This is a genomic window from Salinihabitans flavidus (assembly GCF_900110425.1).
In the GTDB taxonomy this organism is placed as follows: Bacteria; Pseudomonadota; Alphaproteobacteria; order Rhodobacterales; family Rhodobacteraceae; genus Salinihabitans; species Salinihabitans flavidus.
In genome coordinates, this window is the sequence record NZ_FODS01000019.1 from 1 (window position 1) to 88527 (window position 88527).

Consider the following 88527-nt stretch of genomic DNA (forward strand, 5'->3'; position numbering starts at 1 on the left):
CGGAAAGTCATTCGGCAGCATCCGCCACTGGCACCCGGTCGTCGCCATGTAGAGGATCGCGTCGAACACGTCGCGCAAGCTTGTCGTGCGGGGTCTGCCCGTGGTCTTGGGTGCGGGCATGAAAGGCGCGATCAGTGCCCATTCGGGGTCTGTCAAATCGCTTGCGTATTTGCCACCCGCTCGGGCATGCTGGCGGCGAGTGAGTTCGGTCCAGGCCATCGTGATCTCCGTTCAGCTTTGCAACCGAACAGAAGCACAACCTGCTGAACTCACTCAATTAGTTTCAAATCGGGCTCTCAGAGACGCGGACGCTCGCGCGGCAACGAAGATAATGGCGTACGTTGCGCGCAAATCTGATCGTGATGATTTCAAGGATAACAACCCACACCAGCCTCCACAAAGCTCAGGATCATATGGCAAGCGCTGGACCACTGCACAGCTTCGACGCCGTCCTGCCCCACTTAGTATCACCGCCCCGAGGCCTGCCGCACGGGTTATTTTTTACCAAGTATCAATGTCTTGACGCCACCTGTGGTATCCCAGATGGTTGCCCTCATGAGCGCGGTTGTTTCAGCCGGCGCGAAGCGGGTGGAGGATGTGTAGATGCTTGACGAGCGGGTTCTTATAACGGGTGGGCGAGGATTCCTTGGCCGAGCACTTATCACAGCGCTTCAAGCGCAGGGCGCAGGTGTTGTGGCTCTGGATGTCGCTGCCTCGCCGACGGACTTACAGTCGGGCGTGATATTCGAGCAGGGCGATATCCGCGACCCCTCGGTCGTTTCGAATGTGGTCGGCCGTCATGACATCTCGGCCATCGTGCACTTGGCAGCGCTGGTCATTCCGGCTTGCCGAGAGAATCCGGTTCTGGGTGCCGAAGTCGATATGATCGGTCATATCAACGTGTTGGAGGCGGCGCGCCGGCACGGTGTCGCGAATGTCGTCTACACAAGTTCGGTGGCCGCACATCCACGCGAGCCGCTGAATTCGCCGGTCAATCTTTACGGCGTCTACAAGCGGTGCTGCGAGGACATTTCCAAGGTCTATTTTCTGGACCACGGCATCGCCTCCATCGGATTGCGGCCCAACGTGGTCTATGGCCCGGGCCGCGATGTTGGAGAGACGGCGGCCATCACGCAGGCCATGCGCGCCGCCGCCGAGGGTAGGCAATATGAAATGCCGTTTTCTGGGCAGATGTGTTTTCAACACGTTGACGAGGTCACGGACATTTTCCTGCGCTGCCTGACCACAGTCCCGGATCGACCGGTGGTCACGGACCTTACGACAGAAACAGCCTCGACCGATGACGTTATCGCCGCGATCCATGCCGTCGTGCCAGACGCGCAAATTGCCCCATCGAACAACCACAGACCAGCCCCACCTTCCCTTGACAACAGCGCCCTGCGCGACCTGCTGAAACAATGGGACAGAGTTTCGCTGGCTGAAGGAACGCGCCGCACCATCGCACACTATAAGGGGATTGCGGACGCCTGCTGAAAGGCCACTCCATCACCTCCTTCAAGTGGAGGTTTGTCTGGCAACTAGACCGAGAATGTTGCAGAATTCGGCCTGTGTAGGCTCTTTGAAAGGCAGGTTTCCGACAGTGTCGCGTAAAATGGAGACCGATGATGACGATACCACCCCGGACTATCGGCGCGTCACCGCGCTGGAAAGGGGCCTGAGCGTTCTGCGCGCTTTTGGTCCGGGTAACCGACCTCTTGGCAATGCGGAGATATCGCAGCGGGTCGGCCTACCGAAACCAACCGTTTCACGAATTACCTTTACCCTTACCGAACTGGGATACCTGCTCTATCTTCCGGATGTCGCACGCTACCGACTTGGTCCGGCCGTGCTTACCTTGGGCTACGACGTTCTGGCTCAGATGGGTATTCGCGAGATTGCACGCCCGCTGATGCAGGAACTCGCGAACGAAACGGAAGCCTCGGTGTTTCTGGGCGTGCCAACCGATACGGAAATCATCTACGTTGAGTCCTGTCGCTCGCCCACGTCCATGACCATCCGGCTCGATATCGGATCGCGGATACCGCTGGCGACAACAGGTATGGGGCGTGCCTACCTTGCCGCGCTGCCAGAGGACGAACTCGAGGCTCTGCTGGTGAGGATCGCACCGAAATACGGTTCGGACTGGCCGGAAGTGGAAAACCGTATGCGCCGAGCCCTGACCCATGCGCAAAAGGCTGGTTTCGCACTCTCGATCGGCGAATGGATCGCCGAGGCAAACTCCGCGGGTGTGGTCATTCAAGGAAGCGGAACGCGACCGAGCTATATCCTCAACATTGGGGGGCTGCGATCGATTATCACGGCGGAGAAACTGCGCAACGAACTCGCGCCAAGACTCGTGGCTCTGGCACGCCATCTGGAGCACGTCGGGCATGGGTTGTTTTGACCGACTTCAGATGACCATGCCCTGCCCGCCATTTATGTCGAGCGAAGCACCGGTAACGAAGCCCGCCTCCTCGGATGCCAGATAGGCGATGGCGGCACCGATATCTTCGACTGTGCCATGACGGCGGACGGGAATTGACTGCAACACCCGCACCCGTTCTTCATCGCTCTGGCGTTCCGACAGAAGGCGCTCCACGCGTGGTGTCAATATGGCGCCAGGGCACAGCGAGTTGCAGGTAATGCCCTTCGGCCCGAATTCCTGCGCGATCTGCAGTGTGAATGCCTGCATCGCGCCTTTGGCAGCCACATAGTTCGCACCCGCGAACAGGCTTCCGAAACGCCCTGCCTTTGAGCCCATGTTGATGATACGGCCGTATCCGATCGCGACCATGTGCGGCAGCACCGCTCGGGTCGTCCGGACGCAGGCGGTGACATTCACGTCCCATACGCGTGCCCAGTCTTCCTCGGACTGATCCAGAAAGGCAAACGGAGTGTGCAACGACCCACCAATATTGTTGACCAGTATGTCAATGGATCCAACGGTTTTCGCGATCCGGTCCACCGCTGGGCCGATATTGCCAGTGTCCGTCATGTCGATACGTTGAGTGGAAAGGCTCAGATCCAAACTCTCGGCAGTCTCCATCGCATTTTGCAGGGCGGCCGCGTCACGATCCCAGACGGTCACGCGCGCGCCTTCGGCCGCGAGCCGCAGCGCCGCGCCGAGACCGATACCACTGCCCGCTGCGGTAATCAGGGCGCTGCGACCATGAAAACGCCCGCCCCGCGCAGGCGCGTGGGGGGCGGACGGTGGATCAGAGCGGGGCACTATCGACAGCCTCGTGATGGCTCGCTTCCGGGTCCACCTTCACATCGATCACGACGGGTCCGCCCATGCGGTGCCCTTCCTGGATCGCGGCGCGGATATCGCTCTTGTGATACACGCGCAGACCCTTTCCGCCGAGCCCCTCGGCGACAGTCACGAAATCGACATCGGAAAAGTCCACCGCGATGCGCTTCTCCCCGAGATTGTCACGAACCATGCCCAGTCCCGAATTGTTGCTCACCACGAAAACGACATCCAGATTCTGCTGAACACAGGTCGGAATCACCTGAATCGTCATCAGAAAACCGCCATCGCCCGACAGGCAGGTGATACGGCGCTCGGGGTGAACCATTTTCGCCGCCGCCGCGGCCGGGCCACCCCACCCCATGACACCTGTTCCACCGGGCACGAGCAGTTGACCCGGATAGGGCATGCGCAGGCCGAAGGTCGCCCATATGCGGTTCGCCCCTGCATCAAGTACCAGCATGTCCTGCGAAGCCAGGAACTCCTGGATGGCACGAGTGACGTCGCTATGGTGAACCGAGCCCTGCGCAGCTGGCAGATCCGGGAGTTCGAAATAGCCGTTTTTCGTCTTGATGTCGCGCAAGGCCCCGAGACGGGCATCCTTGTCGGCGCCGCTCAGCCCGTGATCGGCAAGCATGCCCAGCACATCCATCACGTCGCCCGTAATGGCAAGGTCCACCGGATATACCCAGCCTGCGTTGCGCGGGTCAACATCCACCTGCACAAGAGTCTGTTCCCCCGGACGAATGAGGTCCGGATCGCGAAAGCGGGTGTAATCAGGCCCCATGCTCGCACCCAACATGACCACGAGATCGGCCGCCGCGAGCGCACGGTTCGCGGCCGCCTGGCCCCAGGTGCCGAGCATGCCGGCGGCCACATCCGAGGTCTCGGCAATCACGCCCTTGGCATTGTAGCTGGTGACAACACCTATCCCCGCGGATTCGGCCAATGCCTGCAGCGCCGCGCCCGCCCCCGAGGCCAGTACCCCGTTCCCGGCCACGATGACGGGCGCGCGTGCCTCATCCATCAGTTTGGCCAGGCGATTGACCGCCACCGGATCCGGACGTGCCGGGGTATAGGATTGGTACCCCGCGCCGGGATAGAGGCCGGGCTTGGGTGAATCCGGCACCTCGGCGCGGATGATCGGTGTCTTCATGACCACGGCCGCAGGCCCTGTGCGCGGAAGAGAGGCATGCTTGATCGCCATCTGCGTCCCATAGATCGCCTCGGATGGTGTCGTGGCGTAGGTGCAGTATTTCGTGATCGGTCTGAGTGACGCCATGGCATCGGCCCCACCGTAGTCGCCTGTCATGGTCTGATAGACGCCCATCTGACCATAGCCGTCGTAGTCGGACGTCTCGGTTAGAACAACAAGCGGCGACCCCGAAAAATGCGCCTCCAGTATTCCTATGGCCCCGATCGTCGTAATCCAGGGTCCCTGCCCCATCAGCACCGCCGGTCGACCGGTCAACCTCCCGTACACCTGCGCCATGATGGAAGCGATCCACTCATTGCGGGTCAGTATAACCTCCAGATCATCGCGACTGTCATGGAAGGCCGGCAGCGTCCAGGTTATGCCCAACCCCGGCAGGGTGAAGGCGTGTGTGACGCCGGCCTCGACAAGAGTCCGGACGACCATCTCGTTGGTTTTTACCACGCTCGTTTTCTCCGCTCAGGAATGCCTATTGCTTGCCGGCTCTGAAATTGTTCCCCGCCCTGTCCTCACCGCGAACCAACCAGATGGGACGCAAGGGATAGTTCATGTCCGGGGAATGCTTGTTGGCATAGATGGTCGCAGGATGGTCCTCGCTGCGATCGTAGAGCGTGGTGGCCGGCATATACCTGATGGCATAGTCGGCGCGCCTCTTGATCGAGCGATTGTGCTCGGAGCCATGTACCGTATACACGTCGTGAAGAGAAATCTGACCTGGCTTCAGGATGCAATCCTTGGCCTTGGAGGTATCCAAGTCGGTCATTTTCTGCCCCAAGGCCATGTCCTCGCGCAGTTCCACCTCGTGGTGTTCCAGATTGCGGGACTTGTGAGAACCCGGGATATACTGCATGCACCCGTTGTCCCGGTCGGATCCATCGATCGACACGCGCACCGTGATTGTCTCGAGCGGTTCCAACGGCCAGTATTTCCCATCCTGATGCCAAGGCACCGCCTTGCCGTCTCCCGGGGGCTTGGCAAACAGCATGCTGCCCCAGAGAATTATGTCCGGCCCAATCAGTTGCTCGACCATGTCCAGAATGTCGGGATGCTGGCAGAACTCCAGAAAGTCGACATTCCCCATCAGCTTGGCTGATTGACCATAGGGATTGTGCGGCCCCGAAAGGGATTCGGGCCTGATTCCGGCGTGGTCCGCTATCAGCTTGTCCACCGCACCGCGGAGTCTCTCCAGCACATCGTCGGGAAGCACGTAGTCCGGAATCACCAGTCCGTCCTCGCGATAGGTGCGGATATCGTCTTCAGTCAACAGTGCTCTTTCGACCATCTTGAGCCCTCCTCGGTCCAAATGTTCGGGCCTTGTTAGCACCAACAAAATTTTTTTGGAATAGCATTTCAATTTATTTTTGAAATGTCATTTTAAAATGTTTGAGTTCGCGGGGGGTGCTGTATATCGTCGCGGCAGACCGCCAGAACACAGCAGAACGCGCAAAGCGTTCGCTGGCGGTCACGACAAGGAGGAGGATCAAATGAAATCCCATATCTTCAAGCTATCCGCTGCGGTGGCCGGCATCTGCCTGGGCACTGTCGCGATGGCCGAGTTTCCCGAACGGGCTGTCACGATAGTCGTCCCGTTTTCGGCGGGAGGCGGAACCGACATCACGGCGCGCGTGCTTGCCGGGCCGATGGCGGATGCCCTGGGAACCGAGGTCGTGGTCAAGAACACAGACGGAGCGGGGGGCACCATTGGCGCCGCCGCGACTGCCGCCGCTCGCGACGACGGCTACACCGTGGGTCTGCTGCCCGTCGGGCCCATGACGACCCAACCGCACCTGCGCAACCTGCCCTACGGGCCGGACAGCTTCGACTACGTCTGCCTTGCCTACTCAGCGCCCTCGGCAATTGTGGTGCGCAAGGATTCGGAGTTCAACTCACTTGCTGACATGATCGAATTCGGAAAGGAGAATCCGGACGTCCTGAATTTCGGCGTACAGGCCATCGGCTCGATCCCTCATGTTGCCGGACTGGGACTTGCCGATGCGGCCGGTATCGACTTCACGTATGTTCCCTACGCGGGAAGCGGTCCGACCTTCACCGCGATGCTCGACGGCTCGGTTCATATGTTCGTGGCGCACGTTTCGTTTCTGACCACCAACGCGGATCAGGTCAAATCCATCGCGCTGTTGTCGGATGAACGCATCTCGACAGCATCTGATCTGAAAACCGCGGGCGAACAGGGTGTGGACATGAACTTCCCCATCTGGGGTGGTCTCGTGGTGCCAAAAGGTGTTGATCCGGAGGTTCGCGACAAGTTGGAAACCGCCTGCGAAGCCGGTGTGAACTCTGACGCCTTCGTAGAGCGTATGGAGTCACTTGGCACGCCGGTGGTCTACATGGGTGGAGACGAATTCGAAAGTTTCGTACGGGCCGAGTTCGAACGCAACGATGGCCTGCTTTCGGCCGCTGGCCTGAAGGCCGAGTGACCATGGCTATGCGGGCGGGGCACAGATTCCCCGCCCACATGTATCTCGCCTGCGAACCGCAAAGTTTCGAACCCTTCCGGAAATCTGAAAGAGATCGCGCGTGCCGAAAATCTCATTGCCATTTCTGATTGGCGCCGTCTTCGCGCTCCTGTCCCTGTTCCTGATCTGGCACACATTCTCTGATGTCTACCAGGGGTCATATCAGGCAGCAGGCCGGGGTCCGGTCTTCTTTCCACAGATCCTGCTAAGTTGCCTTCTGTTGCTTTCGCTGGTTGTCATGTTCGGCGGCCTTAAGGCGGAACCGCTATCGCTTTCGCGTGATGTGGCCCTGCCAGTCATATCCGTACTGTTGTTCACCGGACTCTATGTCTACGCCATAACGGCCGCAGGTTTCCTGCTGTCCACAATCGTCTTCACCTTCGTGATGCCGCTCTTGCTCGGGTATCGACGAATCTGGGTGATCCTCGCGATAACCGCAGTCTACCCGGTCACTGTCTGGTATCTGTTCGATCACGTGGTTCAGATCGTTTTACCCTCCTCGCCGTGGTTCGATACACGTTGATTTGGGCGCGGGGCATTTTCGGTGTTTTGCGCCTCGGCACTTTCGGGAGTAGCTAATGGACGCGTTTGTATTGGGCCTCGACCATATCGCCACGGTCCAAACCCTTATGGCCATCGTCATTGGCACCCTTGTAGGTGTGACCGTCGGTGTCCTGCCCGGCCTTGGCTCGGTCATAGGGATTACAATGGTGTTGCCCTTCACTTTCGCCATGGGCCAGATGCCCGCCATTGCCCTGATGCTCGGGGTCTACTGCGGGTCGGTATATGGTGGCTCGATCTCGGCCATAGTCATCAACACGCCGGGAACGCCGCAGGCGGCTGCCACCGCGCTTGATGGCTTCCCGATGGCACAGCGCGGTGAGGCCGATCTCGCCATTGGCTGGGCCACGGCGGCGTCGGTCCTCGGCGGCTTGTTCTCTGTGATAGTTCTCATCTTGGCCGCTCCGCAACTTGCGGCTTTCTCGCTCAATTTCACGGCGATCGAGAATTTCGCGCTCGGGTGCTTTGCGCTAATCTGCATCGCCAGTGTTTCACAGGGTAACATGGCAAAGGGCCTGATGTCGGGCGTGCTGGGACTGTTCGTGGCCTCGATCGGCCTAGACCATGTGACCGGAGACATGCGCTTCACCTTTGGCAGCTTTCAAATGGCCGCTGGGATCAGCCTGATTCCCGCTGTTGTCGGCCTGTTCGCCTTGTCGGAGGTGTTTATCCGGGCGTCGGAGGCCCGCTTGCCGAAGCCCGAAATCACCCATAAAGTGGGCTTTCGACTGCCTGCGTTGCGGGAATGGAAACCACGCCTCTGGCTACTTCTGAAATCCTGCACGATCGGCTCATTCGTCGGAACCCTACCCGGCACGGGGGCTGCCACAGCAGCCTTCATCAGCTATTCCGAAGCGCGGCGCACCTCACCCAACCGGGAGAACATGGGCAAGGGTGAACCGGATGGAATCGTCGCTTCGGAAAGCGCAAACAACGCCGTGACCGGAAGCGTAATGGTGCCAACTCTTGCTTTGGGCATCCCCGGAGATCCGGTCACCGCAGTGATGCTGGGCACACTGATCGTTCACGGGGTTACCCCTGGGCCGCGCCTGTTCTCCGAAAACATTGACATTGTATATGCGATCTTCGTGATCTTGATAGCGGTCAATCTGGTGATGTTCGTCGTGGGAGCACTGGGCGCTCAGGCATTCACGCGGGCACTTCGAATACCTGAGCCGCTGTTGATGACCATGGTCATGGTCGTCGCCCTGCTGGGCGCCTACGGCGTGCGGGGCAATGCGCTCGACCTGATCATCGCGTTCGGAGCGGGAATTGTGGGGTTCGCGCTTCGAAAAGGCGGCTTCCCGCTCGCTCCGCTTGTCATCGGAATGGTGCTCAGCCAAATGATCGAAAACTCCCTGCGCCAGGGGTTGCTTCTGACTCGAGGTGATTTCTTCGCGTTCTTCGAGCGCCCCATCGCACTTGCGCTTTTCGTCATAACGTTCCTAATTCTGGTATGGCCTCTGCTCCGCGCTCTTTGGGTGCGCCGCAGATATTGGAAGCCCTCTTGATTGACCGTTCCTCCTGTCGGCCGTGCGCCTGTCTGATCAAACCCGACCGCACCGGCGCGATCCAACAGATGGTCGGTCGTCGTCCGCTGTCCGCCAACAGGGGCCGACGCTTCTCCAGCGCGGTGACGTTTGTCAGTCTGGCACACTCAGAGTCCAGTCCGAGACGGCCCCGAGTATCATCCTGGAAAACAGGAAAAACAGGTGTGGAGAACCGCAGCGCCTGACACCAGCATCAAACGTAAGAAAAGGAAAGAAACGCCATGAAGATGACAACCGAGGAGGCCTTCGTCAAAACCCTGCAACGTCACGGCATACAGCATGCCTTCGGCATTATCGGCTCGGCCATGATGCCGATCTCGGATCTCTTCCCGAAGGCCGGGATAACCTTCTGGGATTGTGCCCATGAAGGCAGCGCCGGGATGATGGCCGATGGTTATACCCGCGCAACCGGCAAGATGAGCATGATGATCGCCCAGAACGGGCCGGGCATCACCAATTTCGTGACCCCCGTCAAGACAGCCTACTGGAATCATACGCCGCTTCTGCTGGTCACGCCGCAGGCCGCGAACAAGACGATCGGCCTGGGAGGCTTCCAGGAGGTTGAGCAGATGGCACTGTTCGAGGATATGGTCGCTTACCAGGAAGAGGTGCGCGACCCCTCGCGTGTGGCCGAAATTCTGGCGCGCGTCATATCGAAAGCCAAGCACCTTTCAGCGCCCGCACAGATCAACATTCCGCGCGATTACTGGACGCAGGTGTTTGATGTCGACCTGCCGCGCGCGATCGAATTTGAGCGTCCCGCTGGCGGTGAAAATTCCGTCGCCGAAGCGGCGAGGCTTCTGTCCCGAGCGAAGAGCCCAGTCATTCTCAACGGGGCTGGGGTGGTTCTGTCACAGGGCGGGATCAACGCCAGTAAAATGTTGGCCGAGCATCTGGATGCGCCAGTCTGCGTGGGCTACCAGCACAACGACGCATTCCCCGGCTCGCATCCTCTGTTCGCCGGGCCGCTTGGGTATAACGGCTCGAAGGCGGCGATGGAGTTGATACGGGACGCTGATGTGGTTCTCTGTCTCGGAACCCGATTGAATCCATTTTCGACCTTGCCCGGCTACGGCATGGAATACTGGCCCGCCGCCGCCAAGATCATCCAGGTCGACATCAATCCTGACCGGATTGGCCTGACCAAGAAGGTCACGGTGGGCATCGTCGGTGACGCGGCAAAGGTCGCCAATGGAATTCTTGCACAACTGGCGGATACAGCCGGCGATGAAGGCCGTGAAGAACGTCGCGCGAAGATTGCCGAAACCAAATCGCGTTGGGCACAACAACTCTCCTCGATGGACCATGAAGGCGACGATCCCGGCACCACGTGGAACGAGCGCGCCCGCGCGGCCAAGCCCGATTGGATGAGCCCGCGTACAGCGTGGCGCGCGATCCAGCGAGCCCTTCCCAGGGACGCGATCATCAGCTCGGATATCGGCAACAACTGCGCCATCGGCAACGCTTATCCGTCATTCGAAAACGGGCGCAAATACCTTGCTCCGGGCCTCTTCGGTCCCTGCGGCTATGGCTTCCCGGCGATCGTGGGCGCCAAGATTGGTTGCCCGGACGTCCCCGTCGTGGGTTTTGCAGGCGATGGCGCCTTTGGGATTGCCGTTAACGAACTCACAGCCATTGGTCGTGGCGAATGGCCACCCGTAACCCAAATTGTCTTCCGCAACTACCAATGGGGTGCGGAAAAGCGAAACTCCACCCTTTGGTTCGACGACAACTTCGTAGGCACTGAACTGGACGAACAGGTGAGCTATGCCAGCATTGCAAAGGCCTGCGGGCTGAAGGGTGTTGTGGCGCGCACGATGGATGAACTGACCGAAGCGCTGAACACGGCCATCAAGGATCAGTTGGAGAATGGTAAGACCACCTTGATTGAGGCGCTGATCAATCAGGAACTGGGAGAGCCCTTCCGCCGCGACGCGATGAAAAAGCCGGTCGCTGTTGCTGGGATCGACCCCGCCGAAATGATCGACCAGATCGTTTAGGAGATATGGAGGAGTCAAGGTGATGACCTCGAGTGTGGCCGGGCAACGTCATGGCCTGTGGCCATGACTGGGCCCGCCCCTTTCTTTCGCCGTGTAGGCGCTGCCAATGTCGGACGAGACCTCGACAACGCTTCGCTCACTGCTTTTGTGCGGAATTCCTCGGTCGTGATGCCATCTGTGTTCTCCTTTGCGGCACGATACTCTGTCAAAGAAGCGACACCAAACCGCAACAGGTCCACTCCTTTCTCGGAGTCGCGGATCGCACAACAGATCAGCTTGGTCGGCGCTTGATCGATTTTCAGAACACCTGATTCAGACCATCGCTGATATTGGTTGGAGTGCATCCGCTTGCGGAGACCGGCACAGTGAACAGACAAACTTGAAGTTGTTGACCTCAAGCTCCCCGCCCGCCATGCTCAAAAGGTCACCTGCTGCAGAGGGACTACAATGAAACATGGAAGTCTACTGCGCGGCATTCTAGCGAGCATCCTGATCGGGCTTGTTAGCCCTGCCGCTGCACAAACGCCCGGAACTTGCGTCGTGACGCGAGTCGAGGGGCAGGCATTCGTTTCTGCCCGTGGTGCAGGTGTCCGGTCTGCGGTGACGGGCCTGGGACTGGGGCGTAACGCGAAGTTGCGCACCGATGCCGGGGGGCGCATCACGATGACCTGTTCCGGTGGGCTCGATGTCGTCGTCGGCCCTGAGAGCGAGGTCGACGTGATCGGTCTCCTCGACGGAGGTGCGCGGCCGTTCGGTCTTCGTCTGATAGATGGAATCGCCGGTTTCCTTTTTTCCAGCGACGAGGAGAACGGCGTGCAGGTCCGAACGCCTTCGGCTGTAGCCGCGGTACGTTCCACCCAATGGGCGATGCGGGTCGAGAACCGCGCGAGCGCAATATTTGCGCGCACGGGCATGGTTTTCGTCGTGACCGATGACGACGATGCGCGACTTGGTCCGGGTGATGGCGTGGATGTTACTCCCTCGGGAGAGATCGGACCGGTCACACCTTGGGGGCAAGCGCGCATCGATCGGTTCGGCGCGCTGCTCGGTCCCGATTGGTAGAGCGCAACAGGTTCCGGCACGCAAGGTTTGTCACCGGAGCGGTCGTGATGCTGGTGAGCTTGGTGATCACCCTTTGGCATCCCGGCGATCGGAGCGCGTTCTGGCAGGGCATCGAAGGGCGTTTGCTTGACGCTCGGTTCCTCTGGCGCGGACCAGTGGCGCCCCCGGACGGTGTCGCCATTCTCGCCTTCGACGATACCGCTGTTGCTCGACATGAGGCGTTTCCACCATCCCGATCGGCTCTGGCCGCCGCTGTGGTCGCAGCTACCGAGGCCGGTGCGCGGGCAATTGCGCTCGATTTCCTGCTGGTCGAACAGCGAGTTGGCGACGCAGACCTTGCGGCCGCGCTGTCCGGGGTCGACGCTGTCCTGGGCGTGGCGGAGGCATTGCCAGACGCGCCCCTGCGTGTTCTCGACGACGGAGTCTTCGCAGTTTTGGTCGCCTCCGATCCAGGTAGTCTGCTTCCTGCCTTGGGACCGGCGGATACGCTGCGCGGTGTGGCAGCCCTCGGACACGTGATCGTTCGCCATGATGCCGATGGAGCTGTGCGCAGGTTTGATGCAGCGCGCGCCCTGAAAACCGCAGACGGCATCGTATGGTACCCATCGCTTGCCATCGCGACCTTGACAGGCGTCGATGGCGCTCTTGACCTGCGGATGCCATCGTCGCGTATCAGCGGGCGCATGAATATCGGAGAGACCACCATCGCATTGGACAGGCAGGGCGCAATACCCCTGAATTTCTATGGGCCGGCGGGCACGATCCCGACATTTTCCGTTGCCAATGCCGAGGACGCGGACCTGAAGGGAAAGACTGTATTCCTTGGCGCGACGGCGACCGGGTACGGAGATCGGCATGCCACGTCATTCGATGCTGCGTTTCCCGGCGTCGAACTGCATGCAACGCTGGCGGCGAACGTGATCGCGCAACACTTTCTGCGCCGAGACGCGATGGCATGGATGTGGGACGTCGCACTTGCGCTCATGGTGGCTGTGGCAGGTTTCATCGCGGCCGGATTGGACAGACCTTGGCTCGCGAGCCTCACGACCATCGGGGTGGTGGCGGCAACTGCGGCTGCGCTGCAAGCCGCGTTCATCGCCGGGTGGTGGCTTGACGGTTCCACGGCACTCCTTTCCCTTCTGCTTGGGGGCGCGGCCGGCGTCGGACTGCGGCTTCTGGAGCATCGGCGCCGAGCGGCGAACCTTGCACTTTACCAGTCACCGTTGTTCGTCGAACGTCTTGCCAGTGCGGCCGATCCCCGCTTCGAAGCAGGGGCTCGACCCGCAGTAGTCCTCTTTGTCGATGTCGAGAAGTTCACCACGTATTCCGAAAACCTCGGCCCAGAAGGCACCGCCGACTTTCTGCGCATGTTTCATGGCCTTGTCGAAGAGGCCGTGGATCCGTTGGGCGGGATTATTGCGCATTTCGCAGGAGATGGTGCCATGGTCGTCTTCGGATTGCCGGAGCCCGGTCCGGATGACGCCATACGCGCCTTGCGCTTCATAGAGGCGCTCTACGCGGCCGTTGATGCCAGCACGACCTGGCCCGGCCTTGGATTGCGGGTGGGCGGGCATGCCGGTCCCGTCCAGACCGGGGTGGTCGGCGGCAGGCGCCACAAACAGTTGACTGTCAGCGGCGACGTGGTCAATACGGCCAGTCGCCTGCAGGATTTCGCCAAATCGCGCCAAGCGGCCCTCGCACTTTCCGGTGCACTTCTACAGTCCAGCCAGGAGGCTCTGTCTTGGGCCGAGAAGGCCGGGCTGCGCCCTGCCGGTCAACACAAGCTTCGCGGTCGTCTTGAACCGATTCAAGTCTGGACGGGCCCTCCCCCCTCAACGTGACAGGCTAGCCAACGGCGGTCGGTTGGAAGCCTGAAGGGACACCTTTCGCCGCATTGTTAGCCAACGCACGCCCCGGACTCTGTCAGACGGAACCGGCTTGAGTTGACCCCACAAAGTGGTCCTGTTCTGTCATGGTCGGCGGGACGCCTGCCCCTAAACCTCCTACACGTTCGGTCTCTGTTTTAACTGAGAGCGATTGGAACAGGGCCGGAAGCCTGTCAGGATAAAAACCGAAAGCATTAATAAAAGGAAAATTACAACCAAACCGAAAGCGACGCGGTTCACCCGACCAGAAAGGCTCGACCTCGGGCGGTCGATCGTAGGGCTGCGGAATGACCTCTTGGCCGAGCACCTTGGTGTAAAGAAAGCTGTTCTCGAAGTGGAGGTAGAGCGCGCCGGAGGATCCCTGATCCGCGCTATTGAAGCGTTGCGATCAGATGGCAGATCCCTCGTGCCATTTGAACCACCGGAGTTGAACGCAGCGGAAGCCACGCTGCTGGATCAGAACCAACTTCTGGACCCGGAGCAGACTTCCAGCCGCTGGAGAAGCGTTCGACGATGGCTGCGCAGCTTGCTTTCAGCGACTCGAGCAGATTGAACCGGATTCTAGGATGGGCGCGCCCAGTGAATGACGCCAACTGTTTGACCCCTGCGCAACACGGCCACCTGCCTACGGGAAAGGGGCGCTGATCACCCCGATCCCAAACTGACGGCTTAGTCGCAGTCCTGATAGTTCGATGCCATGCAGACTTGCGAGCGTCGCTGCGCCTCTGATATCTGGTCTTGCGTCATACTGCGCGCAACGTTCTCACGGTGATCAACCGCTATTGTCGCACCGTTTTCAGTGGCCATGTCGAGCCACATATGTGCCTCGACACTGTCGAGCTCAACGCCCAAGCCCTCGGCATACATCACGCCGAGATTGGTCTGCGCGTGGGCGTATCCCTGCTCAGCGGCGTCACGATACCAGCGTACGGCCTCGTCGAAATCGAGCTCAACGCCAAGGCCTTCGGCATACATCACGCCAAGGTTGGTCTGCGCGTGGGCGTATCCCTGCTCGGCGGCGGCACGATACCAGCGTACGGCCTCGTCAAAGTCGCGCTCCACGCCAAGGCCCTCGGCATACATAACGCCAAGGTTAGTCTGCGCGCGGACGTATCCCTGCTCGGCGGCGGCACGATACCAGCGCACGGCCTCTTCGAAGTCGAGTTCAACGCCAAGGCCCTCGGCATACATAACGCCGAGATTGGTCTGCGCATGGGCGTATCCCTGCTCGGCGGCGGCACGATACCAGCGCACAGCCTCTTCGAAATCAAGCTCCACGCCCAAGCCCTCGGCATACATAACGCCAAGGTTGGTCTGCGCGCGGGCGTATCCCTGTTCGGCGGCGGCACGATACCAGAGTACGGCTTCTTCGAAGTCGCGCTCCACGCCAAGGCCTTCGGCATACATGACGCCAAGGTTGGTCTGTGCGCACGCATCCCCCTGTTCGGCGGCGGCACGATACCAGCGCACGGCCTCGGCAAAGTCGAGTTCAACGCCAAGGCCCTCGGCATACATGACGCCCAGATTGAACTGCGCCACGGCATTACCCTTCTCTGCAAGCGCCGTCCACGCAGGAGGCAATGTGAATGCCCGGCAATCATGGCTGTCCGGTGCTTCATCGACCACCGGAGCTATCAGGTTTGAACTGACCCAACCCTCCTCGCCATCCCGTGAAATCAGGCACCAGTTGGTCGCCGCGCATTCGACGATGCCGACCCGTTCGCCGGGGTCAAGAGTGCCGACCACAGCGCTGTCCACGCCCGGTCCGCCTCGAATGTTCAGCCGTGTATTCGCAGTGGCGTCGAGCGCCCATGCGGACAACGGAGAGACGAGCAGCGCAACCACGGGAAAGCCCAAACGAAGGGAACTGAGTACGGAAAATGCCATGATATCCAACTTTGGTTGACTTTGGGGAAAGGTCCATGCCGCACAAAGAACAGCTTGGGCATGATCGGGCGATGCACGCTTGAGGCGATACTCGCTTGAACGGCATCCGCCGTCTCTGCGTCGCGTTGAAAGAGGGTCGCGCGATGGCGGCCGTCGGTCAAGCACTATTCGCCCTCGGGGACTCCCCCTCTCCACTTTGTGACCGGCCGCCATCTCGGCCAGACCTGCTCGCACAGCGCGACCCTGCTCTTCATCGTGTTGCACAGACCGCAAAAGGCGGGCTTCTTCGGCATTGGTTGGGTTCTTTGCAAAGGGGACCTCAGCTTGTCAGGGCCGACCGAAAGGAGGTTTTCAGACGGTGATCGCAGAACTCTGTTGCCAGCAACAACTGGAAAGACGTCGCAACCTGAAGCTCCGGAAACGGGCCGCGCTTGATCGATGGGATTAGCGTGCTGTTCGTGATCGCCTGCCGGCTGTCGCGGAGAGCGCGGTTGCACCCAACACATGGCTTGCACGTACGCTCAGGTTCTCGCGGTCGAGATCGGGCTCAAACAGGGAACTGACATCGGGGCCGAGCCCCGGCAACCTCGTGCGCGTTCAGCGCATGGCAGTCCGGCCATCGGCGATGTGGCGACGGAAGAATGCCAGCATCTCTGTCCGGGTAGCGGCGGCCGCCTGCGGGTTGTAGCCCACCAGATTGCCCATGTATCGCTGGATCGGGATTCTCAGATCAAAGGAATGCGCCGCGTGCGGGTAAATCGTGACCGAAAGTTCCTGTCCACGGCCACGGAACCGGCTGCACTGGTCGGGGGGAACCCAGTCGTCCCGCCCACCACCCAGAACAAGCACCGGGGAATGCAGATCAAGCCGCGTGCCCCCGGCAGCGCCGCACCAGGGGTAAAGCGCCACCACGCCGCGGAATCCCTCGCCGCCAAAGCGGCTGGCGGTGCGCGACAGCGCCGAGATCAGGGCGACGCTGCCGCCATTGCTCTGACCGACGAGAAAGACGTTTTCGGCATCGACAAAGGACTGGTTGCGCAGGAACTGGAGCGCGGCAAAGGCATCATGCGTGCGGTAGTCGCGCGCGCGGGACAATTCGCCCAGGCTGCCGCACACCCGCCCGCCGGCCCGGTTGCGGGTGCTGAAGCTGTCGAGGTTGAGCACCACAAAGCCATTGCTGCTGATAAAGCGCGCGTAGGCTTCCAGCGAAGCCAGCACTTCGGGCTGCCAGCCGCCGCAACCGTGCATGAGGACCACGGCGGGCACTGGCCCGCGGGTATTGGGGCGATGCAGGCGGGCGGTCAGCACCGCGCGGTCGGAAGCGGTGCTTTGCAACCTGACCTGCTGCGTTGCGCCCTGCGCGCCAGCCTGTTTTGCCATCAACAGCACCATGACCAACGCAAGCACCACGAAGTGCCGCATCGCGCTGGCGTGCCCTCCGGCTGGCGCCGCTGCGCGGGAGTGAACGGGGCAAGAGTGCTCGACCATATGCTGTTCCTGTGCCTGTCACGGACGATTGCCGCATTGCCCGCAAAGGCGCGACCAAGGGGTTACAGACACCATGCTAGAACAAAAACTGTCAACACCGGAGCAAAAATCGGGCTGTTGGGCGGCGCAAGCGCAGGCGAGCGCGGGATCACTATTCCTGTCTCGCGGGCTAAGGGCGCGCAGCCGCGCGTAGCTGCCTGAAATATTTTGTTTTGGATCAGGTGGTTAACCCTGCCCCAGGGTGCGCAGCCGTTCTGTCGACAGGGCCGCTGAAGGCCGGCACATGACATCTGGGCAGCCTCGGCGAGTTCATGCCGGAATCTGCGAGGAAACAAAAAAACGGGCGGCTTGCGCCGCCCGGACTTGTGTGAGGTCGCCGGCCCTTATTCTGCGGGCGGCATGGCCAGATTGTAGTACATCTGGATCGGCCGCTGCAGGCCCATGATCCCCGCGTTGAAGGCGATCGGTTCGAAGAACTGGCCAAGGATCGCGAAATGCGCCCCGTCCAGGATTACATCCTGAACCTGTTGCGCGGACTGGGCGGCGGCTTCGTCGGTTTCGGCCAGAAGGAAAGCTCGCCGCAGCGCGGCCAGTTCCGGCGTGTCGGGCCAGCCGATCCAGCCGGTTTCCGGATCGCCCGAAAAGGCGATGCGCAACGGATCGCTCAGATCATCAGCGATCCACCAGGTATGGAACATGTTCCACACCTCGCCCTCGTCGGCGGTGCGGATCACCCGGCGTTCGACAAGCTCGGTCCAGGGCATGGGCCGATGGTCGACATTGATACCCAGCTCCTCGAAAAGCGACAACGTGACGCCGGTGAAGGCCGAGATAACGGGGCTGTCCACCGGATCCATGATCACGACCTCGGTGCCGTCATAGCCGGCATCGGCAAGCATCTGGCGCGCCGCCTCGACATCGCCGCCCATAAACCCGCTCGCGCGCTCCTCGACCGAATAGGGCGTACCACAGGGATAGATCGAGCGGCAGGTCTGCCAGTAATCCTCGTTACCGAGCGCGGCACGCATGTAGTCTTCCTGCGACATCGCCATGAGCACGGCACGCCGGATATCCGGATCATCGAAGGGCGCGACAAGGTGGTTGAAAACCGCCATGCCGACATTGCCGCTGGGGTCGGTCACCTCGAGGATCGCGACCTCCTGATCGGCAAAACGGTCGATCACCGAGGTCGAGGGCGATTCAAAGAAATGGATGTCGCCCGCAAGCGTTGCTTCCACCGCCTCTTCATGCGTGTCGAAGAACACGAATTCGATCCGCTCCATGAAGGGGATCTTGGCGCCCGCGGTCAGCGACGTGGGTTCCTCGCGGGGCACATAGTCGTCGTTGCGGATATAGACTGCGCGGCGTTCCGGATCCCATTCGTCCAGCGCAAAGATGTACGGGCCGGAGCCGGTGGGGTCGGTGATTGGCTGATCGGCAGGCGTGGCCGCGATGCGGGCGGGCATCATGAATGGCACATTCGACGACATCTTGCCCAGCGCTTGAAGCATCCGCGGGAAAGGATGACTCAGCTCGATCGTGAAGGTTCCGGCGTCTTCAGCGGTGATTTCCTCGACCAGTTCGAACAACGCCTGACCCACGCCATCGCGCGCCGCCCAGCGCTGCAGCGAGGCCACGCTATCCGCTGCGGTCACGTCTGTGCCATCGTGCCAGCGCAGTTCGGGGCGCAGGGTGAAGCTCCACAAGAGCCCGTCCTCGGATACGCTCCACTCGGACACCATTTGCGGCTGGGTCTCGAAATTCTCGTCCATGCCGAACAATGTGTCGTAGACAAGATATCCGTGCGAGCGCGTGATATAGGCCGTGGTCCAGATGGGATCGAGAAATTCGAGGTTTGCATGGGGCGCGGCGCGAAGCGTCTGCGCATTCGCCGCGCCGGTGCTTCCAAGGGGCGCAACCAACATGGCGACCCCCATGACGAGGGCGGTAAGTCCTGGCATTCTTGACATGAAAATATCCTTCGACGCTGTGATGAAAATCTGCCCGCAGCCGCGCGCCAGAGGCGAGCCAGATCAAGCCGGTGTTCCTCACGCTAACCGGGCAGCGCTTCGGCGCACTAATCTCGCTCAGTTTTTCCGAAAAACATGTGGAGCCTTCGATCATCTGGTTCGGCCTACCGAAAGTGGGGTGCTGTCCGACAGTCCTCGATGTCCGTTTCGCTACTCTCAGCGGTACATCGCCACGCGCCTCCCTGTGGCTTGTCCTGGCCTTGTCACTCAAGTTCTCATTCGGGCCGGGTCCTCATTGCGGCGCAGGCGGTTTTCCGGTCGCGTTCTACATGCTGCGAGGCTCGAACGAGGCATTGACGTAGGTGACGCTGCCGCGGGGAAAATCTGCCACGATGCGCGCCGGGCCGCGCAGAGGGGCCACCGTCATCGTGCAACTGAGCGGCAAACCGGGATAGCTCTTTAGCGGGCGCGTGCGGATCACAAGCTCCGGATTGGCTGAATCCGGGACGGCCACACACTCGCACTGCACAGCGACGAAGACCTGCACCTCGAAGGGCGACAGGAACTTTCTGAGGTACTGCATGGTCCGCAGTTCCGTCAGTGGCAGAATATCGGTCCACCGCAGGCCCGGCTGAGCGCAGAAGGGGATCGATGGCGCGGCGACCATCGCCATCGCCATCGACGTTCCGGGCGTGCCTTGTATACGGATCACACGTATGGCGTCGGCGTCCAGCTTGTACTCGACCTCCGAACCTTCGCTGGTGGCATTCACAAAGGTTCCGTGTGCCGTCAGGCGCGATTCCAAGGTGATCGAGCCGTTGGAGACAACGAAATCCGGGACATCGCCATTGGTGGTCACCGCAAAGATCGAGCGCCCCGGTCCGAGTCCGGTGAGCAGTTGGTACACCGCCGGATTGGGCCTGGCACTCTCGACGGTTTCGCCCTCGCTGGGCGTTCCGGCCGCATGCCAGATCCGGGTATTGCCGCTTTCGCCGCCGAATGTGTGGTAGTTGGCAAGTCTGAACGGTTTGGTCGGCGCCCCGGGCTCGCTGCCCGCCTGCACCTGCATGTGCAGATGCGACACCGTGGAACGCCCGGAATTGCCGACGGCGCCCAGATATGTCGTGTAATCGACCCATTGTCGCGGCGCGACCGCTATGGACCCCTGCATGAAATGAGCCAGCAGCACATGATTGCCCGCACCTGTTCGCAAGACCAGGTAATTGCCCCAGTTGTCGCCATAGTTTGCCTTGCCCGGCGGATTGTCTGCGACATTGTTGCGTGTTTCCACCACCTCTCCTATCGCCGGGGAATAGACGGGTTCGCCAAAAAGCGAGGGGCGTCCGCGCCGCTCGCCCGGAGCGACCAGAGGGCGTTGGAAATCCAGTGCATGTTTCCAGGCGCCCCGATGACTGGGCTTGCTGTCGAAACCCTGAACCACCGCCACCGGGCCGACGAGCGGAATCGCCAGCAGTTCCCCCTGCTCACCCCAGCGCCTGCGTGTCCACGCATCCTTGATCCAGGCGTCCTCGGGCCGCTCGAACCAGTCGAGATTGCGCCGCAGACCCGGCGCAAAGGCCGGGTTGTCCAATGCCAGAATGCCGCTGATGAGTGTGAGACCGAAAGGGATGGGGAAGTAGACAATTCCGGACGGTCCGGCATAGACCCTCAGAACCGCCGCGAAGAGCGCGCAGATCATCCCGGCAAAGGCAGCGATAACCATCCCGCGCAGGCCTGGCAGGAAGAATACCGCGCCGAGCGCCATTCCGGACAAGAAGAAATTGTAGGAAGCCGGAGGCCAATACGGATCCAAGCCCGAGGTAACGAGTCCCATCGAAGTCAGCGCACCCACAATCCAGCCGATCATCCCAGCAAGGAACATGGCCGGAGACCAAACGAATATAAGGACCGAGATCACCGCGCCCGACAGAAGCCAGGGCGAGTAGAGGAACCCGCCCATGGTCTTCAGAAAGACGCCGGGAAGGTCGATGAAGCTGACCACTTCGACCACGGGCCACCCGAAATACTGGGCCGAATTGCTCATTCCATGGGGAAGGAGGATGGCCATCATCGCCGCCAACACGGTGTATGGCAGGATTATCGGCGGCAGCGAGGTGTTCCTGAGCAGGCGGCGAAAAATCAAAGTGAAATAGAGACCCACGCACAGCGCGCCGAACATGATAACCACCTGCAGCAGAAACGGCAGGTTCATCGGACCCATCAGGAACGCCGCGGCCAGCGAACACAAGAGCGCGTTCGCGCGCGTCAGGGGGCCAAAGGTGGCGACGTCTCCGCGCGCCATGATCTGGCTGATGATCTCGACAATGCTCAGCGCGAGAAAGGCCACGACCGCCATAAGCGGTTCCTGCAGCAGCAGGATCCACATTCCCGCGCCAACCCAGGCCGAACCGATCAGCAGGATCGATGCGAGCGGGCGCAGGTAGAGCTTGGCCGCCACGGACATGATCTGCCGGGGTGTCGGGAACTGGTTCTCGGTTGACGAAGCTTCCAATGGGGGGCTTTTCCTGTTGCAGCGTCCGGGCGCGATGCCCGGTTAGCCGGAAAGATGAGCAGGCAGCATCTCGGCAGATTCGATGTCGTCAAGCGTTTCCTTGCGGCGAATCTGATGCACCTTACGGTCCGTACCGATCAGAACCACCGCCGGGCGCAGGTAGATAAACTGCATCGACTGATCGAAATTATAGGCTCCGACCGGGTGGAATGTCAGGTGATCGCCGGTCTGCAGGCGAGGCAGGTCGACGTGATCGCGAATGACGTCGATCTCCATGCACAGGCACCCCAGAAGCCGGGTCGGCACAGGAAGGGATTCCACGCGTCGGCACGGATAGGGCTGGATGGCGAACCAGTTCGCAGTGAAGAGCAGATGGACACCCGCATCAAGCACATAGCTGAGCCTGGCGGTGTCCGACAGCAGCATCTGTTCCTTGACGACGATCGAACTCAGCGACTCGGCCGGTGCATCGGGGCGCGGCCCGCCCTTGACCGCGACGATCGTGGTCGCCAGATAGCCGGCCTCGTCCACAAGGGAGCGCCCCGCTTCCAGCCGCAGCAAAGGCCTGTCGCGCTTTGGCAACGCGTTCAGCTCAGTGGCGATTGCGTCGGCGTAATCCTCGATCGGCGGAACCACGACCTCGGCGGGCCCGATCATGCCGTGTAGCAGACTGTTCGAGGGAAAGCCGCCGCCAAGGTTCAGGCAAGGCACCAGACGACCGGTGTCGTCGGACAGGTTCTTGCGCAGGCCCAGTAGAATCTGCGTGGCCACGCCATAAGTCTCGGGATCAAGAACATAGGTTCCGACATGGCAATGGATCGTGTGCAGCCGAAACCGGGGGTGGCGAATGATGCGTCGGGCCGCCTGCTGCGCTTCGCCATTTGTCAGGCTGAAGCCGAACTTCGACCAGATCGGTGCGTGTCCGGTGGTCACCCAGACCCTCATTCCCACGTCGAAGGTGCCATCCAGTTCTTCGGCCAGATCCTCCACGACGGCCAGCTCGTCCCAGCTGTCGATCTGAATGAGCGCCCCTTCTTGGAGGGCCATCTTCAGCGAAGAACGGCTCTTGTAGGGGCCGTTATACACGATCTGGGACCCCTCATATCCGAGTCTGCGCGCCTTCTGGTACTCGAAGTCGGAAACCACCTCGGCAATCCAGCCTTCATCCTTCATGATCTTGCAGATCGCATCGAGCCGGTTGGTCTTGAACGACCAGGCAAAGCTCGTCGTCTTGTAGCGAGAGGTGAAGGCTTCGCGAAAATGCCGCAGCTTTCTGTGCAATGTGGCTTCGGAGAACACAAATAGCGGCGAGCCGTGATCGCGTAAAAGTTCGACCACGGACACGCCGTCGATCATGTCCAGCACTTCCCCGGCGGTTCCGCGCGACAGGCGGTTGCGATCGGCCGCAGCTTCGATCGGCAGCCTGCCGAGCTCGCTGGTGATCGTGGGGCCCTGATAGGCGTCGTTCATGAAGTCACCGGCTTTCTGATCTGTGGTTCCCCGGCATCCGGAGCGGAGTGTCCGTCATCGGCGGCAAACTCGGTTTCGCCATGCGTGATTATCCTTGCGACATCACCAATATCGGCCACCACGTCTTGGGAGTGGCGAAAGAACATCTTGCCCGCCGGCACTTTGCCCGGTGCGCTAACCGCGAGCCCGAGCGCCCGTTCGGCGACATAGGCTGGCATGTTGCATCCGGCCTTGGCCGGAAAGGAGATCCAGGCGGGGAATCGCGGGTTGATCTCGAACAGGTGATGCTCACGCCCGGCTGGCTTGACCAGTTCGATCTCGAACGGCCCATCCCATTTCAGCTCCTTCACAAGCCGTAGCGCGATGTCATTGACCACCGGGTCTTCGATCACCACACCGCCATAGCCCTTGCCCAGCTTCGACCGCAGAAGCTTGCGCACGGCGCAGTGGCAGACCAGCCCGCCCTTTCCATCGCCGACACCGGCGACACCGTATTCTTCGCCATAGATGGCCTCCTGCACCAGCACGGGCGGCCCCCAGACGGCGCAGATTGTGTTGTACGCGACATAGAGCTGGGCCTCGTTGTAAACGAGACGGGCGTCATAAAGCGCGCCTTTCACATAGCAGGGATAGCCGATCCGCAGCGCATGACCCGCAAGCGTCAGGGGATCGTTGGCCGCGAAGGTGCGAGGCACCGGCACATCGGTGCGCTTGCCCAGAAGGTCGAGCACTGGCTTGGCCCGGGCCTGCAGCGAGGAGCGTGAAGGCACGGCCACCTTGATCCCCAGTTCACCAAGGCTGGATCGCACGGTGAGCAGGTTCTCCAGTTCGGAGTCGAGGGTCGGGATGATCAACGACAGGCCTTCAATCTCATGAACTTCCCGCAAGCGCTTGAGCAACTCGCCCGGCCCGGCCACCGGATAGGGAAAGAGATAGGCCGCATCGACATGGTCCCGGTCGCGGGAATAGAGTCCCGTTTCCATCGCGTCATAGCTGATGCCGATGAAACGCGCCTGGTGTTCATTGCGTAGCGCCGCGCAACCTGCGCAACCGAGACCCCGGAAACCCGCGCCTGCGCGCAGATCGACCGCTTCTCCTCGTCCGACCAGACCCGCTTCTTCTGGCCCTTCTTGCCCGCCATAACCAACCTCAAGATGTCCACTATCGATGGTGGACATCTAGCAGGCACTCCATCACCCCGTCAGTGCGCCGAGACCGGACGGATACGTTTCTTCTGACAAAGCCGTCTCTGATCCACCCAACGTCGCACAAACAGCGCAAACACGGAAGAAATTTCCGTGCGTTCCCATTCTATTTCAACGCGTTATGTGGATGGCGGAGACGATGGGATTCGAACCCACGAAACCTTTCGGTTTACTCCCTTAGCAGGGGAGCGCCTTCGACCGCTCGGCCACGTCTCCGCGGACGGGTATATCCGCGCGAGCGATGGATTTACAAGGCCAAAAATTCAAAGTGTGGGCCGGGGCCGGCCTGCCTGCGAACTCCGGTTGCCTTCCGGAACCGGAGGTGGCTGTGCACCCGCGTCTGGTGTCCCAAAACCTCCCTGCGCGTTGGTCACGCATCACACTCACCGCCCGATCATGCAACTCCGCTCCGCTCAATCGTTGGCGAGCGGTTCGGCCCCGGCGGCGGTCGCGCGGCCGGCCCCGCTTGCGGCCCTCGCGGGCGTTCTCGCCGGGTTGCCAACGCCCGCCCCCTTCTGTCCCGCCTGGCAGGCGCCTGGATCGTGGGCAGAACCTGCCGCCGCGGCGCTACAGCACGCAAAAGCATTGCGTTCCCCTGAGCGGTTTGCCAAACAGTCCCTATTCATGACTGCATCAGGAAACTGAATGCGCTCTCCGATGCGGCGACGTGTTTTATAGCTTCAAGAGGCTCGATTTTCATGAAATCCGGAATTTTTCTTCCAGAACTGGTTCGCAAGACCGCCGAAGGTATTCTCGATCGCTACGACACACTCGTCGCGAACCTTCCTGAGGCTCCCGGTGTCGCTTGCTCAGGGCCGTCAAAGCTTGACCCGCTGAACGCACCGGAGGGCTACAGCGACCTCTACGACGATGTCGCAAGGTCCCGGGATCTTTCGATCATCGCCGACCCGGATCTGCATTTCACGCTCTACGGGCGCCAGCAAGGCAGAGCACTGCTGGCCCGGATCCCGACAGACTTGAAACGGGTGGTGATAATCGCGCCCTCTTACCGCAAACAGTGTGGTATCGGCGAATACGGGCGCTACCTGTCCACAGTCCTCAAACGGCAGGTGGATGAGGTGCATGTGGTGCGGACGTCATCGGCGGCGATCGAGTTGGGCACGGATATCCTCGATGGGGCGCTGGTGCTCGTCAATCACGGCCCGGGCCTGTTCGACGGCCTGAACCCGAGGCTTTCGCAGGGGGAATCGACCACGCTTCTTTTGCAGAATCTTGACCGCATCGCACGCGACTTCGGCGGCGTGCCCCTGATGATCCATCATTCCCTGCTCGACACCGACCAGGACCTCCTGTTCTCGCGGCAGCAGCAGATTTTCAGTTCCGACATCCCGTCCACCGCGTTCATTTCATCAGCCGGGCGGCACTTCTTCATTCCGACGCTGGAACTTGGCGTCTCACCGGTCGAACTACTCGACGATGCCAATGGGCACCGCGACACAGGAGACCGAGACATGCGGCCCGAGGTTGTGGGGTTCTTCGGATTTTTCCAGTATGGTGGCAAGGATTTCGACAGTCTCTTTCATCTTGTCCGCGAACTGCGTGGGCGGCTCGTGGGCTCGGTCGCGACTTCGAACGCGGATGAGTTGGCACGGTTCGAGGAAACGCTCAGCGCGCTCAACCTGCCTCATGACTTGGGGTCCGGGTGGGTGAAAGACACCGAACTGCTCGAACGCCTTCAGGATGCGGATTACTTCTACCTGCCGCAGAACGACTATGATCACTGGAACAACTCCGCGACGGCGCGTTTCGTGACCAATCTGGAGCGCCCCCTCTTCCTGCCGCCCCATCACCCTTTCCTCGACATGGCCGACGGGTCGATCTTCGCGTCCAAGGAAGACCTGCCGCGCATCGTCGCGCACTTCCGCGAAGAGGGGCATTTTCAGCAGGCGGTGAACCGCGTCCGCGCGTTCCGCAAACGCGCCGACATGGCCAATACCGCGAAAGCCTTGCGCACAGAGATGGTGGCGCGCACGGCCTCCATCGGGCGCGAGTTGCTTGAATCGCCTTCGGCCTGCTCGGCCGAACGCTTCCTGGAATTGCCCGAGTCGGCTCGCCCCGCCTTTGCCGAAGTGCTGGGGGCAGCACCTGACGCAACGCTCGAAGAGGTTCTGCCGCATTTGCCCGCGCTCTACCGCGCGCCGGCCCCGCGTCAGTATTGGCGCAAGCATTATGAGCTTGGCGACCTGCTGCATGGCACACTGCTCGAAACCATCCATGATACCTATCTTGCCTGCGCCAAGCGCCCTGTGCGCTTCGCCGAACTCATCGACGCGCTTGCAACCACGCTTGACGAGACCGATCCGAACCTCTGGCCCTTCGCAACGACCGCGCGCGCGGCGATCCTGCGCGCCCTCGAGGAGAAGGGTGGACTATTCCATGATCCGGAGATTGTTTTCCTTGAAAACGGCGCCCTGACCGAAGACTGGCGCGCATTGCTCGATCCCGGGCGCATCGAGAGTTTCGTCACGGAAAAGGCAAAGCGGCGGGCACGTATCAGGGACGTTGCAAAGACCCGGCCCAAGCGCCGCCCGGCCGTCACGAACATGGCCGAACTCCTGGTCATTCCCGCCGAGATGTTGCAAGACCGATCCGCACCAATCGACCTTTCGGAACTGGACCTCGCGGACGTGCAATCGGCCCGCCGCCCCGCGCAGCGCCTCAACCGGCTTGTCGCGCAGGCCAACGCTGTCGGATTGTCACTGGGCGAGCATCTGGTTTTCGACCATATGCAGGTTCCCGAAATCGACCCCTCTGGCACGGAATATGCGCTGGAGGATTTCATCTTCTTCCAGGGCGATATGTTCCTCCTGAACGCGGTGCGGCGGATCGACAAGCGCGACCCCTATGCCCTTGAATCGCTAACGCTGACCTCGATGCTCAACACGCTTGGCATGGAAGCCGTATTGCGCCACCTTCTGATTCGTGCCGAAAACCGCGTGGAGATCGTGAACTTTGACGAGGGGCGCAAGCTGGAGGCCGAAAGCGATTCCTTCCGCCGGTTCATGGACGCCGCGCGCGACCCGCTCTGCGGGCTGATAGAAGCGCGCAACGCCTATGAGATGCAGAAACGCCACAACACGCGGTGGTGGCTGGCCAACAAAGCGGCCTGCGACGCGATATGGCAAGACTGCGGCGCCAACTCCGGGTTCTTGAACCTGATCTATGCGCTGTTGTCTGAAAGCCCCGCTGAGCGTGCGAATCCGTCCACAAGGCACCACAACCCTTCCTGGCAAATGGATCGGATGGGCCGCTTTCACCGCAAAGTGGACGCGGAGCGAGACGGGATATCGCTTGAACCCGGGAAGTCCCTGAAAATTGCGCCAACCATGGCTGCGCTCTTCGAGCAAGCCAGTCTTGGGTTCTTTCCCGTCGAACCCGCCGGTGTCTGGACTAACGGGCTCTCAGGGTCGGTTCAACTCTCGCTGGAAGCCCCGGCTCTCGAAGGTCAAGACACATTACAGGTGCAGGTTGGTGTCTTCGGCTCCGCCCATTTCGACACTCCGCGGGAAATGCACATTTCACTGATGTCGTCGCAAACAACGGCACTGTCGCTCTTCGAGCGCAAGCCGGTCGAGCACACGCCCTCGCTCGACATCACGCGCCCGGTCACCAGGGACGAGGTGATCACCGTGGATGTTCCACTCCGCGATCTGCCGGGTCCGGGGCTTTACACGCTTCACCTGGAGATCGACCAGGTCACAAGCCCCGCCGCCATGGGCGTGTCAGAGGATAGTCGAGAGTTGGGGATTCTGCTGAAATCTCTATGCCTCTGTGTCACAGACGACTCCGACAAGGAAAACCAAAGCCAAGATCGAGTACTGCAGTACGAAGGAAAATAAATGGCCACCCTGATAAACAAAAAAAGAAAGACGATATTCATCCATATTCCAAAATGCGCTGGAACGACGATTTCAACCGTTTTGATGAAAAACGCTCCCGGGGAATGGGTACCATCAAGCAAGATAGAGAATATCGATGCGTTGGTTTCGAAGAAAATACAAAGAAACAGGGATAAGGTCTGGTCGGACCATGCAAGATACATGGATGTCGCGGCTGCAATCGGAAAAGAAGAAATCAAGGATTACAAGGTCTTCACGGCAACCCGCGATCCTTGGGACAGGGCCTTGAGCACCTACCACTTTATCAGAAGATTTGATGGCCCTTTGATAGCGGAACTCCTTCGGGGCATGACATTTTCGGATTTTCTGTTCTACTACAGCAAGGTGGGAGCGGCCCCGCAGGTTGACTGGCTCACGGATGAGACCGGGGCCATCGCGGACATAGACCTATTTGACAACGCAGAGATAAACGGTCGGATGGCCGAATTTCTGCTTGAAGAATTCAATGCCGACGTGCGCGATACCCGCGAAAATGTATCGGTTCGCAAGGCGAAGGATGCCAGCTCGGATACTGACTTTGTTGGAAATGTAGCCGCCAAGATATTTGTCACGACATATGAACGGGATTTCTCTGATCTTGGGTATGATAGGTTCGAGAAAGGTCCGAAACATACTCGGGGGAAAGGTGACTTTCCGATCGTTTCCGAATCCGGATTCGTGTCCGAGGCCGCATTCTGGGACTCCCGGAACCTTTCGGACGACAGCGCGCTGACAGAAGCGTTGGGGCAATACCGAGATATGCGGGAAAAGAGTACTTTGAAACTTCTCGACCTGTATGATGCATCCCAAAGGCGCAGGTGATCGAGGCGATGGAGGCCGCCGAAGATCGCGGTTCGGATGCTTGGCGGGCCATGTTCAGGGCAGATCGAGCGATATGCCGGACACTGGAAAGGCAGACAAATGCGCTATCACGTCATGAAGGTGCAAAACCTCTCACCACTGTTTCGCGGGCTTCGGTTGAGCGGCAAACAATGGCTGGACAGGCAGGCCCCCGGGTTCACCGGCACGTTGCGGCTGCTGGGGCCGGAGGCGGGCGCGATAACGCCGGTTTTGCGTGATCGCACCGGGGCTGTGATCGAATGCGCGTGGCAGCACCCCGATCCGCCGGATCCCGGCGATCTGGCGATCCTGCGGCAACCACCGGAAAATCGGCTTCTCCTGCAGGGCCGCTTCGAGTTTCCAGAGGTCGGCCCGCTTGAGATCGTGGACAGCACCACAGACACCATTCTGGCAACCCTGACACCGGGCATAGCGTTCCCCGACCATATCTTCGACCTGTTGGAGGAGACCCGGCTCAGTGGATTTGCCCCGCTCGGGTTCGCCAATTTTGTCGAGACCGGCACGCTATTCGGCCATACCACCTTGCATGCGAGCTACTGGTTCGATCATGTCACGACGATCGAGCTGTCGGAAGTTCTGCATGCGCAGGCGTTGAAACATCTGGCCCACCGGCCGAATGTGACATGTCTGCAGGGCAACTCCGCGGAGCGGCTTCCCGAGGTCATCGCGGGACTGGAAGGGGCATCGTTCTTCTTTCTCGATGCCCATTGGAGCGGAGACAACTCGGTCGATTGGGGCGCCTCGAATTTTAAGGGCTATCCGGCAGAAACAGCCCGCATTGAAGACCCCTCCCTGCCCGAGGGAGAACGTCAGGTGCCATTGCTGTCAGAACTGCGCGCCATCGCGGAGGGCCACACCGGCGCCGCGCTGGTGCTGATCGACGACTGGCAGACGCCCGGGCTGAAGGATGCGAATTTTGCCGGTGAAGACTGGAGTCACATTGACCCCGCCCGCTTGATCGACTGGATGGCGGCGCACCCACGCACCCATGCCCACTTCCGCGCAAGCTGGAATCGCTATGTCTGGCAGCTCGACCCGGCCTGATCAGGCCGGAGTTTCGCGGCAATTTCAAAAGGATGGAATGGTGGGTGATAGAGGATTTGAACCTCTGACATCTTCGATGTGAACGAAGCGCTCTACCACTGAGCTAATCACCCGGTGCCGCGCTAATTAGCGTTACTCGGCTGGCTCTGCAAGAGGCTCTTGCCCGCTTTCAACAGGTTTTTTCAATGGCTGCCGAACGCGTGCGGTCATCACCATGCCATTGGATTTTTCCTTGGTGTTGGTGACCTTCATCTTGCCGAAATCACGCAGGTTCAGATCGCGTCCCTCCGCGAGCGCCGCCCCGAGGATCGCCAGCGCTGCCTCGATCGCCGGTTTCGCATCGCGCTTCTTGATGCCGCTGCGCTCCACCACCATCTCGACCAGTTCCGGGTTCTTCAGTTCCGGCGCGCTCACCTCAGGTGCCTGATCGCGCACGACCACAGGCTCCGGCGCCGGGGCCGTCTTCGCCGTACTGCTGGCTCTCACACTCGTCTTCTTTACCGTTGCCATACCACTCTCGCCTCTTTTTTCGCTCGGTTTATGGCGGCAAGCTAGCATAGCAAGGAGAGTCAGGCCAGCATCGCGTTTCAGGCATGCAAATGGGGCGCCCTTTCGGACGCCCCCTGATGCGGTCGCGATCCCGGGATCAGTGCGCCGTGGCGCCCTGCCCTTCGCGGGTTTTGAGCGCGGCCTCCGCGGCGGCGGCCTCCTCGGCGGCCTCGTCCCATTCCACCGGCTCGGGCATGCGCACCAGCGCCAGCTTCAGAACATCCTGCACATGCGACACCGGAATGATCTCGAGCCCCTCTTTGACATTGTCGGGGATCTCGGTGAGGTCCTTCTTGTTCTCTTCGGGGATCAGAACCGTCTTGATCCCGCCCCGAAGCGCGGCAAGGAGCTTCTCCTTGAGCCCGCCAATCGCAAGCGCGTTCCCGCGCAGCGTCACCTCGCCGGTCATGGCGATGTCCTTGCGCACCGGAATACCGGTGAGCACGGACACGATGGATGTCACCATCGCCAGACCCGCACTCGGCCCGTCCTTGGGCGTCGCGCCCTCTGGAACGTGAACGTGAATGTCCATCTTTTCGAATTTCGGCGGCTTGACTCCGATCTGCGGCGCAATGGACTGCACGTAGGACGACGCCGCGTCGATCGACTCCTTCATCACGTCGCCAAGCGTGCCGGTGGTTTTCATCCGGCCCTTGCCCGGCAGGCGCAGCGCCTCGATCTGAAGCAGATCGCCCCCCACGCTGGTATAGGCCAGCCCGGTGACGACACCCACCTGGTCCTCCTGTTCGGCCAGACCGTAGCGGTATTTGCGCACCCCGAGAAACTCGCTGAGGTTGTCGGGCGTGATCACCACCGTCTCGACCGACTTGCGCACGATCTTCGTGACCGCCTTGCGCGCCAGCTTGGCGATCTCGCGCTCAAGGTTCCGCACGCCCGCCTCGCGGGTGTAATAGCGGATGATGTCGGTCAGCGCCTCGTCGGTCAGTTCGAACTCCTTGGCTTTCAGACCGTGGTTCTTCACCTGCTTGGCAATCAGATGCTGCTTGGCGATCTCGCGCTTTTCATCCTCGGTGTAGCCCGCCAGCGGAATGATCTCCATCCGGTCGAGAAGCGGCCCCGGCATGGTGTAGCTGTTCGCCGTGGTCAGGAACATCACGTTGCTCAGGTCGTATTCCACCTCAAGATAGTGGTCCGAGAAGGTGCTGTTCTGCTCGGGGTCGAGAACCTCCAGCATCGCGCTGGCCGGATCGCCCCGGAAATCCTGTCCCATCTTGTCGATCTCGTCGAGCAGGATGAGCGGATTGGTGGTCTTGGCCTTCTTCAGCGCCTGAATGATCTTGCCCGGCATGGAGCCGATATAGGTCCGGCGGTGGCCGCGGATCTCGGATTCGTCACGCACACCGCCAAGGCTGATGCGAATGAACTCGCGCCCGGTGGCCCGTGCCACCGACTTGCCAAGCGACGTCTTGCCCACGCCCGGAGGCCCGACAAGGCACATGATCGGCCCCTTGAGCTTCTTGGAGCGTTGCTGCACCGCGAGGTATTCGACGATCCGCTCCTTGACCTTCTCAAGGCCATAGTGGTCGTCGTCGAGGATCTTTTCGGCGCGGCCCAGATCCTTCTTGACCCGCGACTTCACGCCCCACGGGATCGACAGCATCCAGTCGAGATAGTTGCGCACAACCGTGGCCTCGGCGCTCATCGGCGACATGTTCTTGAGCTTCTTGAACTCGGCCTCGGCCTTCTCGCGCGCCTCCTTGGAGAACTTGGTCTCCTTGATGCGCTCTTCCAGCTCGGCCAGTTCGCCCTCGCCGTCCTCGCCATCGCCCAGCTCGCGCTGGATGGCCTTCATCTGTTCGTTGAGGTAATACTCGCGCTGGGTCTTCTCCATCTGCGATTTCACGCGGGTCTTGATCTTCTTCTCGACCTGAAGCACCGACATCTCGCCCTGCATCAGGCCATAGACCTTCTCCAGACGTTCGCTCACGCTCAGGGTCTCCAGAAGCTCCTGCTTGCGGTCCACCTCGATGCCCAGATGCCCGGCCACCAGATCGGCGAGCCGCGCCGGATCGGACGATTCGGACACCGCCGAAAGCGCCTCTTCGGGGATATTCTTCTTCACCTTGGCATAGCGTTCGAACTCCGAGGACACGGTGCGCAACAGCGCCTCGACGGTGGCGGCATCGCCCTCGCCTTCGGTCATCCGCTCGGCCTTGGCCTCGAAGAAGCTTTCGTTTTCAACGAATTCGGTGATGCGCACCCGGCTCTGACCCTCGACCAGAACCTTGACGGTGCCATCGGGCAGTTTGAGAAGTTGCAGCACGTTGGCCAACACGCCAACGCGATAGATTCCATCCTCGGCCGGGTCGTCATCGGCAGGGTCAATCTGGCTCGACAGCAGGATCTGCTTGTCGTCCGACATCACCTCCTCAAGCGCGCGCACCGACTTCTCGCGCCCCACGAACAGCGGCACGATCATGTGCGGAAACACCACGATGTCACGCAGCGGAAGCACGGGATAGGATGTGTTGAGTGGCTCTTGCATACTCGGTCCTCATATATGGCAGGACAGGCGCGCCCCGGTTATCGGCGGCTTCGGCCTGATCCCCTCTCTTGAAGGTTAATCTGGGTCGCGGTGGGTTTGATTTCAACCTCGGCCCGCGCAGGCTGGCGCCCAACATGCCGTCTGCGCCTCCGCTCCACAAGCGCGTTCTGCAACAAATCCACTGCAATCGGACGATCAGGGGGGGCACGAGCCCGTCGGCGCTTGCGCGGGGGCGCGCGCCGACGCGATCACGAAAACCACGTGCCAGCACCTCCAAACCACCTTGCGGGGCGGACACAAACGCGGCAGGTTCAACCAATTTAGACGTCCGACCAATTTCACAGACGATAGGCCGACGCCATGAAAGCCCTGATTTCAAGACTCCTCTATACCCGCGAATTCCGCAACTCGCTCTGGGGGGCGATGGCGCGCGGGCTGATCCGTCGCACGGCGAAACGGATGAAATATTCCGTCGATTTCCAGGTCGATATGCTGGCTGTGGACCGCCCGCACTACGCCTGGTGCATGCTGGGGGCCGCGCGGCTCGCCAAACGTTTGGGCCACGACAGGATCTCGGCCATCGAATTTGGCGTCGCGGGCGGCAACGGTCTGGCCTACATGTGCGACTTCGCCCGCGACGTGGAGCGGGTTACCGGGGTCAAGGTCGACTGCTATGGCTTCGAAACAGGTCAGGGCATGCCCGAACCGGAAGGCCCGTACGATCTGCCCTATTGGTTCGCGGCCAGCCAATACAAGATGGACCGCGCCGCGCTGGAGGCCCGCGTGCCGGAGGCGCATCTGGTGCTCGGCGATATAGACGAGACAATCGACGGTTTTCTGGAAAGCCACAAACCCGCGCCCATCGGGGTGATCTTCAACGACACCGATTACCATTCCTCCACCCGCGACAGCTTTCGCATCTTCCGGCAGGTGAAGAATCGGCCCGAGCATTTCCTGCCCCGGATCTTCATGTATTTCGACGATGTTCTGGGCTCGGAGTTCGAGATGTACGCAGAGCACAACGGCCAGCTCCGCGCCATTGCCGAACTGAACGCCGAACAGAAGGCGATCCGCATTCACCGCAATCAGAACCTGATTCATCAGGACTACCTGCCTTATCGGCACCAAATCTACTATGGCCACCTGTTCGACCACCCCAATTACAACACCTACATTGGCGAGGGGCGGCAGGAGGCGATCGAGGATCGTTTGAAACTCAGAACCTGAGATACCCGCTCCAGACCGGACCGGTCCGCGCCATCAGGCTTGATCGGGCGGCCGTTTCGCGCGACCCTGCTCCTTGAAGGCTGGCCAGTTTCGGGAGGATGCCGATGATGAGGATTGCTACCAGGTTGGTTGCCGTAACGCTGTTTTTCCCTCTCTTTGCAGCAGGCGCGCAGGCACAAGCGCTTCTGAATCTACAGGGCCGGGATCATATATGCTCCTTCGCGCCCGACGAGGTTCTTGAGGGCGACATCTACTCCTTTGCGTCGAGCAAGCAGGCCAATGATATGGTGGCCGATATCATGTCCACCGTCGGCCTTGTCCCCCGGTTTGAAATCTTTGCGGCCAATGTGCCGAATGCCGCGGCGGTCATCGAAGGCCAGCAGCGCCTCATCGTCTATAGCGAAAGCTGGATTCAGAATACGGCCGACAACAACAGGTGGGCGGCGATTGCCTTGCTCGGTCACGAAATCGCGCATCACTTGAATGGCCACACGCTTGAGGCGGGCGGCAGCCGTCCCCCGACGGAACTGGAGGCCGACAGGTTCGCCGGATTTGTCGTGGGAAAGCTCGGGGGAAATCTTCAAGAGGCTCAGTGGCTCTTCAATCGGCTCCCCCGGCATGGCAGCGAAACCCATCCCCCCCGAAGCGCACGGCTCGAAGCGGTGGCGGTGGGCTGGCGGGATGCAACCGGCGGAAGCATGAACACGCCGCCCGCACCCGAGACCTCGCAAGACAGTCCCTCGCCCGCCCCGAGCGACACGCTCGTCGGCGACTGGTTCGTGGTCGCGGGATCCTTTCCGCACAGCTCGACGTCCGAGGCGAACGCGCGGCTGGCCCAACTTCGCCAGAGTGGCCTCAACGTCAATCTGGTGGATACCGACGATTATGCGCAATTTACGAACGGGCTCCTCTCGGTGGTCGTTGCCAGCGACTCGCGACGCCGGGCATTCGAGGAACTGGAGAAGGTCAAACGTCATGTGCCCGATGCTTACGTCAAGAAGGGCAATTGATGCCCTTGCGGTCGCATTGTGCCTGTCGCTCTTCGGCGGGCCGTCGGCATCGTTTGAGCTGATTTCGAGGGACGATTGGGGCGCAAACGCAGCGACCCTGCCCCTGAAGCAGCACACCCCGGTGCGGATCACGATTCACCACACCGCGGTCGGGCAAAACCACGCGCGGGACATAACAAGAAAACTCCGCGCCCTTCAGTCCTTTTCCCAGAGCGATGAATTACTGGCAAACGGGCACAGAAAAGAGGCATGGGCCGACATCCCGTATCACTTCTACATCGATGCCGAAGGGGCCATCGCCGAAGGCCGGCAGGTGCATTTCGTCGGGGACACGAACACCGACTATGATCCGACCGGACACATCGGCGTCGTTCTGGAGGGGAACTTCGATCATGAGCAGCCGGGCGAAGAGCAGAAAAAATCGCTGGGCCAACTGCTGATCTTCCTGACGTCGGAACATGGGATTCCGGCGGACAATATCGGGTATCACAAAGGCTTTGCCGCCACGGCCTGCCCCGGCGAAAACCTGATCGCCGCATTGCCCCGCATCCTAGAGCGGGTGCGCGGGCAGTAACGCCATGCGCGCGCAAGGCGGATGTGCCTCGGAGCGAACGCGATTTAGTCAGCGCAATGTCCACCACTTTCGGCCAGATCTCGGGGAATCCTCTTGCAGACCGGCCCCTGCCGGAAGCAGAAGCAAGGGGCTCTCCTGTTCGTCCTCAAGCCTCTCCAAATAGTCACGCCCATGAATATCCAGGGATCGAATCTTCTCTGTAAGCCCCGGCATAGACGCGGCGCGCGCCCGTAGCTCCGACAGGTCCGATGCGATGCGTGCAGCTGGTTCGCCCCCGCCCGAAATACGCGTTTCCAGTATGTCCTGGGGCACCATCAACGACAGCTTTTCCAGCTTTTCGAACTGGCTGCGCGACTGGCGCTCTGCTTCCTCCAACTCATTCAACCAGTAGAGTGCCTTGATCTGCGCGCTACCGCACAGCGACAGCCCCGCCAAAAGGCTGTTCAACAATGCCGGATCGGAATTCTTCTCGACCACTACGACGGAAAGGCCATCAAGCATGGAATTGAACCCATAGTGCAACTTCTCCTCGGCGGATTTCACCACACTATCGGCATCCCGTCGCAACCCGGCGCCATCCAACCGATCAAGAGATGTCTGTATGTCCACCAGCGTCTTGCGCAGGTCCATCTCGCGGAGCTTGCCCGGCAGCCCTCCGATCATTTCTTCGACACGGTCGAGACTTTCGTTCACGACACCGAGGCGTTTCATGATGATCGCCGTGCTTGCTGCGGTCACGCCAATCCCTGCTACCGAAGAGGCAAGGTTTACCAGTTGCAGGCTCTGCACCGTACCGACCGCACTCTGCAAAGCGCTGAGCTTGCTGCTGACCTGAGTATTCTGAACGACCCCGATCAAGGATGCGACTCCTGTCGGATCGACGATCTGAGCAACATTCAATACGTTCGAAAGCACTCCGGTTTCCTGGACGTGTCCCACGATCCGCCCAGTATCCACATGCTTCAGAACGGCGCCGTAACGCTCAACATTCCCAAGTGCGTGATCGAGAAGAAATTTCGCCGGAATTTCAAATGGAATAGACGCAGCACTCATTCGAGCTCCCCCAACCGTTTTGACAAGAATCCATCAAGTTCAGTAAAAATCGTGCCTTTCAATGACGCAATTTCGAGCCTTTCCAAGTCACCAATTATGCGAGTGCGAATATTCGCCCGAACGCGCGACCGGAACGTCTCGCGCAGTTTTCGTCGCGCCCACCCCCTGATTGACGGCCCTAACCCGAGCATGACCAGCCCCGCGCCGACAATCGTCGCAGGTATGATCGCCAAGGTGGCCGACAAACCCAGAAAACCGGTGGAAACCAACAATCCTCCGACAAATGGCAAGGCTGCTAGCGGCGCTATCGAAAAGGCAGTCGCCGCCCCAGCAGTCAGAAGTTCATCGGTTGTCCAGCCCTCGTGCGACTTGTGTTCCCCGGGTCCGATCACTTCGGCAAAGAAAGACTCGTCAATCTCAGCCGAAAGTCTCTTGTATTCGGCCTCGATCCATTTTCTGACAATCGGAGCGATCTGGCGTGTCTGAAAACGCCCACGTCGGACAAATGCCTTTAGCGGCATTTCGTCGATGACTTTATCAACTTCGATCAAAAGAAGCGGAAGCCGCTCCTCCAACTCTCGGGAAACGCGCGCCCGCTCGGCACTCCACCAATCCACCACCTGCGCGCGCGCCGGTTCATTTGACATCCTCACCGTCCCTGAAACTATTTTTCAGCTACCGTGCAATATCATTTCCGCCCGGGCAAGCCTCTCTTATTTTGAAAAATGAATACGTGGGTGCCCCCGCCTCACAGCGGCTCTATATCCCCCTGCGCGCGGTCGGAATGGAACTGCGCCTGCCAGCCGTCGAACCGCCCCTCCGCGATCGCGTCGCGCATCCCGGCCATAAGCGATTGAAAATAATGCAGGTTGTGCCAGGTCAGCAGCATCCCCGAGATCATCTCGCCCGCCCGGAACACGTGATGCAGATAGGCCCGGCTGTAATGGCGGCAGGCCGGGCAGGTGCAGTTCTCGTCAAGCGGGCGCGGGTCGTCGGCGTGGCGCGCGTTCTTGATGTTGACCTGCCCGCGCCGCGTCCACGCCTGCCCCGTGCGCCCCGACCGCGTGGGCAGCACGCAATCCATCATGTCCACACCGCGCGCCACCGCGCCCACGATGTCGTCGGGCTTGCCCACCCCCATGAGATAGCGCGGACGTCCCTCGGGCAGCATGTCGGGGGCATACTCCAGCACCCCGAACATCGCCTCCTGCCCCTCGCCGACGGCCAGCCCGCCGATGGCGTAGCCATCAAACCCGATGGCCGTCAGCGCCTCGGCCGATTCCGCGCGAAGCTCCTGCGTGACCCCGCCCTGCTGAATCCCGAAGAGCGCATGGCCGGGGCGGTCCCCGAACGCCTCTTTCGACCGCGCGGCCCACCGCATCGACAGCCGCATGCTCTCGGCCACCCGCGCCTCGTCGGCCGGAAGCGCCGGACATTCGTCGAAACACATCACGATGTCGGACCCCAGAAGCCGCTGAATCTCCATCGACCGCTCCGGCGTCAGCTCATGGCGCGAGCCGTCGATATGGCTGCGAAACTGCACCCCCTTTTCCGACAGCTTGCGCAGCTCGGCCAGGCTCATCACCTGAAACCCCCCCGAATCCGTCAGGATCGGCCGGTCCCAGTTCATGAAGCGGTGCAGGCCCCCAAGCCGCGCGATCCGCTCCGCCGTGGGCCGCAGCATCAGGTGATAGGTGTTGCCCAGCACGATGTCCGCCCCGGTGGCGCGCACCTGCTCGGGCAGCATCGCCTTGACCGTGCCCGCCGTGCCCACCGGCATGAAGGCCGGCGTGCGGATCTCGCCGCGCGGCGTGGCGATCACACCCGTCCGCGCCCGTCCATCCGTCGCCTTGAGATCGAACCGGAATCTTTGCACCATGCCACTTGCCCCGTACCGTCCATTCCCCTTAAAGCCGGGGATCACGCCCTAATGCCAAGGAGAGCGCGCCATGTCCACCGACCAGCCGACCCCGGTGCTGAAACTCGGCTGGGAGGAATGGATCGCCCTTCCCGAACTCGGCCTGCCCGCGCTACGCGCCAAGATCGACACAGGCGCGCGCACCTCCGCGCTGCACGCCACCGAGATCGAAACCTTCGGCCCGTCGACCAAGCCCCGGGTCCGCTTCACCGTGCATCCCGTGCCGGGGCAGGATCACCCGCTGATCCCCTGCTCGGCCGAGGTCGTGGACCGGCGCGAGGTCACCTCCTCCAACGGCGAAAGCGAAATGCGCTACGTCATCCGCACCCCGATCGAGGTGGGCGGCCAGAGCTGGCCGATCGAGGTCACGCTGACCGACCGGCGCGGCATGACCTCGCACATGCTGATCGGGCGTCAGGCGCTCGGCGACACGATCACCGTCGCCCCCTCCGAACGGTTCTGCCAGCCGGAGTTGAGCTATGATGTCTACGCCTCCGCCCGACTGCGCAAGAGCGCCCCGAACCGCACCCTGCGCATCGCCGTGCTCAGCCGCGAGAACAATTTCTCCACCCGGCGGCTGGTGGAAGAGGGCGAAAAACGCGGCCATGTGGTCGAGGTGATCGACACCTCCCGCTGCTACATGGCGATCAATACGCTGGCGCCGGAGGTGCATTACGACGGCACCCGCCTACCCCGCTATGACGCTGTGATCCCGCGCATCGGCGCCTCGGTCACGCAATACGGCACCGCCGTGATCCGGCAGTTCGAGACGCTGGGCACCCATTGCGTCAACGGCAGCACCGGCATCACCGCCAGCCGCGACAAGCTGCACGCGCACCAGATCCTCGCCGGGCAGCGGATCGGCATGCCCTCCACCGCTTTTGCCGCCTCGCCCAAGGACACCTCCAACCTGATCGGGCTGGTCGGCGGCGCGCCGCTGATCGTGAAACTGCTCGAAAGCACGCAGGGCAAGGGCGTGGTGCTGGCCGAAACCAAGAAGGCTGCGGAATCCGTGATCACCGCCTTTCGCGGACTGAAGGCCAATTTTCTGGTGCAGCATTTCGTCAAGGAAGCCGCCGGAGAGGACATCCGCTGCCTCGTCGTGGGCGGCAAGGTGGTCGCGGCCATGAAGCGCACCGGGGCGGAGGGCGATTTCCGCTCCAACCTGCATCTGGGCGGCAAGGCGGTGGTGGCGCGCATCACCCGCGAGGAACGCGACACCGCCGTGCGCGCGGCCCGCGCCTTCGGGCTCAACCTGGCCGGCGTCGACCTGCTGCGCGCGGAGTCCGGCCCCAAGGTGCTGGAGGTCAACTCCTCCCCCGGTCTGGAAGGGATCGAGAGGGCCTCGGGCAAGAACATCACCGGGCTGCTCTACGATCACATCGAATCCCGCGTCCGCCCGGCCCCGGCCAAACCGCGCCGGTCATCGCGCCGCACCTCTGGCTGATCCCGGCCCGGTCCGCGTGGCGGGCTACCCGGCACCGACAGAACACCGACATTTGACCGATACGCCGTTTCGCCACGAAAACGCCCACTGGACGCATGGCTTTTCATTTCCTATATGTTCGGTCAGGAATAAAGCAGGACAGACCATGACCCAGACGTCCCCAGATCCGATCGAAGGCGCCCCGCTGATCGCCCCCTCAACCGTCGATCACCCCCTGCACGAGCAGGTGGTCGAGGCGTGCCGGAGCGTTTATGACCCCGAGATTCCGGTCAACATCTTCGACCTCGGCCTGATCTACACGATCGAGATCAACGACGACAACGACGTGCATGTGATCATGACCCTGACCGCGCCGGGCTGTCCCGTGGCCGGAGAGATGCCCGGCTGGGTCGCAGAGGCGGTCGAAGGTGTCGCAGGCGTCAAATCCACCGCGGTGGAGCTTGTGTGGGATCCGCCATGGGGCATGGACATGATGTCCGACGAGGCCCGGCTGGAACTGGGTTTCATGTGAATTTTCAAGGGATTGAAAGGTAAAGCGAATGTTCGGCACTCCCGGAAAACAGGCCGTGTCACTCACGCCCGAAGCGGCCGGGCAGATTGCAAGCCTGATGCAGAAGGGCGGCCACGCCGGTCTGCGCATCGGCGTGAAGAAGGGCGGCTGCGCCGGCATGGAATACACCATGGACTATGTCGATGAGGCCGATCCCAACGATGAGGTGGTCGAACAGGGCGACGCGCGCGTGATGATCGCGCCGATGGCGCAGATGTTCCTTTTCGGCACCGAGATCGACTATGAGGTGTCCTTGCTGGAATCGGGCTTCCGCTTTCGCAACCCCAATGTGGTGGACGCCTGCGGCTGCGGGGAATCGATCAAGTTCGCGGAGATGTAACCGCCTGACTCGCCAGCATTTCCAGCCCTCTCAACTGCGGACTTGACCCCGCGCATCCGACAGCCGAAAACAGGTCGGAGCGTTCAAGGGGGATAGGCGATGCGACGCAAGCTTGCTGCGGGCAACTGGAAGATGAACGGGCTTTGCGCCGATCTGGCCGAGATCGAGGCCCTCGCCGCTGCCCCGGCCCCCACGCAGACTGACCGCCTGATCTGCCCCCCCGCCACGTTGATCGCCCGCGCCGCGCGGATCGCGCCGGGGGCCATCGCCATCGGCGGGCAGGAATGCCACGCCATGAATGCGGGCGCGCATACCGGCGACATTAGCGCGCCCATGCTGGCCGATGCCGGTGCCAGCTACGTGATTCTCGGCCATTCGGAACGGCGGCAGGACCATATGGAGAGCGACGCCGACGTGCGCGCCAAGGCGCGCGCCGCGCATGAGGCCGGACTCACCACGCTGATCTGTGTCGGCGAAACCCTTGCCGAACGCGACGCCGCCAACACGCTCGACATCATCGGCGGGCAATTGTCCGGCTCCGTGCCCGATCACGGCACCGGCGAAAATCTCGTCATCGCCTATGAGCCGATCTGGGCCATCGGCACCGGACGCACCGCCACGCCCGAGCAGATCGGGGAGGTGCATGATTTCATCCGCGCCCGGCTGGAACGCCGCTTTGGCGCGGGGGTGGGCCGCTCTGTGCGGCTGCTCTACGGCGGTTCGGTCAAGCCCGCGAACGCCGACACGATCTTCGCGGTCTCCAACGTGGATGGCGCGCTCGTTGGCGGGGCCAGCCTGCGCGCCGCCGATTTCGGTGCCATCATCGCCGCGCTGGATGCCTCCTGACCCCGGCACGCCGCCGCCACCCGTTTTGCCAACCTTTCCGCAAGCAAGATGAACACACCCTTACCGGGCGCACTGTTAACCATGCTCTTCCGCCGCACCCGCACCGACGTAATACCGACGTTATACCGACGTTATACCGACGCGATTCAGCCCCCGGTTTTCAACGATAATTCAATATCTTAACCCTGATTCGGCGATCCGGTCCCGATCAGCGGCAAATGATGCGTGGATTTGATCTCCTCCATCGACAGAAGCGCGGTGACATTATGCACCCGCACCTCCGAGATCAGCGCCTGATAGAACGTGTCATAGGCCCGCGCATTCTTCACCCGCACCTTCAGGATATAGTCGATATCCCCCGCCAGCCGATGCGCCTCAAGCACCTCGGGGCGGTCCTGCAACGCCTTGAGAAAGTTCGCCTGCCACTCCGCCTCATGCTCACTGGTGCGGATAAGAACGAAGAAACAGGCTTCGAATCCAAGGGCTTCGGCATCGAGGATCACCGTCTGCTGGCGGATGATCCCCGCCTCGCGCAGCTTGCGAATCCGGTTCCATACCGGCGTCTTGGAAGAGCCGACCTGACGCGCGATTTCATCGAGCGACAGCGAGGCATCGCGCTGGAGCGCATCAAGGATTTTCCGGTCCATGTCGTCGACGCGAAACGCCATTCCTGTTCCTTTCGTTTTCCGGAACGCCCCGCCTGATCCAACCACCAAGCGAAACGTACGTTTCTATTTCCGCCGCCCCCTAGCGCCGGATCGGAACAATTTCCTATATTCGGTCTCAAGTCAAACGCCAATGGGAGCCTTTGCCGTGCAACATTTTCCCGTCTTCATGGCCATCAGCGGCCAGCGCATCACCCTCTCGGGCGGCGGGGCCGCGGCGCTGGCAAAGCTGCGCCTGCTGCTCAAGACAGAGGCGCGGATCGCCGTCTTCACCCCCGATCCCGACCCCCAGATCGCCGACTGGGCCAGCGCCGGCCGGCTCACCCTGACGCGCCGCGCCCTGCGCGCTGGCGACGTGGCCGGCTCCGTGCTGTTCTACGCCGCCGATGAGGACACCGCCGAGGATGCCCGCACCGCCGCCATCGCGCGGGCCGAGGGGGCGCCGGTGAACATCGTGGACAATCTCACGGACAGCAGTTTCATCACCCCCGCCATCGTCGACCGCGACCCGGTGACCGTCGCCATCGGCACCGAGGGCGCGGCCCCCGTTCTTGCCCGCGCGATCAAGGCCGATCTGGAGGCCCGGCTTTCCCCCCGCCTTGGCCTTCTCGCCCGCGCGGGCAAGGCATTCCGCAAGGCGGCGGAAGCGCTGCCCATGGGCCGACGTCGCCGCGAGTTCTGGGCCGACTACTATTTCGGCACCGGCCCCCGCGCGACCGACCATGGCATTGAAAACACACTGGAAAACCTGCTGTCCGATCATCTGTCGCGGGCCGACCGGCCGGGACATGTGGCCTTTGTCGGCGCCGGTCCGGGCGATCCCGAACTGCTCACCCTCAAGGCTCGCAAGGCGCTTGATGAGGCCGACGTGGTGATCCACGATCGGCTGATCTCGCCGGAGATTCTGGAACTGGCGCGGCGCGAGGCGGTGATCGTGGGCGCGGGCAAGGAGGGCTTCGGCCCCTCCACCGCGCAGGACACGATCAATGCCCTGATCACGCGGCACGCGGCAACCGGCGCGCAGGTGGTGCGCCTCAAGGGCGGGGATGCCACCGTCTTCGGACGGCTCGACGAAGAGATCGACGCCTGCGACGCCGCCGGTATCGCGTGGCATATCGTGCCGGGCATCACCTCCGCCTCCGCCGCCGTGGCCGCCATCGGGCAAAGCCTGACGCGGCGCGGGCGCAATGCCTCCGTCCGGTTCCTCACCGGCCATGACATGCAGGGCTTTGCCGATCACGACTGGCACGCCCTCGCCCGCCCCGGAGAGGTCGCCGCGATCTACATGGGCAAGTCCGCCGCGCGCTTTCTTCAGGGGCGCCTGCTCATGCACGGCGCCGCCCCGGATACCCCCGTGACGGTGATCGAGAACGCGTCCCGCCCCGATCAGCGGGTGATCGCAACCACGCTCTCGGCCCTGCCCGCCGATCTTGCGAGGGCCCGGCCCGCCGGCCCGGCGCTGACCTTTCTCGGTCTGCGCCCACGCGCCGCCGCCGCCGCGCTGGACGACATGACCGAAGAAAAACAGGAGCTTGCCTGATGCCCCGCGCCTTCACCCCGAAAGTTGTCACCGCCAACGCGCTTCTCGAAGGGTATGTGATCTACCTCACCGACGCGGGCGACTGGACCCGCGATCTCTCCCGCGCGCTGCTCATCACCGATGAGGCCGAGGCGCAGCTTCGCCTGCTCGATGCAGAGCGGCAGCCCGATGTCGCCGTGGGGGTCTATCTGGCCGATGTGACACCCGGCCGCGATGGTCGCCCCGAACCCACCCATTTCCGCGAGGAGTTCCGCCGCACCGGCCCGTCGAACTACTTCCACGGCAAGCAAGCCACGCGTTAGGCCAGCCCCTCCCCGCGAACGAAAGGTCCAACCCATGTATCGCTACACCGATTTCGACGCCGCCTTTCTGGCAGAGCGCAATCAGCAGTTCCGCGCGCAGGTGGAGCGGCGCATCGCCGGCCACCTGACGGAAGAGGAATTCAAGCCGCTGCGCCTGATGAACGGCGTCTATCTGCAACTACACGCGTACATGCTGCGCGTGGCGATCCCCTACGGCACGCTGTCGGGCCGCCAGATGGACCGGCTCGCCGACATCGCGGAGCGATGGGACAAGGGGTATGGCCATTTCACCACCCGCCAGAACATACAGTTCAACTGGCCGAAACTGCGCGACATTCCCGACATGCTCGACGCGCTGGCAGAGGTGGAGATGCACGCGATCCAGACCTCCGGCAACACGATCCGCAATGTCACCGCCGACCATTTCGCCGGCGCTGCGGCCGATGAGATCGCGGACCCGCGCCCGGTGGCGGAGCTGATCCGGCAATGGTCCACCGACCACCCGGAATTCCAGTTTTTGCCGCGCAAGTTCAAGATCGCCGTCACCGGAAGCCCGAACGACCGCGCCGTGACCCGCGCCCATGACATCGGGCTGCGCATGGTGCGCGATGCCGCCGGCGCGCCGGGGTTCGAGGTGATCGTGGGCGGCGGGCTGGGCCGCACCCCGATGATCGGAAAGGTGGTGCGCGGGTTCCTGCCAGAGGCCGATCTTCTGCCCTATCTGGAGGCGGTGGTCAGCGTCTGGAACCTGCTGGGCCGGCGCGACAACAAGTTCAAGTCCCGCATCAAGATCACCGTGCATGAGCATGGAATCGATGACATTCGTGCGCGGGTCGAAGAGCGGTTCGCGCAGCTTCGCCCGGCCTTTTCCGGCGTGGATCAGGAGATGCTGGCGGGGCTGAGGGCGCATTTCGCCCCGCCCGCCTTCCGCGAGGCACCAACGGTCGCCTATGACGCGGCCTATAAGGGCGATCCGCTGTTTCGATCCTGGGCCGACACCAACCTCGCCGCGCACCGCGCGCCCGGCTATGCCATCGTGTCGATCTCGCTCAAGAAGCAGGGTGCGACCCCCGGCGATGCCAGCGCCGATCAGATGCGCGTAATGGCCGAACTGGCGCGCGAATACGGCCATGATGAACTGCGCATCAGCCATGAGCAGAACGTCATTCTGCCGCATGTGCATAAATCCGACCTTCCGGCGGTTCATGCCGCGCTGCGTGAGGCCGGGCTGCACACCGCCAACCTCGGACTGATCTCGGATATCATCGCCTGCCCGGGCATGGATTACTGCGCGCTGGCCACCGCCCGCTCCATCCCCATCGCGCAGCAGATCGCCACCCGCTTCGATGAGCTGAAGCTGGAGCATGACATCGGCCATCTTCAGATCAAGATCTCGGGCTGCATCAACGCCTGCGGGCATCACCATGTGGGCCATATCGGAATTCTCGGGCTCGACCGCGCGGGCGTGGAGAATTACCAGATCACGCTGGGCGGCGACGCGACAGAAACCGCCGCACTGGGGGAACGGGCCGGGCCGGGCTTTTCCGCAGAAGAGATCGTGCCCGCCATCGAACGGCTCATCGACGGCTATCTGGCGCTGCGCGAGGGGCCGCAGGAAACCTTCCTTCAAACCTATCGCCGCATCGGTCTTTCGCCGTTCAAGCGGTATCTCTACCCGGAGGCGCGCGCCAATGCCGCATGACATCCTCGGCGGGTCAGGCGCCTCCACCGCGCGGCACCGGGCCGCCGGGCCGCCCGGCCCCGGCCCATTGCAGGCCAAGGCGGACCGGCTCAACGCCCGCTATAAGCACCATTCGGCCACCGCCGTCATCCGCGCCGCGCTGACCGACCCCGACGCGGGGCGCATTGCGCTTGTGTCGAGTTTCGGCGCGGAATCGGTGGTGCTCCTGCATCTCGCGGCGATGGTGGACCGCACCCTGCCGGTGCTGTTCATCGACACGCAGATGCTCTTTGCCAAAACGCTGGTCTATCAGGCGGAGGTGGCAGAGCGCCTTGGCCTGAGCAACGTGCAGGTGATCCGCGCCTCGGACGCGGTTTTGCGGGCCGAAGACCCCGATGGCACCCTGCACCAGCGCGATACGGATGCCTGCTGCGCCCTGCGCAAGACGCGCCCGCTGCAAAAGGCCCTGCGCGGGTTCGATGGCTGGATCACCGGGCGCAAGCGGTTCCAGTCCGGCAGCCGCGCGACGCTCGATTTCTTCGAGGTCGAGGACCTGACAGGCCGGATCAAGGTCAACCCGCTGGCCCATTGGGCTCCCGGGGACGTGCGCGCCTACATGGAGGAGAACCGCCTGCCCCGGCATCCACTGCTGGCGCGCGGCTACCCTTCCATCGGCTGCGCGCCCTGCACCTCGCCCGTCGCACCGGGCGAAGACCCCCGCGCTGGCCGGTGGCGCGGACAGTCCAAAGATGAATGCGGCATCCATTTCGTCGATGGCAAACTGGTCCGCAAGGGAGAGAACGCATGACTGTAATCGTGACCGACACCGGGTTTCACCCCGACGACTGGACCGGCGCATTCGCCGCACCGGACGAGCCAACCAATGACGTGACCGCGCTCGATCTGGCATCGGGCACCGACCCGGCGGATCTGGCCGGGCGGCTTTCGCGGGTGGAGATGATCCGCGTCGACTTCCCCGGCTTCGCCGATGGCCGCGGCTTCACCATCGCGCGGCAACTGCGCCTGATGGGGTATCGCGGACGGCTGCGCGCGCGCGGCCATGTGATCGCGGACCAATACGCGATGGCCCGCCGTGCCGGATTCGACGAGGTGGAGATCTCCGATGATCTGGCCGCACGCCAGCCCGAGGACCAATGGCGCCGACGCGCCGACTGGCAGGCGCATGATTACCAAACACGCCTTGGACGGTTGCGCCCCGCCTGAACGCGGTTTTTCTCCGATCGTCTTGCGATAGGTCAAGGACAGACCTCCGCCAGACCTTCACACTTCTGCCAGAAACGCATAGGTAAAGGGTTCCGCGCCCAGAAATGACATGACCGAGCAAACCCCAGTGACCGACACCACCGCCGTCAAGGCCCCCACCCTGCCCGATGCCCAGACCGTGACCGAGGTCAAACACTACACGGACCGGCTGTTTTCCTTCCGGGTCACCCGGCCCGCCTCGCTGCGCTTTCGCTCCGGCGAATTCGTGATGCTCGGCCTGATGGGAGAGCCCGATCCGGAAACCGGCAAGCAGAAACCGCTTCTGCGCGCCTACTCCATCGCCTCTCCCTCCTGGGATGACGAGCTGGAGTTCTATTCGATCAAGGTGCCCGACGGCCCGCTCACCTCACGGCTGCAACACATCGAACCCGGCGATCAGATCATCCTGCGCCCCAAACCGGTGGGCACGCTGGTGCATGACGCCCTGCTGCCGGGCAAGCGGCTGTGGCTGTTCGCCACCGGAACGGGCATCGCGCCCTTCGCCTCGCTCCTGCGCGACCCGCAGACCTACGAGGACTACGATGAGGTGATTCTCACCCATACCTGCCGCGAAGTGGGAGAACTCGACTACGGGCGCGACCTGATCGAAGGCATCCGCAACGATGAGATGCTCGCCGAACTCATCGGCGCGGGCTTTCACGAAAAACTGCGCTACTACCCGACCACCACCCGCGAAGACAGCGCCAAGACAGGCCGCATCACCGACCTGATGCGCAAGGGAGAGGTGTTCGAGGATCTCGGGGTCGAGCCTCTCACCCCCGAAACCGATCGCGCGATGGTCTGCGGCAATCTGGCCTTCAATCTTGAGTTGAAGGACATGCTGGAGGAATACGGGCTGCGTGAAGGCGCCAATTCAGAGCCGAAGGAATACGTGGTGGAAAAGGCATTCGTCGACTGAGGTCCCGCCGGCGGTCCAATCGCGCGCGAACTTGCGCGGCGCGCGCGCCGCGAAAACGGGCCAGCATCCTCGCAAACCTGCCGCGCACCTTGTATCAGGCTGTTCTGTTCCGGGGGGCGGTGGTCCCATAACCGCACATCGGCCCTGAATTCACGCCGCCGTCCCCATTAACCGCTTGAAACGGCAACAACCCGCGCGTATTTTGCCGCTCTAGAACAGATCAACAGTTGAAGGAACAATACCATAGCCCGCAGACCTCATAACGCGCCCCCGTCGCGTGACACCGGCCCCCGCGTCAACGAGAAAATTCGCTCTTCCGAGATCCGCCTGATCGGCGCGGATGGCGAAAATGTCGGCGTCGTGTCACCGTCCCACGGCATGGTTCTCGCACAGGAAGCCGGCCTTGATCTGGTGGAAATCTCGCCGAACGCGAACCCGCCGGTCTGCAAGATCATGGATTACGGCAAGTTCAAGTATGAACAGCAGAAACGTGAATCCGAGGCCCGCAAGAAACAGAAAACGATCGAGGTCAAAGAGGTCAAGTTTCGGCCCAACACCGATACCCATGACTATGACGTGAAGATGCGCAATGTCATGCGCTTCCTCGAAGGCGGCGACAAGGTGAAGATCACCCTGAGATTCCGCGGCCGCGAAATGGCGCACCAAAACCTCGGGCGCGAGCTTCTCGAACGGGTGGCCGAGGACGTGAAAGAGATGGGCAAGGTCGAAAACATGCCCAAGATGGAAGGCCGCCAGATGACCATGATGATCGGCCCCATGACCAAGTAGACCGACCGCGACAGGCGGTCGCCCGACACTCAATTGGCCGCCTGTGATCGGGCGGCCGATTTTGTTCATGACAGGATCGGAACCGCCCATGTGGGAAGATCGTTTCAACACACCCGACTACGTATTCGGGACCGAACCCGCCCTTTTCCTGCAAGAGCACGCAGACCATCTTACCCCCGGCGCAAGTGCGCTCGCCGTTGCCGACGGCGAGGGGCGCAATTCGGTTTTCATGGCGCAGCGGGGCATGCGGGTCACCGCCCTTGAATTCGCGCCCTCCGCCATCTCCAAGGCTCGAACGCTCGCCGCCGAAAAGGGGGTCGAGGTCACTTTTCGAGAAGTCGATGTCCTCTCCCACGACTGGGCCGACCAGTTCGAGCTGGTGGTCGGGATCTTCATTCAGTTCGTCGGCCCCGCCGACCGCCGCCGCCTGTTCGAGGGAATGGCCCGAAGCGTCGCGCCCGGTTGCCTGATCCTCCTGCATGGCTACACCCCGAAGCAGATCGACTACGGCACAGGCGGGCCGCCGTTCGCCGAAAATATGTACACCGAAGAGATCCTGCGCGATCATTTCCCCGACTGGAGTGTTCTGGAATGCCGCGCCTATGAACGCGAGATCAGCGAGGGGCGCGGCCACAACGGCCGCTCCGCCCTGATCGACTTCGTCGCCCGCAAGCCGGCCTGACGGCAAGGCCCCGCACACAAATGGCGGGGCCCCGGATCACCTGCCCGCAGGGCCTCAGCGCGCCGCCGCCACCGCGCGCCGCGCCATCACCCCCACCAGATGCGCGCGATACGCCGCCGAGCCGTGCAGATCCGAGATCATGTCGTCCGCCTCCGGCGCCATCCCGTCGAGCGCCCCGGCGGAGAAATCGGACGCCAGCGCCGTTTCCGCCTCGCGCCAGCGGAACACACCGCCCTCCGACGCGCCGGTGACGGCCACCCGCACACCCTCGCCGGTTCTGGCCACGAAGACCCCCACCAGCGCGAACCGCGATGCGGGCTGTTCGAACTTGGCATAGGCCGCCGCCTCCGGCTGCGGAAATTTCACCGCCGTGACGATCTCGCCCTCGTCAAGGGCGGTCTCGAACATCCCGGTAAAGAAGTCATCGGCCGCGATCTCGCGCCGGTCGGTCACGATGGTCGCCCCGAGCCCCAGCGCCGCCGCCGGATAACAGGCTGACGGGTCGTTATTGGCCACGCTGCCGCCAATCGTGCCGCGATTGCGCACCGCCGGATCGCCGATATTGCCCGCCAGATCGGACAGCGCCGCAATCGTGCCGTCGGCGGCAACATCGGCATGCACCGTGGCCGCGCCGACCACAAGGGTCCGCCCCTCCTGCGTGATTCCCTTCATCTCGGAAATCCCGCTCAGACTCACAAGCTTGGAGGGCATCGCCAGCCTCTGCTTCAGCGTCGGGATCAGCGTCTGCCCCCCCGCCAGCGGCTGCGCCTCCTCCTGCCCAAGTGCCTTGACCGCGTCAGCCACGCTCGTGGGTCGTTCGAACTCGAAATTATACATCTCGCCTCTCCTTCAAGGGACCGGGCAACCCCCGTATCCTCTCGTCACATGATCCGGGCGGGCCGGCCGCCGCGCCCCCGGCCCGCTGTTGCAATCACCCGTTCATCGCCGTCCACACCCGCGAAGGCGACACCGGCATGTCGATGTGATCCACCTTGTGACCGCCCGACTGCATCGCGTCGATCACCGCGTTGACCACCGCGGGCGGGGATCCGATGGCCCCGGCCTCGCCGCAGCCCTTCACGCCAAGCGGGTTGTGCGTGCAGGGCGTCGAACAGGAATGATCCACCGAGTAGAACGGCACATCGTCGGCCCGCGGCATGGCATAATCCATGTAGGACGCCGACAGAAGCTGCCCGTTCTCGTCATAGGCGCAGCTTTCCAGAAGCGCCTGCCCGATGCCCTGCCCGATACCGCCATGCACCTGCCCGTCGACGATCATCGGGTTGATGATATTGCCGAAATCATCGGCCGCGGCGAACCGCTCCACCGTGACCTTGCCGGTTTCGGGGTCAAGCTCCACCTCGCAGGCATAGGCCCCCGCCGGATAGGTGAAGTTCGCCGGATCGTAAAAGGCGGTTTCCTCCAGCCCCGGCTCGATATCCTCCAGCGGATAATTGTGCGGCACATAGGCCGCGAGCGTGACATCGCCCCAGGCCACCGACTTGTCGGTGCCCGCCACGGTGAAGGCGCCGTCCTTCAACTCGATATCGGCGTCGCTCGCCTCCAGCAGATGCGCCGCGATCTTCTTGGCCTTGGCGATGATCTTCTCGGTCGCGCGCACCATCGCGCTGCCCCCCACCGCAATCGAGCGGGAGCCATAGGTGCCCATGCCCATCGGCGTGTTGGCGGTGTCGCCATGGACGATATCGACCATGTTCTCGTCGATCCCGATCATGTCGGCCACCACCTGAGCGAAAGAGGTTTCATGCCCCTGCCCGTGGCTGTGGCTGCCGGTCATCACGACAAGCCCGCCGGTGGCATTGACCCGCACCGTCGCGCTTTCATAAAGACCCGCGCGCGCGCCAAGCTGCCCGACAAGGTTGCTCGGCGCTATGCCGCAGGCCTCGATATAGCAGTTCACGCCAAGCCCGCGCAGCCTACCCCGCGCCTCGCTCTCCTTGCGGCGCGCGGCAAATCCCTTGAGATCGGCGATCTCTTCGAGCTTGTCCATCGTGGCGTTGTAATCGCCGGTGTCGTATTCCACCGCCACCGGCGTGGCATAGGGAAATTCCGTCACGAAATTCTGCCGCCGGAGCGCGATGGGATCGACGCCCAGCTCGCGCGCCGCCTTGTCGATCACGCGCTCAAGCTGATAGGTCGCCTCGGGCCGCCCGGCGCCGCGATAGGCATCCACCGGCACCGTGTTGGTGAACACCGCCTTCACGTTCACATAGATCAGCGGCGTGCGGTAATTCCCCGCCATCAGCGTGCCATGCAGCCACGTCGGTACCGACGGCGCGAAGGTGGACAGATAGGCGCCCATATTCGCGTGGGTATCAGTGCGCAGCGCGGTGAAATTGTTGTCGGCGTCCAGCGCCAGCTCGATCTTCGTGACATGATCGCGCCCGTGGGCATCGGTCATGAACGCCTCGGAGCGCGACGAGGTCCATTTCACCGGCCGGTTCACCGCCTTGGCGGCGAAGGTGCAGAACGCCTCTTCGGCATAGTGGAAGATCTTGGAGCCGAAGCCGCCCCCCACATCGGGCGCGACGACGCGCAGCTTGTGCTCGGGAATGCCCAGCACGAACGCCCCCATCAGAAGGCGGATCACATGCGGGTTCTGCGACGTGGTGTAAAGCGTATGCTCATCGCGCGCCCGGCTGTACTCGCCGATCGCCACGCGCGGCTCCATCGGGTTGGCGACCAGCCGCTGATTCACAAGCTCCAGCGTGGTGACATGCGCCGCCTCTTGGATGGCCTTGTCCACCGCCTCGCGGTTCTCCTCCACGAAGCCCCAGTCATAGCACAGGTTGGAACTGAGATCGTCATGCACCTTGGGCGCGCCCTCCTTCAGCGCGGCCTTCATGTCCACGACCGCCGGAAACTCCTCTATGTCGGCGATGATCGCCTCGGCGGCGTCGCGCGCCTGCTCGGGGGTGTCGGCCACCACGGCCGCGATCGGATCGCCCACATGGCGCACCTTGCCCTGCGCCAGAACCGGATGCCCCGGCTCCTGCATCGGCTCTCCATGCCGGTCGGTCACGCACCAGCCGCAGGGCAGACCGCCCACGCCCTCGAAATCGGCGCCGGTGAAGATGCGCACAACGCCGGGCATCTTGCCGGCCTCCGATGTGTCCACCGACGTCAACCGCCCATGCGCCACGTCCGAGCGCAGGAAGTGCACATAGGCTTGCCCGTGCACGTTGATATCATCGGTGTAATTGCCGTCTCCGGTCAAAAACCGGACGTCCTCGCGCCGCTTGCTGCTGGCGCCGATGCCATGATCCTTCGGCATGTTTCAGTCCTCCCTGATGTCGTGGCCGTCTTGCGCCACGCCGGGGAACCCGGGGCCGACATGGCCTTTCTCTGTTCCCCAAATACTCATATCCCGCGCCCTCCCTCCGGCGCGGGGATGCGGCTCATTCGGCGGCAAGCGCGCCCACATCCTGACCGCTGGCGGCCATGATCGCCTTGACGATATTGTGATAGCCGGTGCAGCGGCAGAGGTTCCCCTCGAGGTAGTCGCGGATCTCCGCCTCGCTCGGCTTGGGGTTCTCCTTCAAAAGCGCCGCCGCGCTCATCACCATGCCGGGGGTGCAGAAGCCGCATTGCAGGCCGTGATGATCCTGAAACGCCTGCTGAATGGGATTGAGCGTGCCATCGGGCGCGGCCTGCCCCTCGATGGTGGCGACATCCGCGCCTTCGGCCTCCAGCGCAAACATGGTGCAGGCTTTCACCGCCTTGCCGTCCACATGCACCACGCAGGCGCCGCACTGGCTGGTGTCGCAGCCGACATGGGTGCCGGTCAGGCCCAGTGTCTCCCGCAGGAATTGGCTGAGCAAGGTGCGTCCTTCCGCTTCACCGGACGCAGGCTTGCCGTTCACGGTCATGCTGACCTGTGGCATATGGCTCCTCCCTGGAACTGATTTCTCACAACTATGAAGGGATGATAACCACGCGCCTTGCCGCTTGAGAACCCGGAATTTTGCATCGCCTGTCAGAATGTGAACGCAAAGACGCGCCTGCGGGCCGGCCGGATGCAACGCGCGCTGTGGTCACACATGGCATCGTGCCGCGTCGGGCGGTGCCAATACCGACGTAATACCGACGTTATACCGACGCGATACCGAAACGGATTTTCTCGCCAAAACAACGCGTTAACCATGATTCGCGCCAACAAGGCGAAACTCCCTAACGCCGCCCCCGCCGCGGCATGGGCCGTGTCGGAATTTCCTTGAGCAATCCGCCCACCGCCATTCCCGCGATATCCTCTGACGAAAGCGGGATTCCGCAAGCGACACGGCTGAGCACCCAATCGGCCCCGTGCAGCACCGGAGACCGCGCGCTGCCCGGCAAACCGATCACCGGCTTGTCGCCCAACTGCCCGAGAAACAACAGGTTTCCGGGGTCCACGGGCATCCCCACCCGGATCACCTCTCCCCCCGCCTCGCGCAGCGCAGAGGGCCCAACGTCATGCGGATCGGAGGTGGCCGATCCCGTCAGGATCAACACCATCTCGCCCTTCGCGTCCAGAATCGCCGCGCGCAGCGCGCCGCGCTCATGCGGCACGCAATGCACCTCGCGCAGTGTCATGCCAAGGCTATCCAGCCGCGTCTCGATGGCCGCGCGGCCCTTGTCGCCGGCGCCGCCCGAAATCTCGGTGAAGATCAGGCTGGCATCGTGGTAAACCACTGACGCGACGCGCAAACTCTCCGCCCCCAGCGTGCAGGCGCGCGCCAGATCCGCCCCCGGAAGGGCGTAGGAGATGATCTTCACCGTCGCCACCATGCCCCCCGGCCGCATCTGCTGAAAGGGGGGCACCGTGGCCATGGTGATCATCGGCTCCACGGCGTTGAGCGCGCGCACCGCCCCCTCCTCGATCACAACGACGCCCGGTCTGTCCGCAAGGATGTTGACCCGCCCCGTCGCCGCGGGCCCAAGCCGCAGCCCCGCCGCCTCCGGATCGGGCACAACCGCCGCCGCCAGCCGCGCCGCCGCCGCATCTTCGCCCACGTCCTCGGGATCGAGCCGCGCCACCGTGACCTGCGTTATCCCCGCCGCCTCCAGCGCCGCGACATGCGCGGCCTCCAGCACCACGCCCTTGCGCAGCCGCCCATCGGCAAGCGCCACCGAATGCGCCAGCACCGCGCCCTCGGCCCGCGACGGGGGAACCGGCCCGAACTTCATGCGCCTTTCCGCAGAACCTGCGTCATCTGCGCCAACACCGAAAGCGCGATTTCCGCCGGGCTGGCCGCCCCGATATCAAGACCCACGGGGCCGTGAATCCGGCCAATCTCCGATGCGCTGAATCCCGCCTCCGTCAGTCTTTCCACCCGCTTGGCGTGGGTCCGGGTCGATCCCAGCGCCCCGATATAGAACACCTCCGAGCGGAGCGCCAAATGCAGCGCCGGATCGTCCAGTTTCGGGTCATGTGTCAGCAGAACAAGCGCCGTGCGCGTATCGAGCCCGATCGTCTCCAGCGCCGCATCGGGCCAGTCATCCACAAGACGCTCACCGGGAAAGCGCGCGTCCGAGCCGAAGGCGCTGCGCGGGTCCACGATCACCGGGTCATAGCCCGCGATCCGCGCCATGGGCACCAGCGCCTGCGCGATATGCACCGCCCCCACCACGATGAGCCGCAGCGGCGGGTTGTGGATGGCGACGAACCGCCCGTCCTCCTCCATGCCGGATCGGTCCATGCGGAACCGCGTCTCGAACCCTTCGCGCACCAGCGCGCGCGCCCCGCGGTCCGGATCGACCACATAGGCGATGGGCTGCCGCGCCGCCCGCGCCGCCACGAGGTCGGCCAGCATCGCCTCGGGAAACACCTTGCCCACCGGCTCGACCAGGATCCGGATCGTGCCGCCGCACGCCAGCCCCACCGCAAAGGCATCGCCGTCCGACACGCCAAACTCCAGAAGCCGCGCCTCACCCTCGTCCAGCGCCTCCATCGCTTCGATCATCACCGCGCCTTCGACGCAGCCGCCCGAGACAGAGCCCTGAAGCTCCCCGTCGCCAGAAACGACCATCTGCGCGCCCACGCGGCGCGGCGCGCTGCCCCATGTTTCCACCACCGTTGCGAGCACCGCCCCGCGCCCCGCGCGATGCCAGTCGAGCGCCCGTTCAGGTGCGTTTTCCAACTCACTCATGACTCTCTCCCTCAACCCGGCGTGTGCGGCGTGCGACCGCCCCCTCAAGCAGACAGAGACAAGGCACAGAGTGCAAGGGAAAACCCACTGCCCAGGCAGGCTCAGGGTCAGACACGGCCCCCGCCATCGCTCGCGAACGGGCGACTCGACCGGTTAACGATTTGGAAGCCCTTTTCGCGGACACTTCGGACAGTCAGGCGGCACCGGACAGAAGCCGCGCCTTCTCTCCCGGATCGTCGGGGCGCGACAACGCCCCGGCCAGATCTTCGAGAGAGGCGATATTGTGCCCTGCCCGGAAGCTGTCCACATGCGGCAGCATCGCGCGGATGCCCCGCGCCTTCGGTGCGAACCCGTCCCAGCGCAGCAACGGGTTGAGCCAGATCAGATGCCGCGCCGACAGGTGCAGCCGCTCCATCTCCCGCGCGAGCTTTTCCGGCTCCGCCCGGTCCAGCCCGTCGGTGATCAGGATGACCACCGCCCCCTGCCCCATGACGCGGCGCGACCAGTCGCGGTTGAAGTCATGCAGGCAATCCCCGATCCGCGTGCCGCCCTCCCAGTCCTGCGCCTCCGCCCCGGCGGCGGCCAGGGCCGCGTCCACGTCGCGGGTGGCCAGATGCCGGGTGATATTGGTCAGCCGTGTGCCGAAGGTGAACCCATGCACCTTGGCCCAGCCGGCCCCCTTGCGGTTCGCCACGGCATGCAGAAAATGCAGCACCATCCGGCCATAGGCGCTCATGGAGCCGGAAATGTCGCACAGCACCACGAGGTTGGGCCAGCGCGGGCGCCGCCGTTTGCGGGCAAGCTGCGCGATATCGCCCCCCTGCCGCATCGCTGCGCGCATGGTGCGCCGCCAGTCGGCCATCTCGCCGCGCGGATCGGCCTGCCCCCGGCGCGACAGGATGGGCCGCACCGGCAACGACAGCCGCGCCAGAACCCGCTTTGCCTCGGCGGTCTCCGCGGTGCTCATCTGTTCGAAATCAAGGGTACGCAGCCGCTCTTCGGCCGACATGGTGAGCGAGGCGTCGATCTCGATCTCCGTCTCCTCGCCCGACTCCTGCATCTCGGGCAAATCGCGGTCGGCCCCGTCGAGCAGCGCCTCGGCCGCGCGCTTTTCCCCGGCCTGGGCCGCGCGCTCTTCCTGCACGCCGCGAATGGCGGGCAGCATCGCGGCCATCATGTGTTCAAGATAGCGTGGATCGCGCCAAAACAACCGGAAAATCTGTGCGAAAACAACGCGGTGCTCGGGGCGCGAGACGAAACAGGCGTGCAGCGTCCAGTAGAAATCCCGGCGCGAGGTGAAGCCCGCCACCTGCACCGCGCGCACCGCATCCACCACGCGGCCCGGCCCGATCGGCAGACCCGCCTTGCGCAGCGCGCGCGCGAAATGGGCGATATTCTCGGTCAGCCGCGGCACCTCCGGCAGATCGAGCGGGGCGTAGCCGGTCATGGCGCCCGGTCCAGCTCCGCCCGCGCCTGATCCAGAAGGCGCGCCGCCTCCGATCCCTGAAGCTGTGCGATGTCGTCCTGATACTTGAGCAGCGCGCCCAATGTGTCTGCAATCACCTCGGGCGACAGGGCGATGACGTCGAGCGCCAGCAGGCACTTGGCCCAGTCGATGGTCTCGGCCACGCCGGGTTTCTTGAACAGATCCTCGGTGCGAAGCTGCTGAACGAAGGCCACGATATCGCGGCTGAGCGCCTCGGCCGCCTCCGGAGCACGGGCGCGCAGAATGGCGATCTCGCGCTCGAAATCGGGATATTCCACCCAGTGATAAAGGCACCGCCGCTTGAGCGCGTCATGCACTTCCCGCGTGCGGTTGGAGGTGACGATCACGATGGGCGGCTCCGGTGCGGCGATGGTGCCGATCTCGGGGATGGTGACCTGATAGTCGGAAAGCGCCTCCAGCAGGAAGGCTTCGAACGGCTCGTCGGTGCGGTCGATCTCGTCGATAAGAAGCACCGGCGCGCCGCGCTCATCGGGCCGCATCGCCTGAAGCAGCGGCCGTTCGATCAGGTAGTCGGGGCCGAAGAGTTCCTGCTGAAGCAGGTCCCGATCGGCATTGCCTTCCGCCTCCGCGGTACGGATCGCGATCATCTGCGCTGCGAAATTCCATTCGTAGACAGCAGAAGAGGCATCCAGCCCCTCGTAGCATTGCAGCCGGATCAGGCGGCGGTTCAGCCCGGCGGCCAGCGCCTTGGCGATCTCCGTCTTGCCAACACCGGCCTCCCCCTCGAGGAACAGGGGCCGGCCAAGCCGAAGCGAGAGAAACACCACCGTGCCAAGCGCGCGCCCGCAGACATACCCCTGCGCATCCAGCATCTCCTGCACCGCGTCGATTGAATCCGGTCCTGTCATCCGCTGCCCCTACCCCTTGTTCTGCCGCTCTTGGCAAGGCTGCCCCGGCGCAGGGTATTCCGTCAAGCGCAACCCCGGCGGCAAAGGCGACCACACTCTGTGGACAGATTCGCCCACGGTCCGACAAACACGAAAAATGCACAAACCTTCTCCCCATTTCCGCCGCAAAGCGTTACTATCAACTTCGCTCAGGATCGGCCCGAAAACGGGGGGGCATGCCCCCGGTATTTGACCAAGGATATATACGATGCAGGACGCGCCAAATGGCTTCGACACTCCCATGCTCGGCCTGCCGCCGCAGGGTTGGCTGGACGCTCTGGAAGAGATCGCGCAAGAGCACGGTACTTTCGCACGGCTGGGCGCGCATCATGTCGCCGCCCTTGTGGAGGATCAGTTCTCGACCCTTCTGGTGAGTTTCGAGACCCTCCAGCAGATCCAGGATCGCGACGATACCGGACAGCCGCTCGGCTTCGAGCTGGTCAGGGAGCTGGGCTGGTCCAACCTCGCGATGGTCAGCAATGGCGAAACCTGGTTCCGCGATCCGGCGATCTACGACTATTTCGATCACCTGATCGACGAGGGCTTCTTTGACGAATTTGACCGGGTTTTGTTCTATGGCGCGGGCAGCGGTGGGTATGCGGCGGCGGCGTTTTCGGTGGCCGCGCCCGGTGCCACGGTGCTCGCGATCAGCCCGCAGGCCACGCTCGACCCGCGGATCGCTGGCTGGGACACACGCTATACCCATATGCGCCGGGTCTCCTTCACCGACCGCTACGGCTATGCACCCGAGATGATCGAAGCGGCAGAGCATGGCTTTGTCCTGTTCAATCCCAACGACACGATGCAAGCCATGCACGCCGCGCTTTTCGCCCGCGCCAATGTGACCCTTCTGCAAACCCCCTATCTGGGCGACGACATTGAACAGGCACTGGTCGAGATGCAGGTTCTCTACCGCCTGCTGGCGCGCGCCGGGGCGGGCCGGCTCGACCGCGCCTCCTTTGCGAAACTGTTCCGGGCCCGGCGCGACTATCAGCCCTATCTGCGTCGCCTGCTCGCCATGGCCGAACGCAAGGAACACTATTACCTTCAGGCCATTCTGTGCGGCCATGTCATCAACCGCATGCCCGCCCCGAAATTCCAGCGCAAGCTGGACCAGCTTGACCGAATGGCGAGCGAAGGCCGGCTGGCGGGATAGTCCGCTCTGGATTACCCCCCGCAAATCGTCTAATCGGCGCGCATGACCCAGAGCCTCACACTCCGCCGCCCTGACGACTGGCACCTGCATCTGCGCGATGGCGCCATGCTCAGAGCCGTCCTGCCGGAAAGCGCGCGCCATTTCGCCCGCGCCATCATCATGCCGAATCTGGTGCCGCCCGTCGTCACCGGGGCACAGGCCGCCAGCTATCGCGAGCGCATCCTCACCGCGCTGCCGGACGGAATGGCCTTCACGCCTCTCATGACGCTTTATCTGACAGAGCAGACGGACCCCGACGACGTTACCGCCGCGCATGACAGCGGGCTGATCACGGCGGTGAAACTCTACCCGGCCGGGGCGACCACCAATTCCGCCTCGGGCGTGCGCGATTTCGACAAGGTGCGCGCCGTGCTGGAGCGGATGGCGGACATCGGCTGCCCGCTCTGCGTGCATGGAGAGGTGACCGACCCCGATGTGGACATCTTTGACCGCGAGGCCGTGTTCATCGACCGTGTGCTCGACCCGATCCGCCGCGCGACTCCGGGCCTGCGGGTGGTGATGGAACATATCACCACATCCGAGGGCGTGTCCTATGTGCAGAGCGCGGAACGGGATCTGGCGGCAACCATCACCACGCACCACCTGATCATCAACCGCAACCATATCCTCGTGGGCGGGATCAGACCGCATTACTACTGCCTGCCGGTGGCAAAACGCGAAAGCCACCGCCTTGCACTGCGCAAGGCCGCGACTGGCGGGGATGCGCGGTTCTTTCTGGGCACCGACAGCGCCCCGCATGTAGACGCGGCCAAGGAAACCGCCTGCGGCTGTGCCGGCTGCTTCACCGCGACCAACACGATGGCGCTTCTGGCGCATGTGTTCGAGGAGGAGGGCGCACTCGACCGTCTCGAAGGCTTTGCCTGCCTGCATGGCCCGAGCTTCTATCGCCTCCCCCCGAATGAAGACCGCATTACACTCACACGCCAGGACACCCCGGTGACATGGCCGCAAAAGATTGAGTCGGGCGATGGTCCGGTTACGGTCTTTGATCCCGGTTTTCCGGTTCACTGGCGCGTGCAGCCCTAGAAAATCCGCTGCCACTCGCTTCCGCAGCCCGACGAAGGACCCTTAGCACGATGATTCCGACCACCCACCCCGCCAAGGAAGAAATCGCCCGGTTGACTGCCCGGATGCTGCTTGAAATCGGCGCGGTCAACTTCAACACCGAAGAGCCCTATGTTCTGGCGTCGGGCCTGCCATCCCCTTCCTACATCGACTGCCGCAAGCTCATTTCCTTCCCGCGCATCCGCGCTACGCTGATGGACTTCCTCGCTGTCACGGTCATGCGCGAGGCGGGATTCGAAGCGTTCGACAATATCGCGGGCGGCGAGACGGCGGGCATCCCCTTTGCGGCGCTGATGGCGGAACGGATGGCCCTGCCGATGACCTACGTGCGCAAAAAGCCCAAGGGCTATGGCCGCAATGCCCGGATCGAAGGCGTGATGACCGAAGACCAGAGGGTGCTTCTGGTCGAGGATCTGACCACGGATGGCGGCTCCAAGCTGTCCTTCGTCAATGCCATCCGCGAAACAGGCGCGCACTGTGGGCACACCGCTGTGATCTTCTACTACGACATCTTCCCCGACACGGTCAAAACGCTGGGCGATCACGGGGTCAGGCTGCATCACCTGTGCACATGGTGGGACGTGCTGGACGAGGCCCGCGCTCAAGCCATCTTTGCGGAGAACACGCTGGCCGAGGTCGAGTCCTTTCTCAACGATCCGCGCGCATGGCAGGAGGCGCGCAAGCAGGGCTGACCCGATCCCCCATTCGTATAGGACCTGGCTCACGCGGCGGCGCAGACCCCCGCTGAGCTACGATATGTTGACCGAACCTGCCACATTCTGGCAATATCCGGTGGCAGGCAGGTTATCCACACGCGATCCACAGAAACATACAATTTGCGCCCCGCGCGCCGGGTGATCTAGAACCCGCCGACAGGGCACTACACGGGAATCGGGGGCAGACATGAACGAGATCAGCATCTTCAACGCATCCGGCACGGGGGCGGAAGATGGCGATCCCATGCCGCATTCCATCGAAGCGGAGCAGCAGCTTCTCGGTGCGATTCTGACCAACAATGACATCTACGACCGGGTCGCAGCGATCATCCAGGCGCAGCATTTCTACGACCCGGTCCATGCCCACATCTACGAGGTCGCCGCCGCCCGGATTGCCAAGAACAATCTGGCCTCGCCGGTCACGCTCAAGGCGTTTCTGGAAGACGATCCGGGGCTGAAGGAACTGGGCGGGCCGTCCTATCTCGCGCGGCTCGCGGGCTCTGCCATCTCGGCCTATGCGGCGCGCGACTATGCGCAGATGATCTATGACATGGCCATCCGGCGAGAGTTGATCGGGCTGGGCCACAACATCGCCTCCAAGGCGGCCAAGGTCGACGTGGAGAGCGAGCCGCGAGAGCAGATCGTTGAGGCGGAACAGGCACTCTACAAACTCTCCGAACAGGGCAAGGCAGACAGCGGGTTTGTCTCCTTCCTGCGCGCCGTGACCGAGGCCGTGAACACCGCCAATGCCGCCTATCAGCGCGAAGGCGGGCTTGCCGGCATTTCCACCGGGCTGACCGATCTGGACAAGAAACTGGGCGGACTGCACCCGTCGGACCTTTTGATTCTGGCGGGGCGCCCATCGATGGGAAAGACCTCGCTGGCCACCAATATCGCCTTCAACGTCGCCAAGGCATACAAGCGGGGACAGCGCCCCGACGGAACCGAAGGCGCAATCGAGGGGGGCGTGGTCGGCTTCTACAGCCTCGAGATGAGCGCCGAGCAGCTTGCCGCGCGGATCCTGTCGGAAGCCTCCGAAGTGCCGTCCGAGCAGATCCGCAAGGGCGACATGACCGAGGCCGAATTCCGCCGGTTCGTCGATGCCGCCAAGTCGCTTGAGGCGTGCCCGCTGTTCATCGACGACACCCCGGCCCTTCCCATTGCGCAGCTTGCGGCGCGGGCACGCCGGCTGAAACGGACCCATGGGCTCGATCTTCTGGTAATCGACTACTTGCAACTCTGCCGCGGCTCTTCGCGGAATGAAAACCGGGTCAACGAGATCTCGGAAATCACCATGGGCATGAAGGCGATTGCCAAGGAGTTGAACATTCCGGTCATTGCCCTGTCGCAGCTCTCGCGCCAGGTCGAGGCGCGCGAGGACAAACGCCCGCAGCTTTCCGACCTGCGCGAATCGGGGTCCATCGAGCAGGACTCCGACGTGGTGATGTTCGTCTTCCGTGAAGAATACTACGTTGAGCGCGAAAAACCGTCGGACGACAGGCTCGATGAGATGGCGAGCTGGCAGGAACGGATGGAGCGCCTTCACGGCAAGGCGGAGGTTGTCATCGGCAAGCAGCGTCACGGCCCGATCGGCACGGTGGATCTGGCGTTCGAAGGGCGTTTCACCCGCTTCAGCAACCTCGTTCAACCGTGGCAGCAGGGCGCCGACACCTTCTAGGAAAGCGTCCGCTGCCGGCTACCATGGCGGCGTCCCACCCATCCCGGGCCAGTGCACGAAACGATCCGGCAGGTGCTCGATCTCTGCGCAGTGTCCCGCCAGATGATCGCAAGAGCGTTGCCCGTCAATCTATTGCTGGATCGATTCCAGATAATACATCAGCGCCGCAAGCTTTCTCGGCGTCGGTGTCATCTTTTCATCGCCCACATCAACCGGAACCAGATCACCGCTCATCAATTCGCCGAATTCCGGCATGGTCATCCCCGGCACCGGCTCGCGGGTGTAACCGTCGATCTGGCTCAGAACCTCCGCCCGCGGGAAGGTTCCGCCGTTGCGTTGCGCAATGCGCGTCAGATCGGCAGGCGCTTGTTTCAGCGTGACCCCATCGGCCGCGTTGCCCGTCGCATTCGGCCCGTGGCAGGTGGCGCAATAGGTCGTGTAGATCTGCGCCCCCTCGTTGCGCGTCGGCATTTCGACCTCCGTGCAGGCCACGAACAGCGCAAGCGCACCCAGTCCTCCCAGCCAGACCTTCATTCCTGCACCGCCCTGAGATAATCCACCAGATCCGAAACTGGCCCGCTTGTCAGGATCGGCTGGCCGGATTCTGTCTTCAGCGCGACATCATTCCCTTCGAAAAAATCGCCATAGACCGGCATGGGAGAGCCGTGCGCGACAAGCGGATCGCGCCCGTCGATCCGTTCGATCACCCGCACCAAGGGAAAGACGCCATCGTTGCCCGCGGTCAGCGTGCTCAGATTGGCCGGCTTTACCGTCATCACCCCTGCCATGGGGCCTTCGCCGTCATGATCCAGCCCGTGGCATGTGGCGCAGTGGTCAAGATAGATCTCCCGTCCCGGAGGCACATCTTCGGCCATCGCCGGAAGCGCCATCAACGCCACACCGGCCCAGGCAATGATAGGTCTCATCCTCTCTCCTTTCGCGCTCGCTGCTCTCAAGTTCCTGAAGCATAGCACAATGATTTCCGACTCACCTTGATTCCTATCATATCCGGACGTGACATTGACCCATGGCCGCGCCATTCTGCGCGCGAATAACAATTGGATGAGGGACCGCATGACACTCAACGTCACCAACGCCCAGGCGTTTCTTGATCAGAATTTCGCTGCCTGGGTGCGGGCGCTCAATCTCACCGTGACAGAGATTGGCCCGAAGGGGGCTGTCCTGACAATGCCGATCACCGGCGATCTGGCGCGTGTGGGCGGTATCATTTCCGGACAAGCTCTTGCGGCAATGGCCGACACGGCCATGGTCATCGCCACCGGCGGACATTTCGGAGAGATGCGACCCGTCGCCACCACCAATCTCGACACGCAGTTCCTGCGCCCCGGCCGCGGTGACACCATCCGCTGCGAGGCCGAGATCGTGCGCGCGGGCAAGGCGTTGATCTTTGCGCGCGCCACCATGACCGCCCTGCCCGACGGCAAACCCGTGGCCGCCGCGACCGCCACGTTCTTCGTGCCATGATGCCGCCGGTGACGGGCTACGCGCTAACCATGCTGGCAGCCGGAATCGGCATCCCGGTGCTGGCCGCGCTCAATGCCGGGCTGGGCCAACGCATGGGGGCGCCGGTCGCGGCCGGGCTGATCCTTTTCGTCGTGGCGTTCTGTGTCACCGGCATCGTGCTGTTGCTGACGGGGGGCGTGCCGCATCTTGCCAAGGCGGCCGGCGCTCCCAAACACCTTTTTCTCGCCGGAGCGCTCGTGGCCTTCTACGTGCTGTCGATCACCTTTGTCGCGCCCCATTTCGGGGTCGGCAACGCGGTGTTCTTCGTGCTTCTGGGGCAACTCGTCTCGGCCGCCGCGATTGACCATTTCGGCCTTTTCGGTGCGCAGGTCTCGCCGCTCTCGCTTGCCCGCGCCGGGGGAATCGCGCTCATGGCGGCGGGTGTCTGGCTCACCCAGCAGGTCTGATCCCAAAGGTCAGGCCGGCACGAGTACGCCCTCGTCCAGCCGCAGAACACGGTCCATGCGCGCCGCGAGACCGAGATTGTGCGTTGCGATCAAGGCTGACAGCCCGGTGCCACGCACGAGATCCATCAGGGTCGCAAAAACATGATCGGAAGTCTCGGGATCAAGATTGCCCGTCGGCTCGTCTGCCAGAAGGATCCGCGGTGCATTCGCCAGCGCCCGGCAAAACGCCACCCTCTGCTGTTCCCCGCCCGAAAGCGCCGCGGGGCGGTGATCCGCGCGCCCCGCGATACCAACGGAATCCAGCAACTCCAAGGCGCGTGCGTCCGCTTCCCGGCGCTCGATCCCGTTGGCCAGTTGCGGCAGGGCGATATTCTCCTGCGCGGTGAACTCCGGCAACAAGTGATGGAATTGATAGACAAACCCCACATCGCGCCGCCGCGCGACGGTACGGCGACGGTCGGACAGGCGCGTCATCACTTCCCCCCCGATCGTGACCTCGCCAGAATCGGCGGTATCGAGCAGCCCGGCAATATGCAGGAGCGTCGACTTGCCGGCACCGGACGGCGCGACAAGCCCCACCACCTCGCCCGGCTCGAGCGCTAGGCTGGCGCCACGCAACACACGTATCTCGCCGGGCAGTCCGCGCTTGTAGGTCTTCTCGATCGAGTCGAGATGCAGCACCGGATCACTCATAACGCAGCGCCTCCACCGGGTTGAGCCGTGCGGCACGGCGCGCCGGAAAATACGTCACACAGAACGAAAGACCAAGCGAAAGGGTCACCGCGCTTATCACATCGGCCAGTTCGAGTTTCGCCGGCAGATGATAGATGCCCCGGATCGAGGGGTCCCAGACCCCGCCCCCGGCCACCGTGTTCACCATGGCGAAAACAGGGTCGATATAGATCGCGAACAGGCATCCCAGAACCACGCCGAGCGCGGTCCCGATCAGCCCGGTGAACGCGCCGCAGATGAAAAACACCCGCAGCACCGAGCCTTCGGTCAGCCCCATCGTGCGCAGGATACCGATATCGCGGCCCTTGTTCTTCACCAGCATGATCAATCCAGAGACAATGTTCATCGCTGCGATCAACACCAGAATCGACAGGATCACGAACATCACGTTGTCCTCGATCTCCAGTGCCCGCAGAAAGCCTCCGCTGGCATCGCGCCACGTCCAGATGGTCGCCCGGTTGCCCCCGGCCCGCAGCAGGTCGACCGACAGCTCATCCACCCGGTCAGGATCTTCGACCATGACCTCGATTTCCGTCGCCACCCCGTCGCGGTTAAAGAAGGTCTGCGCCTCTTCGAACGGCAGGTAAACACGGGTCCGGTCGATGTCATAGCGCCCCGCGGAGAAGATATAGACCACCTCATAGGCGTTCACACGCGGGCTCGTGCCAAAGGCGGTTTTCACCCCGTCAGGCGAAATCAGCTTTATCCTGTCGCCCAGACCGGCGCCAAGCTCGCGCGCCACGCCCGAACCGATGGCGATGCCCTCTTCAAAGCGCCCGATTTCGCCGCGTCCGGTTTCAGGGTCGGCAATCCGTGGGATCGTCGCAAGGTGCTCGGCCGAAATACCGAACACCTCCACCCCGGTGTTCGATCCGCGAAGGCTGGCCATCACCTGCCCCTTCACCAAGGGAGCGGCACGGGTCACGCCCTCCACCGCGCGCAAACGCCCGGACATCTCCTCATAGTCGGGAATCGTGCGGTCAATACCGCCCTGCTCTGTCACCTGCGCGGAGTTGTAGACGGTCACATGCGCGTTGGCGCCCAGGATGGTATCGACGAACTCGGCGCGAAATCCGGAACGCACCGCAAGCGTTGCTATCAGGGCGAAAACGGCAAGGGTGATCCCGATCAGGCTGATCCAGGTCATCACGCTGACCCCGCCCTCGGCGCGGCGCGCGCGCAGATAACGCCATGCGATCATCCACTCAAACGCGGCAAAGGGGGCTGTGTTGCCTGCCATGACTGCTCCGGTATAGAGGTCGGGGAACGTTAGGCACGGTCCCGGCCCCGGTCAAGCGGGCGCGGCAGTTCGGTCACATCCGGAACCGACCTGCCCGCCCCGCATCACATTTCGGCGTAGATCTGCGCCACTTTCGCCACCGCCTGCTCGGGCGGCAGCTCCTCGCTCTCGCCCGTCTGGCGGCATGTCAATTCCACAACGCCGTTCTTGAGGCCGCGCGGGCCCACGGTGATCCGCCACGGCAGACCGATCAGGTCCATGGTGGCGAATTTTCCGCCCGCCCGTTCCTTCCGGTCGTCATACAGCGGTTCAAGGCCAAGCGCCCGCAGCGATTGATACAGCGCATCGCAGGCCGCATCCGCCTCCTCGTCGCCCTGCTTGAGGTTGACGATACCGCAATGGAACGGCGTCACCCCCTCGGGCCAGATAATGCCCTTGTCGTCATGGCTGGCCTCGATGATCGCTCCCAGAAGGCGGCTCACCCCGATGCCGTGGCTGCCCATATGCACCGGCACCGGCTTGCCATCGTGCCCCTGCACCGTGGCGCCCATCGGCTCGGAATACTTGGTCCCGAAATAGAAGATCTGGCCGACCTCGATTCCCCGGGCCGTCCTGCGGCGTTCCTGCGGAACTTGCGCCTCGAAGGCGGCCTCGTCGTGGGTTTCGTCGGTGCGGGCATAGCGGCCGGTGAATTCCTCCATCACCGCCTGACATTGCTCGTGACTGTCATAATCGATGTCGCGATCACCGAATTTCAGATCCGTGATCACGCTATCGTAAAACACCTCCGACTCTCCGGTTTCGGCGAGCACGAGGAACTCATGCGTGTCATCCCCCCCGATGGGGCCGGAGTCGGCGCGCATCGGAATGGCCTGAAGCCCCATCCGCTCATAGGTCCGAAGGTAGCTGACCAGATGGCGGTTATAGGCGTGAAGCGCATCCTCCTTCGTCAGATCGAAGTTGTATCCATCCTTCATGTAGAACTCGCGCCCGCGCATGACGCCGAAGCGCGGGCGGATCTCATCGCGGAACTTCCACTGGATCTGGTAAAGTGTCAGGGGCAGATCCTTGTAGCTGGACACGTGGCTGCGGAAGATGTCCGTCACCAGTTCCTCCGCCGTCGGTGTGAACAGCAGATCGCGCCCGTGCCGGTCCTTCATGCGCAACATCTCTTCGCCATAGTCGTCATAGCGCCCCGACTCGCGCCACAAATCGGCCGATTGCAAGGTCGGCATCTGAAACGGAATATGCCCCGCGCGGATTTGCTCCTCATGCACGATATTCTCGATCTTGCGCAGCACCTTGAACCCGAGCGGCAGCCACGAATAGATGCCGGAGGCCGATTGCTTGATCATGCCCGCCCGCAACATCAGGCGATGGCTGACAATCTGGGCCTCGGCGGGGGTTTCCTTCAGCACGGGCAGAAAGTAACGGGACAGGCGCATGTCGGTTCCTCGAACATCTCTTCGGTTTCGGCCCGTTTATGAGGTTGCGACGCCTCAGACAAGGGATCACGGCATTTTGTCGAGAATCCAAAGACAACGCGGCGGTACCATCCACAGGATCACGCCGGAACCCTTGAAAGATGCTCTGCCTTCGGCAATGTAGCACAGGCAGGTTCACAAAGAGGCCCCGATGGCATTGCCGATCCGTGATCAGATGAAATACTGGGGCATCGCAGCGGCGGTTTTCTTCGTCGCGCTCTGGTATCTGGGGGACGTGATCCTGCCCTTTGTTCTGGGCGGGGCCATCGCCTATTTTCTCGATCCGGTGGCCGACCGGCTTCAGGCGTTGGGGGCCTCGCGCATCCTTGCGACCATTCTCATCACATTGGCAACGCTTCTGATCTTCGTCGTGATGGCGTTGGCAGTGATCCCGACCCTGATCGAACAGACGGTTGCGCTGTTCAACATTGCGCCCAAACTGTTTCAGGATCTTCAGGGCTTTCTCTCCGAACGCTTTCCGGAGGCGCTCGATCCCGATAGTGCCGTGAACAAATCGCTCAAGGCCATGGGCGAGCGGATTCAGGAACACGGGGTGGAGCTTCTCAACACGGTTGTGAGTTCCGCCGCCACCCTGATCAATGCCCTGCTGCTGCTGGTCATCGTGCCGGTCGTGGCGTTCTATCTCCTTCTGGACTGGGACAACATGGTTGCCCGTCTCGACAGCCTTCTGCCGCGCGATCATGCGCCGGTGATCCGCCAACTTGCGGCTGAAATCGATCAGACGCTTGCCTCCTTCATTCGCGGCATGGGCACGGTCTGCCTCATCCTAGGCACCTACTACGCTGTGGCGCTGATGCTGGTGGGGCTGCAATTCGGCCTCGTCGTCGGTTTCATCGCCGGGCTGATCACCTTCATTCCCTATGTCGGCGCGATCGTCGGCGGAGCGCTGGCAATCGGGCTGGGCCTGTTTCAGTTCTGGGGCGACTGGCTCTCGCTCGGGCTGGTGGCCGCGATCTTCGTTCTGGGACAGGTCGCCGAGGGCAACATCCTGACACCGAAACTCGTCGGAAGCTCGGTCGGGCTTCACCCGGTCTGGCTGATCTTCGCGCTGTCGGTCTTCGGGATGCTGTTCGGATTTGTGGGGATGCTCGTGGCTGTGCCCGTGGCGGCGGCGCTCGGCGTGCTGACCCGCTTCGCCACGGCGCAATACCGCAGGTCGCGACTCTATCGCGGTCTTTCACAAACGGACGACGCGGAAAACTGAAATGGCAGAGCAACTGAGCCTGAACCTGCCCGCTCGTCCGGCGCTGGGACGGGACGACTTCTTTGTCACCCCGGCCAATGCGGTGGCGCTCGGTCTGATCGAACGTTGGCCGGACTGGTCGGGGCGCAAGCTGGTCCTGATTGGGCCGGAAGGGGCGGGCAAGACCCATCTGACCCATGTCTGGGCGGCGCTGAGTGGCGGCGGAATCGTTGCCGCATCCGATCTGCCCGAAGCCGACATACCCACCCTTGCGCGCTCGCCCGTCGCAGTGGAGGACGTGCCAGCGATCGCGGGGCGCCGCAGTGCCGAGCAGGCACTTTTCCACCTGCACAATCTTGTATTGGCGGAAGGCCACTCCCTTCTGCTGAGTGGGCAGAGCGAGCCGGGACAATGGAAGCTGTCTCTGCCCGATCTCGCAAGCCGGATGCAGGGCACAACCGTCGCACGGCTGGACCAACCCGATGACATGCTTCTCACCGCGCTGCTGGCCAAGCTCTTCGCCGACCGCCAACTGGTGCCGACACCGGGCACGATCCCCTATCTACTGCGGCGTATGGACCGAAGTTTCGCCGCCGCCCGCGCGCTGGTGGAACGGCTCGACCGCGCCTCACTGTCCCAGAAAAGACCCATCACCCGTGCCTTCGCGGCAAAGGTTCTGAACGCGAACTGACAAATTGAGGCGTCTCGCACCGACGCACCGTGCCAGACCCCGCGCAATCGTGAGCCTGCGTCGCTGGACATCCCGGATGTTCGCCCTGATACTGTCATTTTTCCGTTACCCCACACTGGCATACGCGCTTTCATGACACAGGCCGACTTTCTCAAATCCGACTTGCCCGCCCCGGTCGAGATGCCCGATCTCGACCTGACCGGGCCGGGACGTTTTTTCAATCGGGAACTGAGTTGGCTGGGCTTCAACTGGCGTGTCCTCGAAGAATCCGAAAACCCCCGCGTTCCGCTTCTGGAACGGCTGCGCTTTCTGTCGATTTCGGCCACCAACCTCGATGAATTTTATACCGTGCGCGTCGCCGGTCTTCGGGAACTGGTCCGAGAGGGGCATACCACCCCCGCCGCCGACGGCCTCACCCCCGCCGAACAGCTTGTCTTGATCAACGAAGATGCCCGCAACCTGATGAACGCGCAGCAGCGCATTTTCAGCCAGATCAGGGCCGAAATGGAAGGTGAGAATATCGTCCTGCTCGAACGCGATGCCCTGAGCGATGAGGACAAGGCGTTTCTGAACGATCAGTTTCTGAACAAGGTCTTTCCGGTCCTCTCGCCTCTGGCCATCGACCCGGCGCACCCTTTTCCCTTTATTCCGAACACCGGCTTCTCGCTCGCCCTGCGGCTGGAGCGTCTGCGCGACAAGCGACCGTTGATGGCACTCTTGCCGATTCCCAATCAGGTCAGCCGCTTCATCCCTCTGCCCTCTGGCGCTGGCATCCATCGCTTCCTCTCGCTTGAAGAGCTGTTGATCCTGCATCTCGAAAGCATGTTCCCCGGCTACAAGCCCAAGGGGCACTGCACCTTCCGCGTGCTGCGCGACAGCGATCTGGAGGTGGAGGACGAGGCCGAGGATCTGGTGCGCGAGTTCGAGGTTGCCCTCAAACGCCGCCGCCGGGGCGAGGTCGTGCGGCTGAAGATTTCCGCCGATGCCCCCGAGAACCTGAAATCGGTGGTCATGCGCGAGTTGCATGTCTCCGAGGATGAGGTGGTGGAAGTGGACGGCATGCTCGGCATCGCGGACCTGAAGGAACTGGTGCTCGACGTAAGGCCCGATCTGCTTTGGCCATCCTTCACGCCGCGCGTGCCCGAACGTGTGCAGGATCACGACGGCGACATGTTCGCAGCCATCCGGCAGAAAGACATGCTTCTGCATCACCCCTATGAGACCTTCGACATGGTGGTGCGATTTCTGGAACAGGCCGCACATGACCCCGATGTCGTGGCGATCAAACAAACGCTCTACCGCACGTCGCGACACTCCCCCATTGTCGAGGCACTTTGCGAGGCGGCGGAGGACGGCAAATCCGTCACGGCGCTGGTGGAGTTGAAGGCCCGGTTCGACGAGGCCGCCAATATCCGGCAATCGCGGCGCCTGGAGCGCGCCGGCGCGCATGTGGTCTATGGCTTTCTCGACCTCAAGACCCACGCCAAGATTTCCACCGTGGTGCGGCGCGAGGGCGACAACCTCGTGACATATACCCATTACGGGACGGGCAATTACCACCCGATCACGGCACGCATCTATACCGACCTTTCGCTCTTTACCTGCGATGCCGATCTCGGGCGCGATGCGACCAAGGTGTTCAACTATCTCTCGGGATATGTGGAGCCTGAAAAGCTCGAAAATCTTGCGATCTCTCCGATCTCGCTCAAGTCACGGTTGCTGGAGATGATTGCGGCAGAGGCGGAATTTGCGCGCGCGGGCAAGCCGGCGGAAATCTGGGCCAAGATGAATGCCCTAATCGAACCGGATGTGATTGACGCGCTCTATGCTGCCTCCTGCGCCGGGGTGAAGATCAATCTCGTGGTGCGCGGCATCTGTGGTATCCGGCCCGGTATCAAGGGACTGTCGGAGAATATCCGCGTGAAATCCATCGTCGGACGTTTTCTCGAACATTCGCGCATCGTTTGTTTTGCGAACGGCGCGGGCCTGCCGTCGAAAAAGGCGCGTGTCTTCATCAGTTCCGCCGACTGGATGGGCCGTAACCTGATCCGCCGCGTGGAAACGCTGGTAGAGATCAAGAACGCGACCGTGAAGGCGCAGATTGTCAATCAGGTGATGGCGGCCAACCTTGCTGATGTGGCGCAAAGCTGGATCATGGCGCCGGACGGATCTTTCCGGCGCGATCCGGTGCCCGAAGGCAGCTTTGCCTTCAGTTGTCACAGATTCTTCATGGAAAACCCCTCTCTTTCGGGGCGCGGCTCCGCGGGGGCCGCCGATGTGCCCAAACTGACGCACACCGAAGATTGACCCCGCCCGCCCGCTGGCGCTAGTTAACGGACAGGCGATCTGGGACAGGCGGACGAGGCGATGGACGGGACGACCGACACCACGCAGGAATGGGGGCTTTTCGGGCGCCCGCTGTTTGAAGATGCTGCCGCTCGCGCCCTGCGCCGGGTTGGCGTGGTCGATATCGGCTCCAACTCGGTTCGGCTCGTGGTGTTTGATGGCGCGGCCCGCTCTCCGGCCTATTTCTACAATGAAAAGATAATGTGCGCGCTCGGGGCGGGCTTGTCCGATTCCGGGCGCCTCAATCCAGAAGGGCGCAAACGCGCCTTGGCCGCGCTGCGCCGGTTTCAGGCTCTGGCCCGGCGCATTTGCAACGGAGATCTGACGGCTGTGGCCACCGCCGCCGTGCGAGAGGCAGAGGACGGGCCGGACTTCTGCGCCGATGTGCTGCGCGAGACCGGGCTGAAAATTCATGTCATCGACGGACAGGAAGAGGCCCGGCTTTCCGCGCAGGGGGTGCTTCTCGGCTGGCCGGGCTCCTACGGTCTGGTCTGCGACATGGGCGGCTCCTCCATGGAACTGGCAGAGATCAACGACGGCAAGGTCGGGCGGCGGGTTTCCTCGAACGTCGGGCCTTTGAAGCTACGCGACATCAAGGGTGGCAAGAAGGGACGCAAGGCCCATGTCAAGGCCGTGCTGGAGGATCTCCATAAGGCGATGGGAGCACAAAAAAACCGCCTGTTCCTTGTCGGCGGCTCCTGGCGGGCGATTGCCCGGATCGATATGGAACGACGCGGCTACCCGCTGCATGTCCTCCATGAATACCGGATGAGCGCGAAATCCATCATCGCCACCGCCAAGTATATCTCCGAACAAGATCCCGAAACCCTGCGCGCGCGCTGCGGCGTGTCCTCCTCGCGCATGGCACTGGTGCCGCTGGCGATCGAGGTGCTCAAGGGCGTTGTGCGAACCTTCAAACCGCGCGACATCGCGGTAAGCTCCTACGGTATCCGCGAGGGGTTGCTCTACGAGCAGATGCCGGAACGCCTGCGCCAGCGCGATCCGCTGATCGAATCCTGCCGATTTGCCGAAACCAAGGATGCGCGACTACCGGGGTTCGGAAGATCGCTTTTCGAATTCATTCAGCCGCTCTACAAATCCGCGCCGCCAGAGCGGCTCCGCCTGATCAAGGCGGCCTGTCTGCTGCATGACGTGAGTTGGCGGGCCCATCCCGATTACCGGGCCGAAACCTGTTTCGACAACGCCACACGCGCCAATCTCGGCGGTCTGAAACACTCCGAACGGGTCTTTCTCGGTCTCGCCCTTTTGCATCGCTATCGCAACAAGCGCGAGGGCACCCGGTTCGAGGATCTCGGACGGCTGATCGACGACAAGACCCGGCTGGAGGCGGAGATCCTTGGCAAGGCGCTGCGATTTGGCGCGATGCTTCTGATGGAGCCGGAGGCGGATATGGGAACGCTGCGATTCTTCCCCAAGAAGCGCATTCTTGAATACCGCGTCCCGGCAGAGGCTGCCCCCCTCTACGGAGAGGTCGCAGAGGCCCGGCTCACCTCCCTGTCCGCGTCCCTTGGGGCCGAACTGGATGTAAAGGTGAAAGGGGCGAAGACCCCACTGACGCCCGTATGATCCTCAGATTTCCGTTTCCGCTGGCGGCGCCGGGCTTTCCGGGGCCTTCTTGCGCATGATGATATCGCCATTGGGAAGGATCTCGGGCGGGTGATAGGCGCTCCAGTCCTCGACCTTGCCCATCAGATCGCGCAACGCGGGGCCCATCTCGATCATGAAACCGCGCAGGGCGGGCTCCATTTCATCGGCAAGACCGCGCAAATCTTCCATCGCCGGCTCCATCTGCTTCTGCAATCCCCGGAAAAAGAGTTTTGCACCCTCTTCCATCAGGTTGAACCCCTCTGGCTCCGCCTCCTCGGCAGAGGCGGCGACGGGCGCAATAGCAAGCAAAATGGCGAACAGGATCTGCTTCATTCAATGAATATAGCCCAACCCGCCCCCGGTTTTAAGGGCTCACAGGTCAATATCGAGTGTTACCGGAAAATGATCGGACGCATTGAGAAGCGCACGGCGCAATTCGTCCACCGACCAGCAACCGGGATCGTCGAACGGATGCCAGATGCGCCAACGCGGCTGCAGCCGGAGCAGATCCGGCGAAACCATGATGTAATCCAGAAGCGCCTGAAGATAGCGGTTTTCCGGCGCGATGTAGAAACGCGCGGAGCTTGGCGGCACTTCGAGTTTGCTGTGCAGGGCGCGCCGCGCATGGGGATCGTACAGACATCGCTCCCCGTCCTCCCCCATCAGGATCTCCACCGACGAGCGACCGAAAAGATTCTCGAACTCGTCAAGACCGGGGCCGTCGTTCAGATCCCCCATCAGGATAAGAGGCTCTCCCGCCTTCAGATGATCGCTGATCCGTTGTTTCAGCCAGATCGCCTGCGCCAGTTGCTTGCGCCGGCTGGCGATCCCGATACGCATCGCCTCATCCCGGCTTCTGGCCCTGTGCGGGGCCTTGGATTTCAGATGCGCGCCGATGATACGCAGCTTGTTCCCCTCCGCCGTCGTCACATCCAGTTCAAGCGGCGGCTTGGAGAATCGCACCAGATCCTCGGTCGCGTCGATGTCCAGATCGATCCGGAAGACCCCGTCGAAACGTGGCGCATCCACGGCCCCCTTCTTTCCTGTCCCGGCCCCTTGGGGATCATGCCGAACCGTCAGGACAGCAGGGTCGTAGAGCAGTGCAATCTCCTGCTGCGTCTCATTGGCAAATCCGAGGACAGCCTTGCGGGTGCGCAGATCGAATGCCTTTGCGAAACCTTCCAGCGCCTTTACGGTGCTGCGTTTGCCGTTGTCGTCGGGGGCCTCGATCACCATCACGGCGTCGGCATCCAGCGCCGTGAACACGATTCCAAGCGCCTCGGCCTGCTGCGCACGGGTCACATCCTGCCGCCCGGACCAATGATCATCCACCAGAAGAGTGTCGTGATCGTCGAATAGATTGGTGAACCACTCCACGTTATACGTGGCAAGCCGCATCAGGCGGCCTTTCCGCTGATCTCTTCCCAGGCGCGGTTGATATCGACCATGCGCCGTTCGGCCAGTTTCACCGCTTCTTCAGGCACACCCCGGGCAATCATCCGGTCGGGATGCGTGTCGCGCACCGCCTGCCGCCAGACGCGGCGGATTTCCTCGATGGGCGTGTCCGGCGATACACCCAGAACCGTATAGGGATCGCACTCCGCATCCGGCAGAAAGCGCGCACGCAGGGCGCGAAACCGTTGCTCCGGGATACCGAATATCTCCGCCACCCGGCCCAGGAATGCGTCCTCGTTCGGGTGATAGGCCCCGTCTGCAAGGGCAATATGAAACAGCCCCTCCATCAAATCGCAGAAAACGTCGCTATCGTCGCCGAAAAGCGTCTTGATACGGCGGGCATATTCCTCGTACCCGGCAACATCCTGCCGGGCGAGATTGAACACCCGCGCGGCCCCCGCTTCATCGTCGCGCGCAATCTGGAACACCTCGCGGAACGCCGTCACCTCGTTGCGCGTGACCCGCCCGTCGGCCTTGGCCATCTTCGCCCCCAGCGCGACCACGGCAATGGCAAACGCGACCGAGCGTTCCGGCGGTGCGCGCAGCTTGTCGAATACCGAGGCAAGGCTTTCGCCCTTTCTCAGCGCGGAAAGCGCATCACCTATACGGGTCCAGACCGACATGAAGGCAGCCTATCATCTCGAAACGGGGGAAGTCATGGCCATGTCAGAGGAATTTCTGCATCAGCACAAGATCCATCCAGCGCCCGAACTTGCGACCCACCTCGGGCAGACGGGCCACAGGCGCAAAACCTACTCGGGTATGGAACGCAACGCCGGACAGGTTCTCACCGCCAATGCCGGCGATCAGCGAATGCACCCCGGCCGCGCGGGCATTCTGCTCAAGCACCGCCATGAGCGCGCGGCCCGTACCCTGCCCGCGCGCCGCCTCGGCAAGGTGAATGGAATGTTCCATCGTGTGCGCATATCCCGGCCCGCCGCGAAACTGGAAATAGGTGGCGAAACCGATCACCGCCCCGTGCATATAGGCAACGATGAACCCGGCCCCCCGCGCCGCGATCAGCTCGGCGATCTCGATGCGGGTCTTCTCCGCGGTGTTGAAGGTGCTCACGCCATCCCGAATCTCACGGTTCCAGATCGCCGCAATCGCTGCTGCATCACCCTGCTCGGCAGCGCGTATCCTCATGTCAGAACTCTTTCGCCATGCGGCGTGTCAAACACCGCACGCAACGCCACGTCTCCCCCCTCGAACACCACCCGCGAATCCGTCAGCGGCAGCAATTGCGCAAGCCGCGCCGCCTCCGGATGGATCACCTCCAGCCGCAGAAGGCGGCAGCCGCTCGGATCGAGCCTCTCGCCCGGCGGGTTCGGCACCTCCCACTCCAGCACCGCTGGAAAAGCCCCCTGCATCGGCAGAATACCATCGTCGGGCACCGCCATGCGCCAGCGCAGATCCCCCCGCTCCAACGTGACCGGTTCCCCCGCCCCTTCGGGCAGCCCCGCAAGCGCGGCGTCAAGATCGTCCACCCGGCAGATCCAGTTCGCAAGTCGCGGCGGCCCGGTGAACCGATCGAGGTCGAACCAGCGCGGATAGTCGGGCTTCGGCGCGGCACGGTCGATGGCGATCGCTTCGAGATAGAGCCCCTCGGCCAGCCCCAGAAGGCGGTTGTGGGTGCCGAAATGCGCATGCTTGCCGCCCGGCGCCATCGCCACGCCAAGCACCTCTTCCACATGGGCCTGTGCTGCCTCCAATGTCTCGCTCGCAACGGCCAGATGATCGAGTATCATGTCTTCTCCGCATATATCCGCCCCGGACAGAGCGTCACGGACGGCGGCAAAAGGCAAGGGGCACGCCCCTCGCCTCGTGTTATTTCAATCCCGCGCGGCCCGGATGAGTTTGAGAATATCCTGCGCGGCCTCCGGAATATTGGTGCCGGGGCCGAAGATTGCCTTCACGCCGGCGTTTTTCAGAAACTCGTAATCCTGCTGCGGGATCACGCCGCCGCAAATCACGATGATATCGCCCGCATCCTTCGCCTTGAGCGCCTCGATAAGCTGCGGCGCCAACGTCTTGTGACCTGCCGCCTGCGAAGAGATGCCGACCACATGCACATCGTTGTCGATGGCGTCCTGCGCAGCCTCATCCGGCGTCTGAAACAGTGGGCCGACATCCACATCGAACCCGATATCGGCAAAGGCGGTGGCGATCACCTTGGCCCCCCGGTCGTGGCCGTCCTGCCCCATCTTGACCACGAGCATACGGGGGCGCCGACCTTCCTCCTCTGCGAAATCCTCCACCGACTTCTGGATCGCGGCAAAGCCTTCGTCCCCCTCATAGGCCGCGCCATAGACCCCGGCGAGCGTCTTGACCTCGGCGCGATGGCGCCCGAACACCTTTTCCATGCTCATGCTGATTTCCCCCACCGTTGCCCGCGCGCGCGCGGCCTCGACCGCCGCCGCCAGAAGATTGCCGCCCTCTTTCGCACGACGTGTCACCTCATCCAGCGCGGCGGTGCAGGCCGCCTCGTCCCGCTCACCCCGGATCTTTTCGAGCCGCCGGACCTGCGATTCGCGGACCTTCACGTTATCCACATCAAGAATGTCGATCGGGTCTTCGGTCTCCTTGCGATACTTGTTGACGCCAACAATCACCTCTTCGCCGCGGTCGATCTTCGCCTGCCGCCGCGCCGCCGTCTCCTCGATCCGCAGCTTGGGCATGCCGCTGGCCACCGCCTTTGTCATGCCGCCCATGTCCTCGATCTCCTGCATGAGTGCCCAGGCCTTTTCGGCAAGCTCATCGGTCAGGCTCTCGACGTAGTAGGAGCCCGCCAACGGATCGACCACATTGGCAACCCCGGTTTCTTCCTGAAGAATAAGCTGCGTATTGCGCGCGATACGGGCCGAGAAATCGGTGGGCAGCGCAATCGCCTCGTCGAGCGCGTTGGTATGCAGGGACTGCGTGCCGCCAAGCACCGCCGACATCGCCTCGTAGGCGGTACGGACCACGTTGTTATAGGGGTCCTGCTCCTGCAAGGACACGCCGGACGTCTGGCAATGAGTGCGCAGCATCTTGGAGCGGTCGTTCTTCGCGCCAAATTCCGTCATCACCCGGTGCCACAGAAGCCGCGCGGCCCGCAATTTCGCCGCCTCCATGAAGAAGTTCATGCCGATGGCAAAGAAGAACGACAGCCGGCCCGCGAACCTGTCGACATCCATCCCCGCCTCGATCGCGGCCTTCACATATTCGCGCCCGTCGGCGAGCGTGAAGGCAAGCTCCTGCACAAGGTTCGCACCGGCCTCCTGCATGTGGTAGCCGGAAATCGAGATCGAATTGAACCTCGGCATCTCTTCCGAGGTATACTCGATGATATCCGAAATGATCCGCATCGACGGCTCGGGCGGATAGATGTAGGTGTTGCGGACCATGAACTCCTTGAGGATATCGTTCTGGATGGTCCCCGAGAGCGCCGCCTTGTCATGGCCCTGCTCTTCGCCCACCACGATGAAACTCGCCAGAATCGGGATCACCGCGCCGTTCATCGTCATCGAGACCGACACCTGATCGAGCGGGATTTCGTCGAACAGGATCTTCATGTCCTCAACGCTGTCGATGGCGACCCCGGCCTTGCCGACATCGCCCACCACGCGCGGATGGTCGCTATCGTATCCCCGGTGCGTGGCCAGATCGAAGGCGACAGAGACCCCCTGCTGCCCGGCGGCAAGGTTGCGGCGATAGAAGGCGTTGGAATCCTCGGCGGTGGAAAACCCCGCATACTGCCGGATGGTCCAGGGTCGCCCGGCATACATCGTCGCCTTGACCCCGCGGGTGAACGGATCGAATCCCGGCAACGATCCCATATGCGGAAGATCGGCCGTGTCCTCCTCGGTATAGAGCGGCCGAACGTCGATCCCTTCCAGCGTATGCCAGGTCAGATCCTCCAGCGGCCGCCCACGGAGCTCCTTTTCAGCGAGCTTCGACCAGTCCTCTTTCTTGGTCATTTACTTGTCCTCTTCTCCTGTGACCGGATGGCGAGGTCCGCCCCACCATGTCCGATCCGGTTTCCTCGATCAGTGTGCAGATCGTTCTGCGCCACAGGGCCGCCAGCACCCTGTTTTCCCCCGGCGGATGTGGCCGTGCCTCCCCCGGTTGCACCGAGCAAGGCGCGGGCCTGCCAGCGGAGGGGCCATATTCCAACGGGCCGCGATCACCGCGCTCTTCCCCAAACGATGAGCCTGACGACAAAATTGACATCCGCGCCGAAAATCGCCATCGCAATAGCGTGCGTCCGGCTTATATTCACCCCGACAGGAGAGTTGATGATACACCGCTTAATCTTTGTAGTTCTGGCCTTTCTGGGATCGGCCACGCTGGCGCAGGACGCCGCGCCCGTCGAAAAGGCCGCGCCCATCGAAGAAGCTCCGCTGATCCGTGACGGGGTTGGCGTGGATTTGAAGGACTTTCTCTGGATAAGCCGTCCCATCGTCGTCTTCGCCGACGGCCCCACTGATCCAAGTTTCATCCAGCAGATCGAACTTCTGAAAGAACGCCCCGAGGCGCTTCGCGATCGCGATGTGATCGTATTCACCGACACCGAACCGTCCGAAAGATCGGCGCTGCGCCAAAGGTTTCGCCCGCGCGGCTTCATGATGGTTCTTGTGGGCAAGGACGGGACAGTGTACCTGCGCAAACCGCTGCCCTGGGACGTGCGGGAAATCACGCGCTCCATCGACAAGCTGCCCCTGCGCCAGCAGGAGGTGCGCGACCGCCGCGAAGAAGATTGATCCCGGCCCGATGGGCTCCGCAAGTCAACCGACACCCGCGGCCGGGGTCCCGCCTCCGAAGCGGGGATATCAGACCCCTCCGGACCCATCGCCTTATTCGAACTCCATGATCACATCATCCACGGCAAGGTTGTCACCCGCTCCGGCATTGATCTTGGTGACCACGGACTTGCGCTCGGCGCGCAGGATGTTCTCCATCTTCATCGCCTCGACCGAACACAGCGCCTGACCTTCCTGCACCTCCTGCCCCTCTTCCACATTGATCGCCACGATCAATCCGGGCATCGGGCAAAGCAGCATCTTCGATGTGTCGGGCGGCATCTTCTCGGGCATCAATGCGGCAAGTTCCGCCTGGCGCGGGGTGCGCACATGCACCTTCAGATCCGCGCCTCGGCTGCGGATACGAAAACCCCCCGAGATCTTTCCGACCTTGAGCACGAGAGCTGCGCCATCGACCCGCACCTCGGCCAGTTGATCGCCCGGCGTCCAGTCGGAACTCACCCGCTTCTGCGTGCCGTCGTCAAAGCCCACGGTCGCGCCCGCGCGGTCGGCATCGACCGTCACCTTGAAATCGGCGCCCTGAAGGCTCACGACCCAATCGGAGCCGACGCGGCGCTCATGGTTATCCATCCGCCCTGAAATGCGCGAGCGGCGAATCTCGGCGACCCTGTTCATCGCGGCCGCCGCCGCCGCGATCTTGCGGAGCGTGTTGCCGGGCAGAACCGCCCCGTCGAAGCCGTCGGGAAACTCCTCTGCGATAAAGGCTGTGGTGATGTCGCCCGCGATGAATTTCGGGTGATCCATCACCGTGCTCAGAAACGGCAGGTTGTGCCCGATCCCTTCCACTTCGAACCCGTCGAGCGCGTTGCGCATGTGCTCGATAGCCTCGGGGCGCGTCGGCGCCCATGTGCAGAGCTTTGCGATCATCGGATCATAATACATGCTGATCTCGCCGCCCTCATAGACGCCGGTATCGTTGCGCACGACATGCCCCTCTTCAACCACCTCCGCCGGCGGGCGATAGCGGGACAGCCGCCCGATGGAGGGCAGGAAACCGCGATAAGGGTCTTCGGCATAAAGCCGGTTCTCGATGGCCCAACCGTTCAATTTCACATCCGCCTGTGCAAACGACAGTGTCTCGCCCGCCGCAACGCGGATCATCTGCTCCACCAGATCCACCCCGGTAATCAGCTCCGTGACCGGATGCTCCACCTGAAGGCGGGTGTTCATCTCAAGGAAATAGAAATTCTTCTGCGCATCGACGATGAATTCGACCGTGCCCGCACTGGCATAATCCACCGCATGGGACAGCGCCAGCGCCTGCTCGCCCATTGCCTTGCGGGTCTGCGCATCGAGAAAGGGGGACGGCGCCTCTTCCACGACCTTCTGATTGCGCCGCTGGATCGAACATTCCCGCTCTCCCAGATAGACGCCGTTGCCGTGGCTGTCGCACAGCACCTGAATCTCGATATGACGCGGCTGGGTGACGAATTTCTCGATGAAGATCCGGTCATCGCCGAAACTGCTGGCCGCCTCGTTCTTGGAAGCCTGGAAACCCTCGCGCGCTTCCTCGTCGGTCCAGGCGATCCGCATCCCCTTGCCGCCGCCGCCCGCGCTGGCCTTGAGCATCACCGGATATCCGATCTCGCGGCTGATCTTCACCGCCTCATCCGCGTCCTCGATCAGCCCCATGTAGCCCGGCACCGTGTTCACCCCCGCCTCCTTGGCGAGCTTTTTGGAGGTGATCTTGTCACCCATCGCCTCGATCGCCCCCTTGGGCGGACCGATAAAGGCGACGCCCGCCGCCTCCAGCGCCTCTGCGAACTTCGGGTTCTCCGACAGGAAGCCATAGCCGGGGTGTACCGCCTGCGCGCCCGAGGACCGGACCGCCTCCATGATCTTGTCGATCACGATATAGGACTGGTTCGCGGGCGGCGGGCCGATATGCACCGCTTCGTCGGCCATCTCCACATGCAGCGCGTGCTTGTCCGCGTCGGAATAGACGGCGACCGTCTTGATCCCCATCCTGCGGGCGGTCTTGATGACACGGCAGGCGATTTCGCCCCGGTTCGCGATCAGGATCTTGTCGAACATGTCATGTCCCTTCCGGTTCTTGGCCCGCGCTCTGGTCGGGCAGTGGCAACAAAAAGGACCACCCGGGGCGTTCGCCCGGATGGTCCGACAGATCTTTGTACACCACCGGCCAGCGGGCCGGGGTGTGTTGCGTCAACGCTACTGACAGCGCGAGGGATAAGCCTTGCAATAGGCGACGTTCCCCGCAGCCCCGAGGACGGCACCCGTGGCCACGCTCCCGCCGGCGACAACGGACGCCGCCGTGCCCGCCCCGACGCCAAGGACCGCCTGTTCCGTGGTGGTGTTGCCGCAAGCCGCGACAAGCCCGGCCAACCCGACACAAAGGCCGACCGCTGTGATTCTGCGCATTTGAAGGTGTCCTTTCCGCACGTTGAGATTGTACGGACAATTGCGCAATCCGGAAGCCGGAGAAACCCTGTTCGCTCCATCTTCCGCGTTCTGGCGAACCTTTGCCGATCGCCTCGCAACTCACGACGACAAAACAAAAAACGGGGCGATCCGGTGGGGATGAATCCGGACCGCCCCAAGGAAGAAGGGTAACGGAGTTTATCGCAAACGCCGCCTGTCCGGAGGGCCGGACACGCGGCCCCCCGACTATCGCCAAACGCATATCGCGGGTCCAGCGCCCTGTGACGCTGGCCCGCCGCATCAGCCGCTTCCCGCGCAAATTGCCCCGTCGTTGGCAAGATCATGCCGTTCCCTCTTCGAAAATCTCCGGGAAACTGGCGCGCGCAACCGCCACGTCGATCACCAGAAGCGCCTCGTAGCTTTCGGGATCGAAGGGATCTTCGGCCGGCACCACTTCACGACCGAACAGCCAGCTCAGCCGCCCGGCATCGAGATTGCCACGCTCGAACGGCTCATCGCCGAACTGCTGCCAAAGCGCCTCCATGAAGGCGGCGTCGGCGCGCCGGTCGACAGGCCGGCGATCCCGGTAGCGCTCGCGCCGGACAAGCGGCGCGGCCCCCTTCGGGTTGGCCCGGCGAATTGTGAACTGAAAATCCGATCCCGGCAGTCGGCCCGGAAACCCACGATGCTTGATCATGCCGCGCCTCCCCGGATCACAGGGGCGCGGAGGCGGGCAGGCCCGAAGACCCGCCCGAGGATCGCGTTACTTGTACTTTCCGGTGTAGCCCGGTTCGGTCGAGATCGGCTCGGGATCGACCACGACGTATTCTTCGACCGGCTCTTGTGCGCAGGCGGAAATGAAACCCGCCAGGCCGAGGGCCAGCAACATCTTGATGCTCTTGGACATCCGTTTCTCCAATTCGTTTTTTGTGTTGGAGCAGGGCGGATATGCCCTGCCTGCCTCTTGCTCTTATACGAGGTCGCTTGGGTGCAACCTTGCCGGAACATATCGGATTTTCGCGCGAAATGAAACGCATAGCGGGTCAAGCTCATGTCCTGTGGCGGCAAAGCCGCAAACCGGGTCCGGCGTCGCATGGCCTGCGCAAGATATTGTGGCCGCATCAGAAAGCCTCCCAGATACAGATGCCGTTTTCGAGGGTGAACGCCTCGAAATACTGCCGTATTTCAGAATTGGCCACGCCAAACTCGACCGGCTCGGCCGAAAGCGAGATCACCGCCCGGTCGGCAGTGTCGCCTTGTCGGTGCAACGTGGGTATCGCGTCGGACTGGCACAGGTGGCCGAAATCATCTTCCACATCCACGAAGCCCACGTCGTCCGCCGCGATGGCAGGCATGACATAGCGCATACGAAGCACCCGCTGCCCGTCCGCGCGATCTTCCAGCCGGACCTCCTGCCGCGTGACCGCATGGCCGGACGGCACGGAAAGACCCGTGCCCTCGCCCACTGCTGCGCCCGGCCCGCCCAACGTGGATGCAAAGGCGATGACCGCCACATGTGGACGGAGTGAGGCAACAGGGATCATCGCGCCCCCTTTCGCGCGGCGTGGGTACACCAGCGCGCCCGGCGCGCGGGATCGGCCAGAAGCGCGGCCAGCCGCTCCTCGACCGCTTTGCTGGCAAACGGGGCCTGAACCGCGCCCCCGGCCGTCACCCGAAGCGTGCCGCCCTCGTCCGTCACACGCACCGCTGGCGCAAAGCCACGCAGCCCTTGCAATTCGCGCCACATGTCCTGACGGATCTGCCGGGCCAGACGCAGCCGCCCGACCCGTGGAAACACCGTCTCCACCGCCAGATCGAAGCGCACCGGCAAGCGGCGCGTCATCGTCAGGGACGCGTCATCGCGCAGGATATGCCAGCGGGAGCGGCTCATCGGGATCAGGTCTCTCCAATGGTGGGCCAGTGGCACGCGCGGGCGCCTCCGGCAGGAGTATTTGGCGAACGGGAACGTCAGATCACAGCGGAATGTTGTCGTGCTTCTTCCACGGGTTCTGCATCTTCTTGTTGCGCAGGCTGGCAAAGGCACGGCTCACCCGCTTGCGGGTCGAATGCGGCATGATCACCTCGTCGATGAACCCGCGCTCCGCGGCCACGAAGGGATTGGCGAAACGCGCCTCGTAATCCGCAGTCCGTCCCGCGATCTTCTCGGGATCGCCCAGTTCGGACCGATAGAGGATTTCCGTCGCCCCCTTGGCCCCCATCACCGCGATCTCCGCCGTGGGCCAAGCATAGTTGAAATCGCCCCGGATATGCTTGGAACTCATCACGTCATAAGCGCCGCCATAGGCCTTGCGCGTGATCACCGTCACCTTGGGCACCGTCGCCTCGCCAAAGGCGAACAGGAGCTTGGCGCCGTGCTTGATCACCCCGCCGAATTCCTGCCCCGTGCCGGGCAGGAACCCGGGCACATCCACGAAGGTCAGGATCGGGATCTCGAAACAGTCGCAGAAGCGCACGAACCGCGCCGCCTTGCGGCTGGAATCGATATCGAGGCACCCGGCCAGAACCATCGGCTGGTTCGCCACCACGCCGACCGTCTGCCCCTCAAGGCGGATGAAGCCGGTGATGATATTCTTGGCGAAGTCCTCCTGGATCTCGTAGAAATCGCCCTCATCGGCGACCTTGTGGATCAGCTCCTTCATGTCATAGGGGCTGTTGGGGTTCTCCGGGATCAGCGTATCGAGACTCATCTCCTCACGCCCCGGCGTGTCGAAAAACGGACGGGCGGGCGGTTTCTCGCGGTTGTTGAGCGGCAGGAAATCGACAAGGCGGCGCACTTCGGCCAGCGCCTCCACGTCGTTTTCAAACGCCGCATCGGCGACGGAACTCTTGCGCGTATGTGTGACCGCGCCGCCCAGTTCCTCGGCCGTGACCTGCTCGTTGGTCACGGTCTTGACCACATCCGGCCCGGTCACGAACATGTAGGAGCTGTCCTTCACCATGAAGATGAAATCGGTCATCGCCGGGCTGTAGACCGCGCCGCCCGCGCAAGGCCCCATGATCACGCTGATCTGCGGTATCACGCCGCTGGCCATGATATTGCGCTGAAACACCTCCGCATATCCTGCGAGAGAGGCGACGCCCTCCTGAATACGCGCGCCGCCGGAATCGTTGATGCCGACAACCGGCGCGCCATTCTGCATCGCCATATCCATGATCTTGCAGATCTTCTCGGCGTGGGTCTCCGACAGGGAACCGCCGAAGACGGTGAAATCCTGACTGAAGACATAGACGACACGGCCGTTGATCGTGCCCCAGCCGGTGATCACCCCGTCGCCATAGGGCCGGGTCTGCTCCATTCCGAACTCGGTGCAGCGATGCGCCTTGAACATGTCGAATTCCTCGAAGCTGTCCTCGTCGAGCAGCAACTCGATACGTTCGCGCGCGGTCAGCTTGCCCTTGGCGTGCTGCGCCTCGATCCGGTGCGCCCCGCCGCCAAGCCGGGCCACACCACGGCGGCTTTCCAGTTCCTGAAGGATATCTTTCATGTCCGCTCCCCTTGCGTTTGCGCGCCAGCATAGGGGCGTCCGGGGGCATCGCAAAGGAAATTTCGGCAAATTTGCAAACCCTTTGCAATACAAAATTTGCGATTTGAAAAACAGCAAATGTTTCACAAAACAACTTCCGCCCGATGGACAATTCCCGCGCCCGGGCCTACCTCTGATGCCATGCAAGTCCGACCAACCGTGCGCTATTTCGATCGCACCAGCCCGCCGCATATTTCGACCCTGATCCTGCTCGCGGGCATGAGCGCGCTGAGCATGAACATCTTCCTGCCCAGTCTGCCCGGCATGTCCGCCTATTTCGAGACCGACTACCGGGTCATGCAACTTTCGGTTGCGGTCTATCTGGCGGTGAACGCGGCCTTGCAGATCGTGATCGGCCCGATCTCCGACAAGATGGGGCGCCGTCCGGTGATCCTCTGGGGGCTGGTGATCTTCATCGTCGCCACGCTTGGCTGCCTACTGTCGCCCAATGTCGAGATTTTCCTGGCCTTCCGCATGATGCAGGCGGTCGTCGTCGTCGCCATGGTCCTGAGCCGCGCGGTGGTGCGCGACATGGTCGGCGCAGACGAGGCCGCCTCGATGATCGGGTATGTCACGATGGGCATGACGGTGGTGCCGATGATCGGACCGGCCGTCGGCGGCGTGCTGGACGAATTCTTCGGCTGGCAGGCGAACTTCTGGATGCTCGGGGCTCTTGGCGCGCTCACCCTGCTGATCGTCTGGCGGGACCTGGGCGAGACAAGCGTCGGCAGCGGGCTGACCCTCGCGCAGCAGTTCCGCGAATACCCCGAGCTTCTCACCAGCCCCCGGTTCTGGGGCTACTCGCTCGCAACCGCCTTCACCTCGGGGGCCTTCTTCGCCTATCTCGGCGGCTCGCCCTTCGTCGGCAGCGAGGTCTTTGGACTGAGCCCGTCGCAGCTTGGCATCTATTTTGCCGCCCCCACGATCGGCTATTTCCTCGGAAACTACGCCTCCGGCCGCTACTCAGCACGGATCGGAATCAATCGCATGGTGCTTTACGGCAGCATGATCTGCACATTTGGCACAGGCCTGTCGCTTGTCATCATCCTGACCGGCCACAGCACCGCCGAGAGCTTTTTCGGCCTCGTCACGCTCGTGGGGCTTGGCAACGGGATGTCGATTCCCAACGGCACGTCCGGCGCGCTGTCGGTGCGCCCGCGTCTCGCGGGCACGGCCTCGGGGCTTTCCGGCGCGATCATGATCGGCGGCGGCGCCGCGCTGTCGGCGCTGGCCGGCGCGCTGCTGACCCCCGAAAGCGGCGCGCTGCCGCTTGTGGCGCTGATGATGGCCACCTCCGCAATGGGGATCGCTGCGATCCTGCTGGTGATGCGGCGCGAACGCCGCCTCGCCGGGATGAGCATCTAGGTGTTTAGTCCCGGCATCTGGTGGATCGGATTTAGGATGAAACGATCCGGCTCTGAGGTCCAGACCTTGCAGATGTATTCGTAGGGCGTGAGGCCGCCGAGAGTTTTGAGCCGCCGGGCGAAATTGTAGGCTGCCATGAAGTCTGTGAGGTGCGTGCGTAGCTGATTGTGGCTGTCGTAGTGGAAGCGCTTGACCGTCGCGTCCTTGATCGTGCGGTTCATCCTCTCGACCTGGCCGTTGGTCCATGGATGGTTGGGTTTGGTCAGCCGGTGCTCGATGCCGTTCGCCTCACAGATCATGTCGAAGCGCATCGGCCGGGAGATGATCG

At 62.6% G+C, this 88527-nt stretch carries 81 protein-coding genes and 2 tRNA genes; 39 read left to right on the forward strand and 44 right to left on the reverse strand.

The features are described 5' to 3' along the window. Positions 1-219: transposase (locus BMW66_RS14250; protein ID WP_139196182.1), on the reverse strand; the 219-nt coding region annotated here is incomplete at its 3' end. Positions 220-603: 384 nt separating this feature from the next. On the opposite strand from BMW66_RS14250, the gene BMW66_RS14255 reads away from it, so the two are divergent. Together BMW66_RS14255 and BMW66_RS14260 are read left to right on the forward strand one after the other, a co-directional pair. After that, positions 604-1494 carry an NAD-dependent epimerase/dehydratase family protein gene (locus BMW66_RS14255; RefSeq protein WP_093119500.1) on the forward strand — a complete coding sequence of 297 codons (891 nt, stop codon included), beginning with the start codon at positions 604-606 and terminating at the stop codon, positions 1492-1494. Between the two features lie 118 nt (positions 1495-1612). Further along, entirely contained in the window at positions 1613-2404 is a 792-nt protein-coding gene (locus BMW66_RS14260; protein ID WP_175483257.1) for an IclR family transcriptional regulator, read from the forward strand. 6 nt (positions 2405-2410) lie between these two features. On the opposite strand, the gene BMW66_RS14265 is transcribed toward BMW66_RS14260, so the two are convergent. Genes BMW66_RS14265 through BMW66_RS14275 form a run of 3 tightly spaced genes read right to left on the reverse strand, consistent with a single transcriptional unit; the run spans position 2411 to position 5745 of the window. After that, positions 2411-3229, reverse strand: coding sequence for an SDR family NAD(P)-dependent oxidoreductase (locus tag BMW66_RS14265; protein ID WP_217639314.1), 819 nt, complete (start codon positions 3227-3229; stop codon positions 2411-2413). Next, positions 3216-4907, reverse strand: a complete 1692-nt coding sequence (locus BMW66_RS14270) for a thiamine pyrophosphate-binding protein (protein WP_217639315.1) — start codon at positions 4905-4907, stop codon at positions 3216-3218. The genes BMW66_RS14265 and BMW66_RS14270 overlap by 14 nt, the downstream gene beginning before the upstream one ends. Positions 4908-4932: 25 nt before the next feature. Next, the gene (locus BMW66_RS14275; RefSeq protein WP_093119505.1) at positions 4933-5745 is read right to left on the reverse strand and encodes a phytanoyl-CoA dioxygenase family protein; all 813 of its coding nucleotides are present in this window, start codon (positions 5743-5745) and stop codon (positions 4933-4935) included. Positions 5746-5947: 202 nt separating this feature from the next. Between BMW66_RS14275 and BMW66_RS14280 the strand changes: the two genes are divergently transcribed. The 7 genes from BMW66_RS14280 to BMW66_RS20075 all read left to right on the forward strand — a co-directional run bounded on the left by BMW66_RS14280 (position 5948) and on the right by BMW66_RS20075 (position 14552). Continuing rightward, positions 5948-6901: a Bug family tripartite tricarboxylate transporter substrate binding protein gene (locus BMW66_RS14280; RefSeq protein WP_217639316.1), complete on the forward strand. Its 954-nt coding sequence runs from the start codon at positions 5948-5950 to the stop codon at positions 6899-6901. 100 nt (positions 6902-7001) lie between these two features. Then, positions 7002-7463: a tripartite tricarboxylate transporter TctB family protein gene (locus tag BMW66_RS14285; protein WP_093119508.1), complete on the forward strand. Its 462-nt coding sequence runs from the start codon at positions 7002-7004 to the stop codon at positions 7461-7463. A 106-nt stretch (positions 7464-7569) separates the two neighbouring features. Beyond that, complete coding sequence (locus BMW66_RS14290) at positions 7570-9012, forward strand: tripartite tricarboxylate transporter permease (protein ID WP_245729494.1); 1443 nt, start codon at positions 7570-7572, stop codon at positions 9010-9012. 260 nt (positions 9013-9272) lie between these two features. Then, a complete protein-coding gene (gene xsc / locus BMW66_RS14295) occupies positions 9273-11051 on the forward strand; it encodes a sulfoacetaldehyde acetyltransferase (protein ID WP_093119511.1) in 1779 nt (592 codons plus the stop codon). A 447-nt stretch (positions 11052-11498) separates the two neighbouring features. After that, positions 11499-12113, forward strand: a complete 615-nt coding sequence (locus BMW66_RS14300) for a FecR domain-containing protein (RefSeq protein ID WP_093119513.1) — start codon at positions 11499-11501, stop codon at positions 12111-12113. A 47-nt stretch (positions 12114-12160) separates the two neighbouring features. Next, a complete protein-coding gene (locus BMW66_RS14305; protein ID WP_093119514.1) occupies positions 12161-13954 on the forward strand; it encodes a CHASE2 domain-containing protein in 1794 nt (597 codons plus the stop codon). A 196-nt stretch (positions 13955-14150) separates the two neighbouring features. After that, positions 14151-14552, forward strand: coding sequence for a hypothetical protein (locus BMW66_RS20075; protein WP_139196184.1), 402 nt, complete (start codon positions 14151-14153; stop codon positions 14550-14552). A gap of 116 nt (positions 14553-14668) precedes the next feature. Here the strand turns inward: BMW66_RS20075 and BMW66_RS20765 are convergent, their stop codons facing one another. The 7 genes from BMW66_RS20765 to BMW66_RS14345 all read right to left on the reverse strand — a co-directional run bounded on the left by BMW66_RS20765 (position 14669) and on the right by BMW66_RS14345 (position 24747). Further along, positions 14669-15886 (reverse strand): SH3 domain-containing protein, encoded by a 1218-nt coding sequence (locus BMW66_RS20765; protein WP_175483258.1) that lies wholly within the window; start codon positions 15884-15886, stop codon positions 14669-14671. A 597-nt stretch (positions 15887-16483) separates the two neighbouring features. Further along, positions 16484-17374 (reverse strand): dienelactone hydrolase family protein, encoded by an 891-nt coding sequence (locus BMW66_RS14315; RefSeq protein WP_093119517.1) that lies wholly within the window; start codon positions 17372-17374, stop codon positions 16484-16486. Positions 17375-17757: 383 nt separating this feature from the next. After that, on the reverse strand, positions 17758-19344 hold the full coding sequence (locus BMW66_RS14320; RefSeq protein ID WP_093119518.1) for an ABC transporter substrate-binding protein: 1587 nt from the start codon (positions 19342-19344) through the stop codon (positions 17758-17760). A gap of 325 nt (positions 19345-19669) precedes the next feature. Further along, positions 19670-21802 carry an urea transporter gene (locus BMW66_RS14325; RefSeq protein WP_175483259.1) on the reverse strand — a complete coding sequence of 711 codons (2133 nt, stop codon included), beginning with the start codon at positions 21800-21802 and terminating at the stop codon, positions 19670-19672. 96 nt (positions 21803-21898) lie between these two features. After that, a complete protein-coding gene (locus BMW66_RS14330; RefSeq protein WP_093119521.1) occupies positions 21899-23326 on the reverse strand; it encodes a type III PLP-dependent enzyme domain-containing protein in 1428 nt (475 codons plus the stop codon). Then, a complete protein-coding gene (locus tag BMW66_RS14335) occupies positions 23323-24504 on the reverse strand; it encodes an ATP-grasp domain-containing protein (protein ID WP_245729489.1) in 1182 nt (393 codons plus the stop codon). The genes BMW66_RS14330 and BMW66_RS14335 overlap by 4 nt, the downstream gene beginning before the upstream one ends. Positions 24505-24659: 155 nt before the next feature. Further along, positions 24660-24747, reverse strand: a tRNA-Ser gene (locus BMW66_RS14345). Between the two features lie 482 nt (positions 24748-25229). On the opposite strand from BMW66_RS14345, the gene BMW66_RS14350 reads away from it, so the two are divergent. The 3 genes from BMW66_RS14350 to BMW66_RS14360 all read left to right on the forward strand — a co-directional run bounded on the left by BMW66_RS14350 (position 25230) and on the right by BMW66_RS14360 (position 30335). Continuing rightward, positions 25230-28391 (forward strand): hypothetical protein, encoded by a 3162-nt coding sequence (locus tag BMW66_RS14350; protein ID WP_093119524.1) that lies wholly within the window; start codon positions 25230-25232, stop codon positions 28389-28391. After that, positions 28392-29252: a sulfotransferase family 2 domain-containing protein gene (locus BMW66_RS14355; RefSeq protein ID WP_093119526.1), complete on the forward strand. Its 861-nt coding sequence runs from the start codon at positions 28392-28394 to the stop codon at positions 29250-29252. A gap of 99 nt (positions 29253-29351) precedes the next feature. Then, a complete protein-coding gene (locus BMW66_RS14360) occupies positions 29352-30335 on the forward strand; it encodes an O-methyltransferase (protein WP_093119527.1) in 984 nt (327 codons plus the stop codon). A gap of 38 nt (positions 30336-30373) precedes the next feature. On the opposite strand, the gene BMW66_RS14365 is transcribed toward BMW66_RS14360, so the two are convergent. From BMW66_RS14365 to lon, 3 genes are all read right to left on the reverse strand, one after another. After that, positions 30374-30448 (reverse strand) — tRNA-Val (locus BMW66_RS14365). A 19-nt stretch (positions 30449-30467) separates the two neighbouring features. After that, positions 30468-30821 carry an HU family DNA-binding protein gene (locus BMW66_RS14370; protein WP_245729490.1) on the reverse strand — a complete coding sequence of 118 codons (354 nt, stop codon included), beginning with the start codon at positions 30819-30821 and terminating at the stop codon, positions 30468-30470. Between the two features lie 160 nt (positions 30822-30981). After that, positions 30982-33390: an endopeptidase La gene (gene lon, locus BMW66_RS14375; protein ID WP_093119531.1), complete on the reverse strand. Its 2409-nt coding sequence runs from the start codon at positions 33388-33390 to the stop codon at positions 30982-30984. A gap of 360 nt (positions 33391-33750) precedes the next feature. Between lon and BMW66_RS14380 the strand changes: the two genes are divergently transcribed. The 3 genes from BMW66_RS14380 (at position 33751) to BMW66_RS14390 (ending at position 36201) form a co-directional block, all read left to right on the forward strand. Then, positions 33751-34617: a hypothetical protein gene (locus BMW66_RS14380; RefSeq protein ID WP_217639317.1), complete on the forward strand. Its 867-nt coding sequence runs from the start codon at positions 33751-33753 to the stop codon at positions 34615-34617. Positions 34618-34901: 284 nt separating this feature from the next. After that, a complete protein-coding gene (locus BMW66_RS14385) occupies positions 34902-35627 on the forward strand; it encodes a M48 family metalloprotease (RefSeq protein WP_175483260.1) in 726 nt (241 codons plus the stop codon). A gap of 121 nt (positions 35628-35748) precedes the next feature. Beyond that, positions 35749-36201 (forward strand): peptidoglycan recognition protein family protein, encoded by a 453-nt coding sequence (locus BMW66_RS14390; RefSeq protein ID WP_217639318.1) that lies wholly within the window; start codon positions 35749-35751, stop codon positions 36199-36201. Between the two features lie 48 nt (positions 36202-36249). Here BMW66_RS14390 and BMW66_RS14395 read toward each other — a convergent pair whose 3' ends face one another. The 3 genes from BMW66_RS14395 to tgt form a co-directional block, all read right to left on the reverse strand. Then, positions 36250-37254: a hypothetical protein gene (locus tag BMW66_RS14395; protein WP_093119534.1), complete on the reverse strand. Its 1005-nt coding sequence runs from the start codon at positions 37252-37254 to the stop codon at positions 36250-36252. Continuing rightward, complete coding sequence (locus tag BMW66_RS14400; RefSeq protein ID WP_093119535.1) at positions 37251-37901, reverse strand: hypothetical protein; 651 nt, start codon at positions 37899-37901, stop codon at positions 37251-37253. The genes BMW66_RS14395 and BMW66_RS14400 overlap by 4 nt, the downstream gene beginning before the upstream one ends. 101 nt (positions 37902-38002) lie before the next feature. Next, positions 38003-39133 carry a tRNA guanosine(34) transglycosylase Tgt gene (tgt, locus tag BMW66_RS14405; RefSeq protein WP_093119537.1) on the reverse strand — a complete coding sequence of 377 codons (1131 nt, stop codon included), beginning with the start codon at positions 39131-39133 and terminating at the stop codon, positions 38003-38005. Between the two features lie 70 nt (positions 39134-39203). On the opposite strand from tgt, the gene rimK reads away from it, so the two are divergent. The 4 genes from rimK to tpiA all read left to right on the forward strand — a co-directional run bounded on the left by rimK (position 39204) and on the right by tpiA (position 42355). Beyond that, complete coding sequence (gene rimK, locus BMW66_RS14410) at positions 39204-40619, forward strand: 30S ribosomal protein S6--L-glutamate ligase (RefSeq protein ID WP_093119538.1); 1416 nt, start codon at positions 39204-39206, stop codon at positions 40617-40619. A 145-nt stretch (positions 40620-40764) separates the two neighbouring features. Further along, positions 40765-41130: an SUF system Fe-S cluster assembly protein gene (locus BMW66_RS14415; protein ID WP_093119540.1), complete on the forward strand. Its 366-nt coding sequence runs from the start codon at positions 40765-40767 to the stop codon at positions 41128-41130. Positions 41131-41158: 28 nt separating this feature from the next. Further along, positions 41159-41509: a HesB/IscA family protein gene (locus BMW66_RS14420; RefSeq protein WP_093119541.1), complete on the forward strand. Its 351-nt coding sequence runs from the start codon at positions 41159-41161 to the stop codon at positions 41507-41509. A gap of 99 nt (positions 41510-41608) precedes the next feature. Further along, on the forward strand, positions 41609-42355 hold the full coding sequence (gene tpiA / locus BMW66_RS14425) for a triose-phosphate isomerase (protein WP_093119543.1): 747 nt from the start codon (positions 41609-41611) through the stop codon (positions 42353-42355). A gap of 179 nt (positions 42356-42534) precedes the next feature. Here the strand turns inward: tpiA and BMW66_RS14430 are convergent, their stop codons facing one another. Further along, positions 42535-43023, reverse strand: a complete 489-nt coding sequence (locus BMW66_RS14430) for an Lrp/AsnC family transcriptional regulator (RefSeq protein WP_093119544.1) — start codon at positions 43021-43023, stop codon at positions 42535-42537. Positions 43024-43168: 145 nt separating this feature from the next. Here BMW66_RS14430 and cysG point away from each other — a divergent pair, with 145 nt between their 5' ends. From cysG to BMW66_RS14470, 8 genes are all read left to right on the forward strand, one after another. Beyond that, positions 43169-44560, forward strand: coding sequence for a siroheme synthase CysG (gene cysG / locus BMW66_RS14435; RefSeq protein ID WP_093119607.1), 1392 nt, complete (start codon positions 43169-43171; stop codon positions 44558-44560). After that, positions 44560-44862, forward strand: a complete 303-nt coding sequence (locus BMW66_RS14440) for a DUF2849 domain-containing protein (RefSeq protein WP_093119545.1) — start codon at positions 44560-44562, stop codon at positions 44860-44862. Before cysG ends, BMW66_RS14440 begins: the two co-directional genes overlap by 1 nt. Positions 44863-44896: 34 nt before the next feature. Then, complete coding sequence (locus BMW66_RS14445) at positions 44897-46564, forward strand: nitrite/sulfite reductase (RefSeq protein WP_093119547.1); 1668 nt, start codon at positions 44897-44899, stop codon at positions 46562-46564. Then, on the forward strand, positions 46554-47351 hold the full coding sequence (locus tag BMW66_RS14450; protein ID WP_093119548.1) for a phosphoadenylyl-sulfate reductase: 798 nt from the start codon (positions 46554-46556) through the stop codon (positions 47349-47351). The genes BMW66_RS14445 and BMW66_RS14450 overlap by 11 nt, the downstream gene beginning before the upstream one ends. Next, the gene (locus BMW66_RS14455) at positions 47348-47767 is read left to right on the forward strand and encodes a DUF934 domain-containing protein (protein WP_093119550.1); all 420 of its coding nucleotides are present in this window, start codon (positions 47348-47350) and stop codon (positions 47765-47767) included. Before BMW66_RS14450 ends, BMW66_RS14455 begins: the two co-directional genes overlap by 4 nt. A 109-nt stretch (positions 47768-47876) precedes the next feature. Continuing rightward, entirely contained in the window at positions 47877-48725 is an 849-nt protein-coding gene (locus BMW66_RS14460; RefSeq protein ID WP_093119551.1) for a ferredoxin--NADP reductase, read from the forward strand. A 330-nt stretch (positions 48726-49055) separates the two neighbouring features. After that, complete coding sequence (gene infC, locus BMW66_RS14465; protein ID WP_425441332.1) at positions 49056-49514, forward strand: translation initiation factor IF-3; 459 nt, start codon at positions 49056-49058, stop codon at positions 49512-49514. 67 nt (positions 49515-49581) lie between these two features. Beyond that, positions 49582-50196 carry an SAM-dependent methyltransferase gene (locus BMW66_RS14470; protein ID WP_245729491.1) on the forward strand — a complete coding sequence of 205 codons (615 nt, stop codon included), beginning with the start codon at positions 49582-49584 and terminating at the stop codon, positions 50194-50196. Between the two features lie 54 nt (positions 50197-50250). Here the strand turns inward: BMW66_RS14470 and BMW66_RS14475 are convergent, their stop codons facing one another. From BMW66_RS14475 to BMW66_RS14505, 7 genes are all read right to left on the reverse strand, one after another. Continuing rightward, positions 50251-51033 carry an FAD binding domain-containing protein gene (locus BMW66_RS14475; protein ID WP_093119555.1) on the reverse strand — a complete coding sequence of 261 codons (783 nt, stop codon included), beginning with the start codon at positions 51031-51033 and terminating at the stop codon, positions 50251-50253. A 94-nt stretch (positions 51034-51127) separates the two neighbouring features. Then, positions 51128-53491, reverse strand: coding sequence for a xanthine dehydrogenase family protein molybdopterin-binding subunit (locus tag BMW66_RS14480; RefSeq protein WP_093119557.1), 2364 nt, complete (start codon positions 53489-53491; stop codon positions 51128-51130). Positions 53492-53615: 124 nt separating this feature from the next. Next, positions 53616-54101 carry a (2Fe-2S)-binding protein gene (locus tag BMW66_RS14485; protein ID WP_093119558.1) on the reverse strand — a complete coding sequence of 162 codons (486 nt, stop codon included), beginning with the start codon at positions 54099-54101 and terminating at the stop codon, positions 53616-53618. A 286-nt stretch (positions 54102-54387) separates the two neighbouring features. After that, positions 54388-55383 carry a molybdopterin-binding protein gene (locus BMW66_RS14490; RefSeq protein WP_093119560.1) on the reverse strand — a complete coding sequence of 332 codons (996 nt, stop codon included), beginning with the start codon at positions 55381-55383 and terminating at the stop codon, positions 54388-54390. Next, a complete protein-coding gene (locus BMW66_RS14495) occupies positions 55380-56345 on the reverse strand; it encodes an XdhC family protein (RefSeq protein ID WP_093119561.1) in 966 nt (321 codons plus the stop codon). Before BMW66_RS14495 ends, BMW66_RS14490 begins: the two co-directional genes overlap by 4 nt. Positions 56346-56538: 193 nt before the next feature. Continuing rightward, entirely contained in the window at positions 56539-57792 is a 1254-nt protein-coding gene (locus BMW66_RS14500) for a vWA domain-containing protein (RefSeq protein WP_093119562.1), read from the reverse strand. Continuing rightward, on the reverse strand, positions 57789-58700 hold the full coding sequence (locus BMW66_RS14505; RefSeq protein WP_093119563.1) for an AAA family ATPase: 912 nt from the start codon (positions 58698-58700) through the stop codon (positions 57789-57791). Before BMW66_RS14505 ends, BMW66_RS14500 begins: the two co-directional genes overlap by 4 nt. A gap of 247 nt (positions 58701-58947) precedes the next feature. On the opposite strand from BMW66_RS14505, the gene BMW66_RS14510 reads away from it, so the two are divergent. From BMW66_RS14510 to BMW66_RS14525, 4 genes are all read left to right on the forward strand, one after another. Beyond that, positions 58948-59895 carry a phosphoadenosine phosphosulfate reductase gene (locus BMW66_RS14510; protein ID WP_093119565.1) on the forward strand — a complete coding sequence of 316 codons (948 nt, stop codon included), beginning with the start codon at positions 58948-58950 and terminating at the stop codon, positions 59893-59895. Positions 59896-59937: 42 nt separating this feature from the next. Continuing rightward, positions 59938-60981: a dihydroorotase gene (gene pyrC / locus BMW66_RS14515; RefSeq protein WP_093119566.1), complete on the forward strand. Its 1044-nt coding sequence runs from the start codon at positions 59938-59940 to the stop codon at positions 60979-60981. A 50-nt stretch (positions 60982-61031) separates the two neighbouring features. Next, entirely contained in the window at positions 61032-61712 is a 681-nt protein-coding gene (locus BMW66_RS14520; RefSeq protein WP_093119567.1) for an orotate phosphoribosyltransferase, read from the forward strand. A gap of 211 nt (positions 61713-61923) precedes the next feature. Next, a complete protein-coding gene (locus BMW66_RS14525; protein WP_093119569.1) occupies positions 61924-63414 on the forward strand; it encodes a replicative DNA helicase in 1491 nt (496 codons plus the stop codon). 129 nt (positions 63415-63543) lie between these two features. Here the strand turns inward: BMW66_RS14525 and BMW66_RS14530 are convergent, their stop codons facing one another. Both BMW66_RS14530 and BMW66_RS14535 read right to left on the reverse strand, forming a co-directional pair. After that, positions 63544-63948 carry a c-type cytochrome gene (locus tag BMW66_RS14530; RefSeq protein ID WP_093119570.1) on the reverse strand — a complete coding sequence of 135 codons (405 nt, stop codon included), beginning with the start codon at positions 63946-63948 and terminating at the stop codon, positions 63544-63546. Next, the gene (locus BMW66_RS14535; protein ID WP_093119572.1) at positions 63945-64340 is read right to left on the reverse strand and encodes a c-type cytochrome; all 396 of its coding nucleotides are present in this window, start codon (positions 64338-64340) and stop codon (positions 63945-63947) included. The genes BMW66_RS14530 and BMW66_RS14535 overlap by 4 nt, the downstream gene beginning before the upstream one ends. Positions 64341-64488: 148 nt before the next feature. Here BMW66_RS14535 and BMW66_RS14540 point away from each other — a divergent pair, with 148 nt between their 5' ends. Further along, positions 64489-64899 carry a PaaI family thioesterase gene (locus tag BMW66_RS14540; RefSeq protein ID WP_245729492.1) on the forward strand — a complete coding sequence of 137 codons (411 nt, stop codon included), beginning with the start codon at positions 64489-64491 and terminating at the stop codon, positions 64897-64899. Positions 64900-64907: 8 nt separating this feature from the next. Then, a complete protein-coding gene (locus BMW66_RS14545) occupies positions 64908-65345 on the forward strand; it encodes a DMT family transporter (protein ID WP_093119573.1) in 438 nt (145 codons plus the stop codon). Between the two features lie 9 nt (positions 65346-65354). Here BMW66_RS14545 and BMW66_RS14550 read toward each other — a convergent pair whose 3' ends face one another. From BMW66_RS14550 to proS, 3 genes are all read right to left on the reverse strand, one after another. Further along, a complete protein-coding gene (locus BMW66_RS14550) occupies positions 65355-66038 on the reverse strand; it encodes an ABC transporter ATP-binding protein (protein ID WP_093119574.1) in 684 nt (227 codons plus the stop codon). After that, positions 66031-67317 carry a lipoprotein-releasing ABC transporter permease subunit gene (locus tag BMW66_RS14555; protein ID WP_245729493.1) on the reverse strand — a complete coding sequence of 429 codons (1287 nt, stop codon included), beginning with the start codon at positions 67315-67317 and terminating at the stop codon, positions 66031-66033. Before BMW66_RS14555 ends, BMW66_RS14550 begins: the two co-directional genes overlap by 8 nt. A gap of 104 nt (positions 67318-67421) precedes the next feature. Further along, complete coding sequence (gene proS, locus BMW66_RS14560; protein WP_093119576.1) at positions 67422-68762, reverse strand: proline--tRNA ligase; 1341 nt, start codon at positions 68760-68762, stop codon at positions 67422-67424. Positions 68763-68952: 190 nt separating this feature from the next. Here proS and BMW66_RS14565 point away from each other — a divergent pair, with 190 nt between their 5' ends. The 4 genes from BMW66_RS14565 (at position 68953) to BMW66_RS14580 (ending at position 74629) form a co-directional block, all read left to right on the forward strand. Next, positions 68953-70026 (forward strand): AI-2E family transporter, encoded by a 1074-nt coding sequence (locus BMW66_RS14565; protein ID WP_093119578.1) that lies wholly within the window; start codon positions 68953-68955, stop codon positions 70024-70026. 1 nt (position 70027) lies between these two features. Then, positions 70028-70696 (forward strand): HdaA/DnaA family protein, encoded by a 669-nt coding sequence (locus tag BMW66_RS14570; protein WP_093119579.1) that lies wholly within the window; start codon positions 70028-70030, stop codon positions 70694-70696. A gap of 132 nt (positions 70697-70828) precedes the next feature. Next, complete coding sequence (locus tag BMW66_RS14575) at positions 70829-73003, forward strand: RNA degradosome polyphosphate kinase (protein ID WP_093119580.1); 2175 nt, start codon at positions 70829-70831, stop codon at positions 73001-73003. Positions 73004-73063: 60 nt separating this feature from the next. Then, positions 73064-74629 carry a Ppx/GppA family phosphatase gene (locus BMW66_RS14580; protein ID WP_093119582.1) on the forward strand — a complete coding sequence of 522 codons (1566 nt, stop codon included), beginning with the start codon at positions 73064-73066 and terminating at the stop codon, positions 74627-74629. A 3-nt stretch (positions 74630-74632) separates the two neighbouring features. Here the strand turns inward: BMW66_RS14580 and BMW66_RS14585 are convergent, their stop codons facing one another. The 6 genes from BMW66_RS14585 to scpA form a co-directional block, all read right to left on the reverse strand. After that, positions 74633-74983, reverse strand: a complete 351-nt coding sequence (locus BMW66_RS14585; RefSeq protein WP_093119583.1) for a hypothetical protein — start codon at positions 74981-74983, stop codon at positions 74633-74635. Between the two features lie 39 nt (positions 74984-75022). After that, a complete protein-coding gene (locus BMW66_RS14590) occupies positions 75023-76048 on the reverse strand; it encodes an endonuclease/exonuclease/phosphatase family protein (RefSeq protein WP_093119585.1) in 1026 nt (341 codons plus the stop codon). After that, complete coding sequence (locus tag BMW66_RS14595; RefSeq protein ID WP_093119586.1) at positions 76048-76728, reverse strand: molecular chaperone DjiA; 681 nt, start codon at positions 76726-76728, stop codon at positions 76048-76050. The genes BMW66_RS14590 and BMW66_RS14595 overlap by 1 nt, the downstream gene beginning before the upstream one ends. Positions 76729-76771: 43 nt before the next feature. Next, on the reverse strand, positions 76772-77251 hold the full coding sequence (locus tag BMW66_RS14600; RefSeq protein ID WP_093119587.1) for a GNAT family N-acetyltransferase: 480 nt from the start codon (positions 77249-77251) through the stop codon (positions 76772-76774). Beyond that, positions 77248-77853, reverse strand: coding sequence for a VOC family protein (locus tag BMW66_RS14605; RefSeq protein WP_093119589.1), 606 nt, complete (start codon positions 77851-77853; stop codon positions 77248-77250). Before BMW66_RS14605 ends, BMW66_RS14600 begins: the two co-directional genes overlap by 4 nt. Positions 77854-77937: 84 nt before the next feature. Beyond that, positions 77938-80064, reverse strand: a complete 2127-nt coding sequence (scpA, locus tag BMW66_RS14610) for a methylmalonyl-CoA mutase (RefSeq protein WP_093119590.1) — start codon at positions 80062-80064, stop codon at positions 77938-77940. Between the two features lie 318 nt (positions 80065-80382). Here scpA and BMW66_RS14615 point away from each other — a divergent pair, with 318 nt between their 5' ends. Further along, the gene (locus tag BMW66_RS14615) at positions 80383-80847 is read left to right on the forward strand and encodes a DUF4174 domain-containing protein (protein ID WP_093119591.1); all 465 of its coding nucleotides are present in this window, start codon (positions 80383-80385) and stop codon (positions 80845-80847) included. Positions 80848-80940: 93 nt separating this feature from the next. Here the strand turns inward: BMW66_RS14615 and BMW66_RS14620 are convergent, their stop codons facing one another. The 7 genes from BMW66_RS14620 to BMW66_RS14645 form a co-directional block, all read right to left on the reverse strand. Then, positions 80941-82941, reverse strand: a complete 2001-nt coding sequence (locus tag BMW66_RS14620) for an acetyl-CoA carboxylase biotin carboxylase subunit (RefSeq protein WP_093119593.1) — start codon at positions 82939-82941, stop codon at positions 80941-80943. Between the two features lie 138 nt (positions 82942-83079). Next, positions 83080-83289, reverse strand: coding sequence for a hypothetical protein (locus BMW66_RS14625; RefSeq protein ID WP_093119594.1), 210 nt, complete (start codon positions 83287-83289; stop codon positions 83080-83082). 340 nt (positions 83290-83629) lie between these two features. Then, a complete protein-coding gene (locus BMW66_RS14630) occupies positions 83630-83986 on the reverse strand; it encodes a hypothetical protein (protein WP_093119595.1) in 357 nt (118 codons plus the stop codon). Between the two features lie 66 nt (positions 83987-84052). Continuing rightward, positions 84053-84196 carry a hypothetical protein gene (locus tag BMW66_RS20380; protein WP_175483261.1) on the reverse strand — a complete coding sequence of 48 codons (144 nt, stop codon included), beginning with the start codon at positions 84194-84196 and terminating at the stop codon, positions 84053-84055. A gap of 214 nt (positions 84197-84410) precedes the next feature. Next, positions 84411-84833, reverse strand: coding sequence for a DUF6497 family protein (locus tag BMW66_RS14635; RefSeq protein ID WP_093119597.1), 423 nt, complete (start codon positions 84831-84833; stop codon positions 84411-84413). After that, positions 84830-85180 carry a hypothetical protein gene (locus BMW66_RS14640; protein ID WP_093119599.1) on the reverse strand — a complete coding sequence of 117 codons (351 nt, stop codon included), beginning with the start codon at positions 85178-85180 and terminating at the stop codon, positions 84830-84832. The genes BMW66_RS14635 and BMW66_RS14640 overlap by 4 nt, the downstream gene beginning before the upstream one ends. Before the next feature lie 82 nt (positions 85181-85262). Then, positions 85263-86795 (reverse strand): acyl-CoA carboxylase subunit beta, encoded by a 1533-nt coding sequence (locus BMW66_RS14645; RefSeq protein ID WP_093119600.1) that lies wholly within the window; start codon positions 86793-86795, stop codon positions 85263-85265. 180 nt (positions 86796-86975) lie between these two features. Between BMW66_RS14645 and BMW66_RS14650 the strand changes: the two genes are divergently transcribed. Further along, on the forward strand, positions 86976-88199 hold the full coding sequence (locus BMW66_RS14650) for a multidrug effflux MFS transporter (protein ID WP_093119602.1): 1224 nt from the start codon (positions 86976-86978) through the stop codon (positions 88197-88199). On the opposite strand, the gene BMW66_RS14655 is transcribed toward BMW66_RS14650, so the two are convergent. Next, the coding region (locus BMW66_RS14655; protein ID WP_139196115.1) for an integrase core domain-containing protein at positions 88196-88527 on the reverse strand (332 nt) is incomplete at its 5' end. The two genes, BMW66_RS14650 and BMW66_RS14655, sit on opposite strands and share 4 nt — an antisense overlap.

What these genes read in the sequence shown, in the direction of transcription:
- BMW66_RS14255 (WP_093119500.1), top strand. Translation starts at nt 604, where the DNA reads ATGCTTGACGAGCGGGTTCTTATAACGGGTGGGCGAGGATTCCTTGGC.
- BMW66_RS14260 (WP_175483257.1), top strand. Translation starts at nt 1,613, where the DNA reads ATGGAGACCGATGATGACGATACCACCCCGGACTATCGGCGCGTCACC.
- BMW66_RS14275 (WP_093119505.1), bottom strand. Translation starts at nt 5,745, where the DNA reads ATGGTCGAAAGAGCACTGTTGACTGAAGACGATATCCGCACCTATCGC.
- BMW66_RS14280 (WP_217639316.1), top strand. Translation starts at nt 5,948, where the DNA reads ATGAAATCCCATATCTTCAAGCTATCCGCTGCGGTGGCCGGCATCTGC.
- BMW66_RS14290 (WP_245729494.1), top strand. Translation starts at nt 7,570, where the DNA reads ATGGCCATCGTCATTGGCACCCTTGTAGGTGTGACCGTCGGTGTCCTG.
- xsc (WP_093119511.1), top strand. Translation starts at nt 9,273, where the DNA reads ATGAAGATGACAACCGAGGAGGCCTTCGTCAAAACCCTGCAACGTCAC.
- BMW66_RS14300 (WP_093119513.1), top strand. Translation starts at nt 11,499, where the DNA reads ATGAAACATGGAAGTCTACTGCGCGGCATTCTAGCGAGCATCCTGATC.
- BMW66_RS14305 (WP_093119514.1), top strand. Translation starts at nt 12,161, where the DNA reads ATGCTGGTGAGCTTGGTGATCACCCTTTGGCATCCCGGCGATCGGAGC.
- BMW66_RS20765 (WP_175483258.1), bottom strand. Translation starts at nt 15,886, where the DNA reads ATGGCATTTTCCGTACTCAGTTCCCTTCGTTTGGGCTTTCCCGTGGTT.
- BMW66_RS14315 (WP_093119517.1), bottom strand. Translation starts at nt 17,374, where the DNA reads ATGGTCGAGCACTCTTGCCCCGTTCACTCCCGCGCAGCGGCGCCAGCC.
- BMW66_RS14320 (WP_093119518.1), bottom strand. Translation starts at nt 19,344, where the DNA reads ATGTCAAGAATGCCAGGACTTACCGCCCTCGTCATGGGGGTCGCCATG.
- BMW66_RS14330 (WP_093119521.1), bottom strand. Translation starts at nt 23,326, where the DNA reads ATGAACGACGCCTATCAGGGCCCCACGATCACCAGCGAGCTCGGCAGG.
- BMW66_RS14335 (WP_245729489.1), bottom strand. Translation starts at nt 24,504, where the DNA reads ATGTCCACCATCGATAGTGGACATCTTGAGGTTGGTTATGGCGGGCAA.
- BMW66_RS14350 (WP_093119524.1), top strand. Translation starts at nt 25,230, where the DNA reads ATGAAATCCGGAATTTTTCTTCCAGAACTGGTTCGCAAGACCGCCGAA.
- BMW66_RS14355 (WP_093119526.1), top strand. Translation starts at nt 28,392, where the DNA reads ATGGCCACCCTGATAAACAAAAAAAGAAAGACGATATTCATCCATATT.
- BMW66_RS14360 (WP_093119527.1), top strand. Translation starts at nt 29,352, where the DNA reads ATGCGCTATCACGTCATGAAGGTGCAAAACCTCTCACCACTGTTTCGC.
- lon (WP_093119531.1), bottom strand. Translation starts at nt 33,390, where the DNA reads ATGCAAGAGCCACTCAACACATCCTATCCCGTGCTTCCGCTGCGTGAC.
- BMW66_RS14380 (WP_217639317.1), top strand. Translation starts at nt 33,751, where the DNA reads ATGAAAGCCCTGATTTCAAGACTCCTCTATACCCGCGAATTCCGCAAC.
- BMW66_RS14385 (WP_175483260.1), top strand. Translation starts at nt 34,902, where the DNA reads ATGGTGGCCGATATCATGTCCACCGTCGGCCTTGTCCCCCGGTTTGAA.
- BMW66_RS14395 (WP_093119534.1), bottom strand. Translation starts at nt 37,254, where the DNA reads ATGAGTGCTGCGTCTATTCCATTTGAAATTCCGGCGAAATTTCTTCTC.
- BMW66_RS14400 (WP_093119535.1), bottom strand. Translation starts at nt 37,901, where the DNA reads ATGTCAAATGAACCGGCGCGCGCGCAGGTGGTGGATTGGTGGAGTGCC.
- tgt (WP_093119537.1), bottom strand. Translation starts at nt 39,133, where the DNA reads ATGGTGCAAAGATTCCGGTTCGATCTCAAGGCGACGGATGGACGGGCG.
- rimK (WP_093119538.1), top strand. Translation starts at nt 39,204, where the DNA reads ATGTCCACCGACCAGCCGACCCCGGTGCTGAAACTCGGCTGGGAGGAA.
- BMW66_RS14415 (WP_093119540.1), top strand. Translation starts at nt 40,765, where the DNA reads ATGACCCAGACGTCCCCAGATCCGATCGAAGGCGCCCCGCTGATCGCC.
- BMW66_RS14420 (WP_093119541.1), top strand. Translation starts at nt 41,159, where the DNA reads ATGTTCGGCACTCCCGGAAAACAGGCCGTGTCACTCACGCCCGAAGCG.
- tpiA (WP_093119543.1), top strand. Translation starts at nt 41,609, where the DNA reads ATGCGACGCAAGCTTGCTGCGGGCAACTGGAAGATGAACGGGCTTTGC.
- BMW66_RS14430 (WP_093119544.1), bottom strand. Translation starts at nt 43,023, where the DNA reads ATGGCGTTTCGCGTCGACGACATGGACCGGAAAATCCTTGATGCGCTC.
- BMW66_RS14440 (WP_093119545.1), top strand. Translation starts at nt 44,560, where the DNA reads ATGCCCCGCGCCTTCACCCCGAAAGTTGTCACCGCCAACGCGCTTCTC.
- BMW66_RS14445 (WP_093119547.1), top strand. Translation starts at nt 44,897, where the DNA reads ATGTATCGCTACACCGATTTCGACGCCGCCTTTCTGGCAGAGCGCAAT.
- BMW66_RS14450 (WP_093119548.1), top strand. Translation starts at nt 46,554, where the DNA reads ATGCCGCATGACATCCTCGGCGGGTCAGGCGCCTCCACCGCGCGGCAC.
- BMW66_RS14455 (WP_093119550.1), top strand. Translation starts at nt 47,348, where the DNA reads ATGACTGTAATCGTGACCGACACCGGGTTTCACCCCGACGACTGGACC.
- BMW66_RS14460 (WP_093119551.1), top strand. Translation starts at nt 47,877, where the DNA reads ATGACCGAGCAAACCCCAGTGACCGACACCACCGCCGTCAAGGCCCCC.
- BMW66_RS14470 (WP_245729491.1), top strand. Translation starts at nt 49,582, where the DNA reads ATGACAGGATCGGAACCGCCCATGTGGGAAGATCGTTTCAACACACCC.
- BMW66_RS14475 (WP_093119555.1), bottom strand. Translation starts at nt 51,033, where the DNA reads ATGTATAATTTCGAGTTCGAACGACCCACGAGCGTGGCTGACGCGGTC.
- BMW66_RS14480 (WP_093119557.1), bottom strand. Translation starts at nt 53,491, where the DNA reads ATGCCGAAGGATCATGGCATCGGCGCCAGCAGCAAGCGGCGCGAGGAC.
- BMW66_RS14485 (WP_093119558.1), bottom strand. Translation starts at nt 54,101, where the DNA reads ATGCCACAGGTCAGCATGACCGTGAACGGCAAGCCTGCGTCCGGTGAA.
- BMW66_RS14490 (WP_093119560.1), bottom strand. Translation starts at nt 55,383, where the DNA reads ATGAAGTTCGGGCCGGTTCCCCCGTCGCGGGCCGAGGGCGCGGTGCTG.
- BMW66_RS14495 (WP_093119561.1), bottom strand. Translation starts at nt 56,345, where the DNA reads ATGAGTGAGTTGGAAAACGCACCTGAACGGGCGCTCGACTGGCATCGC.
- BMW66_RS14500 (WP_093119562.1), bottom strand. Translation starts at nt 57,792, where the DNA reads ATGACCGGCTACGCCCCGCTCGATCTGCCGGAGGTGCCGCGGCTGACC.
- BMW66_RS14505 (WP_093119563.1), bottom strand. Translation starts at nt 58,700, where the DNA reads ATGACAGGACCGGATTCAATCGACGCGGTGCAGGAGATGCTGGATGCG.
- BMW66_RS14510 (WP_093119565.1), top strand. Translation starts at nt 58,948, where the DNA reads ATGCAGGACGCGCCAAATGGCTTCGACACTCCCATGCTCGGCCTGCCG.
- pyrC (WP_093119566.1), top strand. Translation starts at nt 59,938, where the DNA reads ATGACCCAGAGCCTCACACTCCGCCGCCCTGACGACTGGCACCTGCAT.
- BMW66_RS14520 (WP_093119567.1), top strand. Translation starts at nt 61,032, where the DNA reads ATGATTCCGACCACCCACCCCGCCAAGGAAGAAATCGCCCGGTTGACT.
- BMW66_RS14525 (WP_093119569.1), top strand. Translation starts at nt 61,924, where the DNA reads ATGAACGAGATCAGCATCTTCAACGCATCCGGCACGGGGGCGGAAGAT.
- BMW66_RS14530 (WP_093119570.1), bottom strand. Translation starts at nt 63,948, where the DNA reads ATGAAGGTCTGGCTGGGAGGACTGGGTGCGCTTGCGCTGTTCGTGGCC.
- BMW66_RS14535 (WP_093119572.1), bottom strand. Translation starts at nt 64,340, where the DNA reads ATGAGACCTATCATTGCCTGGGCCGGTGTGGCGTTGATGGCGCTTCCG.
- BMW66_RS14540 (WP_245729492.1), top strand. Translation starts at nt 64,489, where the DNA reads ATGACACTCAACGTCACCAACGCCCAGGCGTTTCTTGATCAGAATTTC.
- BMW66_RS14550 (WP_093119574.1), bottom strand. Translation starts at nt 66,038, where the DNA reads ATGAGTGATCCGGTGCTGCATCTCGACTCGATCGAGAAGACCTACAAG.
- BMW66_RS14555 (WP_245729493.1), bottom strand. Translation starts at nt 67,317, where the DNA reads ATGGCAGGCAACACAGCCCCCTTTGCCGCGTTTGAGTGGATGATCGCA.
- proS (WP_093119576.1), bottom strand. Translation starts at nt 68,762, where the DNA reads ATGCGCCTGTCCCGTTACTTTCTGCCCGTGCTGAAGGAAACCCCCGCC.
- BMW66_RS14565 (WP_093119578.1), top strand. Translation starts at nt 68,953, where the DNA reads ATGGCATTGCCGATCCGTGATCAGATGAAATACTGGGGCATCGCAGCG.
- BMW66_RS14570 (WP_093119579.1), top strand. Translation starts at nt 70,028, where the DNA reads ATGGCAGAGCAACTGAGCCTGAACCTGCCCGCTCGTCCGGCGCTGGGA.
- BMW66_RS14575 (WP_093119580.1), top strand. Translation starts at nt 70,829, where the DNA reads ATGACACAGGCCGACTTTCTCAAATCCGACTTGCCCGCCCCGGTCGAG.
- BMW66_RS14580 (WP_093119582.1), top strand. Translation starts at nt 73,064, where the DNA reads ATGGACGGGACGACCGACACCACGCAGGAATGGGGGCTTTTCGGGCGC.
- BMW66_RS14585 (WP_093119583.1), bottom strand. Translation starts at nt 74,983, where the DNA reads ATGAAGCAGATCCTGTTCGCCATTTTGCTTGCTATTGCGCCCGTCGCC.
- BMW66_RS14590 (WP_093119585.1), bottom strand. Translation starts at nt 76,048, where the DNA reads ATGCGGCTTGCCACGTATAACGTGGAGTGGTTCACCAATCTATTCGAC.
- BMW66_RS14595 (WP_093119586.1), bottom strand. Translation starts at nt 76,728, where the DNA reads ATGTCGGTCTGGACCCGTATAGGTGATGCGCTTTCCGCGCTGAGAAAG.
- BMW66_RS14600 (WP_093119587.1), bottom strand. Translation starts at nt 77,251, where the DNA reads ATGAGGATACGCGCTGCCGAGCAGGGTGATGCAGCAGCGATTGCGGCG.
- BMW66_RS14605 (WP_093119589.1), bottom strand. Translation starts at nt 77,853, where the DNA reads ATGATACTCGATCATCTGGCCGTTGCGAGCGAGACATTGGAGGCAGCA.
- scpA (WP_093119590.1), bottom strand. Translation starts at nt 80,064, where the DNA reads ATGACCAAGAAAGAGGACTGGTCGAAGCTCGCTGAAAAGGAGCTCCGT.
- BMW66_RS14615 (WP_093119591.1), top strand. Translation starts at nt 80,383, where the DNA reads ATGATACACCGCTTAATCTTTGTAGTTCTGGCCTTTCTGGGATCGGCC.
- BMW66_RS14620 (WP_093119593.1), bottom strand. Translation starts at nt 82,941, where the DNA reads ATGTTCGACAAGATCCTGATCGCGAACCGGGGCGAAATCGCCTGCCGT.
- BMW66_RS14625 (WP_093119594.1), bottom strand. Translation starts at nt 83,289, where the DNA reads ATGCGCAGAATCACAGCGGTCGGCCTTTGTGTCGGGTTGGCCGGGCTT.
- BMW66_RS14630 (WP_093119595.1), bottom strand. Translation starts at nt 83,986, where the DNA reads ATGATCAAGCATCGTGGGTTTCCGGGCCGACTGCCGGGATCGGATTTT.
- BMW66_RS20380 (WP_175483261.1), bottom strand. Translation starts at nt 84,196, where the DNA reads ATGTCCAAGAGCATCAAGATGTTGCTGGCCCTCGGCCTGGCGGGTTTC.
- BMW66_RS14635 (WP_093119597.1), bottom strand. Translation starts at nt 84,833, where the DNA reads ATGATCCCTGTTGCCTCACTCCGTCCACATGTGGCGGTCATCGCCTTT.
- BMW66_RS14640 (WP_093119599.1), bottom strand. Translation starts at nt 85,180, where the DNA reads ATGAGCCGCTCCCGCTGGCATATCCTGCGCGATGACGCGTCCCTGACG.
- BMW66_RS14645 (WP_093119600.1), bottom strand. Translation starts at nt 86,795, where the DNA reads ATGAAAGATATCCTTCAGGAACTGGAAAGCCGCCGTGGTGTGGCCCGG.
- BMW66_RS14650 (WP_093119602.1), top strand. Translation starts at nt 86,976, where the DNA reads ATGCAAGTCCGACCAACCGTGCGCTATTTCGATCGCACCAGCCCGCCG.